This window comes from Candidatus Purcelliella pentastirinorum (assembly GCF_003391335.1).
GTDB lineage: Bacteria > Pseudomonadota > Gammaproteobacteria > Enterobacterales > Enterobacteriaceae > Purcelliella > Purcelliella pentastirinorum.
Map to the genome: position 1 here is coordinate 57,672 of NZ_CP028374.1, position 115,343 is coordinate 173,014.

Here is a 115,343-nt window from a genome sequence, read left to right on the forward strand (position 1 = left end):
TATAATATTAAATATGTTTCTAACATGAATAAAATCTCTAGGAATAGCTGTTTTTAAAAAAATTCTAGCTAAAATTCTTTCAAAATCACCAACTTGAGATAATATTGGTTGTAATTTTTGATATACATCCATTAATGATAATATACTTTTTTGCCTATTTTTAATCAAATTAATATCTTTAATAGGAGAATGTAACCATCTTTTTATCATTCTACTTCCCATAGGAGTTACAGTTTTATCTAATATATAAGATAATGTATTGGTTTTTATATTAGATAAACTTTTAGTGATTTCTAAAGATTTACGTGTTGAAGCATCTATCATAATATTTTCATTTTCATATTTAATTTTAATATTTTTAATATGACGTAAAATAGTACATTGAGTATTTTTGATATATTGTAATAAACAACCAGCGGATCTTAAAGAAAAATTTGTAATATTCAAACCAAAACCTGACAAATCATTTGTAGAAAATTGTAAATTTAGTTGTTTTATTGCCGTATCCAAATCAAATTCCCAATAACGTACACATTTTGTACAATTTATTTTTTTAATTAAATCCATTGATTTAAAATTATCTGGATAAATTAATTCTACAGGATTTGTTTTTTCTATTATATCAGCCATAGATTTAAAATTAAATAATTCATAAACAAAAAAATCTCCGGAACCAATATCTATAGTTGAATAACCAAAATAAAAATCTTCATTTTGCCATATAGCTGCTAAAATATTATTTTCTTTATCTTCTACAAGACCTTCCTCAATAATAGTACCTGGAGTATAAACTTTGATAACTTTTCTTTCTATTAAGCCATTATGTTTACAAATATTATCTGTTTGATTACATAATGCTATTGATTCTCCTAAAGAAATTAATTTATGTAAATAATTATTTACTGTTCTACATGGTATTCCAGCCATGGGAACTATTTTACCACATGATACACCCTTATTTGTCAATGTAATACCTAATAGACCAGAGATTTTTTTAGCATCATCATAAAATAATTCATAAAAATCACCCATTTGATAAAATAATAAAATATCAAAATACTTTTCTTTAATAGATAAATATTGTTGTATAATAGGGATGTGTATATTTAATTTTTTATTCATTAATAAAGAAACTCAAATTATTATTTTGATTAAAAATATATTTTTATAAATAAAATTAAATTATTAATAATTGACTTTTAATATATTCTCATCCAATATGAAATATTAAAGTAAATATCTTAATTTTATAAACAGCTTTTATATTATATAATAAATCATAGTAAATAATACAAATTAAATTTATAAGGGTCAATTTATGAAATTTAATGTAAAAAATATTGATATTAAAAAAGAAAAAAATATTTATATTATAACGGGAATATTTGAAAAATATAAATTATCAAAATATACTAAAATAATTGATGCATTTACAAGAAACTATATAAGTTCTTTATTTAAAGAAAACATTTTTCAAAATTGTAAAATAGGACAATCTTTATTTTTAAATTATTTACCTAATCTTCCATTTACAAAAGTATTATTGGTGTATTGCGGTAAAGAAAAAAAATATGATGAATATACATATAAAAAAATAATAAAATCTATTATAAATACATTAAATTATGTTTCTTATAAAAAAGTATTTTTTTCTATATCTAATATAAATATTATAAATAAAGATGAATATTGGAAAATACGGTTAGGAATAGAATATTTTAGAGAATGTATGTATGAATTTAAAAAATTCAAACGTAATATAAATTCTTCATTATCTCATATATCTAAAGAAATAATATTTCCTATAAAATTAAATAAAGATAAAATAATATATGATAATGCAATAAAAGATGCATTAATCATATCAAATGCTGTTGAATATGTTAAAAACTTATCAAATATGCCTCCAAATATATGTAATTCTAATTATTTAATAAAAAAAACATATAATTTCGCAAATAAACATAAAAATAAAATTAATATAAAAATATTAAAAAAAAATGAAATAGAAAAATTAAATATGAATGCATATTTATCAGTAAGTAATGGTTCTATAAATGAACCAATGATATCAATAATTAAATACAATGGAAATAATAATTTAAAATTAAAACCAATAGTAATAATTGGAAAAGGAGTAACATTTGATTGTGGAGGTATATCAATCAAACCATCATCAAAAATGGATGAAATGAAATATGATATGTGTGGTGCTGCGTCTATATATGGAATAATGCATGTTATATCTGAACTAAATATTCCGTTAAACGTAATTGGTATATCAGTAGTATGTGAAAACATGATAAGTGAAAGATCTTATAGACCAGGGGATATAATAAAAACTATGTCTGGAAAAACAGTAGAAATATTAAACACTGATGCTGAAGGTAGATTAATTTTATGTGATATATTACACTATGTTAGAAAATTTAATCCGGAAATGATTATAGATATTGCAACTTTAACAGGTGCCTGTGTTGTTGCATTAGGACATCATATGAGTGGATTTATGTCAAATAATAAACTATTAATTAAACAAATAATTAAAGCATCAATAGAAACTGGAGATTTAGTGTGGAATTTACCTATATCTAAAATATATCATAAAAACTTACAATCCAATATTGCTGATATGACAAATACAGGTATTGGAGGAGCTGGTGCTATTACTGCTGCATGTTTTTTATCAAAATTTATAAGTAAAAAACTTTCATGGATACATTTAGATATAGCAGGTACTGCATGGCATTATAGCAAAAGAAATTATGCCACTGGACGTCCAGTTAAATTAATATCACAATTTTTAATAAATTATTCATCTTTATATAAAAGATAATAGATTTACATAAATTACTTTTGTACAAATCTTATCAATGAAATTTTATGAAAAAAAAATATGATCCTAACTATATTGAAAAAAAAATTTATAGTTTGTGGAAAAAAAATAATTATTTTAAATTTAACAAAAAAAAAACTAAAAAAAAATATTGTATAACATTACCGCCTCCTAATATAACAGGTACATTGCATATGGGGCATGCATTCCAACATACGTTAATAGATATTTTAATACGTTATAATCGTATGAAAGGTAAAAATACATTATGGCAAATTGGTACAGATCATGCTGGAATTGCAACACAAATACTCATTACAAAAAAAATTATAAAAAAAGGTCATGACATAAATAATTATGATAGAGATACTTTCATCAAAAAAATTTTAAAATGGAAAGAAAAATATGGGAAAATAATAAAAAATCAAATGAAACGTTTAGGATATTTCATAGATTGGGATAGAGAGCGTTTTACAATGGATAAAAAATTTTCATATACTGTTAAAAAAGTTTTTATTAATTTATATAAAAATAATTTGATTTATAGAACAAAAAGCATAGTTAATTGGGATACTAAACTAAATACAGTAATTTCAGATTTGGAAATAAAACATAAAAATAAAAAAGTATCTATGTGGTATATAAAATATAAATTATTGAACAACATAAAAACAAAAGATGGTAAAAAACATTTATTAATAGGAACAATACGCCCTGAAACAATTTTTGGTGATACTGCTATTATGATTAATCCTGAAGATAAACGTTATAACAATTTAATAGGATATTTTGTTAAAGTTCCTTTAATTAATCGTATTATACCTATCATTAGTGATATAAAAGCAAAAATAAAAAAAGGTAGTGGTTGTGTAAAAATAACTCCAGCTCATGATTTTAATGATTATAAAATAGCAATTAAGTATAATTTACCTATGATAAATATTTTTACATATGATGGTAAAATATTATCTAATACTAATGTTTTTGATAGTAAAGGAAATCCTTCAACATTTTATGATAATAAAATACCTAAATCATTTCATAATCTTGATCGTTATGTTGCTAGAAAAAAAATAATAAGAAAACTAAAAAAAAATAAACTACTAAAAAAAAAATATCAATATAATACTTATATACCATATAATGAACGTAATGGAGCTATTATAGAACCCATGCTAACTAATCAATGGTATATTAAAATGAATAAATTAACTAAGTTAGCAATAAATTCTGTTAAAAACGGAAACATAAATTTTATTCATAAACAATATGAAAACATTTATTTTTCATGGATGAAAAAAATAAAAGATTGGTGTATATCTCGTCAAATATGGTGGGGACACCGTATACCTGTATGGTATGATGAAAAAAATAATATTTATGTAGGACAAAACGAAAAAAAGATAAGACTAAAATATAACATACCAAACAATAAAATATTAAAACAAGATAATGATGTATTAGATACATGGTTTTCTGCAAGCATGTGGACTTTTTCTTCATTAGGATGGCCTAAATCAAAAAAAATATTTAAACAATATCATCCAACAAATGTAATTATTTCTGGATTTGATATAATATTTTTTTGGATCGCTAGAATGATAATGATAACAATGTATATTGTAAAAGATAAAAAAAATAAACCACAGATTCCTTTTAAAAATATTTATATTACTGGTTTAATTTGTGATGAAAATGGTGAAAAAATGTCAAAATCTAAAGGAAATATTGTTGATCCTATAGATATAATAAATGGAATATCATTAAATAATATTATTAAAAAACGAACAAAAAATACGATAAAAAATAAATCATTTGTAAAAATTATTAATAACACTAAAAAAAAATTTCCTTATGGAATTAAAGCAACAGGAGCAGATCCTTTAAGATTCACAATTGCTTCTTTATCATCAACTAACAGATTAATAAAATGGGATATGAATAGATTAGAAGGATATAAAAAATTTTGCAATAAATTATGGAATGCTAGTAAATTTGTTATAGATAAAAGTAAAAATGTTAAATATTTATCACATAAAAATGATATTTCAATAATAGATAAATGGATTATAAGTGAATTAAATATTATCATTAAAGAATTCGAAAAATCTATAAATAATTATAGATTTGATATTGCAGCTAATAAATTATATAGTTTTATATGGAATCAATATTGTGATTGGTACATAGAATTTATTAAACCTATAATTAATTTATTTGATGAAAATAATTCCATAGGTACTATAAATACATTATTATATGTATTAAAAATAATACTAAAATTAGCACATCCAATTATTCCATTTATTACAGAATATATATGGCAAAAATTAATTAAATATGATTTTAACAATGAATTTAATAGTATTACAATGGAAAAATTTCCAAAATACAATAATAAATTTATAAACAAAAAATTAAATATTGATGTAATATGGTTAAAAAATACTATTATACAAATTAGAAACTTTAGAGTAAAAAGAAAAATTAAATTCAACAAGAAAATAAAAATTATTTTTAAAAAAGATGATCTTATCAAAAAAAGAATTAAAAATTTAGGTTTTTTTATAAAAAAAATGGTAAATATAAAAAAAATATTGATAACAACAAAAGATATTAAATCTACATTTAATAATAACATTACAAATAATATTTTTTTATAAATAAAATTAAATAATTTTCATAGATTTTAATAATAGAATTATTTTATTTACAGATACTGATATTTTTTGTTCTCCATTTAAAATAATTTCAGGGTTGACTGGTAATTCATATACAGAATCAACACCAGTAAAATTTTTTATTTTTTTATTAGAAACTTTTTTATATAAACCTTTAGAATCTCTTTCTTTACATAAATTAAATGATGTATCAATAAATATTTCTATAAATTGATTTTTACCTAATATATATCTAATTTTTTTACGCTCAAATCTATGAGGAGATATAAAAGTAGATAAAACTATTAAACCTGCATCCACCATTAATTTTGATACTTCTCCAACTCTTCTAATATTTTCTTTACGATCCTTATCAATAAAACTTAAATCAGAACATAACCCAGATCTAATATTATCACCATCTAAAATATAAGTATGTATATTCATAAAATAAAGTTTTTTTTCTAAGGCATTAGCAATAGTAGATTTACCAGATCCTGATAACCCAGTAAACCATAATAACGCTGATTTATGATTATTTAATTTTTCACGTTTTATTTTATTTATATAAAAATATTGCCATATAACATTATTTTTATTTTTTTTATTTATATTATCTATCATAAAAAATTATATTCTTAATTTAAAAAATAACGTTTTATTAATTGATTTAATTCTTTTTTAAATAATTTATATTTATTTATTTTATTATCTTTTATCGACAATATTTTATAAATTAATCCTGCTCCAACTGTCATATTAGTTAACTTATCGATAAAAATAATACCACCCATAACCTTGTTATTTTTATAAAGATCTACCACTATAGGTTCATCAAAAACTATGGAAATTCTACCAATATTATTTATTAATATTTTATTTGTTTTTATTTTTTTTAAATCATTCATATCAAAACAATATAAAATATCTTTTATAATAATTTGAGTTTTTTTACATGCAATTTTAACATCATATTTATTACCTACTTCTAATTTTTGTTCATTCATCCATACAATATCTACTAAAGCTGACTGTGTTAATTTTAATTTAGTATTGAAATCAATTATAATATCTCCTCTACTAATATCTATTTGATCTTTTAATATCAAAGTAATAGGTTCTGAAGGATAAGCTATATTAATTTTTTTATTATAAAATATAATTTGATCAATGTAAGATACCATACCAGATGGTAATATTTTAATCTTTTGATTAATTTTTATTTTACCAGAAGATAGACTACCTGAATATCCTCTAAAATTTGAATTAGATCTATTAACATATTGAACTGGAAAATAAGAAATTTTATCATTAATATTATTTAAATTTTTCATATTTTCTAATATATAAAGCAATGTTGGACCTTTATACCACAACATTATTTTATTTGAATAAACAACGTTTTCACCATTTAATGCTGAAATAGGTAAGAAATGTAATTTAATATCTTTATTAGGTAAAAGTTTTATAATTTCTAAAATATTTTTTTTTATTTTAATAAAAATATCTTCTTTATATAAAACTAAATCCATTTTATTTATAGCAATAATAATGTTTTTAATTCCTAAAATATTAACTATAAAAATATGGCGTTTAGTTTGATTCAATACTCCTTTACAAGCATCCATTAACAATATAGCTACATCACATGTAGATGCTCCTGTAGCCATGTTACGTGTGTATTGTTCATGTCCCGGGGTATCTGCTACTATAAATTTACATTTATTTGTATAAAAATATAAATAAGCAACATCAATAGTAATACCTTGTTCTCTTTCAGCTTGAAGACCATCAACCAATAAAGATAAATCTAAATTATTACCTTGTGTTCCATGTTTTTTACTATCCTTTTTTAAGGATATAAATTGATCAGAATAAATATTATTCGTATCATAAAACAAACGTCCGATTAATGTACTTTTACCATCATCTACACTTCCACATGTAAGAAATCTTAAAGATGTTTTTTTTTTTTGCATCTTTAACCATTTAATAATATTATCTGATTTATTAATATTATTCTTAATAGTATTATTTGTCATTATTTTGTTTCCTTAAAAGTATCCTTGACGTTTTTTCATTTCCATAGAACACACTTGATCATTATCTATTATTCTTCCCTGACGTTCACTTATTTTTGAATATAACATTTCATTTATAATTTCTGGTACATTTTTAGCATTTGATTCTATAGCACCAGATAATGGCCAACAACCTAAAGTACGAAATCGTACCATAAGTTTATTTATTTCTTCGTTTTTATAATCAATTCTATTATCATTCAACATAATTAGTAAATTATTACGTTTCAAAACTGGTCTAATAGAAGAAAAATATAATGGTACTATTTCTATATTCTCAAAATAAATATATGTCCAAATATCTAATTCGGTCCAATTAGATAATGGAAATACTCTAATATTTTCCCCTTTATTTATTTGCCCATTATAATTTTGCCATAATTCAGGTCTTTGTTTTTTTGGATCCCATCTATGTAATTTATCACGAAAAGAATATATACGTTCTTTAGCACGAGATTTTTCTTCATCACGTCTAGCACCTCCAAAAGCTGCATCGAAATTGTATTTATTTAAAGCTTGTTTTAAACCTTCAGTTTTCATAATATCAGTGTATTTATTACTACCATGAACAAAAGGATCAATACCCATTTCCACACCATCTTTATTAATGTGTATTAAAAAATCAATATTCATATCTTTGACAATATTATCTCTAAATTTATACATTTCATTAAATTTCCAACCCGTATCTATATGTAATAATGGAAATGGTAATTTACTAGGATAAAATGCTTTACGAGCAAGATGCAACATAACAGAAGAATCTTTACCTATTGAATATAACATAACAGGGTTTTCAAATTCAGCTGCAACTTCACGTATAATATAAATACTTTCAGCTTCTAATTGATATAAATAAGTAAATTTATTTTCCTCCATATTTTTCCCTATAATAAATTTAAAATATAATTTTTATTATTAAAATGATTTTTAGAAATTTTAAACCAAGACAATTTTTTTCTTAATTCAACAACTTTGCCTATAATTAATATTCTAGGACTAAAAGAATCTTTAATTAAAATATTTAATTCTGATAAAATGCCAGTTTTTACATACTGTTCATCATGTGTTCCTAAACTTATAATAGCTACTTTTATATTTTTTGAACATCCATTTAATATCAATTGTTTATATATATATTTGATATTAATTGAAAACATATAAATTACTAAAGTAAAAGAAGAATAATTAAATTTTAAACTATTAATACAATTTTTATAATTATATCCATTTATAAATATTACTCCATGTGAATAATCTCTATGTGTTAATGGAATACCTGCATAAGTAGGAGCTGCAATACCTGAAGTTATACCAGGAATAACCTGAAAGGGTATTCCATATTTATATGCATATAATAATTCTTCACCACCTCTACCAAAAATAAATGGATCACCACCCTTTAATCTAATAACACATTTACCTTTTTTAGCATATAATATTAATAAATTGTTTATTTTTTTTTGAGAATAAAAATGATATCCATATCTTTTTCCTACGCATATTAATTTTGCATCCTTACGTATTAAATTTAAAACCTGTTTACTTACTAAATAATCATATAATACAATATCTGCCCTTTGTATTGCTTGTAAAGCACGAAGTGTCAATAAACCAGAATCTCCAGGCCCAGCACCAACTAATATTATCTCTCCTGATAATTTATTTTTATATTTTAAATGATTATTTAATACTTTATATGCTAGTTTAAAATTATTACAAGAAACATAACTAGAAAAAATACTATTAAAAAAATTTTCCCAAAATCGTTTTCTATCATCAGATTTAATTAAATATTTCTTAACTTTATCACGAAATTTACCAGCAATATTAACTATATTAGATAAACTTTTAGGTAATATTGTTTCTAATTTTTCCTTCAATAATCTAACTAACATAGGTGCCATACCACTAGATGATATAGATATTAATAAAGGAGATCTATTTATTATTGATGGAAAAATAAAAGAACATTTTTTTAAATTATCAACTACATTAACAAATATAAATTTATTATTAGCTTCTTTATAAATTTTTTCATTAAGATTATTATTATTAGTAGCAACTATTACTAAAAATATATTATTTAATTGATTTATATTAAATTTTTTTGATAACCACTTAATTTTATTTTCATTATATATTTTTTTTAAATCATCACATAATTTATTAGCGACAACATATACTATAGCTCCAACGGAACAAAATAATTTTATTTTTCTAACAGCTACACTACCACCTCCAATTACTAGAATTGGTTTAAGTTTTAAATCAACAAATAAAGGTAAATATTTCATTTTATAATATTTATAATAAGTATAAAATAAATTAAAAAATATCAAATTATATTTATAAATTAAATTAAAATAAATAAATTATTTTTAATAAATATAATTAATTAAATAATAAGTTTATTCATGTAATCCACATTCTCTTTTTATTCCCAAAAATCTTGTTTCTTCTTCTGAAATTTTGCTATTTATTTTAGATGTCGTATGTATATCTCCTAAAGATACATAACCATCTTTCCATAATGGATGATATTCCAAATCATATTTTTTTATATAGTAAAATATTTTTTTATCACCCCAATCTAAAATTGGTAAAAATTTAAAAATTTTACGTTGAATAGATAATATTGATAAATATTTGCGACTTTTAGATTGTGATCTTCTTAACCCGGCAAACCATGTTTTAACTAATAATTTTTTTAAAGCGAATTTCATAGGTTTAACTTTATTAATTTTATTATATAAATTTATTCCATCTATTCCTTTTTCCCATAATTTACCATAACGTGCTTCCTGCCATGCAGAGGATATAACAGCACGAAATACTTTTAAATTTAGATTCATTTTTTTAACTAATTTATCAATAAATAGATAAGTTTCTGGAAATAAATAACCTGTATCAATAAATATAATAGGAATACTAGGTATTTTAGAAGTAATCATATGTAATAAAACCATTGATTGTATGCCAAAACTAGATGATAAAATGAAATTTTTTTCAAGATTATTTAATGCCCATATTATACGATTAAATGAAGATAACTTATTTAATTTAAAATTAATTTCTTCTAAAAATTTTATTTGTTCTCCAGAAGAAAAATTATTTATTTTTTCCAAATTTAATGATTGCATATATTTTATCCTAAAATTACCAAAAATCTTTGGGAGAATTTAACACTGGTTTTATTATATTTACTCTAATCACAAAATCACCAAAATTTTCCTTATATAATCGTTCGTTAGCCCATCTATTTATTAAATCATCTATATGAAAAATTATTTGTTTTTTATAAATATTTTTTAAATATATACGAGGTATACGTGTACCTATACGATTTCCACCAATATACATATTATAATAATCAATAGATTTACCTAAAAGACCTATTTCAGCAAGTAAAGATCTAGCACAACCATTTGAACAACCAGAAATACGAAATATTATATATTCATTTTCTAATCCATATTTAGATAAAATTTTTTCTATTCTATTAATAAAATAAGATAATTCACGCTCGCCTTCAGACATAGCCAAAGGACATGTGGGATAAGAAACACATGCCATAGAATTTTTACGTTGTTTTGTTACAAAATTTAATAATCCATATTTTAAGGCTATATTTTCAATAATTAATTTGTTATTCTCTTGAACAGAAGATATAATTAAATTTTGATTTGCAGTCAATCTAAAATATCCATTATGTATTTTTGCAATTTCTGCAACACCTCTTTTTATAGGACTATTTAATTTATCAATTAATCTTCCTTGCTCAATAAATAATGTCAAATTCCATTTGTTATCTATACCCTTTAACCAACCAAAACGATCTCCTCTTTTAATAAATTTATAAGGATATATAGGATCAAATTTAATACCAGATCTATATTCAATTTCTTTTTTAAAATTATTTAAACCCACACGTTCTAATGTATACTTTGTCTTAGCATTTTGTCTATTAGTCCTATTACCCCAATCTCTTTGAATTGTAATAACAGCTTCTGCAACACGTAAAATATCATTAGTTTTTAAAAATCCAACTTCTTTAGCTATGCTAGGCCATGTAGAATAATTATCGTATACAATAGATAATCCTCCTCCAATAAGTAAATTAAAACCTATTAATCTTTCTTTATAAATAATAGCAATAAAATTCATATCATTTGCATGAATATCAACATCATTATAAGGTGGTATTACAATTGTTGTTTTAAATTTACGAGGTAAATAAGTATTTCCTAAAATTGGTTCTACTTCAGTAGTACCAATTTTTTCTTTATCTAACCAAATTTCAGAATAAGCATTTGTTTTAGGAAGTAAATGTTCAGAAATTCTTTTTGTTATTTGATAAACTTCCATATGAATATTTGACTCCATAGGATTTGAAGTGCAAAGAACATTACGATTAACATCATTAGCTGTAGCTAATGAATCCAATCCTAATTTATTTAATATTTTATGAATAGATTTTAATTTATATTTTAAAATACCATGAAATTGAAAAGTTTGGCGATTTGTCAATCGTATACTTCCATATAAAGTATTTCTATTTGCAAAATCGTCTATAGATAACCATTGTTTTGTACTAATAATTCCTCCTGGTAATCTACATCTTAACATCATAGAATATTTAGGTTCTAATTTTTGTTTCAATCGTTCTAATCTTATATCTCTATTATCTTGTTGATACATACCATGAAATCTAATTAACGAATAATTATAATTACTAAAACCTCCTGTTATTTCATTGTTTATATCTTTAGCAATGGTTCCTCTTAAAAAATTACTTTTTTTTTTAATTTTTTCTTCATTAGTTAATTTACCTTTAACAATAAATTTTTTATTTATTTTATATAACATTAGTAAACATCCTTTTGATAACGATGATTAATTTTTAGTTCATTTAAAAAAATTACAGAATCACTTTTATTCATTTTACCATTTTCTTGAATTATTTTTAAAATAGATATTTCAACTGATTTTGACATTGTAATACTTCCACAAATATAAATATATGCACCACTATTTATCCATTTCCAAAAAATATTTTTATTTTCTAAAATTTTATCTTGTATATATATTTTATATTTTTGATCACGTGACCATGCTAAATTAATATTATTTAATAAACCATTTTTAAAATAATTTACCCATTCAATTTGATATAAAAAATCTTCAGTAAATTTTTGATCTCCAAAAAACAACCAATTTTTACCTTTAGCTTTCATATTTTCTCTTTCTTGAATAAAAGAACGAAATGGAGAAATACCAGTACCCACTGCAATCATAATTATCGAAATATTAGAATCCTTGGGTAACTTAAAATTATTATTTTTCTGTAAAAAAATTTTTATTTTATCATTTTCATTAATTCTACGACCTAAATAACTTGATGCTCCACCAAAATGAACAAAATTTTTAGATCTATATTTTAAAATCTTTACTGTTATATGTATCTCATTTTTATATTCTTTTTGAGAAGAAGAAATGGAATAAAAACGAGGACTTAAAGGTCTACATAAAGATACTAATTGTTGAGCTAATAATTTACTTTTATAAATTATAAACATATCTATTAATGGTGTATTTTTAACAAAATTTTTTAATTCTAATAAATCATTATTAATAGATAAAAGATATTTATTATTTGATAAATAAGAGTATTTTTTTACAATATTTATTGTATTTACCGTGATTTCACAATATTTCAACAAAGCTTCATATAAAGATATATTCTTATTACCAATTTTAACAAAATCATTATTAGATAATTTAAAACATAAAATAAATTTTTTTATTAACGAAGGATCATTTTCATACCATATACCTAAAATATCACCGGGTTCATAAAATATATTAACATTGGGTAAATTAATTTCTATATGTCTAATATCTTTATTTGAATATCTTCCAGTAATCTTCTGATTGCATAATATATTTGTAATAAGAGGATTTTTCTTACTGTATTTTTTTTCATAATTATCTACTTTAATAGATTTATTTTTTATACTCAAATTACTTTTATTAAAAGTTACATTTTTAAAAAAATTTAATACTTCTTTAATCCAATTATTTGCTACTTTAGAATAATTTATATCAGAATCAAATCTCTTAATTAACCTTTTAGCACCTAATTCTTTCAATCTATAATCAAAATCTTTTGCTGATTTATTAAAAAATTTATAAGAACTATCACCTAAACCAAAAATAGCAAAAGACAAATTATTTAATTTCGGAACTCGTTTAGACATTAAAAAATTATAAAATACATAAGTTTCTTCTGGAGGTTCTCCTTCACCATATGTAGATGTTACAATTATTAATATTTTTTCTTTATTAATTTTTTTAAATTTGTATTCTGATGCTTTTAATAAAACAACATTAAAATTATTCAAAACCATACGATCATATAATTTTTTAGCTACTAACCGAGCATTTCCAGTTTGTGAAGAAGATAAAATTGTAATTTTGTTATCTATTAAAATTGAAGATTTTTTCAATTCATTGTTTAATTTATTATTTTCTATTATATTAAATAAATATCCTGATAACCAAATCATTTGATTATTGGATAAATTATTTATTATTTTATTTATTTTTTTAAATGTATATTCGTCAATAAGTGAATTATTAAATAAATTATTATTGTCTTTCATTCACTAATGTTCCAAATTAATTTCTTTTTTATAAAGAACAATTATACAATTCTTTATTAATAATCAAATACAGTTTTGAAATAACAAATAACAAATGATCATTAATATAAATTTAATATTAATTATCTCTAAAATAAAATAAATATTTTAAAATTAAATTTTATAATTTAATTATTTAAAAATATATATTATATCTTTTATTAAATATATCCATAACTGATAAGTTTTTTATATCTTTTTTTTAATAAAATATCTATGCGCATTAATCTTAATTCTGAAATATCTATTAATAATTGATTTTTCAATAAATCAGCCATTAATAAAACATTTCTATGAGCACCACCTAATGGTTCATTTATAATATTATCTATTAATTTTAATTTTTTTAAACGATATGCATTTATTCCCATTATTTCAGCAGCTAATGAAGCTTTATTAACATTTTTCCAAAGGATAGAAGCACATCCTTCAGGTGAAATAACAGAATAAGTGCTATATTCTAACATATTTAATTTATCACCTATTCCTATAGCTAATGCTCCCCCAGAACCTCCTTCACCAATTACATTACATATAATTGGAACTTTTAAAAAAGACATGTTAAGTAAATTATTAGCTATAGCTGCAGATTGACCCCGTTCTTCAGCTCCAACTCCTGGATAAGCACCAGGGGTGTCAATAAAAGTAATGATAGGAATATTAAATTTTTCAGCTAACTTCATTAAACGTAATGCCTTACGATATCCTTCAGGAGTAGGCATACCAAAATTACGATAAATTTTTTCTTTAGTTTCTCTACCTTTTTGATGACCAATAATCATGACAGAATAAGAATTTAATCTAGCTATTCCCGCAACAATTGCTTTATCATCTGCAAATTTTCTATCTCCTGACAACTCATCAAAATCTTCAAAAATATAATTAATATAATCTAACGTATGAGGTCTTAATGGATGTCTAGATAATTTAACTATTTGCCATGCAGATAAATTTGAAAAAATTTTTTTAATTAATTCATTTTTTTTTTTACTAAGTCCATATATTTCATTATCTAAATTAAAATTATGTCTTTTATTTTTATCATTTACTAATTTCAATGAATCTATTTTAGCTTCTAATTCTACTATTGGATATTCAAAATCTAAATAATTAAAATTCATATTCATCCTTATTTATTTGAATTTTAATTCAATATATTCTTTTCCCAATAATGATTCTACTTTGTTAATAAAATCATTACTAGGAACAATATGTTTCATTTTTCTTATTAATTTTTTTTCATTTTTATAAATATTATTTTTTAATTTATATAAATATAAAGTTAAATTACCCTGTAATAAAGTTTTTAAGTAATAACATAACAATTTTAATATACTATTTTTAATTTTTTTTTTTGGTATATAAATAATAACCTTAGATAAATATTTATTACGTGCTTCTATAATATCTATTATATTATTAGCTAAAACATTTAAATATCTACTAAAAAAATTAAATTTTACTCTTATATTTACAATTAGAATATTATTACATAATATTAAATGTTTATACTTATTAATATATTTTTCTAATAAAACAATTTCAATATTTCCAAAAGAATCATCTAATGTAAAAATTATAACTTTATTATTATATTTAGTTTTAGAAAATTTTACAGAAGTTACTAAACCAAAAACAACAAAATTATTTGTTTTATTATTTATATCTATAGATAATAGATCTTTTAATGTATTATTATTATTAGTATATTTACGAATCTCTTTAAAATATTTTGTAATAGGGTGTTTTATTAAATAAAAACCTAAAGACTCTTTTTCTTTATTTGATTCATATTCTTCTGACCAATTTAATAAATATTTTGTATTAAAAACATTAGTATATGAAAATTTTTCTTTTAAAAGATTAAACATATCAATTTGACCAACAGATTGAGAACCTAAATATTGTTCAGTTACTTTAAAAGAATTTTCTAAATTTTTTAATAAATTATATCTAGATGAATCTATTGTATCCAAAGCACCTGAAAAAATTAATTTTTTTAACATACTAATATTTAATTTTTTACTTTTTATTCGTATACAAAAATCTAATAAACTGTTATATTTACCATTTTTTATTCTATTATTTACAATTAAATATATGAGATCTTTATTTAAACCTTTAATTGCTCCTAATCCATAAACAATATTCCCGAATTTATCAATAAAAAAATTATACATACTAAGATTTATATTAGGACTACAAATATTTATTTGCAAATATTTACATTCATTAATTAAAAATGATAATTTATCAGTATTATTAATTTCAGCATTCAATACAGATACTAAAAATTCAACAGGATAATTAGCTTTAAGCCATAATGTTCTATAAGATATCAATGCATATGCAGCAGAATGTGATTTATTAAATCCATATGCAGCGAATTTTTCCATCAAATCAAATATTTTCATTGCTAAATTGATATTTATACCTTTCTTTATTGCACCCTTTTTAAACAAAATTCTTTGTTTTAACATAACACTTTTTTTTTTTTTAGTCATAGCTCTTCTTAATATATCAGCTTGACCTAAACTATAATCGGATAAAATTTGTGATATTTGCATAACTTGTTCTTGATAAAGAATAATACCATACGTAGATTCTAATATAGGTTTTAATGATTTATGTTGCCAATATTTATCAGGATATGCTATTAATTCCTTACCATGTTTTCTGTTTATAAAATTATCAACCATTCCAGATTGAAGAGGACCAGGTCTATACAATGCAATTAATGCAATCAATTCTTCAAATGTATCCGGTTGTAATCGTCTAATTAAATTCTTAATACCATAAGATTCAAGTTGGAATACAGCAGTTGTTTTAGCTGTTTTTAAAATAAGAAAACTTTTTTTATCGTTTAAAGTTATTTTATTGATATCAATTATTTTCTTTCCTAATTTTTTTCTTTTAATATTAATTATTTTTAAAGTATTATCAATAATTGTAAGTGTACGTAATCCTAAAAAATCAAATTTTATTAAACCAATACGTTCAATATCATTTTTATCAAATTGTGTCAAAGAATTTTTAGAATCTTTATCGTAATACAAGGGTAAGAAATTAGTTATTTTTTTAGGTGATATAACAACTCCACCAGCATGTTTACCTACATTACGTATAATACCTTCTAATTTAATTGAAAGATCTATTAATTCTTTGATAGAATTATCAGTTTTATAATATATTAATAACTGAGGAGACAGAAAAAGAGCATTATTTATAGTAATACCTGGATCAAATGGAATTAATTTAGAAATTTTATTTACAAATCCATATGGATAACCAAGTACACGTCCTACATCACGTATCACAACCTTAGCTGTCATTGTTCCAAAAGTAATAATTTGTGATACATTATTATAACCATATTTTTTAATAACATGTTCAATAATCAAATCTCTTTTTTCCATACAAAAATCAATATCAAAATCGGGTAAAGAAATTTTTTCACAATTCAAAAAACGTTCAAAAATCAAATTAAAATCTAACGGATCAATATCCGTAATTCCTAATGCATAAGCAACTAAAGAACCAGCACCTGAACCTCTACCAGGACCAACAGGAATAAAATTAGATTTTGCCCATTTAACAAATTCCATAACTATCAAAAAATAACCAGAAAAACCTACTTGTTTTATTATATTTAATTCATGATTTAATCTTTCATAATAATTTTCATATTTAATATTTTTTTTGTTTTTTTCAGAGTATAAAAATAATAACCGTTTCTTCATTCCTTTGTTAGCTTGTAAAAATAAATAATCTTCCTCACTAATATTTTTTAACTTAAATTTAGGTAAATGATATTTGTTCCAATCTAAAAAAACATTACACCTTTTAGATATTTCAACAGTATTTATTAATGCTTCAGGGATATCAATAAATAATTTACACATTTCTTGTTCACTACGAAGATATTGTAAATTACTATATTTAGAAGAATATTTTAAATCATTTAATTTATTTCCATTATTAATAGCCACTCTAATTTCATGTATATAAAAATCATCTTTTTTTAAAAAACGAACTTTATTAGTTGCAACTACTGGTATATTTTCTTTATATGATAAATCTATTGCTAAATTAATATAATTTTCTTCATTTATTTTCCCAATTCTTGATAATTCCAAATAATAATTATTATTAAAATATTTCTTATAAAAGTTAATATTTTTTTTAATTAACATATCATTATTATCTAATAATGATTTACCTATGTCACCATGTATCCCTCCAGACAATATGATTAATCCATCTTTATATTTAATTAATAATTCATAAGTAATTGCAGGTATTGAATTATTAATTTTATTTTTATATGCCAGGGATATTAAAAATATTAAATTTTTATAACCTATATTATTTTTTGCTAAAATAGTTAGTTTATTAATTCCATTCGTTAAAGATTTAATTATAAAATCAGCACCTATAATTGGTTTAATACCAATTTTATGAGATAAATTGTAAAATTTTACTAAACCAAAAATATTATTAAAATCAGTAACTGCAACAGCTGACATACATAAAGTAAAAATTTTATTTACAAGACTATTTATTTTTATTAATCCATCTATTATAGAATAATCAGTATGAACACTTAGATGTATAAATTTAGAATTAAACATATATTTTAATTGATAAAATAAATTATTAGTGATATTAAAAAAATTAATAATGAATAAAAACAATACAATTAATTTAGTAAATAAATTATTTACCTCGTGAACACATAATATCTGCTTCACAAACAATTTTATTTTTTACATAAGCAATACCCTTAAATTTAGTTAAACCACAACGAGTTTTATCAAAATATACTTTAATTATCAATTGATCTCCAGGTACAACAGGATATTTAAATCTAGCATTATCAACACCAGCAAAATAATATAATTCTCCAATTTTTAATTCACCTAAACTTTTAAATGCTAAAATACCTGTTGCTTGAGCCATAGCCTCTAAAATCAATACCCCAGGAAATATCTTTTTATTAGGAAAATGTCCTTGAAAAAATGGTTCATTAAAGGAAATATTTTTAATTCCTTTTAAAGATATATGGGGAATTATGTAAATAATACGATCTATTAACAAAAACGGATAACGATGAGGTAATAATTTTAAAATTTCTTCAATACTCAAATTATGAATTTTAGTACTCAAAATATTTTCCTATTATTAGAAAGTTTAATTTTAAATAATATTTTATTTTAAGATACGTATACCTCTGTATAATATAAAAACACAAATTATTACAATCTATAATAAAAAATTTTTTTAAAACAAATTTAACTAATAAAATCAAATTTACATTTGAATAACATATAATAAAAAATTAAAAAATAAATACTATTAAAATATAAATTCTAAATAATTTTAAATTAATTTATTTATTTAATAATTAATTAAACATATATTTTATATAAAAAATATAAATATTATTAAATTATTATATATTATATAAAAATATTATTGGATAAAATTAAAATTCACAACTAAAAAAAGCAATAATTCTAAAAAAACTATAAAATTATTATAACATAATTATTTTTTATATAATAATTAAATTAATATATAAAACTATTTTATTTGTTTTAAAACTTCATTAGTTATATTCTTAATTTTATTAGAATATATAACTATACTAGAATCAATTATTAAATTATAACCCTGAATAGTTGCTATTTCACTAACAATATCTTTTATTTTTATTAAAATTTTATTGCGCTCTTCTAATTGTCTATTTTTATTATCTTTTTCAAAATTCTTTGCTTTCAATAAAAAGTTATTATGCTCATCATTAATTTCTTTTTCAATCTTTTTTATCATATTAGGTCGCATTGTTAGTTTATTACGTTGAAAAGTATTAATTTTATATTGTAATTTTAATTCCTGTTCTTGCAAGCTTATAGCTCTTTGATTAAATTCTTTATTTAAAATTTTTTCTATTCCATAAAATTTTGATAAATTATTAAAAACATTATTAATATTTACTATAGCAATTTTATCAAATGAAAATACATTCTCATAAAAAAACAAAAAAAACAAGAAAAACAATACACGGATAAAATATTTCATTTATTTTCCTAAATAAAAACATTAGAATATATAATTAATCTAAATTTAATAAAATATTTTACCATATTTTCCCCATACTAAATTGAAACTTTTCTAATTTATCCATTAAACTAGTTTTAATAGGTATGGCATACGAAAATGTTAAGGGACCAATTGGTGATATCCATTTAAATGAAATACCACTAGATACTCTAATATTATACAAATTACTATAATCAGGTATACCTAGTAAATTAAAATTATTTGTATTATTCCAATTTGTATCTAATACTATTCCAGAATCTAAAAATAATGAATAACGAATATTTTTGGTATAATTATTATTAATAAAAAAATTAGGTAGAATTAATTCTGTATTTGTAATTATTATAGAATTACCTCCTATAATATCATTAGATCTACAAAAAGAATATTCATTTAAGTTATTGTTTTTTAATAATGGATTATAATAAACTGCTTTAGGACCAACATCATTAAAAACAAAACCTCTTATTGTATCAATACCTCCAGCATAAAAATTTTGATAAAACGGAATTTCTTTTTTACCTATACCATGTCCATATCCTAAAAAAATATGATTGGATAATATCCATTCAAAATATTTATCCATGGGTAAATATTTATAACTATCAAAAACTATTTGAAAATAATTATTTTTTGATCCAGGTATAGTTATTTTAGTATCTAATTTATTATAACTACCAAATACAGGATAAACTTGTTTATTTAAGCTATCAAAAATAAAATTATAATTAAAAATAAAATCATTAGATACTAAATTTTCTTTATGTAAATAATTAAATTTTTTACCCATAGATTTTAAATATCTCCATACAACAACTTGTGGTTTAATATTTAATAAATTATCATAGGTATATCCTAAACCCAATCCAAAACTATTTTGATTATTTAAATTAAAATTTAATATATTATTAAACAAATAACTTTTTTTAACATAATTTGAAAAATTTAAGTTTTCTTCTGGTATAGAGTTATTATAAATAATATTACTTGATAAATTAATTCTATCAATTATGAAATGCAAACTGGTAAATTCCAATTTACCATAATTTTGAAGATTGTTTTTAACAATACTTAAGCTTATATTATCACCAACACCTAACCAATTATTTTTATTTAATGAAAATTTAAAACTAACTCCTCCATCATGACTGTAACCTGCTCCAATATTAAACAATCCAGTATTTAATTCTTGTATTTTATATACAATATTTACTCTATTTGTTGATGAAGATAAATTTTTAATACATACATTAATATCTTTAAAATATCCAGTACGTTTTAAATTAGATATTCCAACATTAATTAAATCTATATTAAATAAGGAATTTTCCATTTGTTTTATTTCAGACCTTAACATAGAATCTCTAGAAACAAAATTACCTGAAAAAGATATTTTTTCAACATAAAAACGTTTACCATTATCTATATTAAAATATAATTTTACAGTATTATTTTTATGATTAATTTTTGTTTTTATATCTATAAAAGGATTAATATAACCAAAACGAGATAATAATTTTTTTATATTAACTATTATTGACATGATCTTAGAAAAATTATAAACCTCATTAATTTTAATTGATATTAAATTATTTAAATTATAAGGATTTTCAAAATCATTATTTATAAATATATTTGAAATTTTATATTTTTTACCTTCATGTATATTTATTGTTATGTAAATATTTTTTTTATTTCTAGATAAATTTAATTGAGTAGAATTTATTTTAAAACAAATATATCCATGATTTAAATAAAAATCATGTAATTTTTGAAGTGCAATCATAAAATTTTCTTTTCTATAATTATTTTTATAAAATAAATCAAATCCCAAAAAATATTTTTTTATTCCACATATATAAGTAAGATATTTTAATGAAAAATTATTATTTCCTAATATATTTACTCGTTTAATATTGATTAGATCAGATTCAATTATCATTAATTTTAAATCAATTTTATTATTATCCAATGGAGTAATAAAAAATTTTATTTTTGTTTTATATCTACCAATTTTATTATAAAAATCATTTAATGTTTTTTCAAAAGTTAAAAGCGAAAAACAATCTAAGGGTTTTCCTATAATTATTTTATGTAAATACATACTATCTTTTAATAATTTATAATCAATAAATTTATTACCTATAATACAAATATTTGAAATTATAGGTTTCTCTTTAACTTTTATAATTAGATCATATTTATCACGAAATATTTTTATTTCATCAAAATTACCTGTATGATATAATAATTTAATAAAATTACTGATATCTTCATTAGAAAATTTTTTTTTCTTTATAAAAAATGTTTCTGATATAATATTATGAAAAGTTAAATTTCTTAATCCATGTACATATATATTTTTTATTAAAAAAGTATTCATACTATGAACATTAAAACAAAAAAATAAAATTATTATAAATATTCTATTAACTAATATTTTCATTTAAATTTAAAAAATAAATACTAAATTAAAAAAAAAAACTAAAAATGAGATAAATCATTAAATAATGCAATAATCATTAAAATAATTAGTAAAATCGAACCTATGCGATAACTGTAAAAATGAAATTTTTCAGATAGAGGTTTTCCTTTTAATTTTTCAATTAAAAGAAATAATAAATATCCTCCATCTAATATTGGTATCGGAAATAAATTAATAACTCCTATATTAATACTAATCAAAGCAAGAAATCTCAAATAATAAATAATTCCATATCTAGCTGATACTCCAGAACTTTTGGCAATAAAAATTGGACCACTTAAGTTACTTACCTTGAATTCACCAAATATAGTTTTTAATAATAAATTGATAGTTAAACGTATAATATAAATTGTGTTTAAAATAGATTTTTTAATAGAAAAAAATATATTATATTTGTCAACTATTTTATAATCATTAGACAATACATTTTTTTCGGTATAAATACCTAAAAAATTTTTAAATTTATTATTTTTTATTAATTTAAATGGTAATCTAAATATATGTTTTATATTATTACGTATTATAACCAATTTAATTGAACTATTTTTATTACAAATTATTTGATTAATAAAATCAATTAATCCAGTAATCCTTACATTATTTACTTCATATAATATATCCCCTATTCGTAATTTAAATAATTCAGCTATAGAACCAGATTCTATATATGAAATTATATTACTAAAATTAAAATTAGGTTCAACAATACCTAAATATAAAAATGGATCATAATGATAATCAAAATTAAGTTTATTTAAACTAATATGTTTAATTATACAATTAGTATCATAAGATTTAGAAACACATAAATCTAATGATTTATTATTTATATTATGTAAAAAAATCATACGAACTGAATTCCAATCAGGTGTATTAACACCATCAACAGATTTGATAATCATACCAGGAATTATATTTAATTGGTCAGCTACAGAATTAGTTATAACGTTACTTACTATGGGACGAACATTATCTAAACCATGTACATATATTACACAATATAAAAATATTGCTAACAAAAAATTTGCAAAAGAACCAGAAAATATAATTAAACTTCTTTTGAATATACTTTGTTCACTAAAAATTTTTTTTTTTATAATTATTTTTGAACTTTTATCATCTTTTTCTAATATTTTTACATACCCACCTAAAGGAATAATACCTATAGAAAATTTGGTACCATATCTATCCTTTCTACTCCATAAAATCTTACCAAAACCAATAGAAAATTTTAATATTCCAATATTATAAAATCTTGCTACTAAAAAATGACCTAATTCATGAATGGTAACCAAAATTCCCAAGGTGATAATAAAAAAAGAAAAATTCCATATTAAATTTAACATCTATATTCCTGTAAAAATAATAAGTAATTAGAAATAAACGATAATACTATCGTTAAACTATCAATACGATCTAATATACCACCATGAGAAAAAAATAATTTACTACTATTTTTAACTTTACCTATTCTTTTAAACATACTTTCTTGCAAATCACCAAATAAAGATAAAATAGACATTAAAAAAGATATAATTATCACATTTAAATTACTAATATTTAATATTCCTACAAATTTATATATAAAAAAAATTAAAATTAAAAATAATACACCAAATAAATAACCCTCAAAAGTTTTACCAGGAGATAATTTCATAAATAATTTATTTACACCAAATAATACTCCAAAAATATAAGATGAAGAATCAAAAAACCATATTGGTATTAAAATATATAGTAATAAATAAGAACCATAATAATGATTTTTTGTGTAACACAATTGTCTAATAAAAATTATATCATAAAAAAAGGAAACTAAGATTAAAAGACCAAATAAAATTTTTAAAAAATATGAATCTTTCCAAAATAAAGATGATTTAGGATAATAAATTACTAAAAGAAATGATAATAAACACCATGTCAATGATAATAAATTTATAATTTTACTAAAAAAATTAATAAAAGCCAATGAAGATAATAGAAAAATTTTATAAAAACAAATAAAAATAATAAAACAAAAAATAAATATAAATTTATTAAATAATTCAATTTTATTAATTTTTATCCATTCAATAATTGATAAAACAAATAATAAAAAAATAAAAAATATAAATTTATATAAAGTTAAAAAAAATAAAACATAATATATTAAAGATATTAATATTAAAGTTATAATAATACGATTTAACAATATTTTTATTTCATATTTAAACATTTATAAACCACCAAAATTACGTTTTCTACAAAAATATGCATCTATTGCTATTTTAAATATTTTACTATCAAAATCAGGCCATAAAACATTAGTAAAATAAAATTCAGTATATGCAATTTGCCAAAGTAAAAAATTACTTAAACGATATTCACCACCTGTTCTAATTAATAAATCAACAGGAGGCAAATGATTTAAAGAAATTAATGTAGAAACAGTATTTTCATTTATTTTATTTAAATCAAGTAGTCCTCTTTGAATTAAACGAACAATTTTCTTAATTACTTTTACTATATCCCAACGACCGCCATAATTTATAGCAATATTCAATTGTAAACCAGTATTATATTTCGTTAAATTCTCCGAGTATAAAATAAGACTTATCAACTTTGAATCGAATTGATTTAAATTACCAATAACTTTTAAACAAATATTATTATTATGTATAAATTTAATTTTTGAACTTAATGTACATACAAATAATTTTATTAAAGCTAAAATTTCTTGTATGGGTCTACGCCAATTTTCACTACTAAAAGCATATAAAGTTAAAACATTTAATTTATTACACAAAGAAAAATCAATCGCTTTTAAAACAGCTTTAACACCCTTTTTATGCCCATATATGCGTGGTTTATTCCTTTTTTGAGCCCATCTACCATTACCATCCATAATAATAGCGATATGATTCAATGTATTTTTATTTTTTTTAATCATATATAAATTAACCAAAATTACATTATTATTTTATAATATTTCAAGTAAAAAACAGAATTAAAAAATATTTTTATTAAAATATTTATTTTTAATTTATTTTAATAATCAATATTATTAATTTATATAAATTAAAATATAAAAAAATTAAAAAATATCTATTAATATAAAATAAATATAAATTTAACTATTATTTTTATAAATTATTAAATTAAAATAAATTATTAATAAAATTAAAATAAATATATTTACATTCATATATAAATTTATTAAAAATTTTAAATTTCTCTTTTTTTTTCTATATAAATATCTTGAATTTTTTTCATATACTTATTTGTTAATTTTTGTATATCATTTTTTTTATTTCTTTCATTACTTATATTTATTTCTTTATTTTTTAATAATTTTTTTAATTTATTATTATAAATTCTTCTAATATTTCTGATAATTATTTTATTTTTTTCAGTTTCATCATGTAAAATTTTTTTTAAAAATAATTTTCTTTCTTTAGTTAGATAAGGAAATATTATTTTTATATTGTTTCCAATAACATTAGGATTTACTCCTAAATTAGACTTTAATATAGCTTTACAAATAATCGGTATAATACTAAAATCAAAAACAGATACCTTTAAAGTATTATTATTATCTACTGTAATATTAGAAATATATTTTAATAGACTAACATTACCATAATATTCTACAGATATATTTTCTAACAATGAAGTAGAAACTCTACCTGTTCTTATTTTACTAATATTAGTAATAAATTTATAAAAACATTTTTTCATATCATTATCTGTTTTATTTAAAATATCATTTAACATAAAGATAATCTCCTCAAAATATATGAAAATATATTATGATTTATTATAACTAAATTTTAATAAAAAAACTTATATTATTAAATAATAACAATTAGTTAAAATTTAAAAAAAATATAAAGAAATTAAAAATAAAAAATAATGAAAAATAGAATATAATACCTATTAATTAAATAGTTTATTATAAAATTATGTTTAAAATAATAAAATATATATTTTATAAATCTGATAAAAATAAAATTTAAAAATAAATATAAATAAATTATTAATAATAAAAATTATTTTTATAAATAAAAAAATGATATTTACATATTGTTCTAATGATATTATTTACTTAAAAAATATTATAAAAAAAATAATCATTAAAAATGAATCAAGTAATATATTTTCAAGTGAATATATTTTAATACAAAATAAATATATGGCTCAATGGCTACAAATATCTTTAACTAAAGATATTGGATTTATTTGTAATTTAAATTTTATATTTATGAATAATTTTTTAATAAAAATATTTCAATTAATATCTCATAATAAATTGACATGTCATAAATTAAATAAAAATATTTTAACTTGGACTATTATGTCAATTTTTAAAAAATATATATTTTGTAAAGAAATTAATATAATCAAAAAATACTTAAAATCAGATATTAATGATAATAAATTAATACAATTATCATATAAATTAGCTATTATTTTTGAAAAATATACAATATATAAAACAAAAATTATAGATGATTGGGAAAAAATAAATAATGTAAATGAAATTGAAGATAATAATAAATGGCAAGCATTTATATGGAAAAAAATAATAAAATACAAAAAAGAAAATTATCCGAAATTATATAATGAATATGAAATTTTTAAAAAAATAAAAAAATTTTTAAAAAATAAAAAAAACGAAAAAAAAAATAAAATAGAAAAAATTCGTTTATTTATATTCGATGTATTCACATTGTCTAAAATACATTTTAAGATAATAAAAAAATTAGGTAAGTATTTTAACATATATATATTATTTAATAACCCATTAAAATACATAAAAAAAAAATATAACAAACCTAAAAAAATAAATAACATATTATTAGAATATTGGGATCATATAAGTAAAAATTATATGTTTTATTTAAAAAAGATAAACAAAAATATAAAATATAAATTCAAAAATATTCAAGCAAATAATATGTTACAAAAAATACAAAAAAATATATCACATACAAAAAAAAACGAAAAAAAAAATAATTTTTTATTTGATAAACATGATAATTCAATTTCCATACATATTTGTAATAATAAAAAACACGAAATAGAAATACTACATAATTATCTATTAAAAACTATAAATAAAAATAAAAAAATAAAATTAAATGAAATAATAATTATAGCCAGTGATATAAATAAATATATACCATTCATTGATGGTATATTCAATAATTATTATAAAAATAGAAGACTAGAATATAACATTCTAGAAAAAAAAAATAAAAATGAAATATTAAAAATAATTATAGAAATACTTAATATTAATAATATGAATTTTGATTTAAATGAAATATTTAATTTACTAGAAAAAGATGATATTTCCGATAAATTTAATATGAATAAAAAAAAAATATTTTTTTTAAAAATATTAGCACAAAAATCTAATATACGGAATGGATTAGAAAAAATAAATAGATATTATAAAACTAAAAAATATACATGGATATTTGGATTAGAACGATTAATATTAGGAAATTTTTTAAAAGAAAAAAATGGTCCCTGGAATAAAATATTACCATATGATTATCAAATAAATATATCAAATAATGCTATAAATGATTTACAAAAATTTATAAAAACACTAATAAAATGGAAAAAAAAATTATTTTATAAACATAAAATAAAAACATGGGAAAAAATAATAAATAATTTAATAAAAGATTTTTTTAAAAGAAATAAATATAACATAAAAAAAATAATATTTATAAAAAAAATCTGGAACCAAATAATAAATGAAATTAAAATATCAAAATATACATCAACTATTCATGTAAAATCATTATTACATATACTAGAAAATAAAATAAATAAAAAAAAAATAAAATACAATTTATTAAATAATAAAATAAACTTTACCTCATTTCCATTTATACCATTAAACCCTTATAAAATAATTTGTTTAATTGGAATGAATCATAATCTATTTCCTAAAAAAGAAAAAATAATGAATTTTGATTTAACAAAATATAAAAAAAATAAATGTGACCCAGATAAAGAAAATTACGATAGATATCTATTTCTTAAATTAATTTCAAATACAAAAAAAGAACTATATATTAGCTATACAAAAGATTTTAACACTCAAAATGATAACACATTAAATCAATCAATTATTATTACCGAACTAATAGATTATATATCTAATAATTTTTGTTATAAAACAAATGAAAAAAATAATTTCATAAAAAATCAAAAATTAATTAAAAAACATCTTTATAATTTACATGATAATATCATATATAATAATTTAATTAATAATATCAAAACAAAAAAAGCAAATATACATAATATTATTTCATATAATAAAAAAAACAAAAATATAAATTTTAAAAATTTATTAAAATTTTGGAATAATCCTATAAAAGTATTTATAAATGATAATTTAAAAATGAATTTCGAAGAAATAGCTATTAATAATTTAAATAAATATGAGTCCTTTAATTTAAATTATATAGAAAAATATAAAATATCTAAAGAAATATTTAATAATTTAATTAATAAAAAAAAAATAGATGATTCATATTTAAAATATTCTCTATCAGGAAGTTTACCATATAATAATTTCGGAAAATTATATTGGGAAAATACATATATAGAAGTAAAAAATATTACTAGAAATATATTGATTTCAAAAAAAAAAATAGCAAATATTGATTTTAAAATTAAAGTAAATAAATATAATTTAAAAGGATCTTTAGATAATATTATAAACTCTGAAATAATAAAATGGACACTATCTAAACTAAATATTAATATTATAATGAATTTATGGTTAAAACATTTAGTTTATTCTACACTAGGATATCAAAATAATAGTTATATATTAACTAAAAATGATTATAAATTATATTTTCCAATATTAAATAAAAAAATAGCTAAAAAATATTTAAAAAGATATGTTTCAGGATATTTATACGGAATAAATAAACCCTTGCTTTTACCAATAAGATCTTGTTGGGCATGGATAAATACTTATTTTACAAATAAAAACAATAAAATTTTGATTAATAAAAACTTAAAAAATAAAGCTATTAAAGATTTTTATAAAGAATGGTACGGAAATGAATATTATATTGGAGAAAAAAATAATATATACATAAAAAATTTAATAAAAAATATTGATCTCTATAAAATAAAAGAAATATGTAAAAATTCTAAAAAATGGTTATTACCAATAATAAAATTTAAAAAAATTGAAAAAATTAAAAAATAAATGCACAAATTAAATATATTTAATATTCCATTAAAAGGAAAAATTTTAATAGAATCATCTGCTGGTACGGGAAAAACTTTTACAATTATTATAATATATATTAGATTAATTTTAGGAATAAATACAAAATATTTGTATAAAAAACCACTATCAGTAAAAAAAATTTTAATTTTAACTTATACAAATTATGGAAGTTTAGAGATTAAAAAAAAAATATACGAAAATATAAATATTTTATTAAGATCTTGTATTGAAAAAAAATGTTCAAATAATATATTATTAAAAATTTTTAAAAAAATAAAAGATTTTAAAACTAGTATAAAAATACTACTAAAAGCTAAAAAACAAATAAATAATGCATCAATTTTCACTATACATGTTTTTTGCAAAAAAATACTAGAAACATACGCATTAGAGTTAAATATACCCTTTAAATATAAATTATTAAAAAATAAATCTATTCTATACGAACAATCAGTAATAAATTTTTGGAGAAAATATTTTTATAAATTGGAATTTAATATAGTTAAATATATTGTATACAAAATTAAGACACCTAAGAATTTATTAAAAATAATTTCACCCTGGCTAAATGGAAAACTTCCAAATTTTGAAAATATACCAATAAAAAAAGAATCAATATTATTAAAAAAATTTAAAGAAATAATAGAAATTATTAAAAAAATAAAAAAAAAATGGAATAAAAATAAAAATAAAATAATTTCAATAATATTATCTTTAAAAGTAAATAAAAAAATATATAATAAAAAAAATCTATTAATCTGGTTTAATAAAATAACAAATTGGGTTTATGATAAAAACACTATCGAATTTATACCTAAAATATTAAAATATTTTAGGATAAGTATAATAAATAAAAATAAAAAAATAACAGATATAAAAAAATACAAAATATTTTATTTTATTGAAGAATTATTTAATAAAAAATCTTCATTATACTATCATATAATATCATTTGCAATTATAAAAACCCGCGAAATAATAAAAAAAGAAAAAGTAAATAAAAATTTAATCTCATTTGATGATCTAATAAATGTTATTAACACATCAATAAAAAATAAAAATTTTAAAAAAATATCAAAAAAAATTAATAAAAAATACCCAGTAACCATAATTGATGAATTTCAAGATACTGATTATAATCAATATAAAATATTTGATAATATATATAATAAAAAAAAAAAATTTACTTTATTATTAGTAGGTGATCCAAAACAAGCAATTTATGATTTTAGAAATGCAGATATATTTTCTTATATAAAAATAACATCTAAAATATCTAAAAAATTTAATTTAATAACAAATTGGAGATCTTCTCCAAGAATAGTTAAAAGTATTAATAAAATATTTTCAATAAAGGATAAACCTTTTGTATTAGATAAAATACCTTTTACAAAATCTAAATATAATAAAATAAATTCAAATTTGTCATTTATATTAAATAAAAAGAAACAACCAGCAATAAAAATTTGGTATATAGAAAATAATGAATTAAATTATTCTAATAACAAATTATCAATAGCACAAAAATGTGCATATGAAATATGCTCGTGGCTAAAATATAGTAAAAAAAATAAATCCTATATAGTAAATAAAATAAAAATGTCCAAACCACTATGTCCATCTGATATAACAATTTTAGTAAAAAACAATAAAGAAGCAAAAATAATATGTAAAACATTTAAAAAAAATAATTTACAAACATTTTATTTATCTAATAATAATAATATATACTCAACAAATGAAGCTAAAGAAATATTATTAATATTAAAAGCAACAATAAATCCAGAAAACATTAATATATTAAAAAACAGTCTTATAACAAACATAATAAATTTTAATATATTTGAAATAAGTAAAATAGAAAAAAATAAAAATTTATATTATACGTTTATTAAAAAATTTAAATCTTATTATCAAATTTGGAAAAAATTCGGAATAATATCATTATTTAACATAATATTGTCGGATTTTAATATAATTAAAAATTATAACATCATTGATAATAATGAACAAAAAATAATAAATATTTTACATATTGGAGAATTATTACATAAAATTTATTATGAAACTAATAATAAAAATAATATAATTAATTATCTTGAAAAAAAAATAAATAATACCGAAAAAACAAAAAAAAATGAACAGATTAGATATAATAACATACATAATAAAATCAAAGTAATGACTATTCATAAATCTAAAGGATTAGAATTTCCAATTGTATGGATTCCATTTATTACAAATTATAATAAAATTAATAGAAATATTTATCACAACAGAAATAACTTTAATAAAGTCTTAAATTTACAAAAAAATAACAAAAAATTAATTGAAGAAGAAATATTATCAGAAAATATTAGAAAATTTTATGTAGCATTAACAAGAGCTATATATAATTGTAATATAGTAGTAATATTAACAAATAAAAAAAAAGAAACAAATATTAATAATCAAAATGAATTAAACTATTTAATAAATAATAAAAATGAATTAAATTTTAAAAAATATTTAATTAATTTTCAAAAAATATTTTCAAAAAATGAAATTAATATTTCTTATTTCAAAAATAAAAAAAATATAAATTACAATGAAATAAACTTTATAAAAGAAAAAGAAAAAATATATTATTTAAAACACACATTAAAAAATAATTCACAAATAAATAGTTTTTCTAGTATAAAAAAAGAAGAATTAAAAAATAAAAAATTATACATAAAAAAAAATATTAAAAAAAATAATATTTTAACTCCCCATAATTTTCCTAGAGGTAAATATTATGGAAATTTTTTACATAAATTATTAGAAAATATAGATTTTAATAAACCATTAAATTATAATTTCATTAATAAAAAAATTAAAAACATAGAATTAAATAAAAATTGGACACCAATTATTATTGATTGGTTAAAAAATATATTAAATAAACAATTGAATAAAAAAAATATATGTCTATCAAAAATAAAAAAAAATAAATACAAAAAAGAATTAAAATTTTATATAAAAATTAAAAAAATTATTACAAAAAATATATTTAATAAAATGATGTGCTATTACGATAACATATCTCTACAATCCCCAAAATTAAAATTTAATAAATTATCAGGAATATTAACTGGTTCTATTGACATGATATTTAATTGGCAAAATAAATATTACTTGATTGATTATAAATCAAATTGGTTAGGATACAGCGATAAATCATATTCTTACATGAAATTAAAAAATACTATTATACAATATAGATATGATTTACAATACAATATATATGCATTAGCATTACATAAATATTTAAAACAAAAAATGAAAAACTATAAATTTGAAAAAAATTTTGGAGGAATATTTTATTTATTTATCAGAGGTATAAACAATAATAATAAACATGGTATATTTTTTAAAAAAATAAAATTTAATTTTGTAAATGAATTTAATAAATTTTTTAAATAAAATTTAAAATATATATGCTAAAAAATATTTCAAATATAATAAAATTATTTTTAAAAAACAAAATAATTACAGAAAATAATCTAGATTTTGCAAAAATTCTCTTAAAAAAAAAAGAAAAATTACTTATTCTTATTATTGCAACATTACATGCTGAAATGAAACAAGGTAGTTCATGTTTGCCAATAGAAAACATATTAAAAAAAATAAAAAAACAAGTACCCAAAAATAAAAAAAAAAAAATAACAAAAATAAATATCTTAAAATCATTACTAAAATTTAATATGGTAAGTATCTATAGTGAAAATAACATAACTCCAATAATTATATTTAATAATAAAATATATTTATATAAAATATGGAAAATGGAAAATAAAATAGCTAAATTTTTAAATGTAAATAAAAAAAATAATTATATAAATTACAAAAAACTAAAAATTAATATAAATAATTTATTCAATAAAATAGATAAAAATCTAAAAATAGCTGCAAAACTTGCAATAACCAAAAAAATAACTTTTATAATGGGAGGACCAGGAACAGGAAAGACAACATTAATAAAAAAAATAATAATATTATTAATATACAATGCCAAAAAAAAAATTAATATAAAATTAGCCACTCCTACTGGAAAATCAGCTGCTAAATTAACTGAAGAAATAAACAAAAAAATAATAAACAAAAAAATAACAATAAAAAATAAAAAATATATTCCAAAACAGGCATATACGATACATACATTAATAGGTTTAGATTATTATAAAAATAATATTTATTATAAAAAAGAAAATAAATTAAATATAGATGTTTTAATAATTGATGAATCATCCATGCTAGATATGCAAATCATATCAAATATAATTTCAGCAATACCAATTAATACACAAATAATTTTTATAGGAGATAAAGATCAATTAGATCCTATAGGGATAGGTAATATATTGTCAGACATATATACATTAAAAAAAAATAAACAAAATAAATCATATATTAATAATAAAAAAAATTTTAAAAAAAATTATAAATTTAATACATTATGTAATAATATACATATTTTAAAAAAAAATTATCGTTTTAAAAAAAATTCTGACATAGCAAAAATGGCTAAAGCAATAAATTCAAATAATATAATTAAAGTAAAAAATTTATTAAATTCAAACACTAAAAATATAAAATTAATAAATGTCAATAAAAAAAATAATTACTTAATTTTAATAAATAAATTTATTAAAATTTACAAAAAAATTCTAAATATGTTACAAAATAAAAAACCTGTAATTAATATAATAAACTATTTAAATAAATATCAATTACTATGCGCACTAAAAAAAGGAAATTTCGGAACAAAAAAAATAAATAATGATATTAAATCAATTTTAATAGAAAAAAAATTAATAAATTATAAAAGTAAAATGAATAAATGGTACATAGGTCAACCTATAATAATAACAAAAAACAATTATAATTTAAAAATATACAATGGAAATATAGGAATAATTTTATTAGATAAAAATAAAAAACCTAATATATTTTTAAAAAAAAAACAAAAAAATATAAAAAAAATACCCATAGAATTTATAAAACATTACAAATCAGCATGGTCTATTACAGTACATAAAGCACAGGGATCAGAATTTGAAAAAGTAAGCTTAATATTACCAAATGAACATATACCAATATTAAATAAAAAACTAATATATACAGCAATTACAAGAGCAAAAAAAAAAATAATAATATATACGAATAAAAAAACTTTATATAAATCAATAAAATATTATATAAAAAGAAATACTGGTTTAACTGAACAAATAAATCGTTCATATAAAAAAGAAAAAATTATTTTTTAGCATATATATTAAATATATGTAATCACCAATTTAGTATATAATAATAGATTAATTAAAAAACGTATTAAAGGGTTATAAAATGATATCACGTAAAGAATTAGCGAATGCCATCAGAATACTAACCATAGATGCAATCTATAATGCTCAATCAGGTCATCCAGGAGCACCTATGGGAATGGCAGATATTGCAGAAGTATTATGGAGAGATTATTTAAATCACAATCCTAACAATCCTAAATGGATAAACAGAGATAGATTCGTTTTATCTAACGGCCATGCATCAATGTTAATTTATAGTATCTTACATTTAACAGGATACAATTTATCCATAAAAGATTTAAAATTATTTAGAACTATTAATTCTAAAACTCCTGGACATCCTGAAATTGAAAAAAATATAGGTATAGAAACTACTACAGGACCATTAGGACAAGGACTAGCAAATGGTATCGGTTTTGCAATTTCTGAAAAAATATTAAGTAATAAATTTAACAAAAAAAATTTTAATATAATAGATCACTATACATATATATTTGTTGGAGATGGGTGCATGATGGAAGGAATTTCACATGAAGTATGTTCCTTAGCAGGTAAATTAAAATTAAATAAATTAATAGTTTTTTATGATGATAATGGTATATCAATTGATGGACAAACAAAAAATTATTTTATTGAAGATATAACTCAAAGATTTAAAGCATATAAATGGAATGTTATTTCTAATATAGATGGACATGATGCAAAAAAAATAAAAAAATCTATTAAAGAAGCAAAAAAAGAATCTGAAAAACCATCACTTATTATATGCAAAACAATAATAGGTTATGGTTCACCAAACAAATCCGGAACAAATAAAATACACGGCTCACCTTTAAATAAAGAAGAAATATTATTGACAAGAAAAAAACTAAAATGGAAATATGAACCATTTTTTATCCCACAAATAATATACAAATTATGGAATGCAAAAAAAGAAGGAAAAAATAAGGAAAATAAATGGAATAAAAAATTTAAATCTTATAAAAAAATATATCCAAATTTATATCAAGAATTAAAAAGAAGAATAAAAGGAAATTTACCTGTAAATTGGAAAAAAAATATGAAAAATATTTTTATTGATTTACAAAAAAATAAAAAAAATATTTCTACTAGAAAAGCATCACAAAATATAATCAAAAATATTAATAAAATATTACCTGAATATTTAGGGGGATCAGCTGACTTATCAGAAAGTAACTTGACAACAAGTTCAAATACAAAAGATATAAATACTAATAATAATGGAAATTATATTTATTATGGTGTAAGAGAGTTTGGTATGACAGCGATAGCGAATGGAATATCAATTTATGGTGGATTTATACCATCAACAGCTACTTTTTTAACATTTTTTGATTATGCAAAAAATGCTGTTAGAATGGCAGCTTTAATGAATATCAGACAAATATTAATTTATACACATGATTCTATAGGTGTTGGAGAAGATGGACCAACACATCAACCAGTAGAACAAATAGCAAATATTAGAAGTATACCCAATATAAATCTTTGGAGACCATGTGATCAAATAGAAACATTTTTTGCATGGAAATATGCAATTGAAAATAAAAATTCTCCAACAGCTTTAATTCTATCAAGACAAAATACAATATATCAAAAAAGAAATAAAAATACATTAAATAAAATAAAAAGAGGTGGATATATAATAAAAGATAATTCAACTGAAAACAAACCACAATTAATTATAATTGCAACAGGTTCAGAAGTGCAATTAGCTATAAAAGCATATGATAAATTAATATCCTATGGATATAAAATTAGAATTATATCTATGCCATCTACAAATATATTCGATAAACAAAACAAAGAATATAAAGAATCAATACTACCTTCAAAAATTAAAAAAAGAATAGCAATAGAAGCAAGTTATTCGGATTATTGGTTTAAATATATTGGACTTGATGGTATAATTATAGGAATGAAAACATTTGGTAAATCTGGGAAAAATGAAGATCTATTCAAAAATTTTGGTTTTACTATAAATAATATTATAAAAAAAGCAAAATTAATATTATAATTTAATTAAAAATAAAGAATAATATTATTTTATAAAACAATTTAAATATTATTAATATTAAAATAAAAAAATTATATAGGATTATAATGAATATTCGTATATCAATTAATGATTTTAATAAAATTAAATATAACATTATAAGATTATCATATAAAAGAAAAAATAAAAACAAAAATAAAAAAAAAAATAATGTAGTTGTTATTAATTAATAAAAAAAAATTGATATAACTCATATTTGATAAAATATGATATAAACTAAAGTAAATTACCATATAAAATAAATAAGGATAATGATATTTTAAAAATTAATAAAAATAAAATACAAATTTTAAAATATAAAAAAATTAACCAATTATCATTAAAAAAATAAAAAATAGATATAGCTCTTGATTACACATAAACTTATAAAAAAATTAAAAATATAAAAAAATATTTACTTTCAAAAATAAAAAAGTTTTATTTTTACGTCCTGAAAATAAAGATATAAATAAAAAAATAATATTTGGAATAAATTATAAAATTTAAAAAAAATAAATAATATGACATATAATATATCATATACTTACAATTATACTATTACTATTATTAAAATATTAAATAATAAATTTGGTATCAAACATGATTATATAAACATAATTTATCCATCAATGAAAGAAAAAAATATTATTAATAATTATAATAATTATATAAATCTAATTAGATTTTCTGTATATTTAATAACACAAATAAATACTAATTTTAAAAAAAAAACTGTAATAATTTTACAAAAATTTAAAAATAAATTTATAACAAATATAATTGTAATATCCATTACAAATGTGACAATATTAATTTTAAATATTTTTCTTAAAGATAAAATAAATTTTTAATTTAAAAAATGATTATAAAAGAAATAGAATAAAAATAAAAATAAAATTTAGTACAAATATTAGCCTGATATAATAAACGGAGATTTGCTAATAAAATGATTGATACTACATCAGTAATATCATAAAAATATTTATAATTAATAAAAAACATATATTTATTTAAAATGAATTTAGGAGGTTTTATTATGTCTATAATAAAAATGACCGATTTAAACCTTAAAGATAAAAAAATATTAATACGTGCCGATTTAAATATTCCAATGAAAGAAAAAAATATTATTTCAGATGAAAAAATTAAAGCATTTATCCCTACAATTAATATAGCTCTTAAAAAAGAAGCAAAAATAATAATTACATCACATTTAGGAAGACCAATAGAGGGTAAATACAATAATGAATTATCATTAAAACCAATAGTGTATTATTTACAAAAAATATTTAAAAATAAAAAAATAATTCTAATAAAGAATTATTTAGAAAAAATAAAAATAAAAATAAAAGAAAATGAATTAATAATATTAGAAAATGTAAGATTTAATATAGGTGAGAAAAAAGATGACGAAAAATTAGCAAAAAAATATGCATCATTATGTGATATATTTGTTATGGATGCATTTGCAAGCATACATCGTTGTCATGCATCCACTTATGGTATCAGTAAATTTGCTAAAATATCATGTGCAGGACCATTATTATTAAAAGAATTAAATTCTTTAAACAAAGCACTTAAAAAACCTAAAAGACCTATGATAGCTATTGTAGGAGGATCAAAAGTATCAACCAAATTTAATGTACTAAATTCACTTGCAAAAATAGCAGATAGTGTAATCGTAGGTGGAGGAATAGCTAATACCTTTATAGCAATAGATAACAAAATAGGAAAATCTTTATATGAACCTGAATTTATAGAAACAGCAAAACATTTAAAAGAAAAATATTCATTTATAATACCTACAGATTGTTATGTAGGTACTGAATTTTCAGAAACTGCAATATCAACATATAAAAAAATTAATGAAATTTTAGATGAAGAAGAAATAATGGATATAGGTGACAAAACTATAAATAAAATAAAAAGATTAATAAATAAAGCTAATACAATATTATGGAATGGTCCAGTTGGAGTCTTTGAATTTAAAAACTTCAGAAAAGGAACAAAAGAAATAGCTTATAGTATAGCAAAAAACAAAGCATTTTCTATAGCAGGAGGAGGAGATACCTTATCAGCAATAAATATATTTAATATAAAAGAAAAAATTTCTTATATCTCTACAGGAGGAGGAGCATTTTTAGAACTAATAGAAGGAAAAGAATTACCTGTAATTTCAATTTTAAAAAATAAACAAAATAATTTAAAAAAAATACTATTATAAATTAAATTTAATGTTTCATATAATTGAATCTCATAAATAAAATATCAAATATAAAATATTACTTTAAATTTATTTTTAAAGGTTTATTATGACTAAAATTTTAGATATATTAAATCCTGGTGTTTTAAATAGCCATGATATGAAAAAAATATTTAGTATAGCAAAAGAAAAAAAATTTGCTATACCAGCTATAAATTGTATAGGAATAGATTCAATAAATGCAGTACTTGAAACAGCAAATAATATTAAATCCCCTGTAATTATTCAATTATCTTATAGAGGAGCAAAATTTATTGCTGGAAATTGCAAAAAATCAAAAAAAAAACATCACTTAGCCGTTATAGGAGCAATTTCTGCAGCTAAACATGTACATTTAATGGCAAAAGAATATGGAATACCAGTTATATTACACACTGATCATTGTAACAAAGAACTTTTACCATGGATCGATAAATTATTAATAGCAGGACAAATATACTATAAAAAGAAAGGAATACCATTATTTTCTGCACATATGATTGATTTATCTAATGAAAGATTAAAAAAAAATATTAAAATTTCTAAAAAATATTTAACAATTATGAAAAAAATAGATATGATACTAGAAATAGAATTGGGATGTACAGGTGGTGAAGAAGATGGTATAGATAATAGACAAATAAAAAAAACCAATTTATATACAAAACCTGAAAATGTAAATTATGCATATAAAAATTTAATATCTATAAGTCCGAATTTTATAATTGCAGCTTCATTTGGTAATGTACATGGAGTATATAAACCAGGTAATGTAAAATTGTTACCTAAAATCTTAAAAAAATCACAAGAATATATAAGTAAAAAACATAATTTATCATATAACTATTTAGATTTTGTTTTCCATGGAGGCTCAGGATCGACTTTAGAAGAAATAAAAGAATCTATAAATTATGGAATAGTAAAAATTAACATAGATACTGATATACAATGGGCTACTTGGCTAGGTGTTTTAAAATATTATAAAAAATATAAAAAATATCTACAAACACAAATTGGTAATCCGATTGATATAAATAAACCTAATAAAATATATTATGATCCAAGATCTTGGATACGAGCATCACAACTATCTATTTTGAAAAATTTAAAAAAATTTTTCAAAAAATGTAATGCAATTAATATATTATAAAAAATATGTAAATAAAAAAATAAATCAAAAAAAATAAAGACATTTTATATTAAAATGTCTTTATTTCACTAATACCATTAAATATTGCTTTATCTCCAAGATGTTCCTCTATACGAATTAATTGATTATATTTTGCAACACGATCAGATCTAGTTATAGAACCAGTTTTTATTTGTCCTGCCGAAGTACCAACAGCCAAGTCTGAAATAAAAGCATCTTCAGTTTCTCCAGAACGATGTGAGATAATTGTGGTATAACCCTTAATTTTTGCTATTTTAATAACAGATAAAGTTTCAGTCAAAGTACCAATTTGATTCAATTTAATTAAAATTGAATTAGCGATACCCTTATTTATTCCAATTTTTAAATATTTCTTATTTGTGGCAAATAAATCATCACCAACTAATTGAACACGTCTACCTAGAATATGAGTTTGATACAAATATCCATCTAAATCTAATTCAGACTGACCATCTTCAATTGAAGATATAGAATATTCTTGTATCAATTTATCTAAATAAGATGTGAATTCCTTAGATGAAAAAATTTTATTCTCACCTTTTAATTTATAAATTTTATTTTTTTCATCATATAACTCAGAAGCCGCACAATCTAAAGCTAAAACAATATCTTTACCAAATTCATATCCAGCATTTATTATCGCTTGTTTTATTATAAATAAACATTCTTCATTAGAAGATAAATTAGGAGCATATCCTCCTTCATCACCAACATTTGTATTTATACCTCTAGATTTTAAAATATCTCCTAAAAAATAAAAAATTCTATGACAAATTTGTAAAGATTCTTTAATATTTTTAGCAAGAATAGGTTGAATCATAAATTCTTGAATATCAATATTATTATCAGAATGCATACCACCATTAATAATATTCATCATAGGTAACGGTATAGAAAACTTATTTTTTGTATCATTAATTTCAGCAATATATTCATATAATGGAATATTTTTAGATAAAGAAGCAGCCTTAGCTACAGCTAAAGATACAGATAAAATAGCATTGGCTCCTAAATTAGATTTATTTTCTGTCCCATCTAAATCAATCATTATTTTATCAATATTACCCTGATCTCTAGCATCTTCTCCAATAATTTTATTAGATATAATATTATTAACGTTATCAACCGCTTTCATAACACCTTTACCTAAAAATCTTTCATAATCAAGATCACGTAATTCTAATGCTTCTTTGATACCAGTAGAAGATCCAGAAGGTACAGATGATAATCCAACAAAACCACCTGATAAATGAACTTCTGATTCTACTGTAGGATTACCTCTTGAGTCTAATATTTCTCTACTAAAAACTTTGATAATTTTAAACATTTAATTCTCCAAAAATATTTAAAAAATTAATTATTATTTTTATGTTTATTTGCTGCATTGATAAAACCTATGAATAATGGATGAGCAAGTAATGGAGTAGAATTAAATTCTGGGTGAAATTGACAAGCCAAAAACCAAGGATGTGTTACAATTTCAACTATTTCAATTAATTTATTAGTTAAAGAAATACCAGAAATAAAAAGTTCAGTATTAATAATATCCTTTAATAAAAATTTATTTATAGCATAACGATGTCTATGTCGTTCTAAAATAATATCAGAAGAATACAAATTTCTTGCCAAACTATTACTACTTAATAAACATTTCTTATTACCTAACCTCATTGTTCCACCTAAATTACTATTATTTATAAATTCATACTTATTATTACTACACTTATTAATTAATGAAATTATTGGATATTTACACGTAGGGTTAAACTCTACTGAATCAGCTTCAGAAATACCTAATACGTTACGAACATATTCAATAAAAACAATTTGTATACCTAAACAAATACCAAAAAAAGGTATGTTATTTTCACGTGCATATTTAGTAGCAAATAACTTACCATCGATACCTTTACAACCAAAACCCCCAGGAATTAAAATACCATGTAAATTATTTAATAATGTACAATCACCATTTTCTAAATCTTTAGAATTAATCAACTTAACATCTACTAAAGTACGATTATATAAACCACTATGTTTAATAGCTTCTAAAACAGACTTATATGCATCAGGAAATTTTACATATTTACCAATCATTCCAATGGTAACATAGTAAATTGTATTTTCCTCTTTATAAACAACTTCATCCCATACAGATAAATTCGCTTTAGGTACAATCATATTCAAATGTTTACAAACATAACTATCTAATTTTTGCTTATTAAATAATTTTGGTATCTTATAAATAGAATTAAGATTTATTAGTGATATAACGGCATTGTTATTAACATTACAAAATAATACAATTTTATTTAAACTACTAGAAGAAATTAAATCATCAGATCTACAAATTAATACATCAGGTTGAATACCTGTAGATAATAATTCTTTCACAGAATGCTGAGTAGGTTTTGTTTTTATTTCTCCCGCAGTTTTAATATATGGCACAAATGTTAAATGTATATACATTGTATTTCTACGAGTAAAATCAATACCCATTTGACGAATAGCTTCTAAAAACGGTAATGATTCTATGTCTCCAACAGTACCACCAACCTCTACAATTAAAACATCATAACCATAACCACATGCAATAATTTTTTCTTTAATCATATCTGTAATATGAGGTATAACTTGAATAGTAGATCCTAAATAGTCTCCTTTTCTTTCTTTACATATAACTTCATTATAAATACGACCTGTTGTATAATTATTACGATATGTCATTTTACTTTGAATAAATCTTTCATAATGTCCTAAATCTAAATCAGTTTCAGCTCCATCTTCTGTAACAAAAACTTCTCCATGTTGAATAGGACTGATAGTTCCAGAATCAATATTTATATAAGGATCTAATTTCATAACCGTTATTTCTAATTGTCTAGATTCCAAAATGTTTGCAAGAGCAGCAGAAGCTACACCCTTACCTAAAGATGATACAACACCTCCAGTTACAAATATATATTTTGTTGACATATTAACTCACAATAATATCAATTTAAAAATAAAATAATAAAAAAAAATAACTAAAAAACATTAATAGAAATATATATTTATTAAAATAAAACAATAACTTATTTAATATAATATATTAAAAAATATTAATATATAAAAATTAATAATATTAAATATTTTAAAAAAATAAAATTTAAATAAATGTTACTATACAACTTAAAACTATATATATTAATAAAATGATAATTTTTAAAAAATCATTTATCGCATCTATTAAATTAAAAATAGGTTTAATTTACTTTAAAACATTTAAACAAATAATTGATATTAAATTAAATAAAAATATATATTAAAATTATTAAATTTATACTTATGAAATAGTAAGAATAAAAAAAAATACTTTTTGATAAAATATTATTTATCAAACTAAATACAATATAATAAAAACATAAAAATTATATGAAATAAAAAATAATATTTTCAATATCAATAAATATTTTAATATTAAATAAAAAATTAAAAAAATAATTAATTAAAAATTAAATATTAATACTTATATAAATAAATGAGCAAATAGTGAGAAAAATATTAAAAATATTATTAATAATTACAACAATATCAACTTTAGCAATAACATATGTAATAATCAATATTAATTTAATTTTAATAAATTTAAAAAATTATTCAGAAATAATATTTTATTTAATATCAAAACATAAAAATATCTCAATACATGTTGAATCAATTCAAGGAAAATTTAATTTATTCAATCCTTTAATAAAAATGAAGAAAATATTTATAATATATCCAAATAATGATAAAATACTAATAGATAAATTAAATTTTACAATAGATATAAAAAAAACAATTTGTAATTTGAATTTATATATAAACTATTTTAGAATAGAAAAATTAAATATAAATACTAATTCAATAAACTTAAAAGAAAATAAAAAATTGTTTTTACCTAATCTTAAAAATATTAAAAAAATTGTTAACAAATTTAATTATTTAAACATATCTAAAAGTAAATTAAATATCTTTGATACAATCAAAAAAGAATATAAAATAATATCTTTTAATTTAAATATTAATAATAAAAAATACTTTTTAAAAAATAAATCAATAAACAATGTATTTAATAATAAAAAAAATAAAATAAAAATAAAAATAGATTTTAAAACAAAAATAGTTAAACTTTTATTTAATATAAAAAATAAAATTTATGTTAATAAAACATATAATATTAAAAATAATGAAAAAAAAAATTATACAGAAGGTAAAATTAACCTATATATATTAAATATAATAAAAAATAAACAAAAAAAATCAAGTAATATACAAATTAAATATTTTTATTATAAAAATACTAATAAAAAAAATACATATTTTATTAATATAAAAGATTCGCAAATAAAAATAAATAAGATTAATAAAAAAATAAAATTTAATATAAAATATATAAATATAAATAAAAAAATTTGGTTAAAAAAATATTTTTATTTTAATTTTTATACACAAAAAAAAGATAAAATTAAAAATAAAAATATTTTTTTTGAATTATTTTTATATAATAAAGAATTAAAAATAAAAATTAAAAATAATAAAAATATTTATTGTAACATTCACATAAATTTTAATAAATTTAAAAAAAATATAAAAAACAAAATAGAATTATCAAAATTAACAAGTAAAATAAATATAGATTTAATAAATTATAATAATATTAATTATTTAATAAAACTTTTAATTAAAATAAAAAATAAAAAAAAATTCAATATAATTCCTTTATCAATTAATACAAAAAAAAAAATCATTCATATAAATAATATAATTAGTGGGAATATAAAAAAAATAAATATTAAAACCATAATAGAAAAAAAAAAAATATTAGATAGCACAATATTCATTAAAAATAAACTAAAAATATTTTTTTATTTACTAAATTCAAAAAATCAATACATATCAAAAAATAATATTAACAATAATAAAAAATGGATAAAAAATATAATAAACTATATTACATCAAAAAAAAATAATATAATTTCAATTGAATATATAAAAATAAATATAAAATATATAAATATAATGGGACTAATATATAAAAATGTAATTTTTACTATATACACAAATGAAAATATAATTAAACTAAAAATAATAAAAAATGAAAATATTACAGAAATAGCATTTAAAAAAAATAATTTTAGAAAAATTTATATTCATTGCATAAATAAAAAAATTAATATTGATAAAATACCAATAAAGAAAATAAATACTAATAAATGCTGGTTAAAAAATATAATCTTATACATAAAAAATATAGATTTTTCAAATAAAAAAATATCATTTGACATAAACAAAATAAATAATTCAACTTTTCAATCTAAAACACATGTAATAATAAAAAAATATAAAATAATTTTAATAGGTAATATATATGGATATAATATTCAAAATTTATTTAAATATTTAAATATAAAAGTACCAATAAATAATTCAAATTTTTTTATAAAATATTATTTAACATGGAATAAAATATCATTAAATAATATAAACAATCACTTAAATGGAATAATCAAAATTAATTTAAACGAAGGTTTAATAAAAAATATTAATGTAAAAAAAATTAAAAAAATAATAAAAAAAATAAACATTAAACTTATCTTTATAAATATAAATATCATGATAAATAATTTATTACCTAAAAAAATATTTTTTAAAAAAATATTAGGAACAAGTAAAATATCAAATGGAATAATATACTTGAATAATATTTTATTAATAACTAATAATGAAAATATAAAAATAAATGGAAAAATTGATTTAAATAATAATAAAACAAATATTAAAACGACAATAGAACCCAAAATATATAAATCTATAAAAATTACATTAAAACTATTAATAGAACAAATCTTGAAATTAAAAAATAAAATATTAAATTTTTAATAAAATACATATTTTAAATAAAAAAATACTTATGTATAATAATAAAATATTAAAAATAATATAAAATCAATAAAGAATTAAATAAAATCATGTACGAATTATCTAAAATGAATAAAAAATCAGTAATAAATGATATTTTAACAAAAAATAAAATAAATAAAGAAGATATATTTTTAATACTTGATAAATTCAAAAAAAAAAAAATAGATTATGCAGAATTTTACTTTCAAAAAAAACAAGATGAATCATTAATATTAGAAGATAAAATAATTAAAGAAAATTACTACAATATAAATCAAGGAGTTGGAATTAGAATTATTAATAATGAACAAGTTGGATTTTCTTATTCTAATGAAATAAATAAAAAAATATTAGAAAAAAGTATAAATATAATAAATAATTTTATTATTAACAAAAAAATTATTAAAAAAATAAAATATAAAAATATTCCAACATATACAAGATATAGTAATATTAATCCATTAAATCAAATAAAAAATAAACAAAAAATTGATTTATTACACAATATAAATAAATTAGCGAAATCAATTGATAAGAGAGTTAAAAAAGTAACAGTACAATTAACAGGTTCTTATGAAAAAATATTAATAGCTAATACAGATGATTATAAATTACATACAGATATAAGACCATTAATAAAATTATCCATAAATGTATTAGTAGAAGAAAATAATAAAATAGAATATGGAACAAGTGGAGGAGGAGGTAGATTAGATTATAAATATTTTATAAAAAAAAAATATAATGGTGATACATATGCGAATAATTGGACATATGAAGCAGTAAGAATTGCATTAATTAGATTACATGCAAATGAATCACCTGGTGGTAAGTTACCTGTTGTATTAGGAAACGGGTGGCCTGGAATATTATTACATGAAGCAGTCGGGCATGGGTTAGAAGCAGATTTTAATTATAAAAATACTTCAGTATTTAATAAAAAAATAGGAAATAAAATAGCATCAAAATTATGTACAGTAATAGATGATGGGACTATTCAACAAACAAGAGGATCAATAACAATTGACGATGAAGGTACTCCAGGACAAAAAAATATACTAATTAAAAATGGAATTTTACAAAAATATCTTAATGACAAATTACATGCACGTTTAACTAATACATTACCTACAGGTAATGCAAGAAGAGAATCTTATGCTCATATACCATTACCTAGAATGACAAACACATATATGTTATCTGGTAAATCTACTCCAGAAGAAATAATAAATAGTATAGATTTTGGAATATATGCTGTAAATTTTAATGGAGGACAAGTAGATATAACATCTGGACAATTTGTTTTTTCAGCTTCAGAAGCATATTTAATAAAAAAAGGAAAAATATTTAAACCTATAAAAGGAACAACTTTAATAGGTTCAGGAATGGAAGTTATGAAAGAAATCTCTATGATAGCAAATGATTTAAAATTAGATAGTGGAATAGGAACATGTTCAAAAGATGGACAAGACATCCCTGTAGGGGTAGGATTACCAACATTAAAGATAAATAAATTAACCATAGGAGGTACAAAACTTAAATAAATACATATATTTCTATCAAAAAAATACTATTTTAATAATATATTTATCTTATTCTATCATTAATTTAAGATAATTAAAAAAATATATGTTTTTTATTAATTATAAATATTAAATAAATAATAATTTATTTACAAAATAACCTATTATATAAATAAATTTATTTTTATATTAAATAAAACATAAATTAATAATAAAATATAAAAAATAATAATTTATAATTAAAATTTATCATTTAAAAATAATAAAAATACACCAAAAAAAATAAAAAAATCTGCAAAATTAAAAGTAGCAAAATGATAATTTTTAATATGTAAATCAATAAAATCAATAACATAACCATTAATAATTCTATTAACTAAATTACCAATCGCTCCACCTAAAATAAATAACATAGAAATTATTAATTTAATATCATATATATCTGAAATATATAATTTAATGAAAATAATAAATATTATTAAAACAGATAATGTAATTATTAACCAATATTCAAATATACTATTACTAGATAATAAACTAAATGCTATACCATAGTTTTTAACATACAATAAATTTAAAAAAGAAAATAATTTTTTTTTATTTAATAAAATAAAATTATCCATTACTATTTTTTTAGAATAAAAATCAATAAATGTTAAAATATTTATAATAAAAAAATATAATATTTTAAAATATACTTTATATAAAGAAACGTTTTTCACCTTCACCATATAAATTAATAATACATCGTTTACATAAATCAATATAATCTAAACTTTTACCTACACTAATATCATAATGCCAACATCTAGCACATTTATTACCATATGCTTTTCTAACAATTATTTTTAAACCATCAATAATATTACTTTTATAAGAATCTACAGGAGATAAAGAATAATCCATAATTGAAACATAAGAAACAAGAAAAAAAAACTTTAATTCCTTAATCAAATAATATAATAAATCATTAATTTTATTAGTAATATATAATATAACTAAACAATCTAAAGAATTAAATATAATTTTATTAAAACGTAATTTTTCTATTATTTTATTAATTTCATTTTTAATTACCAATAAAGTATACCAAATATTATTATCAACTATATAATTATCATCAATATTAATCCAAGTTTCAGTAAATATATATTCTGTACGTTTACCAGGTAAAAATCTCCAAATTTCATCAGCAGTAAAAGATAATATAGGAGAAATACAACGAACAAGAACCTCAAGAATATAATAAATAGTAGTCTGACAACTTAAATTAGCAATATTATTATTTTTTAATGTATATCTTCTATCTTTAATAATATCTAAATAAAATGATCCCATATCTATAGAACAAAAATGTACTAATTTTTTAACCACATCATGAAAATTATAATTATTATAAAGATCTATAATATCATTTTGTAATTTTTTAATACAATAAATCATCCATTTATCTAATAACAACATATCACATTTATCAACTATATTAATTTTAGGATCAAAATCATTTAAATTAGCTAATAAAAAACGAATGGTGTTACGTATACGTCTATAAATACTTATTGAAGTACTTAAGATATCATTAGAAATAGAAATTTCATTAAAATAATCAGAATATGCAATACATAAACGTAAAATATCAGCTCCAAATTTATTAATAATATAAGAAGGTTCTATAATATTACCTAAAGATTTAGACATTTTATGACCTAAAGAATCAACAACAAATCCATGTGTTAAAACCTGACGATAAGGAGATTTATTATTAATAATCATAGAAATAATCAAAGAGGACATAAACCATCCTCTATGTTGATCAGAACCTTCAAAATAAATATCAGCAAAAAAATTATTCAATTCTTTTCTTTTAGATAATACAGAATAAAATGTTGCTCCAGAATCAAACCATACATCTAATACATCAACAATTTTAATATATTCTTTTTCATTAATATTAAAAAATTTTACATGATCTATTTCCCACCATATATCAACACCATTTAATTCTACAAGATCAGCAACTTTTTTCATTAAATAAATAGTATTTGGATGCAAATCACCTGTATTTTTATTAATAAATAATGGGATAGGAACACCCCAATTTCTTTGTCTAGAAATACACCAATTCGGTCTTTTACTAACCATAGATAACATGTTATTTTTAGACCATGTTGGTAACCATATAACATTTTCTATTTCTTTTAATATTTTTTTACGTAAATTATTTTTCTCTAAATTAATAAACCATTGATATGTTGAAAAAAATATAACAGGATATTTATGTCTCCAACAATATGGATAACTATGTTCTATTTCTTTACTATGTAACAATATATTTTTTTTATAAAATATTTCCAAAAGATTATTATTTGCATCAAAAATATTTAATTTACTTAATAAAGAATGTACATTACATAAATAATTACCATAAGAATCAATAATATCATTTGATCTTAATTTATATCTTTTACCAACCAAATAATCATCTAAACCATGATTAGGTGCTATATGAATTATAGCATTACCTTCATATAAATTAACATGATCACTAAGAACTAAAGGTACTTTATCATCTAAAAATGGATGGAAAAAATATAAAAATTCTAATTTTTTACCTTTACAAATATTACCCACAATAGAATAATTTTTTATATTAACTCTGAAAATAAATTCTGAAAATTTATTTTCAGAAATTATATAACCATAGTTATTATGAAATAATAGAATATAACTTAAATTAGGATGAACACATAAAGCACTATTAGCAGGTACAGTCCACAAAGTGGTACTCCAAGCTACACAATATATAGATTTAAAATTTTTATTTTCACAAATACCAAATCTAGAAAGAACATCTTTAATATCAATTGATTTAAATAAAATATCCGCTGATAAAGAAGTTTTATTACAATATTCAACCTCAGCCTCTGCTAAAGAAGATTGACATTTAACACACCAGTAAACAGGAAAACATTCTCTATATAAATAACCCTTTTTTATAATTTTTATTAAAGCTCTAATAATATTAGCTTCATTTGAATAATCCATAGTTAAATAAGGATTATCCCAATCAGCAACTACACCTAATCTAATAAATTCCTCTTTTTGTTTATTAACCTGTGTATTAGCATATTGACGACATAATTTTCTGAAATCATTTAATAATAATTTTTTTTTAAATACATCAATATTTTTCTCTATAACATGTTCAATAGGCAAACCATGACAATCCCATCCAGGTATATAAGGAGCATTATAATTTCCTAAACTTTTTGATTTAATTATTATATCTTTAATAATTTTATTCATAGCATGACCAATATGAATATTACCATTAGCATAAGGAGGACCATCATGTAAAATAAATAATTTTCTGTTTTTTTTAGATGAACGAATTTTTAAATAAAGATTACCCTTATTCCAATTATTTAAAATATCTATTTCTTTTTTTACCAAATTAGCTTTCATAGAAAATTTAGTATTTGGTAAATTTAAAGTATTTTTATATTTATTCATAATATTAATTTTATAAAATATATATCATATTTTTAACTTAAAATATTTTTTAACAACCATAATATCATTACTAATTTGTTTTTTTAATTTATCTATTGAATAAAAAAATTTCTCATCTCTTATTTTACAACAAAATAATACATCAATACGATAATAATATAAATTAATAAAAATATCCAATAAGTGCACCTCCATTTTTAATTTAGTACCATAAAAGGTAGGACAAGTACCAATATTAGCAATACCATATATAGGTTCTAAAAATAATCCATAAATTTTAACAGCATAAACCCCTCTAAGAGGAAAAGTAGTATGACGAATAGATATATTTGCTGTAGGATATCCAATAACATTACATCCAATAGCATTTCCTTTTACAACACGACCAGAGATCATAAACGATCTACCCAATAATAACTTAACAAAATCAAAATTATTAACATACAAATACTTACGTATTAAAGAACTACTAATTCGTATTTTATTATATAAATAAGTATTAATATTAATAACATTAAATCCATATTTTAAACCTAATTTTTTTAAATGTTTTACATCACAATGACGTTTTACACCCAAACAAAAATCATCTCCAACAATCAATAATTTAATAGATAAATTATTGATTAAAAAATTTTTAATGAAAAACTCGCCATTCAAAGAAGCAAAATCTAATTTAAAACGAATGCATAAAACCAAATCAATACCTAATGTAGATAAATATTTAATTTTTTCACGAAAAGATGTTATACGGATAAAAGGAGTAAATGGTTTTAACACTTCCAATGGATGAGGTTCAAACAATATTACCATTGTTTTTACATTATAATTAGAACCTTCTATACATAAACGCTTTAATAACATTTGATGCCCTAAATGTACACCATCAAAATTACCAATAGTTAATACACATTTACGATATTCATTTTTTAAATTATATATACCACGTATCAAACGCATAATCTACTAAATAAAAATATTATAAAATAATCAATAAATTTAGATTATACTAATATAAAAAAATAAATATATAATTATTTCAAATTATAATGTTATCTAAAATAATTGAAACAAATATTTTTTTAAATAAAATTATTTGCTAAAAAAACTAAATAATTATATAAATATATAATTTACTATATTTTAATGGAGATAATATTATGACAAATACTCAATCAGCTAATAAAAGAATAAAAACAAATGAAAATAAAAGAAAACATAATGTTAGTAAAAAATCCATGATGAAGACATTTATTAAAAGAACACAAAAAGCAATAAATGAAAAAAATAAAGAAAAAGCTAATATTGAATTTAAACAATTACAAAAAATTTTAGATAAATTAGTTTTTAAAAAAATTATACATAAAAATAAAGCTGCTAGACATAAATCAAATTTTACTATTAAAATAAAAAAAATTTAAAAAATCAATTTTTTTTAAATTGTCTCTTTATCATTAAGTATCCTAATATACCAGATATTAAAGACGATAAAAAAACTCCTAATTTAGCTATTTCTATTAATAAAAGATCATGACTATTATTATATGATAGCAAAATAATAAAAATAGACATTGTAAAACCAATTCCAGAAATAATACCTGCAGACAAAATATTATAAATATTTAAATCAATTAATATATTTTTATTTTTAAATTTAGTAAAAATCCAACTGAAAAATGTTATACCTATAGGTTTACCTAAAAATAAACCAAAAAATATACCTAGAAATAAAAAAGAAAAAAAATCTTTAAAATGAACATGTAAAAAACAAATACCAGAATTTACAAAAATAAAAATAGGTAAAATTATTTTATCTACAAAAGTTCTCAAATTAGAATATAACATTCTATCTAAACTAACATTATCAATTATATATCTCTCAGATGAAAATAAACCCATAAATAAACCAGTCATAGTTGGATGTATACCAGATTTTAATAACATAAACCATAAAAATAAACCACAAAATAAATAAATAATAAGACTTTTATTTTTAAAAAAATACAAAAATAATAAAAACAAAATATTTAAAAAAGATAAGAATAAAAAAAATATAGAAATATTATTATTATAAAATATAGCAATAATTAAAATTGCAATTATATCATCAAAAACAGATAATATTAACAAAAAAGTCCTAAATGAAACAGGAATATAAGAATTTAATATTGATAAAATACATATAACAAAAGGTATATCAGTAACAGTTGGAATAGCCCAACCATGTCTGATAATTAAATTATTAAAATTAAATAAATAAAAAATTAATCCAGGTAATAACATTCCTCCTAAAGCAGCAAAAGCAGGTAAAAAAATAACATAATTATTAGACAAAAATCCCATAAATCTTTCATATTTTAATTCTAAAATTACTTTAAAGAAAAAAAATGTCATTAAAAAATTATTAACGAAAAAATATGTAATATAACTAAAATTAAAACCTAAAACATTAAAATTATATGGTAAATATATTAAAGAAAAATATATTTTTTTAGTATAATTATTATTAGCAACTAATAATGTAATAAAAAAAACTATTAATAAAAAATAATTATCATTTATTTTATTAAAATAAAACCTGCAACATTTTATCATGATATAAAAAAATAAAAATATAAAAAAATTTCAAAAATTTTAAATAATAAAAAATTATAATATCAGCTTGTTAAATCATCAAAAAATTTTTTAACACCATTAAAAAAATTTTTTGATTTAGGATTATTTACTTTAGAAGATGAACAATCAAGACTTTTACCTAACTTATATAACATTTTTTTTTGTTCATAATTTAAGTTAACAGGTGTTTCTACAATAACTTTGCACAATAAATCACCTAAATAATTACTTCTAATAGATCTTACTCCTTTACCCCTCATACGAAATAATTTACCTGTTTGTGTCTCAGCCGGTATTCTTAATTTTATTTTACCATTTAATGTTGGCACCTCTATTTTACCACCTAAAGCTGCCATTATAAAACTAATAGGAACTTCACAATATAAATTATTATTTTTTCTTGAAAAAATAGAATGATCTTTAACTTTTATTTCAACATATAAATCACCTGAAGATCCACCTCTTATACCATATTCTCCTTCACCTGTTAAACGAATTTTATCACCAGTATCTACTCCGGATGGTATTTTAACAGATAGTGTTTTATTACGTTCAATACGCCCATTACCATCACATAAATTACATGGATTATTTATAACTGATCCATCTCCATTACAAGCTGGACAAGTTTGTTGTACAGTAAAAAAACCTTGTCTCATTTGAACTTGACCAGCACCATTACATGTTTTACATAATTTTGACTTTGTACCTATCTTAGCACCACTACCTCTACAAACATTACATCTCTGTAATACTGATACTTGTATTTTTTTAGTAATACCAATTACTGCTTCTTCCAAAGTAAGATCTAAACTATAACATAAATCTGAACCAGAAGATTTATGTTGACGACGACTAGAACTACCAAAAATATCTCCAAAAACATCACCAAAAATATCTCCAAAATCAGCATTAGTATGATAAGAAGTATGAGAAGAACTATTATTATTAAATGCTTCATGACCATACTGATCATAAGATGAACGTTTTTGTTTATCACTTAAAATTTCATATGCTTCTTTTACTTCCTTAAATTTATCCTCCGCTGATTTATTACCCTGATTACGATCAGGATGAAACTTAATAGCTAATCGTTTATAAGCTTTTTTAATATCACGATTACTAGCAGATTTAGAAACACGTAAAACATCATAATAATCTTTTTTAATCATTGTATAATTTACTCTTAATAATTATATAACTATAAAATATAAATAATATAATTATATATACTAAAAAATATAAAACAAAATTATTTTTTGTTATCTTTAATTTCTTCAAAATCAGCATCTACAACATCTGAATTCTGTTTATTATTTTCCGTTTTAAACGATGTTGATGAAGACATTTTATCTTGATTCTTCATAGCTTCTATAAGTTTATTAGAAACTTGAATCAAAGATTGTATTTTACTTTGAATATCTTCTTTATTTTCAGATTTTAAAGATGACTCTAAATCATTTAAAGCATTTTCTATAATATTTTTATCTTCTAAAATTAATTTATCACCACTATCTTTTAATTGTTTCCTAGTACTATGCAATATCTGATCTCCTTGATTTTTTACTTGAACTAATTCTTCAAATTTACGATCTGATTCAGCATTATTTTCTGCATCACGTATCATTTTATCTATTTCACCTTCATTCAAACCAGATGATGCTTTTATAGTAATTCTTTGTTCTTTACCTGTATTATTATTTTTAGCAGATACATGTAAAATACCATCAGCATCAATATCAAAAGTAACTTCAATTTGCGGTATACCCCTAAGAGCAGGTTGTATACCATCTAAATTAAATTGGCCTAAAGATTTATTATCTAAAGCACGTTTACGCTCGCCTTGTAATACATGTATAGTAACAGCTGATTGATTATCTTCAGCTGTAGAAAATACCTGACTATGTTTAGTAGGTATTGTGGTATTTTTACTTATTAAAGAAGTCATTACTCCACCCATAGTTTCTATTCCTAATGATAAAGGAGTAACATCTAATAATAAAACATCTTTAACATCTCCAGATAAAACTCCTGCTTGTACAGCCGCTCCTACAGCTACTGCTTCATCAGGATTAACATCCTTACGAGGTTCCTTCTTAAAATATTCTGCTACTTTTGTTTGAACCATAGGCATACGAGTTTGCCCACCAACTAAAATTACATCATTTATATTTGTTATAGATAAATTTGCATCTTTTAAAGCAACTTTCATAGGTTCTATAGACTTATAAATTAAATCTTCAACTAAAGATTCTAATTTTGCACGAGTAACTTTAATATTTAAATGTTTAGGACCACTAGAATCCGCTGTTATATATGGTAAATTAACATCAGTTTGATGTGTAGAAGATAATTCAATTTTAGCTTTTTCTGAAGACTCTTTTAAACGTTGCATAGCTAATGGATCATTATGAAGATCAATACCAGTATCTTTTTTAAACTCATTTACTAAATAATTTATCAAACGACTGTCAAAATCTTCTCCTCCTAAATGAGTATCTCCATTAGTAGCTAAAACTTCAAAAGTTTTTTCACCATCAACTTCATCTATTTCTATAATGGAAATGTCAAATGTACCTCCACCTAAATCATATACAGCAATAACACGATTACCTTTACCCTTATCTAAACCATAAGCTAAAGCTGCTGCAGTAGGTTCATTAATTATACGTTTAACCTCCAAACCAGCTATACGACCAGCATCTTTAGTAGCTTGTCTTTGAGCATCATTAAAATATGCAGGTACAGTTATAACAGCTTTATTAATAATTTCTCCTAAATAATCTTCTGCTGTTTTTTTCATTTTCTTTAAAATTTCAGCTGAAATTTGAGGAGGTGCCATTCTTTTATTTTTTACATTTAACCAAGCATCACCATTTCTAGATTCAACTATTTTATAAGGCATTATTTTAATATCACGTTGTACTTCTTCATCTTTAAAACGTCTTCCTATTAAACGCTTTATTGCAAATAAAGTATTTTCTGGATTTGTCACTGCTTGACGTTTTGCAGGTTGACCAACTAATATTTCATTATCTTTAGTATATGCTATAATAGAAGGTGTGGTACGATCACCTTCAGAATTTTCTAAAACTCTAGCTTTATTACCATCCATAATAGCAACACAAGAATTAGTCGTACCTAAATCAATACCCATAATTTTACTCATATAAAAACCTCTAAAATAAATTTAATTACTATATAAAAATTTTGTAAATTTTATTCAATTATAAACTCTATATGTCAATTTAGATGGGGCCGCTTAATTAAGCATCAAGAGCAAAAACAAAAAATATTTTAAATAAATAAAAATTAATTAAACTAAAATACAATTAATTTTATTAAATAAAATATAATAAAAAAATTTTTAAAAAATAATTTACTCAATATACAAGATAAATATATTTAAACTATTTTAAAAAATATACAGTATACTAATTTAAATAATAGTATTTATTTTCCAAATTAAAAAATAAAATAAAAAAACTATTAAAAAAAAATTTATTAAATGAAATATATTTTAAAATTTTAATAAATAAAACAAAAATTTTTATATAAAACATCAACTATAATTAAATTTATACATTTTTATTCAAATAAATATATTTATATAAATATATTCAAAATTAAAAATAAAACAAAAATAAATAATTTTTAGTATACAATATATTTTTATAGAAAAGATATTTTTAATACAAAACAACAATTATAAAATTAATATTTACAAAAATATTAATTTTATTAAATTCAAAATAAAAAATATATAAAAAATGCGCCCTTAGCTCAATATGGATAGAGCAACAGCCTTCTAAGCTGTAGGTTACAGGTTCAATTCCTGTAGGGCGTAATCAATAAAATTACTAATTAATAATATATTTATAAAAAAAAAAATATACTTAAATAAAAATCAAAAAATTCTTAAAAATAATTAATAATAATAAAACCTATTTAATTATATAGATTAAATAAAATTATTTATTTTGTAAAAATGATCTTATTTTAAAAAACTTATTATCTTCCCATCTAAACATTGTTAAATACCCCCCCCAACAACACCCATAATCTAAAAAAATTATATTAGAAGGTAAACTAACATTAACTAAAGAAGACCAATGTCCAAAGATTATTTTATAATCATTTGGTATAACATTTGTTTTTAAATACCATGGTATTAAATGAGAAGGGGCATAAAACGGATTTAACTTGCACAACAACTCTAATCTACCATCTGGTAAGAAATACCTCATATTAGTAAACACATTCAATATAAAATTCATTTTTTCAAAATTTATTGATTTAAATAAAAAATCAATAATTTTACCATTAAATATATAATCTAGAAAAACATCATAAATACTACTAGATAATATTTCATTTATTGATTTAGAATAGTCAATTAAAGTATTAATATCCCATTTTGGATGAATACCAGCATGTGATAAAATTATTTTCTTATTTTTATCAATTTGAATAAATGGTTGATATCGTAACCAATTAACCAAATCAACTATATCATCAGATAAAAATATAGAAGACAAATTTTCTTTGATTTTAAATTGAATAATATTTAAATAAATTGCGATAAATAATAAATCATTATTACCTAAAACCACACGTGCTTTTTTACCTAAAGAACGAATATATCTTAAAACATCTAAAGACTTATTCCCTTTAAAAACTAAATCTCCGGCAATCCATAATATATCTTTATCGGGATTAAAAAATACTTTTTTTAGTAAAAGTTGTAATTCATCATAACAACCATGTATATCACCTACAAAATAATTACTCATAAATTAATATTCTTTAATAATAAATTATTTTACAATATATTATGTGTAATAAATTATAACAAATTTAAAAATAAAAAATATTTTATAAATTATTAGATAATTTGCAAAAATCATAAACAGAAATATTTTCAGCACGTAAATCAGGATTAATATTTAATTTTATTAAATCATTAACAGTAAAAAAATTACTTAAACTATTACGTAACATTTTTCTACGAAACATAAAAGCAGATTTGACAATTAAATTAAATAATTTAATATTATTAACTTTATATATATTTTTACTCCGAGGTATAATTTTTACAAAAGAAGAATCAATTCTAGGACTAGGAATAAAAGATTTAGAATAAACATTAAATAAAAAAAATATTTCATAATAATATTGCATAATAACAGTCAATCTACAATAATTTTTATTTCCTGGTAAAGAAATCAACTTATCTACAACTTCCTTTTGCATCATAAAATACATATCTTTTATATGATTTATATATCTAATAAAATAAATAATTAAAGAAACTGATATATTATAAGGTAAATTACCAAATATTCTAATATTTTTATTATAAATTAAAGAAAAATAACAAAAATTAAAACTCATAACATTTTGTTTAAAAATAACTACATTAGAGGAAATTAATTTATTATTACATAAATATAAAACTAAATCTTTATCTAATTCAATAACAAATAATTTTCTTACAAAATTACTTACAGGTATTGTTAAAGCCCCAAAACCTGGACCTATTTCAATTAATACATCATCATATAAAGGATTAATAATATCAATAATATTTTTTATAACTTTATTATCTATAAGAAAACATTGACCTAAATATTTTTTAACAATATGTCCTTTATATATAAAATTATTCATAAATATTTCTAATCATATATTTAATAAACAAAACTAATAAGATCAATTTTATCAATTACTAATAAATCTAAAAGAATTAAATATAAAACAAATGTACAAATAAAAAGTAAAATAAAATAAATATTTATAGTTTTATTAAAAATACAAAATTTTAATACAATAAATTTCTGACCATGATACATAATTAATATTATATTTACATAAATTATATATTTAGAAAAAGATATAATACCAAGAGATAATAAATCAATTAACTTTATTCTTTCATTAATACATAATTTATTTAAAACTAATATAATAATTTTATTTTCTTAATCACCAATAAAAATATTTATACAAACATGATAATTTAAACTAGAAATTAAAATTTTAGAATTTATTATATTAAATAAATATTTTAAATTTTTATTAATAATTCTAATAACAGTTTTCAAATTATATTTTATAATAAAAAAAAATACATTTATTATAGGTACATAATTAATAAATAAAAAAAAATAAAATATATAATTCATTAAAATTATAAAAATTTTTTTAATATTAAAATAAGAAGAAAAAAAACATTATCCTTAAAAAATTAATATTATATTTATTCATCTTAATTAAATATTTTTATATAAGAAAATTTATTTAATTTTTCTAAAAATAACTCTTTTGTTTCAAGATATTTATTTTTATACAAGTAATCATAAAATTTTATTTGTTCTAATACATGTAAACGATTAACTATACGAGTTCCTAATAATTGGATCAAATGCCAACCCATAGAAGATTTTAATGGTTTACTAATTTGCATAATATTTAAATTAGATAAAACTACTTTAAATTTATTATTTAAATGATTAGAATCAAACCATCCAAAATATCCATTTCGATCATTAAGAAACTTATTATCCATAGAAAAAATATTTACAGCATTATCAAAACTAATATTACCAGATTCAATTCTTTTTTTAATCAAAGACAGTTTTAAAGAAATATCATAATCATTTTTAATAAAAAAATTAGGTATAAATATATGACGAATACAAAACTCTTTAAATATAATTTTTTTTACCTTATTAAATAAATCTTTGATATTTACAATATAAAAACCTGCGGCAGACTTTATAGGATAAGATATATCCCCTGTTTTACCATGAATTAAAAATTTTTCAAATATAACAGGTAAACTTCCAATTGTTCGATATTCAAACAAAATAATCTTTACTAATTTTAAATGATCTACATATAATTTTTTAATATCTCTAAACTTAATTCCTTTTTTTAATTTAAAAAAAATTTTATTAGATAATGTCTGTTTTAATATAAATTCTTTACAATTATAATTTTCTGATAAGGGTATAAAAAAACACCTTAAAAAATAAACATTATTTTTTATATATCTATAAAAAATATTTTTTGTAAATAAATTCAATTCTTCATAAGTAATATAAACATTTTTACTTATTTCATAATCCAATATTTTAGAAATTAAAATTTCTCTTTTAAGATATTTAAAATAAACAGAATAATCAATACCATAATAAAAAAGATAAAATTTAAATTTTTTAAAAGTAATATTAAACTTATTAATTATATTTGATATAACACCTAAAACTTCTTCATTAGTAATATTAAATTTATATTTTTTACCCAAAGGAAATATTAATTGATTATTAATTAAATATTTTATAGATTGCTTACGCAAAACATCTCTACTTACTATCAAATTACTTAACAATTTTGTTTGCATTTTTATGATATTCATTATATTTTGAATATCACTTTCTAAAATAATTTGATTATTTACTATTAAGGATATTTTATCTATAAAACATTCAAATGAATATGAATATTCACAATTAAATATCATTATAATAATTAAAAAATAAATATTTTTTCTTAATATAGACATAAAAAATAATTTTAAAAATTTTAAAACAATGTTAATAAAAATTCTTGTAAATTAATAATAAAATTCTCAAAAATTTTAATTTATAGATCTAAATAAATAAAAATATCAAATTAATAAATTAAATAAAATAAAATTAAATTAAAAATACAAAAAATAAATATTAACAAAAATTATGTTAAATAAAATACTCAACTTAATAAAATACCATAGCGGTAAAATTATTATTAATACTGAAAATTAATTTATAAATATTTATTTAATAAATTTATCAAAAAATATAAGAAAATGATTAAAATATATAAAATAACACCAACCGAAACAAATTCCTAAAACTCCTTAAATATAAAAATTATTTAGTACTAAAATATCATTTTAAATTTATCAAAAAATATTTTTTTATTTTTTGTAAATTATAACCGCTCTCCTATTTTTTGCATAAACTAACTCAGTATTACCTTGTAATAAAGGCCTATCCTTTCCATATGAAATTACAGATATCTGTTCAACATATGCTCCTTTACTTTCTAAATATTTCTTTAAAGCATTAGCACGTTGCTTTCCTAAAATAAAATTATATTTAATTGTACCTCTATTATCTGTATGACCTTCAATAATTATTTTACAATGAGGATGACTATGCAAATAAATTGCATGCATATTTAACATACTAAAGAATTTATCATCAATATTATATTTATTCAAAGGGAACAAAACTATATTTTTATCCATTATATCTGAAAGTAAAATATTCTTTTTATTATGAATATTATTATCTACATAATTTAAAGATAATGATCCCTTATCAGATATTTTGTGATTTTTAGAAACATCACAAGAAACAATAAATATAAAACATAAAATAAATAATAAAAATTTATTTAAAAAAAACCTATACAACATTTTTCACACCTCTATATTAAAATTTTAAAATAAAAATATAATTATTAAACTAATAAATTATTTTATACTAAACAAATTAAATATTTATTATAAAACAATAATTCAATTAAATTGAAATCTTTAATTGAAAATAAATTTTATTCTATAATAATATTATGAAATAAAATAATAAAATTTTAATTAATTAAACTATAAACACCATTTATTTATAATATCATTATTAATATTTATTTAATATACTAAAGTATAAATTTTTATATAAAAACAAAAAAATATTCTATATAAGAATATACTAATTTATCTTTAAATAAATAAAAAAAAATAAATATCATCTTAAAAAAAAAATAAAATAATCAATATTAAATATATAAAATTTACTTTTTTCTAAAAATACAAACTTAATATTTAATAATTAAAGAATTTTAAAATAAATTAAATATGTAAATAAATACTCATAAAAAAATATTAATTATTAAAATACATGATAAATTTATTAAATAAATATAAACATGTTAATATAAAATAAAAAATATATTAATTAAATTTAAATAGGATTATCAACATCAAAAAAAGTAATCTTCAAATTATATTTGTCCTTAAGCCACATACCCAAAGAAATAATACCATATCTTTCAGAAACATAATGACCTATAGAAAAAAAATGGATATTATTTTCACGTATAATATGAAAAGTTTGTTCAGATATTTCACCAGTTATAAATGCATCAACACCAAAATTAATGGCATAATCAATATAATTTTGTCCTGCTCCACTACACCAAGCAATTTTTTTAATTAAATTTGATAAATTACTTTTACTAGAACAATGATATGGTTTTCTAAGAAAAATTTTATTAATATTAAAAATTAATTCATTATAAGAAATAAAATGTTTAAACTCTCCCCAAAAAACAAATGGATGTATTTTGCCACATATTTCAATAGATAACAATTTAGCTAATTGAACATTATTACCAAATTCATAATGAATATCTAAGGGTAAATGCCAACAATACAAATTAATACTATTATTTAAAATTGTTTTTATTCGATTATATTTAATCCCTTTAATAACAGGATTTTCATTCTTCCAAAATAATCCATGATGAACTATAACTGCATCTGCATTTAACATTACAGCTTTGTCTAATAATTCTTGACACAAACTAACACCAATAACAACTATCTTAATTTCTTTACATCCTTCAATTTGCAATCCATTAGGTAAATAATCATTAATTTTATTAACATTTAATTCTTTATTTATAATATTTTCTAATTTAATATTATCCATATTATTTATTAGTTCATTTTACAAAATTTATAATAAAATTACCTTAACATTATAACATAATTTTAAATATTTTTAAGAATAAAAATTTAAATATTTTTAAGAATAAAAATAATTGCGAAAAATTTTAACAATTAAATATTAAATACAAAAAATATAAATATAATTAATGTAAAATTATAAAAATAAATTTAAAAAATAAATCTATATAATAATATTAAAATTTAAAATTAAAGTATAAAAAATATTTTTAATAATTATTAAAAATATAAATATTAAAATATTAATAAAATAAAACATTTTATAATAAACAATTAAAATAAACAATATTAAAAAATTAAATTTATAATAAAAAAATGAATTATATAATAACTTTAACTGGTGGAATTGGATATAGAAAAACTACAGCTGCCAATATATTAAGAAAACTTAAAATAAACATAATAGATTCTGATAAAATTCGTAAAAAAATAACAAAATCAGGTAAACCAACTTTAAAAACTATAATAAATAAATTTGATATAAACTAGTTAACCAAAAAAGGTTTATTAAATAAAAAAAAATATTTAAAAAAACTAAAATATAGAATTCGATTAAATAATTTTTTACATCTATAATACATGAAGAAACAAAAAAACAAATATTAAAAAATAAATCTATATGATATTTGTGAATTATACCTCTCTTATTAAATACAAATATAAAAAAAATACAAATCGTATACTTGTAATAAATGTATCAAAAAACACACAAATAAAAAAAATAATGTTAAGAGATAATTATAATTATTATCAAACTAAAAACATTATATCAACACAAGATAAGAATAATAAACGTTCAAATTTAGCCGATGATATAATAAAAAACGAAAAATCAATAGAAAATTAAAAAAAAAGATAATAAAACTAAATAATTTTTATAACAAATTAGCAATAAAAAAAAATTAATATTAAATTTTATTTAATTTAAAAAAATTACTTATTAAGTATAATATAGATATTATAAAAAATAAAATATAAATCTACAATTTGTCATTTCCATTTATTTTATTAAACAACAAACTATAATTTATTGTACTAATATTATTCATATCAATAAAAAATAAACCTTTGTAAAAATTAACATATATTTTAGTTATAATACTAATTACCTCATATTTTAAAGATTCTAACATATTTATAAACATAATAAAAGATTCACGTTTATATTCTTGCTTTGGGTCCTTTTGCGCATAACCCCTCAAATGAATACCTTGACGCAAATAATCCATGGAAGCTAAATGCTCCTTCCAAAATAAATCTAAGATTTGCAACATAACATTTTTTTCTATATTTTGTAATAATAAACGATCAATCAATTTCTCTTGATTATCATGGAAATTAATTATATCTCGTAATATATATGCATATATATCAAATTCTTTATTATTTATTATATCTGTATTTAATTTATATAATGATAATTCTAAATTAAAATCCTGTTTAATAATATTTTTAAATTTAATTAAACTACAGAGCAATTCAGATAAATTTGTAGAAACATAAGTATTAATAATTTTATTAAACACATCATTACGAACAACCTTAATTGTTCCACTAATATTAATAGATTCTAAAAGAAAATTACGTTGCATATAAATTACTTTGCGTTGATCATTAGCAACATCATCATATTCTAATAACTGTTTTCTAATATCAAAATTACGATTTTCTACTTTACGTTGAGCATTGGCTATAGCCTTTGTAACCCATGGATGTTCAATAGCTTCTCCAAAATTAATACCTAATTTACGCATCATATGAATAATTTTAGAAGGAGTAAAAATACGCATCAAAGTATCATCCATAGATAAATAAAAACGAGAAGAACCAGGATCACCTTGACGACCAGACCTACCTCTTAATTGATTATCTATCCTTCTAGATTCATGACGTTCAGTACCAATAATATATAAACCACCTACGGATACAACAAAATCATGTTTTTTTTTCCAAATTAACTTATTTTTATATAGTTCATTAGAATCAATAACATTAAATAATTTATTGATATTAATTTTACTACCTCCTAAAACAATATCAGTACCTCTACCTGCCATATTAGTAGCAATTGTTACTGCACCTGGTTCACCAGCTTTTGCAATAATTTCAGCTTCCTGAACATTAAATTTAGCATTTAAAACACTATGTTTTATACCTAATTTCTTTAATTCATTAGAAATAAGTTCAGATTTTTCTATAGAAATAGTTCCAACTAAAACAGGTTGTTTTTTTTTAATACAATTAATAATATCTAAAATAATAGCATTTATCTTTTCATTTTCAGTAATATATATTAAATCAGAAAAATCTTTTCTAATCATAGGTTTATTAGTAGGAATAATTACTGTATCAAGATTATAAATAGTATTTAACTCAAAAGACTCAGTATGTGCAGTACCTGTCATACCAGATATTTTTTTATACATTCTAAAATAATTCTGAAAAGTTATAGATGCTAAAGTTTGATTCTCATTTTGAATATTAACATTTTCTTTAGCTTCTATAGCTTGATGTAAACCATCAGACCACCTTCTACCAGGCATAATTCTACCGGTATGTTCATCAACAATAATAACTTTATTATTTTTAACAATATAATCAACATTACGAATAAATAAAGTATGAGCTCGTAATGCTGCTAATATATGATGCATTAATATTATATTAGCAGAAGAATATAAAGATTCTTCACTACTCATAATACCTCTTTCAACCAATAAATTTTCTAATAAATCCATACCTCTTTCAGTTAAATAAACCTGTTTAGATTTTTCATCAATTGAAAAATGACCAAAACCATCATATACATCAGAATCTTCTTTATCTTGACATATCAAATTAGGAACGATTTTATTTATTTCAAAATATAAATTAGAATTATTTTCTGTAGGACCTGAAATAATCAACGGAGTACGTGCTTCATCAATAAGAATAGAATCAACTTCATCTACAATAGCATAATATAATTTTCGTTGTACACGATCATTCTTATTAAAAACCATATTATCTCTAAGATAATCAAATACATATTCATTATTGGTACCATAAGTTATATCAGCATTATATGCTATTCTTTTTTCTAAAGTAGAAGTGCTGGAAACATTAACACCCACAGTTAATCCAAGAAATGTAAATAATTCACGATTATTTTCTGCATCTCTTTTTGCTAAATAATCATTTACTGTAACTATATGTACACCATATCCATTTAAAGAATTCAAATAAGCTGGTAAAGTTGCAGTTAATGTTTTACCTTCCCCTGTTCTCATCTCTGCAACACAACGTTTGTTTAATACAATTCCTCCAATAAGTTGAACATCAAAATGACGCATACCAAATATTCTTTTACTAGCTTCCCTAACAACAGCAAATGCTTCAGGAAGTAATGAATTTAATGATTCACCACTTTTCAATCTATTACGAAATTCAATAGTTTTATTCTTTAACAAATCATCAGATAATTTAGAAATATCATTCTCAAAAGAATTAATTATATTAACAATCCTATACATACGTTTTAAAATACGATCATTACGACTACCAAATAATTTAGTTAAAAACTTTATAAACATAATATAATTCTCATAAATAATAAATTAAAATTAACTTTAAACATATTTAAGATCTTTAAAAACTTATAATTTTAATTAACCATTTGAAATATAAAAAAATAAGTATTTTATTAAAATTATAATCTTTAGTTTAATATTAAATAATTTAAAAATATATATCCTATTAATATCTATACCATAATAAAATAGAATATATGAACTAACTAAAAAATAAAAATATTTTCTTAAATAAACTTGCTAATAATAATTTAATTAATGAATACTATATTATTAAAATTTTTATATAATAATTTAATATTATTATATTATTTTTAATAATTTTTTAATAACATTAGTTATGTCACCAGCTCCTTGTATTATTAATACATCATTACAAGTAAGAATAACTTTCAATTTATCTATCAAAAAATCAAAATCTTTTACAAAAATAGGACTTAATTTGCCAAGTATAAAAATATCACTACATAATTTAGTACTATTTATACCAAAAATAGGTAATTCATTAGAAGAATAAATATCAGAAATAAATAAAACATCAACATTAGATAATATATTTATAAAATCATTATACAAATCACGAGTACGAGTGAAACGATTTGGTTGAAAAACCATAATTATTCTTCTATTTATCCAGCATTTTCTTGCAGTCAATATAGATATATTAATTTCAGCAGGATGATGACCATAATCATCAACAATAATAAAATTGCCAATCCTACCATTAATCATAGATAATGAAAATTTACCAATATATTCAAAACGTCTTTTTGTACCTTTATATTTTTTTAATACTTTTAAAATATGTTTATCATTAATATTATCTTCTTTAGCAATTATTAATGCTGCTGTAGCATTTAAAGCATTATGTTTACCAGGCATATTTAATAAAATTTTAATATCATATTTATTTTTATATAATAGTCTAAAAGAACTCTTTAAACCTATTTGTTTATAGTTATGTATATGTACATCAGCATCATTACTAAATCCATAAGTAATAAATTTACGACAAACATAAGGTATTAAATCACGAACAACTAAATCATCTATACATAAAATAGCTTTCCCATAAAATGGTAAATTATGTAAAAATTTAATAAAAGCATTTTGTAATTTTTTAAAACTTCCATCATAATTACTTAAATGTTCAGCTTCAATATTTGTTATAATAATTACCATAGGATGAAAAAATAAAAAAGAAGAATCACTTTCATCAGCTTCAAAAATAAAACAATTACTAGAACCTAAAAATGAATAAGAATTAATAGATTTAATATATCCACCATTAACAATAGAAGGATTTCTATTGTTATTAAAATAAATATCAAAAATCAAAGCTGAAGTTGTAGTTTTACCATGTGTACCAGCAACAGCAATACTATAACTAAAACGAATCAATTCAGATAATATTTCTGCTCTAGAAATAACTGGTATATTTGATTTAAGAGCTGATAAAACTTCTATATTATCATTTTTAATTGCACCAGAATAAATAACAACATCAACATTTTTAATATTATTAGAATCATGTTTATGATATACTGAAACTCCTAAAGACAATAAATAATTAATATTATCATTAATTTTAATATCTGAACCGCTAATAATAAAACCCATATCTAACAAAATTTTAGCTAATCCTACCATGCCAGATCCACCTATACCAATAAGATATATATTTTTAGGAAGATTAATAGAATTAAAAACAGAAAAATTATTTTTAAAATAAGTTAAAAAATTCATTACTATATATAATTAAAATATAAAATATTAATGAAAATAAACTATAAATTAATTAAATACAACTATTAATAATTTTTAATATTCGTTCTAAAGAACCTGGTAAATAAAGAGATTTAGCTTTAACAGACATCTTAAATAATATTGAACGATTTAATGAATTAAAAATAGAAATAAACATATCAACATTAAATTTTTCTTGTTTACAAATAATTCCAGCACCAACCTTCTCTAATAATAAAGCATTAAAATACTGTTGATGATCTGAATGTTCAAAGGGAACTAAAATTGAAGGTAAACCAACCGCTATCAACTCACTAACTGTAATAGCTCCAGATTGACAGACAACTAAATCTGCCCATGCATACGCTTTAGCTATATTATGAATAAAATCATTTATTCTATATTGTATAACTCCTATTTTTTTATAAATAGCATCTATTTCATTAAATGCATTATAACCAACCTGATGCCATAATAATATATTATCTTTTAATAACTTTAACACATCCGGGAAAATATCATTAAATATCTTAGCACCTTGGCTACCTCCTATAACAAGAATCCTTATTGGCCCAGAACGATTATTGAATCTTAACTCAGGGGGTAAAATAGAAATAATTTCATTTCTTATGGGATTGCCAACTACAATAGAATTTAATATAGCACCTGGAAATGCTTGAATAGATATATTAGCTATTTTAGCTAATAATTTATTAGTAATACCTGCTATTACATTTTGTTCATAAATAATTAAGGGTATTCTTAATATCCATGATATTATCCCACCAGGAGCTGAGATATAACTACCTAAACCTAAAATAACATCAGGTTTCCAAATTTTTATAATTTTTTTTAATTTATATAAACTACGAAATAAATTAAAAAAAAATAATAAATAAAATTTTAATCCTTTACCTCTCAATCCATTAATATATATAAAATCAATATTTATATTATATCTGGGTATCAAAAAAGATTCCATTCTATCCTTAGTACCTATCCAAAGTACATCCCATCCATTTTTAATGAGAGCTTTTGCTATTACAATGCCCGGAAAAATATGACCACCAGTACCTCCCCCCGTTATTATTATTTTTTTTTTTTAATCATCCAAACTCCAAAAAATATAATATGTAAAATTAAATTAAAAATTATTTTATTAATAAATAATATTATATAATTTAAAATATATTTTCAATAAAAAATATATATAAAAATAAAATTAATATTTATTTGCAATTCTTAAAAAGTACTTACCCCTCTCTTCAAAATTTTTAAATTGATCAAAACTAGAACAAGCAGGTGAAAATAAAATAACATCACCAGATCTAACAATAGGCATTATATTAATAACCAATTCTTCTATAGTATTTCTATAAACAGAAATATTAGGATATGAAGAATAAATGAACATACCATCTTTACCAAAACAACACAATTTAATTTTATCTTTATAAAGATAACCATCCAATGAAGATAAAAAAGTACTTTTTAAAATACCACCTAAAAATAACCACACAAAACCAATATTATTCTTAAAATTAATTAATGCAGCAAGAGTACTAGATAAATTTGTAGATTTAGAATCATTTATCCATTTTATATTATTTCGTTGATGTACTAACTGAAAACGATGTTTTAATCCTTTAAATAAAGAAAATATTCTCAAAATAATTTTTCTAGGAAAAAACATTATATCTGAAATAGCTAATACAGCTAAACAATTAATATAATTATAAAAACCAAATAATTTTATTTTAGATGTATTTAAAACACGTTCACCATATACGCTAAGCCATAAAGAACCACGATATTTTACCATACAATAATCACCTGTATAAGAACCAAAACTAATACATTTTCTAAAAATTTTATTAAATGGAAATGTCAATATATCATCAACATTAACAAGACATATTTTAGAATTATTATAAATTCTTAATTTAAATGATCGATATTCTATAATATCGTTAAAATAACGATCCATATGATCACAACAAACATTTAATACCGTAGAAACTTCAGATGATAAACTAAATATAGTCTCTAATTGAAAACTAGATAATTCTAAAATATACAATTGAGCATAATTTTTTAAAGTATCCAATACAGGAATACCAATATTTCCTGCCAAAATTACTTTAATACCAGAAGCATTAGCAATTCTATATAATAAACTGGAAACAGTACTCTTACCATTAGATCCGGTAATAGCAACAATAGAAATAAATTGCAATTCACGACAAAATAATTCAATATCTCCAATAATTTCTATACCTACTTTTCTAGCATACAATAATGTAGGATCATTTAAAGATAAACCAGGACTAACAATAATTAAATCAAATAAAATAATATCTTCACATCTTAATGGACCTAATTTATATTTTACAAAATTAGGTAATTTATTTAATTCGGGAGGAAATTTTCTAGTATCCAATACCATTGGTACAATATCACGTCTTAAAAAAAAATTTATACAAGATAAACCTGTTTTACCTAAACCAATAACAACTATTTTCTTATTATAATAATTGTACATATACTAATAAATTCCAAAAATAAATAATCCAAATAATAAAAAAATAAATGAAACAATCCAAAAACAAATAACTATATTAGGTTCAAACCAACCTTTAAGTTCAAAATGATGATGAATAGGTGCCATAAGAAAAATTTTTCTTCCAAAAAATTTAAACATAAATACTTGTAAAATAACAGATAAAGTTTCTAAAACAAATAAACCACCCATAATAAAAAGTAAAAACTCTTGATGTAATAAAATAGAAATAACACTCAAAGAACCGCCTAAAGCTAATGAACCTACATCACCCATAAATATCTTAGCAGGATAAAAATTAAAACATAAAAATCCTAAACAAGAACCTATAACTGATGAACAAAAAATAACCAACTCACTAGCATTACACAAATAAGTAATATTAAAATAACTTGAAATGTAAATATCACTACAAAAATAAGATATTAATAAAAAACCAAAAAAAACTAAAATAATTGGAATAATAACTAAACCATCTAATCCATCTGTCAAATTAACAGCATTACTAGTTCCAATGATAACAAAATAAAAAAATATTATATAAAAAATATCTAATCGCATATCTGAATATTTAAAATAATTAAATATAAATTTAGAAAATATTATATTTTTACAATGATAATATATCAAACAAGATAAAGTAAATGCTATTATAGATTGAAAAAAATACTTACACTTAATACTTATTCCATTAGGATTTCTATTAATTAATTTAAAACAATCATCAATTAATCCAATTAATCCATAACTAAATAATATAATAAAAATATATTTTATATAATGATTATAAGAATATGACCAAAATAAAACAGATAAAAAAATTGAAATTATAATTGCTATACCACCCATTGTAGGAGTTTTATCTTTTAAATAATGTGATTTTGGACCATTTATTCTAATAATCTGATAAATATTAAATTTATTTAATAAATTTATTAAAAAAAAAACTAAAAACAAAGAAATCAAAAATGAAGTAAAAAAACTCGCAAATATTCTAGTTTTATAAGAAAAAAAAGCAATTAAATAAAAATTAATATTATGAAATAAGTTAGATAAATAAAAAAACATATATCATCTCACCTCTTAAATATAAACATTATTTATTTCATATATAAATTACAAAATTTAAATAATAAATTTATAATAAATACATATTTAAAATAATATATTTTTATTATACAAATAATAAATATTTAAAATTAAAATAATTTATTAAACTATTGTTATTATTAATAATTAAATTATTATACAATTATCAAAATATAATTCGAACTATATTATATAAACGAAATGGAGAATTTAAAATAAAAAACAGTTATATAATAATAAAATTATATATGTAAAAACACTACAATTTAATTTTAATCTAATATATTCAATAAATAAATTAATCAAATAAAAAATAATTTATTTTATAATTATTTTGTTATTATAACTTATTAAGATAAATATTTATAAACTTTAACCATTAAAAAATAATAAGACTATATCATCCAAATAATTATTATTAAATCAAATTATTACAAATTAATAAAACTATTGAATAATAATTATGTCAATCAAAATTAATTAAAACGAATATCTTTTTTTTAATGCTTCTCCTACTACTAAATGATCAGAATAATTAACATAACGATTACCAATAATTTGATAATTTTCATGCCCTTTACCAGCTATTAAAACTAAATCTTCATTATCTACATATAATATAGTACTAAATATAGCTTTCAAACGATCTAAAAAATATTTCTTGTTATTTTTATTAGTAAAACCGGATTTAATATCATTGATTATATAAATAGGATTTTCATAACGTGAATTATCCACAGTGATAACCACATAATCAGATAATTGTTCTGCAATACTACCCATAATAGATCTCTTAGATTTATCACGATCACCTCCGCAACCAAAAATACACCATAATTTATTTTTACAATAAAATCTAGCAGATATCAAAGATTTTTTTAATGCATCAGGAGTATGAGCATAATCAATAATTACTGTAGGTTTATTAGTTGAATGGAACATTTCCATTCTACCTACAATAGGTTTTAAAAACTTAGCAGTAGAGATTAAATCAGTTAATGAATATCCCATCCATAAAAGTGTAGCTAAAGATAATAAAATATTAATAACATTAAACTTACCAATTAATTTAGTACTAAAAATTCCTTTACCCCAAAAAGAATCAAAATAAATAATAGTATTATTAAAATTATACTTTACATTATCTAATTTTAACCAATATTCATTTTTACCGAAAAATAAATTACGATTAGTAGTAACACAAACTACCCTAGAAATTTTCTTTACCCAACATTTACCAACATCATCATCTATATTAATAATACTAATATCAATATCATGTTTAGAAAACAACAACCATTTAGCTTTTATATATCTTTTCATATCCACATGATAATCAAGATGATCAATAGTAATATTACTAAATATAGCAGCAGTAAATGGTAAAGATAAGACACGGTTTTGAACAAGACCATGAGAAGATACTTCTATTGAAACAATATCAGCTTTTTGTTTAGAAAAACGATATAACATTTTACAGACTTCAACGGCAGATTCTGTAGTATTAATTGAAGGACATAAATCACCATATATACCATTACCAATAGTACCCATAACTGCACCTGTATTACCCAACAAAACAACCCATTGAGCAATCAAATGAGAAATAGTACTTTTACCATTAGTACCTGTTATTGCTATTAATCTTAACTTATTAGATATAGGATAAAATCGTTGAGAAATAAAGGATAATTTTTTAGATAAATTTAAAAAATAAATTATAGGTACATCACCAAAATATATTATATAAGTATCTAAAAACAAATTATTTATCTCAACCAATACAGCGCTTGCCCCCCTAATTAATGCATCAATAATATAATTTCTACCATCAACATTATAACCAAGTTTAGCAACAAAAAGATCCCCTCCAATAATCAATTTACTATTTAAAGATATATTAGATATTTTTATTTTAGGAACATTAAATAACCAGGGTGATAATAAATAATCTAAATATAACATAAATTAAAACTCATAAATTATAAAAAATTATACATTTCATTTGATAAATATAAAAAAATTAAATTATTTTTTCAGCCGATCTTAATATAGCACTACGAGATCTATAATTTAGTAAAATCGCACTCTCAGCTGGAAATATTTTTTTAAACACCTTTAATCTAATAGTATTGAAATCATTTATTTGAGAATCTAAAATAGGTAATTTATAAGGAAAATAAATTTTTTTACCATATTTATTCATAAAATTTTTAATTATACGATCTTCCAAAGAATGAAAACTTATAGTACAAATACGACCACCTATATTAAGAATTGATAATAAATATTTAAATATTTTAGTTATTTCATATAATTCATTATTAATATATATTCTAATAGCTTGAAAGGTACGTGTTGATGGATGTTTATGTGATTTATTAAATACTACAGAAGAAATTAATCTAGAAAGATCACTAGTTCGTTTTAAAATATTAATTTTATTATATTCAACTATTCTATTAGCTATTAATTTAGCATAACGTTCCTCACCATATTTCTTTAAAATATGTGTTATTTTAAATGAACTACTAAAAAATAAAAATTTAAATGCTGACATAGAAGAAAAATAATCCATTCTCATATCTAAAAAACCATCACGCATAAAAGAAAAACCTCTATTAGGTTCATTCAATTGTAAAGAAGACATACCTAAATCAAATAAAATACCATCTATTTTACCAAATATAGAATATTTCTTCACATAATTTATTAATTTAGAAAATCTATCATGAATTATAAATAATCTAGAATCTATAATTTTTTTTGCTAAAAATATAGAAAATGGATCACGATCTACTACATATAATTTACCAAATTTATTTAATTTAGATAATATTAAATAAGAATGACCACCACAACCAAACGTAGCATCTACATATATACCATCAGGTTTTATATTTAACATATCAACAGCTTCCTCAAGAAAAACAGTTCTATGTTTAAATTTATCTATAATTATATCTTCACTATAATTCATATTAAAAAATTATGTAACTCTATCTAAAATTTCTAAACAATAAGTAAATCTTCCATTAATATTAAATATACATGTTTTTTTATAAATAGATTTCCAATTATAAATACTATAATCAGGAAAAAATCTATCACCATAAAAATATTTATAAATATGAGTTAAATATAATCTATCTACATATTTTAATGTCTGTTTATAAATACTTTCACCTCCAATGATAACAATCTCATCGTTTTTTGGTAAATTACTAAACAAATCTTTAAATGAAGATAACCATATTACATCATTTGCATTATATAATTCAAATAAATTAAATTTATAAGAACTAGATCTACTTAGCACTATATTTGTACGTTTTATTAATAATTTACCAATAGATTCCCATGTTAATCTACCCATTAAAATAATTTTAAATAATGTATGTTTTTTAAACCATTTTAAATCTTTGGGGATATACCATGGTATTTTATTATTAATACCAATTACCCTATTAATAGAAAAAGCAGCTATCATGCTAATCATAAAATTAATTTAATTTAAATAAAATAAATATAATAAAAATTTAGTAAACAATAAAATTTTATATTTTAAAAAAACATTATAATAATATAAAATCTTAATAAAAAAATAAAAAATATTATGAAAAAAAATATTGATACATATGATAATACATTATGGAAATTAATCCAAGCTGAAAAAAAAAGACAAAACCAATATATAAATCTAATAGCATCAGAAAACTATGTAAGCAACTGTGTTATGCAAGCACAAGGATCAATTTTAACAAATAAATATGCAGAAGGATATCCCAATAAACGTTTTTACTCAGGATGTAAATATATAGATATTATAGAAACTATAGCCATCGAAAGAGCAAAAAAATTATTTAATGCTGACTATGTTAATGTACAACCACATTCAGGAACACAAGCAAATTTTGCAGCATACAATGCACTCATTAATTATGGAGATACTATACTTAGTATGAAATTGACACATGGAGGACATTTATCCCATGGAGCAAAAATAAATTCATCAGGAAAATTATATAAAGTTATTAATTATGGATTAAATAAAAAAGGTGATATAAACTACAAAGAAATACATGAATTAAGCAAAAAATATAAACCAAAATTAATAATAGCAGGATTTTCATCCTATTCAGGAATATTTAATTGGAAAAAAATAAGAAAAATTGCTGATATAAACAATTCATACCTGCTTGTTGATATGGCTCATATAGCAGGATTAGTCGCAGCTAAATTATACCCAAATCCATTACCATATGCTCATGTAGTAACAACAACTACTCACAAAACTTTATCAGGACCTAGAGGAGGGATGATATTAGCTAAAGGGGGAAACAAAATATTATATGATAAACTTGATCGTGCAATATTTCCAAGAGAACAAGGTGGACCAATGATGCATATTATAGCAGCTAAAGCTGTAGCATTTAAAGAAGCTATGGAAAAAAACTTTAAATTATATCAAAAACAAACAATACAAAATGCTATAACAATGACAAAAATATTTATTAAAAAAAAATATAAAATAGTATCTGGGTGTACAAAAAATCATATGTTTTTAATAAATCTATCTAATAAAAATATCACTGGATTAGAAGCTAGTAATATATTATATAAAGCAAATATAGTAACAAATAAAAATTTTATACCAAATGATAAAAAAAACGCAACAATAACATCTGGCATTCGTATAGGTACTCCTGCTATAACAAAAAGAGGATTTAAAAAAAAAGAAACAAAAAAAATAACATACTGGATTACTGATATCTTAAATAATATCAAAAATAAAAAAAATATAATAAAAATAAAAAAAATGGTAAAAAATCTATGTAATAAATTCCCAATATATAAATAAAAAAATTATTATTTAACCAAAATTAACAATTCTTTTAATAAACGAGGATTACCACATATAACATTATCAAATAATAAACAATCACTTCTACCAATAAAATCCGATAAAATATTACCTGATTCTATTAACAATAATTCATTAGAAATAAAATCAAAATAATTAAAACCAACTTGCAAATAACCATCAATCTTACCAGCTGCTAGATATGCCAAATCCAAAGATGGAGATCCAGTATAACGAAAATCAACATGATTATTAATTAATTTATTTAATATTTTTTTATATAAAATTATATCATTATTTAATCTTGACTTTAAGGATAAAGCTAAAACAATATTTTTCAATTTACAAATAGAATTACTTCTTATTCTAAAACCATTTAATTGAGCACCATTACCACGTACTGCGGAAAATAAATCGTTACGAATAGGATCATATATTAAAGATATTACAGATCTACCATTTATTATAGCTGATATGGAAATAGAAAAATGTGGAAATTTTCTAATAAAATTATTTATGCCATCAAGAGAATTAATAATCCATTTAATATTATTATTTTTAGTAAAATCTAATTTATACTTATTTTTTATAAATATATGATTAGGATAATATTTTTGAATAACTTGAATAATAATTAATTTTATAGACCGATTAATATTAACTATAGCTGAACTACTTTTACTTATATTGCTAATATCCAATTTTGTATAATTTGCATATTTTTGTATCAAAAAATTACCAGCAGATCTAATCGCTTTAATTGCTATATTAAGCATGGGGTTCATAAATAATAACCTTATAAAATTAATATAATAAAAAATAATAATAAATTATAAAAAACAAAAATTAATATTACTGCAATATAATATCTAATGATAAAAAATCCGACATAATAAAATTAATATCTAAAGATAAATTAAATATTTTCAAAATTAAAAAATATTTTTAAAAAAAAAATATAATGAAAATAAATTAAATTATACTTACAAATGATATTTTAAATATATACAATAATCAAACTGCATATCAAATTAATAAAATAAATTTTAAAAATATAAATATTAATCGTGTAAACTATAAAATTTATTAAAATATTAAATTTAATAAAAACAATAAATTTTAACATAAATTTAAAAAAAAAAAGTATCTTATTTATAAATAAAAATAAAATCTATAATTATAATAAAATATTTAATAATTTTTCATTTAAATTATTTATTTAATATATTTATAAAACCATCGATACTATTTTGTACTAAAATTAAATCAATAAATTTTTTTAAATTAATCAAAAATTTGATGATAAAAAACATACATAAAATAATATTTTTAATAAATAAAAAATTAAAATTTTTTATTGACATTAATCATTATTAAATATTTACTATTAAAAATTAATATTTTTAAAAATTTAAAATTTAACAAAATAAAACGAGATATTTTATGATAAAAATACGTTTAGCTCTAAATGGTGCGAAAAAAAAACCATTTTATAATATTATAGTAACTGATAAAAGAAACCCTAGAAATGGACGTTTTATAGAAAAAATAGGATTTTTAAATTCCATTACAAAAAATAAAAAAAAAAATATTAAAATAAACATGGAAAGATTAAAATATTGGAAAAAAACAGGAGCAAAATTATCAAAGAGACTAGAACATTCTATGAAAAAAATAAATAATAAATAAAACATAAATACAAATGAACAAAAAAATAAAAAAAAATGAAATAATAATAGGTAAAATAGGGAAAACATTAGGAATAAGAGGTTGGTTAAAAATAAATTCATTTTTCAAAATAAAAGAAAACATATTTGATTTCAAAATATGGAAAGTTAAAAAAAACAATTATAAATCAATAATAAATATAGAAAAATGGAAAAAACATTATAAAAAAATTATTATAAAAATAAAAAATATTAATAATATAAATGAAGCAAAAATTTTAACTAATTGTAATATATTAATACATGAAAAACAGATACTTAAAAAAAATTATTTTATAATTAATAAAATAATAAATTATAAAGTAATAAATATTAAAGAAAAATATATAGGCAAAATAATAAAACTCATAAATACAAAAAAAAACACTATATTAGTTATACAAAAATATAAAAAAACAAAAAAAAAATTAATACCATTCATAAATAATAAAATAATAAAAAAAATAAATCACAAAAAAAAACAAATTAAAGTAGATTGGGAAGATTAACAAATAAAATAAAATGCTGATAGAAATAATAAGTATACTACCAGAAATGTTTGAAACAATAAAAAATTTTAGAAATATAAAGCGTGCTACAAAAAAAAAATTATTAAAAATAAGATTTTGGAATCCCCGCAATTATACAAAAAATAAAAATAAGAAAATAGATGATTATTTGTATGGTGGAGGAGGAGGAATGCTAATGATGTATGAACCTATAATAAATACAATAAAAATTATTAAAAAAAAAACAGGTAAAAACACAAAAGTAATATATCTTTCACCTAAAGGTAAATTATTAAAACATAAAAAAATATGCAAAATAATAAAATATAAAAAAATTATAATAATTTGCGGAAGATATAAAGGTATTGATGAAAGAATAATAGAAACAGAGATAGATGAAGAAATATCGATAGGAGATTATATATTAAGTGGAGGAGAAATACCAGCAATGGTTTTAATAGATTGTATAACACGTTTAATACCAAATATAATTAAACAAAAATCATCTATCACAAATGATTCATTTTATAGAGGAATTTTAGATGCTCCTCATTATACAAGACCATCTAATTTACAAGGTAATAAAGTCCCATCAGTTTTATTAAAAGGTAATCATACTAAAATAAATAAATGGAGATTAAAACAAGCATTAGGACATACATGGATAAAAAGACCAGATTTATTAAAAAAAATAAAATTAACATTTGAACAAAAAAAATTAATTTCAGAATTTAAAAAAGAATACAACTCGAGGACAAAAAATAATGAATAAAATTATAAATAAAATAGAAAAAAAATATTTAAAAAAAAATATACCATTTTTTAAACAAGGAGATTTTATTGAAATAAAAATATTAATAAAAGAAGGAAATAAAAAAAAAACTCAAATATTTAAAGGTTTAGTAATTGCAATTAGGAATAGAGGACTTAATTCTTCATTTACTGTAAGAAAAATATCACATGGAGAAGGAATAGAAAGAGTTTTTAATAAAAATTCACCTATAATAAAAGAAATTAAATTAAATAAAAGAGGTATAGTAAAAAGAGCTAAATTATATTATTTAAGAACATTAAAAGGAAAAGCAGCTAAAATTAGAGAAAAACTTATTAAAAAATAAAAAAAAATTAAGATAAAAAATAATAATAAAAAAACTAAAACAAAATAAAATAAAATAAACCTAAAACTTTTATAATAAAAATATAAAATACACCCGAGAGGATTCGAACCTCCAACCGTTCGGTTCGTAGCCGAATGCTCTATCCAATTAAGCTACGGGTGCTAAATAATAATAAAATTATACAAAAAAACGGTGAGAGAGGGATTCGAACCCTCGATGCATTTAAAATTACATACTCCCTTAGCAGAGGAGCGCCTTAAACCCCTCGGCCATCTCACCAATAAAACTTTTATAAAAAAATAATTGAATAAAATATAATCTTACAAAGATTTTATCTTTTGAATTTTTATTTTTCGATGAACTTCTTCTCTATTAATAACAACATTTTTAGGAGCTTTAATACCAACTCTAACTTGATTACCTTTTACACCTAAAATTGTAACAAAAATATTATCATTAATAATAAGAGCTTCACCTACACGCCTAGTTAAAATAAGCATTTTTTATCCCTAAATAAACTACTAAATCAAATTCTAAACTGTAAAATAGAAAATCTAATTTTACAATAAAATATTAAAAAAATAAATTAAATATAAAAATTAATTATAGTTTATCAAAAATCCAATGTTTTATTTCATTTACAAATTCATCAGTAAAATAATTATTTTTAATACGAAAATTTCCAATATTAGAATTAAAATATATTTTACAATTAACCTTATCAGATAAAAAATTAATTAAATCTTTTTTATCAAATAAATAATCTAAATTTTCGCTAATATAAAAAATAAAAAAGTAATCATCTTTTATATTAGTAAATAAAAAAATTATTATTTTATTTAAAGTTTTTATCAAAACACACATAATTTTATATAAATTATTAATATCTAAATTTAATAAATAATTAAATAAAAAATTAACACCTTTAAAAACTTCTATATTTTTCTTAAGAAAAATAACATTTTTATCTAAATCATCTTTTTTACTTTTTTCTGAAAATTTTTTTAATAAATTTAAATTTTTTATTGTAGATATCAAATTATTTTCTAGGTTATCAAAACTACTATTTAATAATTTACTAAATAAATTAATTTTAGAATGTAAGGATTGAATATAAGAAATAGCATATCTACCAGTAATAGATTCTATACGACGAACACCTAAAGATACTCCTTTATCTGAAATAAGCTTTAACAATCCAATATCACCAGTACGTTTTACATGTGTACCCAAACACACTTCAGAAGAAATATCACCTATTTTAACAACACGCATAAATTCTTGTTGATATTTTTCATTAAATAAAAAGATAATATTGTTCAATTTAATATCATTTAAATTCATATAAGTTGTTGAGATACTAACATTATCACGAATATAATTATTAACAATATTTTCAACCAAAGATAATTCATCAGTAGTCAATGATTTTTTGTGAAAAAAATCAAATCTAAAATATTTATGATTTATAAACGAACCTTTTTGAACAACATGTTCACCTAAAACAGTACGTAATGCAGAATGTAACAAATGTGTAGAAGAATGATTTATTTCAATACATTTTCTATGAATTCTATCAATAGAAGAACATACAACATCAAATAAAGATAAATGACCTGAGATTAAAACACCAATATGAAATATAATATTTCCATACTTCTTTACTTTATCCACTCTAAATATACCATTATCATTTTTTAAAATACCTATATCTGATATTTGCCCAGAAGATTCAAAAAAGAACGATGTTTCATCTAAAACAATAACACTCATTTGGCCAATAAATATATCTTTAACCATTTTATTAGATTTTAATATCAATAATATTTTACTAGTAATTTCAAAATTAACATATCCATTAAAAACTGATGAATAATTACTTAAAATTAAATCACTAAATTTTAGTTTTACAGTATCATCATTATGCATACGTGACCTTTTACGCTGCTTAGACATACAATCTTCATATTCAACAAAATTAATTAAAATATTATTTTTAAGACAAATTTCTTTAGTTAAATAAATAGGAAATCCATAAGTATCATATAATTCAAATAATGTTTTACCATCTAATACATTAGTTTTTAAATTAATTAATTTTTTATTTAATAATAAAAAACCTTTTTGTAAAGTTCTTGAAAAATGATCTTCTTCAGATTTTATAATAGATGAAATACTATTAACATCTAATTTTATTAAATAATTATTTAATTTTAAACAATGAACAAAATAATTAACTAATTTATAAAGAAAACTATGTCTTACACCTAACATATAACCGTGAATAATAGACCGTCTAATTAATTTACGTAATATATAACCATGCTTTTCATTTGATGGTAAAATACCATCCTGAATTATAAAAATACAAGAACGAATATGATCAGATATAACACGAAAAGAAGTATTAATTAAATCATTACATTTAATTAAATCTGCTATAAAAACAATCATATTATTAAATAAATCAATTTCATAAACAGAATAAACATTTTGCAAAACAGAAACAATACGTTCCAAACCCATACCAGTATCAACTAAAGGAATCTTTAACGGTATTAAAGATCCATTAATATCACGATTGAATTGAATAAATACAATATTCCAAATTTCAATAAATCTTTCTGAATAAATAATGTTTGAATCTGTAATTTTATCAGAAGGGTTTGTAGAATTATCATAAAAAATTTCAGTACATGGCCCACAAGGACCTATATTATCCATTTGCCAAAAATTATCAGAAAAACAACCATTATTTTCATTATTTCCAATAACAATAATACGATCTGATTTAATACAAATATCTTCAGACCATATTTTATAAGATTCATAATCTTGATAATGTACGGTAACTAATAATCTATCTTTAGGTAAATTAAAATTATTTGTACCAGTTAATAACTCCCAAGCATAAAAAATAGCTTCTTTTTTAAAATAATCATCAAAACTAAAATTACCTAACATTTCAAAAAAAGTATTATGAAAATTAGTATAACCAATCTTTTCAAAATCATTATGCTTGCCACCAACACGTAAACAATGTTGAGAAGTAACAATTCTAGAAAAATTAGATTTTTTATATCCTAAATAATAATCTTTAAATTGATTCATGCCCGCATTAGTAAATAATAAAGATGTATTTTCAGAAGAAATTAATGATCCACAAGAAAAAATCTTATGACCATTATTTTTAAAAAAATCTAAAAATATACGACGTACATTTGTAATATTAAATTCCATAATTATCACTATTAATATAAATAATAAAAAACTTAAAATAATTTATAAAATAATAAATTAAATATTTAAAAATATACTACATAATTATTTAAAAAATCTATATATAAAAATTAATTAAATATGATCTATAATTTATTAAAATATTAAAAATTAAAAAAAAAAAAAAAAAAAAAAATAATATATTTGAATAAATAATATAAACTTATAAAAAAAAAAAAAAAAATACTCTTGAAAGATTTGAATAATGTCCATATTACAAGTTTAGGAATGATTACAGAAAATAAAATTTATTTAAGAAATAAATAAATAAATTGTTTGCTTATAAAATATTTATAAGGATAAATAATAAAATGAAAAACATAAAAATTCGTCCTTTACATGATCGTGTCATTGTTAAAAGACAAAAAGCAGAATCTAAATCTCCAGGAGGAATTGTATTAACCGGCTCTGCTACAGGAAAATCTACAAGAGGAACTGTAATAGCAGTTGGTACAGGACGTGTTCTTGAAAATGGGAAAATAAAACCATTAGATGTAAAAATAGGAGATGTAATTATATTTAACGAGGGTTATGGAATAAAAACTGAAAAAATAGAAGAACAAGAAGTATTGATTATACCGGAAAGTGATATTATAGCAATAGTAGAATAAATTTTATTTTTTACATTTAAGCTATGAACTATATAAAAATTTAAGGGAAATTAAAATGACATCTAAAGACGTAAAATTCGGTAATAACGCCAGAAGTAAAATGTTAAAAGGCGTGAACGTACTAGCAGATGCAGTCAAAGTAACCTTAGGGCCTAAAGGCCGTAATGTAGTCTTAGATAAATCCTTTGGTGCTCCTGCAATAACTAAAGATGGAGTAACAGTTGCTAGAGAAATTGAGTTAGAAGATAAATTTGAAAACATGGGTGCACAAATGGTTAAAGAAGTAGCATCTAAAGCAAATGATGCTGCTGGAGATGGAACAACTACAGCTACAGTACTAGCACAAGCAATCGTAAGTGAAGGATTAAAAGCGGTAGCAGCTGGTATGAATCCTATGGATTTAAAAAGAGGTATAGATAAAGCTGTATCAACAGCTGTAAAAAAATTGGAACATTTATCAATACCATGCTCCGATTCTAATTCTGTGATACAAGTAGGAACAATATCAGCAAATTCAGATGAAAGTGTAGGTATATTAATTGCGAAAGCAATGGAAAAAGTAGGAAATGAAGGGGTTATAACAGTAGAAGAAGGAAATGGTTTAGAAGATGAGATGGAAGTAGTAGAAGGTATGCAATTTGATAGAGGATATTTATCTCCTTATTTCATAAATAAGTCTGAATCTGGCTCTGTCGAATTAGAAAATCCATATATACTGTTAGTAGATAAAAAAATTTCTAATATTCGTGAACTTTTACCATTACTTGAAGCAGTGGCTAAAGCAGGAAAACCATTATTGATAGTTGCAGAAGATGTAGAAGGTGAAGCGCTAGCTACTTTAGTCGTAAATACGATGAGAGGAATAGTAAAAGCAACAGCAGTAAAAGCTCCTGGTTTCGGTGATAGAAGAAAAGCTATGTTACAAGATATTGCCGTATTAACAGCTGGTACAGTTGTATCTGAAGAATTATTAATGGAATTAGAAAAAACAACAATAGAAGACTTAGGACAAGCTAAAAGAGTAGTTATAAATAAAGATACTACAACAATAATAGGTGGTAAAGGTGATAAAATTTCTATAAACGGAAGAGTAAACCAAATACGCCAAGAAATAAAAAAAGCTACTTCTGACTATGATAAAGAAAAATTACAAGAAAGAGTGGCAAAATTAGCTGGAGGAGTAGCAGTATTAAAAGTAGGAGCAGCAACAGAAGTAGAAATGAAAGAAAAAAAAGCTAGATTTGAAGATGCATTACATGCTACAAGAGCTGCTGTAGAAGAAGGAGTTGTTGCAGGAGGAGGAGTAGCTTTAGTTAGAGTAGCAGCACAACTCTCAGATTTACAAGGACAAAATGAGGATCAAAATGTAGGAATAAAAGTTGCATTAAAAGCAATGGAAGCACCATTACGTCAAATAGTATCCAACGCAGGTGAAGAACCATCAGTAATTGCAAGAAATATAAAAGATGGTAAAAAAGATTATGGATATAATGCAGCTACTGATAAATATGGTAATATGTTTGATTTTGGTATACTAGATCCAACTAAAGTAACAAGATCAGCTTTACAATATGCAGCTTCAGTTGCAGGATTAATGATAACAACAGAATGCATGATTACCGATTTACCAAAAGAAGATAAACAAGATATGAGCGGAAGTAACCCAACAGGAGGAATGGGTGGAATGGGTGGAATGATGTAAATATAATCGAAAAGCACCCAGTTTTAAAAGGGTGCTTTTGGTTTTTTAAAAATAAAAAAAAATAAATCAATAAATAAGTGTACCAACATTTTCACCCATTATAATACGTTTTATAACACCCTTGCTATTAATATTAAATATACGAATAGGTAATTTATGTTCCTTGGCCATAATAAGTGCAGTAGAATCCATAATTTTTAAATTTAAATTAAGTATTTCACTATAAGATAATTTATCATATAAAATTGCATTAGGAGAAATAAAAGGATCGGCTGAAAAAACACCATCCACTTTTGTACCTTTTAAAATAATATCGGCATTCAATTCAATACCACGCAAACATGCAGCTGAATCTGTAGTAAAAAATGGATTACCAATACCACCTACAAAAATAACAATAAAATTTTTTATTAATAAATCAATTGCCTTAAAATAATCATAAGTGTGACAAATACCATCTATAGGAATAGATGACATCAAATAAGAATTAACTGAACTATTATTTAATATATTAGATAATGCTAAGCCATTTATGATAGTAGATAACATTCCCATATAATCACAAACAACACGATCTATTCCAAAATTAGAAATATCAGAACCTCTTACTATATTACCTCCTCCGATAACTAAACCTATTTGTATTCCTAATCGTGAAATACTTTTTATTTCTTTTAAAAAATTATTTATAATATTTATATTTATATTAGAACTATCATTTTTACCAAATATTTCACCACTAACTTTTAATAAAATACGACGATATTTAAATTTATCTGTATTAATCAACATAATAAATTCCGTTGTAAAAATTTATAAAAAAAACTTTATTCACCAACTCTAAAACAAACAAAATCAATAATTTTAATTCCTTTTTCTAATAATACATTTTTTACCTTTTTTTTTGGAGATAAAAGGAAATTTTGTTCAGTTAATACTATATTTTTAATAAACTTCTTTATTTTACCATTAACATATTTTTTTAATATTTTATTAGATTTACATAATTTTCCTGCAAGAGCTAAATAAACTGATCTCTCACGATCAAGTAATTTAATAGGCACATCTTTTATATAAATATATTCAGGTCTATATGAAACTATATGCATAGCTATATGTTTAGAAAATTCTTTATCTACTTTATCTAAAGAAACTAATGCACCTAAATACATATTATGAACGTAACTACCTAAAGTAATATTAGTACCTCCATTTAATGTACTTAACTTTCTTATATTAATATTTTCACCAAATTTAGATATTAAGGTATAACGTTCATCATCAAATAAATCTATTAGCTTGCAAAGTTCAGTAATTTTTTCTTTTAATGTAAAAGAAATAATTTTCTTTGCAAAATCTAAAAAAAAAATATTACGAGAAACAAAATCCGTCTCACTATTTATTTCAACTATTGCAGCAAAATTATCACTAATACCAGTAAAAATAACACCATTCTTAGTAATATTATTACTTCTATTATACGCATAATATTGATCATTTTTTCTTAAATAATCGATAGATTCTTCTATATTATTATTAGTTGCAAACAATGCTTTTTTACAATTTAAAAAACCAGCACCAGTCAATGAACGAAGTTTTTTAATTAAATTAGAATCAATTTTAATCATCTTATATATCCCATAATTATTAATAAATCAAAAAAAAAAAAATAAAAAATAAAAAATAAAATTAATTCAATTTATTATTATTATTGATAATAAAATTTTTATTAATAACACTACTTATTATTTTAAAATATAATTTTATTGATCTTATTGCATCATCATTACCAGGAATAATGAAATTAATACCTGAAGGGTCAGAATTAGTATCAACTATAGCAAAAACAGTAATACCTAATTTATTTGCTTCATTTACTGCAATACGCTCGTAATTAGCATCAATAACAAATAAAGCATCGGGTAAACCACCCATATTTTTAATGCCACCTAAACTATTTTCTAATTTATTTAATTTATGATATCTTATTGATGACTCCTTTTTTGTTAATTTTTTAAAAGTACCATCATTAGATTGAATTTTTAATTCTTTAAGATATTTAATGGATTGACGTACAGTTTTCCAATTAGTCAACATTCCACCCAACCATCTATAATTTACAAAAAATTGTTTATAAAAAATTGCTTCTTTTTTTACTATTTTAGAAGCTGATCTTTTAGTACCAACAAATAATATTTTACCTTTATTTTTAATAATTGTGTTTAATTCAATCATAGCATTATTGAACATATAAATTGTTTTTTCAAGATCAATTATATGTATATTATTACGTATACCAAATATAAATGGTTTCATTTTTGGATGCCAATAACGAGTTTGGTGACCAAAATGAATACCAGCTTTAATCATATCTTTAATAGAAAATTCAATCATATCACACTCCACAAATAACAAAAAATAAATAAAAATTATTTTAAATATATATAAATAGATTACTAAAACGATAATAACATACCAAATATAACAAAGAAATCAAAAAAAAAATTTAAACATTGTTGAAATTTATTCAATTTAAATTAAAATAATATTTATTAATAATTATGGAAAAAATAAATGAAAATAAATATCAAAAATAAAAAAGAAATAAAAAAGATGCGTAAGGTTGGCAAACTTGCAGCGGAAATATTAGATATGATAGAAAAATATGTTAAACCTGGTATAACAACAGAAGAATTAGATAATATATGTAAAAACTATATAAAATATACACAAAAAGCAAAATCTGCATGTCTGGGATATCATGGATTTCCAAAATCTATATGTACATCAATAAATGACACAGTATGTCATGGTATTCCTAATAAAACTACCTTGAAAAGTGGAGATATAATAAATATAGATGTTTCAATTATAAAAAATGAATACCATAGTGATACTTCTAAAATGTTTTTTGTAGGTAAAATAAAAAAAAAAAATGAATATTTATGTAAAATAGCAAAAAAGAGCTTATACAATGCGTTAAAAATAATTAAACCAAATATTTATATAGAAGATATAGGTTACAACATACAAAAATATGTAGAATCAAAAAAATTTACAATAGTACGAGAATATTGTGGACATGGAATAGGAAGAAAATTTCATGAACAACCTCAAGTATTACACTATAAAACAACAAATAATCAAATTAAATTAAAACCAGGTATGATATTTACTATAGAGCCAATGATAAATATGGGTACAGAAAAAACTAAAATTATGCAAGATGGTTGGACGGTAAAAACAAAAGATTCCAATCTATCAGCACAATATGAACATACAATACTAGTAACTAATTTTGGATGCGAAATATTAACATTAAATAAAAGTGATAATATCAAATCAAAATTAATAAATATTTAAAATAATATAATTTTCTAATATATTAATAAATATAAAATATTTAAAATATAAAAAAAATTTATTGTATTAATAAATAAATATTATTTTTGTCACGTTTTATATTAAATACTAATAAAGTTAATTTAGTATTAAGTATTTCACGCAATTCATTTAAATTACAAACTCTTTGTTTATTAATGCCTAAAATAATATCATTCTTCCTTAACCCTATTCGATAAGCTGAACTATCAGGTTTAATTTTATCCACCCTAACACCCTTTTCACCATTATTATTATAGTTACTTAAATTAGCACCATCAATTCCAACATACAAAGTTGAAGAATCAATAATATCCTTTTTACTTTGCTGTAAAACAACTGTAACATAAAATAATTTACTATTACGTATTAAACCTAATCTAATTTTAGTACAAACTGGTAAAGAACCTATTTCAGCACGTAATGTAGCAAAACTTGGAATATATCTATTATTTATAGAAACAATAACATCACCAGCTCTAATACCACTTTTATAAGCAGAAGAATGTAATAAAACTTGACTAACAAAAGCACCTTTTTGAACATTAATATTCAATATTTTAGCTAATTCCGCATTTAATTCAGTACCCATAATACCTAATTCACCACGTTTTACATGACCATATATAACCATTTGAGTAGTCAAATTTTTTACCATATTACTAGGTATAGCAAACCCAATTCCAATATTACCACCATCTGGAGCAAATATAGCAGTGTTGATACCAATCAATTCTCCATTTAAATTAACCAGAGCCCCTCCAGAATTACCTCTATTAATAGCAGCATCAGTTTGAATAAAATTTTCATAATTATCTATATTCAAACCGCTACGACCTAAAGCAGATACAATACCTGTAGTAACAGTATCACCAAAACCAAAAGGATTACCAATAGCAACAGCATAATCACCGACTTTTAATAAATCCGAATTAGCTATTTTAATAGAAATCAAATGATCAGCTTTAATTAATTGAATTAAAGCAATATCAGATCGAGGATCTCTACCAATAATTTTAGCATCAAAGAGACGACCATCACTTAACTGAACTTGTATACTAGTAGCATGATCAATAACATGATTATTAGTAACAACATATCCATTAATACTATTTATTATAACACCAGAACCCAATGCTTTAAATCGTTTATGTTTAGATTCATCATTAAAAAATTCTTTACATAAAGGAGAATTATAAAGAGGAGAACCCTTTTGACAAAATGGAAAATTATCGCCAAAAAATTGCTGAGGAAATTTATAAGTATGTACAATTGTACTACCTTCAATATTTATACTAACAACAGACGGCATTACTTTTTCTAACATAGGAGCTAAACTTGGAACATTATTATTAAAATAAGATAAAGTTTCCGCTGTAATACTTTTTTGAACAAAGACAAAAAACATACTAAAAATTAAAAAATATTTAAAAAAAAACCTAATATTTACCATTTTTCATTTCTCTTTTATATAAAAACAACATCAAAAAAAATAACAAAAATTAAAAATAAAAATATTACAGAAAAAAATAAATATTAAAAAATAAAAAACAAAAAAATTATTTAATAAATAATAATATAATTTCATATATTAAAAGAAAACCCACAACCACAAGTTACTTTTGCATTAGGATTTAATACGGAAAACTTAGATTCAATAATATTTTCAATGTAATCTATTGAACTACCAATTATATACTGAAAAGTAAATTCATCAACAACTAAAAAAACACCAAATTTATCAAAAACAAAATCATTATCATTTACTTTATCATCCAAAATAAACTTATATTTTAATCCATTACAACCACCACCAATTATATAAATTCGTAATTTCATATTTACATTATTTTCATTATTAATTATTTTTTTTAATTTTTTAGCAGCAGCTTTAGTAAAAGTTAAATTAAAAGATTTCATATAATATTCCAATTATTATATCTAACAAACATAAATTTATATAAAAAAATAAAATTAATTATACACTAAATACCAAATTTAAAAAATATTAAAAATATAAACTAAAAAACCTTTTTATCCAATAAATTATTGACTTATTTTTATTTTTATCAAAAACCAATGAATTACTAATACATTCTTTACCATGATCTTTGCAAAAATGTGAAAAGGAATGATTAAAATCCCAAATTGGTATTTTTCTCCAAATATTATTTTCACAAACTATTTTATTATTATGATCAATATTTACTCTAAAAATATCAGATAATGGAAATAAAACTAATGGTATAGGTGGTAAATAAGTTAAATAACATTTATACATTTGCATTGCATTAAAATGACTTAAAAATAAAGATTTTTTATTATCTATTCCTATCCAAGAAACTATAACATCCTTATAATCTATACCAACAAACCAACTTGACCCAGTACTAAAACTATTTTTACCGGCTATATTAGCATGAGGATATAATATATTCAAAGAATTAACAGTTCCTTTAAAAATTTTCTGCATACCATATAAAGTTAACCATGCCGCTTGAGATCTAACTACATGATTAAATGAATAATGATTATGATAAATAATTTTACCATTTTCTAAAATAATAGATTTAATAATAAATAAACATGATTTATTTCCCTCATTTGAAATCAACTGAAATATTTGAGCAACTTGAACTGGAGTCATATTAATTAAATTTGAAAAAATAGAATATTTAGATTTATATTTGTACAAACCTAATCTAAACCATGTATTTAAAATATTTTTTAAATCCAAATTAATTTTGGAATTTATTAAAGGTACATTCATTAAATTAACTATATCATCAAGTAATATTATTCTATCAATAAATTTATTATTATAATTTTTAAATTTAAAATTATTAAAATTAGATAAACCAATTGTCATTGGTTTATTTTCAATCCAAGTATTAAAACCATAAATATTAGGATTATCAAGTAAAGATAAATATATAATAATTTTTGCCAATGAACCAATAGATCTACGAGATTCTAATATTTTATTATAATTAATAATTTTAGTTGACGCACTACCAACAACACCATGTATTTCTCCAGTAAATCTATCTACAATTATCATAAAAGCTTTTAAATTATTCATTTTTAATTTATCACGTGAAAATAAAATATTTAATTTTACAGATTTTTCAGCAAAATATTGTGATCTTAAATTTAAAGTAGTAAAAATCTTACTACCGGGTATATCATTAATTTTTTTACCTAATTTAATTTTTAATTCATGACATAACATTCTCATAAATACAGGTTTTTTAGTTATAGATTTACTCTTAGATAACACACCTAATGGACGATTAATAAAAAAACAATAATCTTTATAACAAATAATATTTGTATTAAAAATTAATCTTAAAATTAAATTACGACGTCTTAAAACTAATTTAGGATTATTCCATGGATTATATATTGAAGCACCTTTAACCATAGATATTAACAATACTTGTTGATCTAACGATAATTCATTAATCGGTCTGCCAAAATAATATATACTTGCAAGAGGAAAACCTCTAATTTCATAAATTCCAGACTGACCGAAATAAACTTCATTAAAATATAATTCTAAAATACGATTTTTACTATATAAAGCGTCAATAATAATTGCAATATAAATTTCATTAAATTTACGTAAAAAAGAACGTTTATTACTTAAAAATAAATTCCTCGCTAATTGTTGTGTTAATGTACTAGCACCCTGAACAATTTTACCAGCATGAATATTTGCAATAAAAGCTCTACACATTGAAAAAGGATTAATACCACTATGATAAAAAAAATTTTTATCTTCAATAGAAAGCAAAATATTTATCATTTTATTAGAAAAATTAGACAACGGTAGGAATAAACGCTCCTCTTTATTTGAAGTATGTATCATATTTACTAAAATAGGATCCAATCTAAAAAAAAAAATACTTTTATTATTTTTAATATTTATAATATTACTAATTTTATTTTTATTAAAATAAAGACAGACATGAAGTATCCCTTCATTACAATCAGGAAAATTAAAAGATCTTCTTATTAATTCAATATTATCTTCTTTAACAATATATTCACCAGAATTATTCAAAACATCAACTTTTAAATAATGATGAAAATTTAAAATAGAAATTAAATCACATTTTGTATAAAACATACCAGGTTTAAATTTTAAGATACTTCCATATACAAAAGCTGGTAATTCCCAAACTTTACCATTGATACGATTAATAATCTTGTTATTTAAATATAACCCATATACAATAATAACAATTATAGTAATAAAAAATATTTTAGAAAAAAAATTTATTTTATTTATTATTTTATAAAAAAAAGATTTAATACTAAAAAATATTTTATTATTAATTTTTTTTTTTTGGAAAACTATTTTTTTATTATCTATAAACATTAATATGCACCAAATCTAAAGTATAATTAATAAAAAATAAATATATAAACTATACTCTAATAATAAAAAAATAATAACTTAAAAATAAATTATTATTAAAAAAATAATAAAAAAATAAAACATAAAAAATGAGAATTAATATGCAAAAAAAAAAAATAATAAAAAAATATCGTTACTAAATATTTTAGGAATAACAGATATTAACACTTATAATACCAAAATAGGTAAAAATATATGAATTTATCACAAATAAAACATTTCAAAATAATTTTAAACACATGGTATAATAAATTAAAAAAAAAAATAAAAAAACAAGTATATTATATTAAAAAAGAAACAGATAATTTAGCTGATCCTATAGATAGAGCCTCAAGAGAGGAAGAATTTAAACTAGAATTATATAATAAGAAAAGAGAAAGAGAATTAATTAAAAAAATAGAAATAACAATAAACAAAATTAAAAACAATAGTTTTGGATACTGTGAATTATGTAAAATAGAAATTGGAATAAAAAGATTAGAAGCTAATCCAATTGCTAATTTATGCATAGATTGTAAAATCTTATCAGAAATCAAAGAAAAACAAATTAGACAAAACTGATAAAAAAATGAAAAATATTTAATATTAATAATTAAAAATACTTAAATGATTTTTAATAATATGATTATATCAACAAAATATTAGCATTTTTTAAAATATGAATAAAGGTATATTATTTATAATATCAGCACCTAGTGGTACTGGAAAATCTACACTTATTAAATCTTTAATTAAAAAAATATCAAAGTATAAAACTAAAATTTCAATTTCATATACAACTAGAAATAAACGTATGGGAGAATTAAATGGTAAACATTATTATTTCATTTCAAGAAATAAATTTAAAAAAATGATTAAAAATAAAGAGTTTTTAGAATATGCAATAATATTTGAAAATTATTACGGAACACCAAAAAAAATAATTAAAAATCTTTTATTAAAAGGTATCAACATATTTTTAAATATAAATTGGCAAGGAGCAAAACAAGTTAAAAAAAAAATAAAGAATAATATAAGTATATATATAATACCTCCATCAATAAAAGAATTAATAAAAAGATTAAAAAAAAGAGGTTCAGAAAATCAAATAGATATAAAAAAAAGAATAAAACAATCAATGAAAGAAATAAAACATTATATAAAATATGATTATTTGATAATTAATGATAAATTTAATGTAGCATTATCTGATCTAAGGAATATTTTTATATCAGAATATAAAAAAATAAAAAATAAGGAAAATATTATACAAACTTAATAAATCTATTGTTAAAAAAATAAAACTATTTTAATATATAAATAAACAAGAAAAAAAAAATATAAAACATGGCACATTTAACTGTTCAAAAAGCAGTAGAAAAAATTGGTAATAGATTTGATCTAGTATTAGTAGCTGCTCGTAGAGCTAGGCAAATCCAAATAGAAGGTAAACAACCTATGGTTCCCCAAAAAAAAAATAAGGAAACAGTAATTGCATTAAGAGAAATTGAAAAAAACTTAATTAATAAAAAAATTTTAGAATGTTAAAAAAATAAAAAAATATTGTAATATGAATTTTAATTTAATAAATTATAAATTAATTAAATTTATTAAAAGTATAAATAAAATAAAAGATTTACCAAAAGATAAATGTATAGAAATCGCATTTATAGGATATTCAAATGTTGGAAAATCGAATACAATAAATGCATTAAGTGGTATAAAAAAGATAGCTTTTACAGGTAAAAAACCAGGAACAACAAAACTAATTAATTTATATCAAATAATAAAAAACTTTTATCTAATTGATTTCCCTGGATATGGATTTTCAAATATATCATTAAAAAATAAAAATAAACATACGTTTCTTCTAAATAAATATATAAAAAAAAGAAAATCATTAAAAGGAATAATAATTTTAATGGATATCAGACAAAAATTAAAAAAATTAGACATAAATATAATTAAAAAAACTATAAAAAAAAAATTAATAATAGTTTTATTAAATAAAGCTGATAAATTATCAAATAATAAAAAAACTATAAAAAAAAAATACTTTAAAAATGAAATAAAAAAATATAATAATAATATAAATATTCAAACTTTTTCATCAATAAATAATGAAGGACTTAAAATCTTAAAAAAAAAAATAAATATATGGTTAGCATTAAATATACATTTATTAAAATAACAAATTCTTTAGAAATATTATATCATATATCTAATAAAAGATATAAATTTAATCGAAAAATAAAACATAATCAATGCAAAAAAAAAATCTTTTTCTAATAGATGGAACTTATTATTTATATAATTCATATTACATATTCCCATTACTTAAAAACAATACTGGAGAGCCAACAGGTGCTATATTTGGTATAATAAACATGATATATAATTTAATAAATACGTTTAATCCTAAACATCTAGCTGTAATATTTGATCATAAAAATAAAAGTTTCAGAAATAAATTATTTAAAAAATACAAATCTAATCGTTTGCCAATGCCTAAAAATCTAATAAAACAAATAAAACCTGTAAAAAAAATAATAAAATATATGGGAATAAAAAGTATATGTATTTCAGGAGTAGAAGCAGATGATGTAATTGGAACAATTGCAAAAAACTACACCAAAAAAAAAAATAATAAAGTTTTTATTAAAACAAATGATCAAGATATGATTCAATTAATAACAAAAAATATAAAAATATTAACTAAAAAAAATGAAATTTTAGATAAAAATATAATATTAAAAAAATATGGAATATCACCTAAATTTAAAAATGATCATATAGCCTTATCAGGAGATAAAACAGACAACATACCAGGCATTTCAGGTATAGGAAAAATAACAGCAAATAAATTAATTCAAATATTTGGAAATATAGAAAATATTTATCAAAACATAAATAAAATAAATATTATATCCATAAGAAAAAAAAAAGAAATTATTGATAAATTAAAAAAAAATAAAAAAAAAATACTTTTTTATAAATCACTAGCAACAATAAGAACCAATATTAAATTAAATATTAATGATAATGACTTATGCATTAAAAACAAAAAAATAAACAAGTTAAGAAAAATATTTAAATATTATCAATTAAATAAATTTTTACCTTATTTAAAAAAATATTGAGCGGGAAACGAGATTCGAACTCGCGACCCCAATCTTGGCAAGATTGTACTCTACCTACTGAGCTATTCCCGCTAAAAGTATAATAATAATATTAATTATAACATAATTATATAATCTAAAAATAATTTTTTACTAAATAAAAATATTTAATCATAGACCATAAAGTCAATATCATGGATAAATACAATAAAATTGTACCAAAAAAAACAAAAAACTGATTAAAATGCCATAGTAATATTGATATTGTCAACATTTGAAAAATTGTTTTAATCTTCGCAAGTTTAGAAACTGATAAAATATCTTTTTTACCTGTTATAGACATCCATTCACGTAAAGCTGAAATAATAACTTCTCTTATAATAATTATAGATATAGGTAAAGTAATAAAAATAACATGAAAACATTCTACTATTAACAACATGGCAAAAATAGTTAAAAACTTATCAGCTACAGGGTCAAAAAATTCACCAAAACGAGTAATTTTATTTAGTTGACGAGCCCAAAATCCATCTAATAAATCCGTAAAAGATGCTATTAAAAAAATTAAACTACTGAATAAAGATGAATATTTAAAAGGCAAATAAAAAATTATAATAAAAAAAGGAATCAAAATTAATCTTAATAGAGTAAAATACATAGGAATATTAAAAAACATAAATAAAAAAAACCAAATAATAAAATAAAATATTAAAATAAACACAATTTAAATAAAAATAAAAATAATATAATTATAAATTTTATATAATAAAAAAATAACTAAAAAAATAAAAATAAATTATAAATATATCATAAATAAAAAATTTTTATTTCTAATATAAAAATTAAAATATTATTTTAAATAATTAATTTAAAAATATTATTATTCCATCTATAAATAATAAATTAAATATAATAATACTTATTTATTTGTCAATAAATAGATTAGAATAAATAAAAAAACATTAAAAACGATTTTTATTTTTTTTATATAAATACTATTATAAATTAAAATATATTGATAAAATAAATTATTACAAAATTATTTTAAATTAACCAAATATTATAATAAAATTAAAAATATAAAAAAAAAATAATTAATTTTTTAAAATTAAATAATTAAAAAAATAATAAATTATATAAAAATATCATATAAATAATAAAATATTTTATATTAAAAAATCTTTAATTGAATTTAAGAATTTAATAGGATAAATAATAAATGGATATTAAAAAAATAAATAGATTAATTAAATTAGTAAAAAAATCAAAAATTACAGAATTAGAAATTTCAAATAAAGATGAATCCATTCGTATTAATTATTTAAATAATAAATATCTAATAAATAATTCAGATTACAACCTATACAATAAAAAAAATACAGAATATAAAAAAGAAAAAAAAAAAAAAGAATTAACTGGATATAAAATACGTTCCCCCATGGTTGGAACTTTTTATATAACTCCTAATCCAACATCTAAACCATTTATAACAATAGGACAAAAAATTAATATAGGCGATACACTTTGTATAATAGAAGCAATGAAAATAATGAATCATATTGAATCAGATAAATCAGGAATAATAAAATCAATATTAATAAAAAATGGTCAACCAGTTGAATTTAATGAACCACTAATAATTATAGAATTATTGGATAAAATAATATGCTAAATAAAATTATAATAGCTAACAGAGGAGAAATTGCATTAAGAATTTTAAGAACATGTAAAGAATTAGGAATCAAAACAGTAGCTGTATACTCAACTGTAGATAGATATCAAAAACATGTACTTTTAGCAGATGAATCAATTTGTATAGGATTACCTCAACCAAAAAATAGTTATTTAAATATACCAGCAATTATATCAGCTGCTGAAATTACAGGATCAGATGCTATTCATCCTGGATATGGATTTTTATCAGAAAATGCTAATTTTGCAGAACAAGTTGAAAATTCCGGGTTTGTCTTTATAGGACCTAAACCAGAAACAATCCACCTTATGGGTAATAAAATTTCAGCAATCAATACAATGAAAAAAATAGGTATGCCATGTGTACCTGGGCCAAAAGAACCAATAAAAAATACTATTAAAAAAAATATTAAGATCGCAGAATCAATAGGATATCCAATAATAATAAAATCAGCAAATGGAGGAGGAGGTATTGGTATTAAAATAGCTTATAATAACAAACATCTTGAACAATATATAAACATCATACAAAATCAATTTCAAATATCATGTAAAAATAATGAAATATACATAGAAAAATATATAGATAAGCCAAGACATATTGAAATACAGATTATCTCAGATGGGAAAGGAAATGTAATTTATTTAGCTGAAAGAGATTGTTCAATACAATATAAACATAAAAAATTAATAGAAGAAGCTCCTATATTAAACATAAATAAAAATATCAAAAAAAAAATAATAAAATATTGTATTAAAGCCTGTATAAAAATTAAATACAGAGGAGTAGGAACCTTTGAATTTTTATATAAAAATGATAAATTCTATTTTATAGAAATGAATACCAGAATACAGGTTGAACATACAATTACCGAAATGATAACAAATATAGATATAGTAAAAGAACAAATAAAAATATCATCAGGATACCCATTGTTAATAAAACAAGAAAATTTAAAAATAAATGGATATGCTATAGAATGTCGTATCAATGCTGAAGATCCAAATAAATTTATACCTAATTCAGGTAAAATAACACACTTTCATGCTCCTGGAGGATTAGGAGTAAGATGGGAATCACATATATATACAGGATACACAATAACTAATTATTATGATTCTATGATAGGAAAATTAATTACATATGGTAAAAATAGAGAAACAGCAATAGCAAAAATGAAAAATGCATTAGAAGAATTAATAATAGAAGGTATAAAAAACAATATAGAATTACATAAAAAAATAATAAAAAATAAAAAATTTAAAAAAGGAAAAATAAATATAAATTTTTTAAAAAAAATAATAAAAAATAAAAAATAAAAAAATAAAATAATATTAAATTAAAATAAAAAACAACCTAATATAAAATATTTTATATAAATAAACCAAACTTTTTAATCCTAACAATAATTAAATTAAAACATAAAAAAACAAAAAAATATTTAAATGTTAATATCTAAATTAAATAATCTTTTCTATCAATAAATAAATAAAATATAAAAATATTTTAATAAATACAATTAATTAAAATACATAAATATACTGTAAATATAAAAAATACTGCATACAAATATAAAAATTAATTAAAATTTAAATACTAATATTTTAATATTTAATATAAAATATAAAACATTTAAAAAAAAAATTATAAAATATAATATTAATTTTAAATAAAATAAATATTCTAAAATAAATATATATGGTACGTTGACAGAGTGGTTATGTAACGGACTGCAAATCCGTATACCTCGGTTCAATTCCGGGACGTACCTTTTATATACCGCCCAGATGGTGAAATCGGTAAACACAAGGGACTTAAAATCCCTCGATCATTTACGATCATGCGGGTTCAAGTCCCGCTCTGGGTAATTAAAAAAACTAATATTACTAAAAAAAATTTCAAAAAATATTATAATTAAAAATAAAAAAGGAAAAAAATGGCCGTACAAAAAAGAAAATCAACGAGATCTAGAAGAGGAATGAGAAGATCCCATGACTCACTAAATGAACCTAATATATCAATAGATAAAATATCAAAAGAAAAACATCTTAGATATAATCTAACATATAAAGGATATTACAAAGGAATAAGAATACTTAAAAAAACAAAATATCGAAAAAAATAAAAAAAAAAAATAAAAAAACTAAAATATTAAAATAATATAAAATATTCATTTAAAAAAAATAAAAATTTAATAAAAAATAATAAATATATAAAAAATAATATTATAGTTAAAACAAAATTAAATAAAACATATAGGAAATTTAAAATCAATATGTATACAAAAATTATTAGTACAGGTAAATATTTACCTGATAAAATTAGAAATAATAATAATCTAAAAAATATAATAAATAAATCTAATGAATGGATAATAAATAGAACAGGAATATACGAAAGAAGAATTGCAAGAACGAATGAAACAGTTTCAACCATGGGAAGTATAGCAGCAAAAAATGCTATAAAATCAGCAGGTTTAAAAAATAATGATATTCAACTTATAATAGTAGCAACAATTTCTTCTAGCCATGCTTTTCCAAGTTCAGCATGTATAATCCAAAACGAATTAAATATAAAAGATTGTATTTCTTTTGATATAGCAGCCGCATGTACAGGATTTATATATGCATTGAGCATAGCTGATCAATATATAAAAAATAAATTTATAAAATTTGCATTAATAATTGGATCCGATATTCTTACAAGAACATTAAAACCAAAAGATAAAAGGACATTAATTTTATTTGGAGATGGAGCAGGTGCAGTTATATTAAGTAGTAGTAAAAAACCAGGAATAATATCAACACATTTACATGCATCAGGTAAAGATAGTAAGTTATTAACATTACCTTATCAGAAAAGGAACAAAAGAAAAAAAATATCATGGTTAAAAATGTCAGGTAATGAAATTTTCAAAATAGCAATAAATAAATCAATAAAAATAATTAATGAAACATTAAATAAAAATAATATTAAACATGAAAATATTGATTGGTTAATACCACATCAATCTAATCTAAGAATAATAAATGCAATTATAAAAAAAATAGGAATAGATATAAATAAAGTAATAATCACATTAGACAAACATGGTAACACATCATCTGCATCAATACCATTAGCATTAAATCAGGCTATAAATAATGGTAAAATAAAACCAAACAACCTAGTTATATTTGAAGCATTTGGTGCAGGTATAACGTGGGGTTCAGCTTTAATACGACTTTAATTTCAAAAAATAATATGAAAAAATATGGTATGATTTTCCCCGGACAAGGTGGACAACACATTGGTATGTTATATGAATTAAGTAAAAAATATTCTATTGTAAAAAAAACATTCAATATAGCATCTGAAATACTAAATTATGACTTATGGAAATTAGCACAAAATGGCCCAAAAAAAGATATGGATAAAACATATAAAACACAACCACTGATATTAACATCATCAATATCAATTTGTAAAATATGGAAAAATAAAAATGGGATAAAACCAAATATAATTGTTGGGCATAGCTTAGGAGAATATTCATGTTTAGTATATGCAAAAGTAATAAAATTTGAATGTGCAATAAAATTAGTTGAACAAAGAGGAAAATTTATGCAACAAGTATTACAAAAAAATAATGGACTAATGAAAGTAATATTAGGTCTAAATATAAAAACTATTAAAAAAATTTGCAAAAGAAATAAAAAATATGGATTCGTAACAACTACAAATTATAATACACCATATCAAACAGTAATAGCAGGAAATAAAAATTCAGTAGAGAAAACAGCTGAAGAATGTAAAATAGCAGGAGCTAAAATAATATCATTATCTATAAGTGTACCAGCGCATTGTATTTTAATGAAACCTGCTGCAAATAAACTAGCTAAAAAAATAAATAAAATAAAATTTAAAAAACCAATATATCCAATAATAAGTAACTCAACAATATTATGTGAAACTAATCCTAATATTATTAAAAAAAAATTAATAAAACAATTATACAAATCAGTAAATTGGATAAAAATAATAAAATATATAGAATCAAAAAAAATTACAAATTTAATTGAAATGGGTCCGGGAAATATTTTAAGCAACTTAACTCAAGCAATTACTAAAAACATAAAAATAACACAAACAAATAATCCTAAAAATATATCTAAATCACTAAAAATAAATAAGGAAAATAAATGAACTTAAAAAACAAAATAGCACTTATTACAGGAGCAACAAACGGCATAGGTCATGCAATAGCTTATGTATTAAAAAAATATGGAGCATTTATAATTGGGACTGCAACTAACAATAAAAATGTAAATAAAATAGAAGATTTTTTAAAAAATAAAGGAAAAGGATATTTATTAGATGTAAATGATAAAAAATCAATAATAAATCTATTAAATGATATAAAAAAAAACTTTGGTAAAATAGATATTTTAATAAATAATGCTGCTATAACTATAGATAAACTATTTATAAAAATGAACGAACAAGATTGGCAAAATGTTATAAACACTAACTTAAATTCAATATTTTACATATCTAAAGCAGTCATATTTTCTATGTTAAAAAAAAAACAAGGAAGAATAATATCAATAGGTTCAATGATTGCCAATACTGGTAATATAGGACAAGCAAATTATTCTGCATCAAAAGCTGGTTTAATAGCAATGAGTAAATCTATAGCTAAAGAAGTTGCTTCAAGAGGAATAACAGTGAATGTAGTATCTCCCGGGTTCATAAAAACTAATATGACAAAAAAAATAAAAGAAAAAATATCAAATGAAATTTTAAAAAATATCCCAATGAAACGTTTTGGTTCAGCAAAAGATGTTGCTTACGCAGTAGCATTTTTAGCATCCGATAAAGCATCATATATAACCGGAGAGACAATACATATAAATGGAGGCCTATACATGTCTTAATATATAAGAAATATTATCTTTAAAAATATCTATCAATCAAAATTGAATTGTAATTTTTAAGATATCTTATAAACTAAAAAAAAATAATATTAAAACCAATTCTGATAGGAAATTTAACAATATGGATGATATTAAAGAACGTGTTAAAAAAATTATTAGTGAACAATTAGGTGTAAAAAAAGAAGAAGTAATCAATACCGCATCTTTTGTAGAAGATTTAGGTGCTGACTCACTCGATACAGTTGAACTAGTAATGGCATTAGAAGAAGAATTTGATACAGAAATTCCAGATAAAGAAGCTGAAAAAATTACAACAGTACAAGCAGCTATAAATTATATTAGTAACAATAAAAATTTAAAAAAATAATATAATGAATAATTTATTTAAATAATTAAATATCACATAAATTATTAAAAATATTATATAAATTCCTTTTTAAAAAAAAAAAATTAAAGAGGGTAAATATGTCAAAACGTAGAGTAGTAATTACAGGAATGGGGATATTAACACCTGTCGGTAACAATGTTAAAACAAATTGGAAATCTATAATATCAGGTAAAAGTGGAATAGATTATATAAATCATTTTAACATAACCAAACATAAAACACATTTTGCAGGTTTAATAAAAAATTTTATTTTTGACAAAACCATAAATATAAAAAACATCAAAAAAATAGATAAATTTATACAATATGGAATAATGGCAGGCCATCAAGCAATAAAAGATTCTGGAATACAAATTAACAATCATAATGTTAACCGTATAGGAGTAGCTGTTGGTTCTGGAATAGGTGGTTTAGGATCAATTGAATATAATCATAAAATATTAATAGAAAAAGGTCCAAAAAAAATAAGTCCATTTTTTGTACCATCTACTATAGTAAATATGATATCAGGATATTTAACAATTATATATGGAATTAAAGGCCCAACAATTGCTATTACAACAGCATGTACATCTGGAATACACAATATTGGTCAATCCTTTAGAATAATAACTCACAATGATGCTGATATAATGTTAGCAGGAGCTTCTGAAAAAGCAAGTACTCCATTAGGAATTGGAGGCTTCAATGCAGCTAGAGCATTATCAACAAGAAATCATGATCCAAAAGGTGCTAGCAGGCCATGGGATGAAGAAAGAGATGGTTTCGTATTAGGTGATGGTGCTGGTATTCTAATGCTAGAAGAATTACAACATGCAAAAAAAAGAAATGCCAAAATATATGCAGAAATAGTTGGATTTGGTATGAGTAGTGATGCATATCATATTACATCTCCTCCAAAATATGGAGATGGTGCAGCACAATCTATGATAAATGCTCTTAAAGATGCTAAAATAAATACTGATAAAATAGGATATATAAATGCACATGCAACATCAACAATAAATGGAGATAGAGCGGAAGCTATAGCAATAAAAAATATTTTTAAAAAAAATAAAATATATATAAGCTCCACTAAATCAATGACTGGGCACCTATTAGGAGCATCAGGTGCAATAGAATCAATATATTCAATATTAGCATTAAAAAAACAAATAATACCACCAACAATAAATCTAAACAAAACTGATGAAAATTATGGATTAGATTTTGTACCAAATTATGCTCGTCAAATAAAAAATTTAAAATATAGTTTATGTAATTCATTCGGCTTCGGAGGAACAAATGCATCTATTATATTTAAAAAATATGATTAAACCTAAAAATAAATTTATAAACTTTATAATTAATAACAAATAATTTAAAAAAATAAATGAAAGGAAAATTTATAGTTATTGAAGGATTAGAAGGCTCAGGTAAAACAACTGCAATTAAATATATAATAAACATATTAAAAAAAAATGGAATTTTAAAATTAAAAAAAACAAGAGAACCTGGTAGTACATTACTAAATGAAAATTTGAGAAAATTAATTAAACACAGTATAAAAAATGAAATAATTAATAAAAACACTGAATTGTTAATATTATATGCTGCTAGAATACAATTAGTAGAAACAATAATAAAACCAAATTTAAATAAGGGTACATGGATTATAGGTGATAGACATAATATGTCATCAATTGCATATCAAACAGGTGGAAGAAAAATTGATAAAAAAATAACAAAAACATTAACAAACCTATTCTTAAAAGATTTTAAACCAGATTTAACAATTTACTTAGATGTTATACCAGAAATCGGATTAAATAGAATTAAAAATAGAAAAAAAAAAGATAGAATAGAAAAAGAATCCTTAAATTTTTTTTATAGAACTAGAAAATGTTATTTAAAAATAATAAAAAAACAGAAAAACTTAATATTTATAAATGCAAACAATAAAATAAAACATGTACAAAAAAAAATAAAATTAATTATAAAAAATTGGATTAAAAAAAATAATTCATGAAAAATTATCCATGGCTGAAAAATACATACAGTAATATTATAAATTATTATAAATCAAAATATAAAAAAAACACTATTCTTATTTCATCAACAATAGATTTAGGAATAAACATATTATCCTATAATATAGGTAAATGGATTCTGTGTTCAAACAAAAAAAAAATAAATTATTGTAATCAATGTATTAATTGTATATTAATGCAACAAAAAAATAATCCAAATTACTATAAAATAACAACAAATAACAAAAATAAAAAAATTAACAAAAAAGAAATAAATACTATATTTAATAATATATATAATTTAATTGAAAATAATTATAAAAAAATTGTATTCATAGAAGAAATAGAATATTTTAAAAAATATATAAATAATACCTTCATTGACAATTTAATAAAACCTCAAAAAAATACTTATTTTATACTAAACACAAATAATTTAATAAATATAAAAAAACAAATAAATAATAAAATTACAATATGGAAAATAATAAATCCAAATAAAAAAATATGTATAGATTGGATACAAAAAAAAACAAAAATAAAAAAAAAAAAATGTTCAATAGCATTAAAATTATCTGAAAAATCACCATTAAAAGCATTAAATATATTAAATAAAAAATATTGGAAAAACAGAAAAAAATTAGAAATAAAATTAATAGAAATATTAAATAAGGAAAATAAATTAGACTTACTAACTAATTTAAATAATTTAGAAAATATTGAAATCATAAAATGGATATGTGCTATACTTATGGATGCAATAAAATGGAAATACAAAGCATATGATATAATAATTAATAATGATCAATATACATTAATAAAAACTTTATCTAAAAATCTATCGATTTTTTCAATATATAAAAGTATAAAAATTTGGATAAAATATATAAATTTATTTGAAATAAATACTGTAAATAAAAAATCAACATTAATAACATCCATACTAAATTGGGAAAATTTTTTATTAAAAAATAAAAAAATTAATAAATGTATAAATAATTAAATCAAAATTTAAGAAAATTAATCTATAAAGATTATAGCTTTAAGGAAAATTGATATATGTATAAAAATATATTTATCAACTTGCAAAAAATAGGTAAATCACTAATGTTACCAGTATCAGTATTACCATTAGCTGGTATATTATTAGGGATAGGATCTTCTAACTTAAGCTTTTTACCATACATAATTTCTAAAATTATGGCGGAAACAGGAGGTTCAATTTTTATAAACATGCCATTAATATTCTCTATAGGAGTTGCATTAGGGTTTACTAAAAATAATGGAGTTTCTGCATTGGCAGCAGTAATATCATATATAATTATAAATAAAACATTATCAATAATTTCAAATGATTTACATATAACAAAACAAATTTATGATACAGGAGTAATAGGAGGTATTATAGCTGGATCATTATCAGCAATTATATTCAATAAATTTCATATGATAAAATTACCGGAATATATAGGTTTTTTTAGTGGAAATCGTTTTGTACCAATCATGTCCGGTGTGTCATCCATTTTAATTGGAATAATATTATCATTTATATGGGCACCAATAGGTAAAACAATAGAAAACTTTTCACATTGGGCAGCATATCAAAATCCAATAATAGCTTTTAGTATTTATGGTGTAGTAGAGAGAGCACTAATACCTTTTGGATTACATCATATCTGGAATGTTCCATTTCAAATGCAAGTAGGTAATTTCATAAATCATCTAGGACAAACCTTTCACGGAGATATACCCAGATATATGGCTGGAGACATAACAGCAGGAAAATTATCAGGAGGTTATTTATTTAAAATGTATGGATTACCTGCAGCAGCTATAGCAATATGGAAATCAGCAAAAAAAGAAAACCAAAAAAAAATAGCAGGTATAATGTTATCTGGCGCACTAACAGCATTTTTAACAGGTATTACAGAACCAATAGAATTTACATTTTTATTTGTAGCTCCCATATTATATATAATTCATTCAATTTTATCTGGATTAGCTTTCGCTATATGTATAATATTAAATATGCGTAACGGAATAAGTTTTTCTCATGGTTTAATAGATTTTATTTTATTAAGTAATAATGGAAATAAATTATGGCTATTTCCTATAATAGGAAGTTTTTACTCAATACTATATTATAGTATCTTTAAAATAATAATAATTAAATTTGATTTAAAAACACCAGGAAGAGAGATATCAAATATCAAGATTAAATACAACACACAAAAAGATATAAATTTTATAATAAAATTAATTAATTCGCTAGGTGGTAAAGAAAATATCATTAATATAGATGCATGTATTACAAGATTAAGAATAGATTTAAAAAAAATAACAAAAATAAATGAAAATAAATTAAAAGAATTAGGAGCTGCTGGTATAATAAAAATAGGAAATGGATTACAATTAATTTTTGGTACAAAATCAGATAATATAAAAACAGCAATAGAAAAATATATAAAAAAAAATTAAAAATATAAATTTAATTATATAAAATAATAAAATATTTTAAAAATTAAAAATAGGAATTATATGAATAATATTTTTAATAAAATAATTAATCATAAAATTAAATCTAATATTTTATATCAAGATAATATAGTAACGGCATTTAAAGATATAAATCCTAAAGCACCAATACATATATTAATTGTATCAAATAAATTAATACCAACAATAAACGAATTAAAAAATGAAAAAGATAAAATGATAATAGGACATATGATAATTATAGCTGTAAAATTAGCAAAAAAACAAAAAATAGAAAAAAGCGGATATAGATTAATAATAAATTGTAATAAAAATGCAGGACAAGAAATATACCATTTACATATACATCTACTTGGAGGAAAAAAATTAGGAAAAATTATAAATTAATAATTTAATTTAAATAAAAAAATATAAATAAACATATATTTTATAAAAAATACCTAAATTAATAAAATATCAATATGCAAATATTGATACTAAATATCTAAATAAAAAGATAATATTTATATATTATTAAATCAATCACCATAAATAAATAAATTTATTGAACGATATAAAATATCTAAAATTACTGGACCAATAAAAACACCAATAATACCAAAAGATAAAAAACCACCAAATATTCCAAAAATAATTAATAAAAATGGTATATCATAACTAATTCTAATCAAAATAAATCTAAGTATTCCATCTAAAATAGCTACTAAAATACTCCAAATAAAAAGAATACTACCATGAAAAACATCACCCTCTAAATATAAGAATATAATAGATATAATTAATATAGGTAATGATCCTATTTGCAATAAAGAAAATAAAATAGCTAATAAAGTCAAAAAACCAGTATATGGCATGTTAGAAAAAAGCAATCCAATACCAGATAATATGCCTTGAATCAAAGCTGTTAATAAAACACCTAAAACAATGAATCTTACTGATTTTCCTATAAAATCAAAAATAACCAATCCTTGATCTAAAAAAAAATCACAAATAAACTTTCTTATACTTTTAGATAACTTATCTCCTTTGAAATATAAAAAAATAACAAATATTAAAGTTGAAATTATATTTAATAATAAAGTAGTAAATTGTTTAGCTTGAAATACAAGAAATTCTACTAATTTACCCAAGTAAGGATGTAATTTATTAAAGATTAATATATTATCACTGGAAATAAATTTATCGTAATTGATAAATAATTTTTCTCCAATTGAAGGTATCCTAATAAACCAAAATAATTTAGGTAAATTTATATGATTATGTTTAAATTTATTAATTAATGGATATATATTATCTATTAAACTACTTAATAAAATAACTATAGGAATAACTAATGACAATAATAAAAAAAACAACATAATAAAAACAGCTAAAAAACGTTTATTCCATAGTAAACGTTCAATAAATAATAATATAGGCCAAGTAGAAATAACAATAACACTAGCCCAAGTAAAAGATAGTATAAACGGATTAATAATTAAAAAAAATAAAATAAATAAAATAACAATAAAAATAAAAGAAAAAAACATTTTTTTAAAATAAACAATATCCTTCATTATATCCATAAGCAGTAATTAAACCTAATAAAAGTAAAATAAAAACTTTAAATAATTATTTTTAAATATCTAAAAACAATAAAATGTAATTTAAAATCTAATAATAAATTAATAAATTAACTAAAATAAAAAATAAAATTTAATAATCTATATTTTGTAATTATATAATTAATTTGATATTATAAAATTATATTTAAATAATATATATATATATTAAACAAAAAATTAATTATTATGAAAAAAACTAAAATAGTTTGTACTATAGGCCCTAAAACAGAATCAACAAAAATGTTAACAGCTTTATTAAAAGCTGGTATGAATGTAATGAGATTAAATTTTTCACATGGCAGTTACGAAGAACATGAAAACCGTATAAATAACTTAAGAAAGATAACAAAAGAAACTGGAATAAAAGCAGCTATTTTATTAGACACACAAGGTCCAGAAATAAGAACTATGAAGTTAAAAAATAATAAAGAAATTAAATTATACAATAATCAAATATTTACTATAACCACAGATCAAAATATAAAAGGAGATGAAAAATGTATAGCTATTAATTATGAAAAAATTATACATGATTTAAAAATAGGTAATATTATCCTTATAGATGATGGATTAATAGGTATGAAAATAATCGATTTAAATAAAGATAAAATAATATGTAAAGTATTAAATAATGGTATACTAGGCGAAAATAAAAGTATTAATTTACCTGGAATATATACTAATTTACCAAGTTTATCTAAAAAAGATAAATCAGATTTAATATTTGGTTGTAAACACAATGTAGATTTCATAGCAGCATCATTTGTAAGAAAACTTAATGATGTAATCAATATAAGAAAATATATAAATAAATATAATGGGCAAAAAATACAAATAATATCAAAAATTGAAAATCAAGAAGGATTAAATAACTTTAAAGAAATTTTAAAAGTATCAGATGGTATTATGGTAGCAAGAGGTGATCTTGGAGTAGAAATACCTGTAGAAGATGTAATTTTTGCACAAAAGAAAATTATAGAACAATGTAATAATCATGGTAAAGTAGTAATTACCGCAACACAAATGTTAGATTCAATGATATATAATCCTAGACCTACAAGAGCTGAAGCTGGAGATGTAGCAAATGCAATTTTAGATGGTACCGATGCTGTAATGTTATCAGGAGAAAGTGCCAAAGGCAAATATCCAATAGAAGCAGTATCAATCATGAAAAATATATGTAATAGAACAGATAAAATAATAAAACCTAAAATTAACATAAAAAATAATAATGAAATATTTAGAATAACTGAAGCAGTATGTAAAAGTGCAGTAGAAACAGCAGAAAAATTAAAATCTCCATTAATAATTGTAACTACTGAAAGTGGTAAATCTGCTAAATCATTACGTAAATATTTTCCTAGTTCAACTATATTAGCATTAACAACAGACAAAAAAACAGCTAATCATTTAATATTAAGCAAAGGTATAGAACCATTTATCATAAAAAAAATAAAATCATCTGATGATTTTTATTATATTGGAAAAAAAATAGCATTAAAAAAACATTATGCAAAAAAAAGAGATATTGTTATAATGGTATCAGGTGCTCTTGTACCTAAAGGAACAACTAATACTATATCAGTACATACATTATAATTTAACAATAAAATTTATCATTAAAAAAATATATAAATTTAAAAAAAAAGATATTTTAAATAAACATTAAAATCAAAAAAATATTAAAACTAAATAAATAATTTTAATTTATTAAAAATATGATTAATAATAGAATTTATACCTTCAACACGAGAATATGTTAAATTATTCATTAGAGATATTTTTTTTAAATAAAAATAAATATCAAAAGTAATAAATTCATTAACTGTTAACCCATTATAAAACATCAATATAATAGCTATAAATCCTTTAGTAATTAAAGTATCACTATCTCCATATAATTTAATAATATTTTTAACATCTTTCTTTAAATAAATCCAAACATTACTCTGACAACCAATAATTAAATTTTTAATAGAATATAAACATGAAGGCATCTTAGGTAAAGACTCACCTAATTCAATTATATATAAATATTTTTCTTCCCAAGATGAAAAATATTTAAAATTAGATAATATTTCATCTCTAGTAAACAAAAATTTCATACAAATATAAACTCTATTTTATTAATAATTAATATTTATTTAATAAATGATTAATATGAGATAAATAAAATATTAATTTATCTATTTCCTCTTGAACATTATAAAGTGCAAAAGAAATTCTACACATAGAAGAAACTCCATAATATTCCATTAAGGGCATGGCACAATGATGCCCAGTACGTATAGCAATACCATAATTATTCAAAAGAATACCAATATCATAAGCATGTTTTTTTATAAAATTAAAAGATATTATACCTATTGAACGTTTAGATATACTATATATCTTAAGAAAAGATAATTCACTTAATTTATTTATTGCATAATTATATATTTGCCTTTCATATTTATTAATTAGATTAATATCCATAGATTGAAACCATTTTAATGCAGCTCCTAAACCAATAATACCAGATATATTAAGAGTGCCAGCCTCAAAGCGATGAGGAGGGGACAACCAAGTTGTTTTTTTAGTATTTGATAAATAAACAGTTTTAATCATACCACCACCAACTTGCCAAGGAGGCATATTAATTAATAATTCATACTTACCATATAAAACACCTACTCCTGATGGACCATAAATTTTATGAGCTGAAAAAACATAAAAATCACAATTTAAATCCTGAACATCTACTTTTTTATGTAATATAGCTTGAGAACCATCTACTAATATAGTAATATTATATTTTTTTGCTATAAAAATTATTTCTTTTAATGGATTAATAACTCCTAAAACATTAGAAATCTCAGTAATTGCTAACAATTTAGTATTTTTATCTATTAAATAATAAATTTGATCAATATTAAATTCTCCTGAAGGTTCAATATTTAAAACTCTAATTTCAAAACCAATCTTTAAAGATAATAATTGCCAAGGAACTATATTTGAATGATGTTCCATAATTGTAATAATTATATTATCAGTACTTCTTAATTTATCACATCCCCAACTATTAGAAACTAAATTTATACCTTCAGTAGCATTTTTTAAAAAAACAATCTCTTTTTCAGATGAAGCATTAATAAATTTACCTATTTGAATGCGAACATTTTCTAAACGATTAGTCGCGCTTGTACTCAAAGAATACACACCTCTATGAACAGAAGAATATTCATATTTATAAAAATCCATTTCTGTATTAATTACACTTAGTGGTTTTTGTGTAGAAGCTGCATTATCAAAATAAATTAATCTTTTACCATGTACTTTATTTTCTAAAATAGGAAATTGTTTTCTAATAATCAATGGATTCATAAAAATCACCGAATAGACGCTTATTAATAAGTTTTAAAATTATATCTCTCAATAAATTATTTTTTACTAAATTAATAATATCATAACTAAATGATGATATAATCATATTTTTAGCTATTCCACTATCTATACCTCTAGAACATAAATAAAATATTTGATTTTCATCTATCTTTCCTAAAGTAGCAGCATGTGTACATTTTACATCATTATTATAAATTTCTAATTTAGGTTCTGTTTCAATATAAGAAAGATTATTTAATAATAGATTTCTACTTATCATTGTAGCATTAACTTTTGATGAATTTTGTAATATCTTTACAAGACCTCTAAATTTACCATAAGCAGAAGAAATTATTTTATGTAACTGATAACTTTTAGAATTACGAAAATTATGTTCAACATAAGTATAATTATTAAAAAAATTATTCTTAATAGGAACTGATAAACTATTCAATAAAATATTCCCATTTTCACCATTAAATTTAACATTAGTATTATTTCTAATAATACCAGATCCTAAAAGAAAAACAGTACTATTAACGAAAGAACCACTATCGATATATATATCATTACAGGAAAAATGATAACTAGAAGAATTTTCTGATAAAATTTTTGTATGCTCTAGATATGAATTATTTAAAACCTCTATGACAAATCTAGCACAAGTCAAATGAGAATAATTATTTAAACTAACATAATGTTCAATAATATTAATATAAGATGAAGACTCTATAATAATATGATATCTATAATTCAAAACATTAATATCAGATTTTAATCCTGTACTAATATTTAATATATATATAGGTTTATCATTTAAATTATTAGAATATATATTTAAAATAAAAATTTTATTTAAAATACTTTCTATTAAATGTAAAAAAATATCAAAAGATATAGCAGTAAAATAATTATAATAATTTA

90 protein-coding genes, 6 tRNA genes and 3 pseudogenes (2 of these 99 cut by a window edge) are annotated in these 115,343 nt (G+C 20.3%); 44 read left to right on the top strand and 55 right to left on the bottom strand.

The features are described from left to right. Positions 1-1,122: the 5' portion of a DNA mismatch repair protein MutS gene (gene mutS, locus C9I82_RS00280; protein WP_115955872.1), read on the bottom strand. The gene continues 1,269 nt to the left of window position 1, outside the view; 1,122 of the gene's 2,391 nt are visible here — the first part of the coding sequence; the start codon lies at positions 1,120-1,122; the stop codon falls past the left edge of the window. Positions 1,123-1,318: 196 nt separating this feature from the next. On the opposite strand from mutS, the gene C9I82_RS00285 reads away from it, so the two are divergent. Next, complete coding sequence (locus tag C9I82_RS00285; RefSeq protein ID WP_115955873.1) at positions 1,319-2,836, top strand: leucyl aminopeptidase; 1,518 nt, start codon at positions 1,319-1,321, stop codon at positions 2,834-2,836. A gap of 47 nt (positions 2,837-2,883) precedes the next feature. After that, on the top strand, positions 2,884-5,499 hold the full coding sequence (locus tag C9I82_RS00290; protein ID WP_115955874.1) for a valine--tRNA ligase: 2,616 nt from the start codon (positions 2,884-2,886) through the stop codon (positions 5,497-5,499). 6 nt (positions 5,500-5,505) lie between these two features. Here C9I82_RS00290 and cysC read toward each other — a convergent pair whose 3' ends face one another. From cysC to frr, 16 genes are all read right to left on the bottom strand, one after another. Next, positions 5,506-6,120: an adenylyl-sulfate kinase gene (cysC, locus tag C9I82_RS00295; RefSeq protein ID WP_115955875.1), complete on the bottom strand. Its 615-nt coding sequence runs from the start codon at positions 6,118-6,120 to the stop codon at positions 5,506-5,508. A 14-nt stretch (positions 6,121-6,134) separates the two neighbouring features. Continuing rightward, complete coding sequence (gene cysN / locus C9I82_RS00300) at positions 6,135-7,538, bottom strand: sulfate adenylyltransferase subunit CysN (RefSeq protein ID WP_115955876.1); 1,404 nt, start codon at positions 7,536-7,538, stop codon at positions 6,135-6,137. Between the two features lie 12 nt (positions 7,539-7,550). Further along, a complete protein-coding gene (gene cysD, locus C9I82_RS00305; RefSeq protein WP_115955877.1) occupies positions 7,551-8,456 on the bottom strand; it encodes a sulfate adenylyltransferase subunit CysD in 906 nt (301 codons plus the stop codon). An 8-nt stretch (positions 8,457-8,464) separates the two neighbouring features. Further along, positions 8,465-9,874: a siroheme synthase CysG gene (gene cysG, locus C9I82_RS00310; RefSeq protein WP_115955878.1), complete on the bottom strand. Its 1,410-nt coding sequence runs from the start codon at positions 9,872-9,874 to the stop codon at positions 8,465-8,467. A 114-nt stretch (positions 9,875-9,988) separates the two neighbouring features. Beyond that, positions 9,989-10,720 carry a phosphoadenylyl-sulfate reductase gene (locus tag C9I82_RS00315; RefSeq protein ID WP_115955879.1) on the bottom strand — a complete coding sequence of 244 codons (732 nt, stop codon included), beginning with the start codon at positions 10,718-10,720 and terminating at the stop codon, positions 9,989-9,991. A 16-nt stretch (positions 10,721-10,736) separates the two neighbouring features. Continuing rightward, entirely contained in the window at positions 10,737-12,446 is a 1,710-nt protein-coding gene (gene cysI / locus C9I82_RS00320) for an assimilatory sulfite reductase (NADPH) hemoprotein subunit (RefSeq protein WP_115955880.1), read from the bottom strand. Further along, complete coding sequence (locus C9I82_RS00325; protein ID WP_115955881.1) at positions 12,446-14,242, bottom strand: assimilatory sulfite reductase (NADPH) flavoprotein subunit; 1,797 nt, start codon at positions 14,240-14,242, stop codon at positions 12,446-12,448. The genes cysI and C9I82_RS00325 overlap by 1 nt, the downstream gene beginning before the upstream one ends. Positions 14,243-14,442: 200 nt before the next feature. Further along, the gene (gene accA, locus C9I82_RS00330; protein WP_115955882.1) at positions 14,443-15,402 is read right to left on the bottom strand and encodes an acetyl-CoA carboxylase carboxyl transferase subunit alpha; all 960 of its coding nucleotides are present in this window, start codon (positions 15,400-15,402) and stop codon (positions 14,443-14,445) included. Between the two features lie 12 nt (positions 15,403-15,414). Continuing rightward, positions 15,415-18,912 (bottom strand): DNA polymerase III subunit alpha, encoded by a 3,498-nt coding sequence (dnaE, locus tag C9I82_RS00335; protein WP_115956239.1) that lies wholly within the window; start codon positions 18,910-18,912, stop codon positions 15,415-15,417. 85 nt (positions 18,913-18,997) lie between these two features. Further along, positions 18,998-19,447 carry a 3-hydroxyacyl-ACP dehydratase FabZ gene (fabZ, locus tag C9I82_RS00340; RefSeq protein ID WP_115955883.1) on the bottom strand — a complete coding sequence of 150 codons (450 nt, stop codon included), beginning with the start codon at positions 19,445-19,447 and terminating at the stop codon, positions 18,998-19,000. 417 nt (positions 19,448-19,864) lie between these two features. Continuing rightward, positions 19,865-20,362: an OmpH family outer membrane protein gene (locus C9I82_RS00345; protein WP_115955884.1), complete on the bottom strand. Its 498-nt coding sequence runs from the start codon at positions 20,360-20,362 to the stop codon at positions 19,865-19,867. A 58-nt stretch (positions 20,363-20,420) separates the two neighbouring features. Continuing rightward, on the bottom strand, positions 20,421-22,769 hold the full coding sequence (gene bamA / locus C9I82_RS00350; RefSeq protein ID WP_162859721.1) for an outer membrane protein assembly factor BamA: 2,349 nt from the start codon (positions 22,767-22,769) through the stop codon (positions 20,421-20,423). Positions 22,770-22,870: 101 nt separating this feature from the next. After that, complete coding sequence (gene rseP / locus C9I82_RS00355; RefSeq protein WP_115955886.1) at positions 22,871-24,217, bottom strand: RIP metalloprotease RseP; 1,347 nt, start codon at positions 24,215-24,217, stop codon at positions 22,871-22,873. After that, the gene (locus C9I82_RS00360) at positions 24,211-25,086 is read right to left on the bottom strand and encodes a phosphatidate cytidylyltransferase (RefSeq protein WP_115955887.1); all 876 of its coding nucleotides are present in this window, start codon (positions 25,084-25,086) and stop codon (positions 24,211-24,213) included. Before C9I82_RS00360 ends, rseP begins: the two co-directional genes overlap by 7 nt. Then, positions 25,087-25,800, bottom strand: a complete 714-nt coding sequence (gene uppS, locus C9I82_RS00365) for a polyprenyl diphosphate synthase (RefSeq protein WP_115955888.1) — start codon at positions 25,798-25,800, stop codon at positions 25,087-25,089. A gap of 275 nt (positions 25,801-26,075) precedes the next feature. Then, the gene (gene frr, locus C9I82_RS00370) at positions 26,076-26,624 is read right to left on the bottom strand and encodes a ribosome recycling factor (RefSeq protein ID WP_115955889.1); all 549 of its coding nucleotides are present in this window, start codon (positions 26,622-26,624) and stop codon (positions 26,076-26,078) included. 295 nt (positions 26,625-26,919) lie between these two features. Between frr and C9I82_RS00375 the strand changes: the two genes are divergently transcribed. The 8 genes from C9I82_RS00375 (at position 26,920) to fbaA (ending at position 40,898) form a co-directional block, all read left to right on the top strand. Further along, entirely contained in the window at positions 26,920-30,099 is a 3,180-nt protein-coding gene (locus tag C9I82_RS00375) for an exodeoxyribonuclease V subunit gamma (RefSeq protein ID WP_115955890.1), read from the top strand. Next, positions 30,100-33,567 (top strand): exodeoxyribonuclease V subunit beta, encoded by a 3,468-nt coding sequence (recB, locus tag C9I82_RS00380; protein ID WP_115955891.1) that lies wholly within the window; start codon positions 30,100-30,102, stop codon positions 33,565-33,567. It begins immediately after the preceding gene. Between the two features lie 14 nt (positions 33,568-33,581). After that, positions 33,582-35,411, top strand: a complete 1,830-nt coding sequence (recD, locus tag C9I82_RS00385; RefSeq protein ID WP_115955892.1) for an exodeoxyribonuclease V subunit alpha — start codon at positions 33,582-33,584, stop codon at positions 35,409-35,411. Between the two features lie 79 nt (positions 35,412-35,490). After that, positions 35,491-37,488, top strand: coding sequence for a transketolase (tkt, locus tag C9I82_RS00390; protein ID WP_115955893.1), 1,998 nt, complete (start codon positions 35,491-35,493; stop codon positions 37,486-37,488). 86 nt (positions 37,489-37,574) lie between these two features. Continuing rightward, positions 37,575-37,697, top strand: a complete 123-nt coding sequence (locus tag C9I82_RS02370) for a hypothetical protein (protein WP_275895747.1) — start codon at positions 37,575-37,577, stop codon at positions 37,695-37,697. A gap of 330 nt (positions 37,698-38,027) precedes the next feature. Beyond that, complete coding sequence (locus C9I82_RS00395; protein ID WP_115955894.1) at positions 38,028-38,357, top strand: hypothetical protein; 330 nt, start codon at positions 38,028-38,030, stop codon at positions 38,355-38,357. 185 nt (positions 38,358-38,542) lie between these two features. After that, positions 38,543-39,730, top strand: a complete 1,188-nt coding sequence (locus C9I82_RS00400) for a phosphoglycerate kinase (protein ID WP_115955895.1) — start codon at positions 38,543-38,545, stop codon at positions 39,728-39,730. Between the two features lie 88 nt (positions 39,731-39,818). Continuing rightward, positions 39,819-40,898, top strand: coding sequence for a class II fructose-bisphosphate aldolase (gene fbaA, locus C9I82_RS00405; RefSeq protein WP_115955896.1), 1,080 nt, complete (start codon positions 39,819-39,821; stop codon positions 40,896-40,898). Positions 40,899-40,947: 49 nt separating this feature from the next. Here the strand turns inward: fbaA and eno are convergent, their stop codons facing one another. Continuing rightward, positions 40,948-42,246: a phosphopyruvate hydratase gene (eno, locus tag C9I82_RS00410; protein WP_115955897.1), complete on the bottom strand. Its 1,299-nt coding sequence runs from the start codon at positions 42,244-42,246 to the stop codon at positions 40,948-40,950. A gap of 26 nt (positions 42,247-42,272) precedes the next feature. Beyond that, positions 42,273-43,895, bottom strand: a complete 1,623-nt coding sequence (locus C9I82_RS00415) for a CTP synthase (protein WP_115955898.1) — start codon at positions 43,893-43,895, stop codon at positions 42,273-42,275. A 555-nt stretch (positions 43,896-44,450) separates the two neighbouring features. On the opposite strand from C9I82_RS00415, the gene C9I82_RS00420 reads away from it, so the two are divergent. Further along, positions 44,451-46,823: an AsmA-like C-terminal region-containing protein gene (locus tag C9I82_RS00420; RefSeq protein WP_115955899.1), complete on the top strand. Its 2,373-nt coding sequence runs from the start codon at positions 44,451-44,453 to the stop codon at positions 46,821-46,823. 107 nt (positions 46,824-46,930) lie between these two features. Continuing rightward, positions 46,931-48,388, top strand: coding sequence for a metalloprotease TldD (gene tldD, locus C9I82_RS00425; RefSeq protein WP_115956240.1), 1,458 nt, complete (start codon positions 46,931-46,933; stop codon positions 48,386-48,388). Positions 48,389-48,606: 218 nt separating this feature from the next. On the opposite strand, the gene lspA is transcribed toward tldD, so the two are convergent. Genes lspA through ribF form a run of 3 tightly spaced genes read right to left on the bottom strand, consistent with a single transcriptional unit; the run spans position 48,607 to position 52,840 of the window. Then, complete coding sequence (gene lspA, locus C9I82_RS00430) at positions 48,607-49,098, bottom strand: signal peptidase II (RefSeq protein ID WP_162859722.1); 492 nt, start codon at positions 49,096-49,098, stop codon at positions 48,607-48,609. After that, positions 49,067-51,880, bottom strand: coding sequence for an isoleucine--tRNA ligase (ileS, locus tag C9I82_RS00435; protein WP_115955901.1), 2,814 nt, complete (start codon positions 51,878-51,880; stop codon positions 49,067-49,069). Before ileS ends, lspA begins: the two co-directional genes overlap by 32 nt. A 24-nt stretch (positions 51,881-51,904) precedes the next feature. Beyond that, a complete protein-coding gene (gene ribF / locus C9I82_RS00440; protein ID WP_115955902.1) occupies positions 51,905-52,840 on the bottom strand; it encodes a bifunctional riboflavin kinase/FAD synthetase in 936 nt (311 codons plus the stop codon). A 200-nt stretch (positions 52,841-53,040) separates the two neighbouring features. Here ribF and rpsT point away from each other — a divergent pair, with 200 nt between their 5' ends. After that, a complete protein-coding gene (gene rpsT, locus C9I82_RS00445) occupies positions 53,041-53,301 on the top strand; it encodes a 30S ribosomal protein S20 (RefSeq protein ID WP_115955903.1) in 261 nt (86 codons plus the stop codon). Positions 53,302-53,305: 4 nt separating this feature from the next. On the opposite strand, the gene nhaA is transcribed toward rpsT, so the two are convergent. The 3 genes from nhaA to dnaK all read right to left on the bottom strand — a co-directional run bounded on the left by nhaA (position 53,306) and on the right by dnaK (position 57,665). Beyond that, on the bottom strand, positions 53,306-54,475 hold the full coding sequence (gene nhaA / locus C9I82_RS00450; protein ID WP_115955904.1) for a Na+/H+ antiporter NhaA: 1,170 nt from the start codon (positions 54,473-54,475) through the stop codon (positions 53,306-53,308). Positions 54,476-54,537: 62 nt separating this feature from the next. After that, positions 54,538-55,668, bottom strand: a complete 1,131-nt coding sequence (dnaJ, locus tag C9I82_RS00455; RefSeq protein ID WP_115955905.1) for a molecular chaperone DnaJ — start codon at positions 55,666-55,668, stop codon at positions 54,538-54,540. Between the two features lie 80 nt (positions 55,669-55,748). Continuing rightward, on the bottom strand, positions 55,749-57,665 hold the full coding sequence (dnaK, locus tag C9I82_RS00460; RefSeq protein ID WP_115955906.1) for a molecular chaperone DnaK: 1,917 nt from the start codon (positions 57,663-57,665) through the stop codon (positions 55,749-55,751). A gap of 603 nt (positions 57,666-58,268) precedes the next feature. On the opposite strand from dnaK, the gene C9I82_RS00465 reads away from it, so the two are divergent. After that, positions 58,269-58,343: transfer RNA gene (locus C9I82_RS00465), tRNA-Arg, on the top strand. 124 nt (positions 58,344-58,467) lie between these two features. Here C9I82_RS00465 and apaH read toward each other — a convergent pair. The 5 genes from apaH to C9I82_RS00495 all read right to left on the bottom strand — a co-directional run bounded on the left by apaH (position 58,468) and on the right by C9I82_RS00495 (position 64,257). Next, complete coding sequence (gene apaH / locus C9I82_RS00470) at positions 58,468-59,289, bottom strand: bis(5'-nucleosyl)-tetraphosphatase (symmetrical) ApaH (RefSeq protein ID WP_115955907.1); 822 nt, start codon at positions 59,287-59,289, stop codon at positions 58,468-58,470. 82 nt (positions 59,290-59,371) lie between these two features. Further along, positions 59,372-60,166 (bottom strand): 16S rRNA (adenine(1518)-N(6)/adenine(1519)-N(6))-dimethyltransferase RsmA, encoded by a 795-nt coding sequence (gene rsmA / locus C9I82_RS00475; protein WP_115955908.1) that lies wholly within the window; start codon positions 60,164-60,166, stop codon positions 59,372-59,374. Positions 60,167-60,764: 598 nt separating this feature from the next. Continuing rightward, positions 60,765-62,063 (bottom strand): peptidylprolyl isomerase, encoded by a 1,299-nt coding sequence (locus tag C9I82_RS00485; protein WP_115955910.1) that lies wholly within the window; start codon positions 62,061-62,063, stop codon positions 60,765-60,767. A gap of 396 nt (positions 62,064-62,459) precedes the next feature. Next, the gene (locus C9I82_RS00490; RefSeq protein ID WP_115955911.1) at positions 62,460-62,963 is read right to left on the bottom strand and encodes an OmpA family protein; all 504 of its coding nucleotides are present in this window, start codon (positions 62,961-62,963) and stop codon (positions 62,460-62,462) included. A gap of 544 nt (positions 62,964-63,507) precedes the next feature. Further along, on the bottom strand, positions 63,508-64,257 hold the full coding sequence (locus C9I82_RS00495) for a Nif3-like dinuclear metal center hexameric protein (RefSeq protein WP_115955912.1): 750 nt from the start codon (positions 64,255-64,257) through the stop codon (positions 63,508-63,510). Between the two features lie 353 nt (positions 64,258-64,610). On the opposite strand from C9I82_RS00495, the gene C9I82_RS00500 reads away from it, so the two are divergent. Both C9I82_RS00500 and C9I82_RS00505 read left to right on the top strand, forming a co-directional pair. Next, complete coding sequence (locus C9I82_RS00500) at positions 64,611-64,784, top strand: dephospho-CoA kinase (RefSeq protein ID WP_115955913.1); 174 nt, start codon at positions 64,611-64,613, stop codon at positions 64,782-64,784. Positions 64,785-64,923: 139 nt separating this feature from the next. After that, positions 64,924-65,142, top strand: coding sequence for a dephospho-CoA kinase (locus C9I82_RS00505; RefSeq protein WP_162859723.1), 219 nt, complete (start codon positions 64,924-64,926; stop codon positions 65,140-65,142). A gap of 232 nt (positions 65,143-65,374) precedes the next feature. Here the strand turns inward: C9I82_RS00505 and secA are convergent. The 8 genes and pseudogenes from secA to C9I82_RS00545 all read right to left on the bottom strand — a co-directional run. Next, positions 65,375-67,867, bottom strand: a pseudogene (secA, locus tag C9I82_RS00510) (preprotein translocase subunit SecA); the annotation flags it as partial. 300 nt (positions 67,868-68,167) lie between these two features. Next, positions 68,168-69,610 carry a UDP-N-acetylmuramate--L-alanine ligase gene (murC, locus tag C9I82_RS00515; RefSeq protein WP_115955916.1) on the bottom strand — a complete coding sequence of 481 codons (1,443 nt, stop codon included), beginning with the start codon at positions 69,608-69,610 and terminating at the stop codon, positions 68,168-68,170. A gap of 52 nt (positions 69,611-69,662) precedes the next feature. Further along, positions 69,663-70,703, bottom strand: a complete 1,041-nt coding sequence (gene murG / locus C9I82_RS00520; protein ID WP_115955917.1) for an undecaprenyldiphospho-muramoylpentapeptide beta-N-acetylglucosaminyltransferase — start codon at positions 70,701-70,703, stop codon at positions 69,663-69,665. 129 nt (positions 70,704-70,832) lie between these two features. Then, positions 70,833-72,152: a UDP-N-acetylmuramoyl-L-alanine--D-glutamate ligase gene (gene murD, locus C9I82_RS00525; RefSeq protein ID WP_115955918.1), complete on the bottom strand. Its 1,320-nt coding sequence runs from the start codon at positions 72,150-72,152 to the stop codon at positions 70,833-70,835. Positions 72,153-72,155: 3 nt separating this feature from the next. After that, positions 72,156-73,238 (bottom strand): phospho-N-acetylmuramoyl-pentapeptide-transferase, encoded by a 1,083-nt coding sequence (gene mraY / locus C9I82_RS00530; RefSeq protein WP_115955919.1) that lies wholly within the window; start codon positions 73,236-73,238, stop codon positions 72,156-72,158. Positions 73,239-73,739: 501 nt separating this feature from the next. Beyond that, positions 73,740-75,224 carry a UDP-N-acetylmuramoyl-L-alanyl-D-glutamate--2,6-diaminopimelate ligase gene (murE, locus tag C9I82_RS00535; RefSeq protein ID WP_115955920.1) on the bottom strand — a complete coding sequence of 495 codons (1,485 nt, stop codon included), beginning with the start codon at positions 75,222-75,224 and terminating at the stop codon, positions 73,740-73,742. A gap of 58 nt (positions 75,225-75,282) precedes the next feature. Continuing rightward, the gene (rsmH, locus tag C9I82_RS00540) at positions 75,283-76,218 is read right to left on the bottom strand and encodes a 16S rRNA (cytosine(1402)-N(4))-methyltransferase RsmH (protein ID WP_115956241.1); all 936 of its coding nucleotides are present in this window, start codon (positions 76,216-76,218) and stop codon (positions 75,283-75,285) included. Positions 76,219-76,248: 30 nt separating this feature from the next. Next, positions 76,249-76,758 carry a dihydrofolate reductase gene (locus tag C9I82_RS00545; RefSeq protein ID WP_115955921.1) on the bottom strand — a complete coding sequence of 170 codons (510 nt, stop codon included), beginning with the start codon at positions 76,756-76,758 and terminating at the stop codon, positions 76,249-76,251. A 117-nt stretch (positions 76,759-76,875) separates the two neighbouring features. Between C9I82_RS00545 and C9I82_RS00550 the strand changes: the two genes are divergently transcribed. After that, positions 76,876-78,120 (top strand): serine hydroxymethyltransferase, encoded by a 1,245-nt coding sequence (locus C9I82_RS00550; RefSeq protein ID WP_115955922.1) that lies wholly within the window; start codon positions 76,876-76,878, stop codon positions 78,118-78,120. 8 nt (positions 78,121-78,128) lie between these two features. Here C9I82_RS00550 and C9I82_RS00555 read toward each other — a convergent pair whose 3' ends face one another. Further along, complete coding sequence (locus tag C9I82_RS00555) at positions 78,129-78,908, bottom strand: inositol monophosphatase family protein (RefSeq protein WP_115955923.1); 780 nt, start codon at positions 78,906-78,908, stop codon at positions 78,129-78,131. Positions 78,909-79,566: 658 nt separating this feature from the next. Here C9I82_RS00555 and rpsP point away from each other — a divergent pair. From rpsP to rplS, 4 genes are read left to right on the top strand one after another with little or no spacing between them, the layout of a single operon-like run. Further along, positions 79,567-79,812, top strand: a complete 246-nt coding sequence (gene rpsP, locus C9I82_RS00560) for a 30S ribosomal protein S16 (protein WP_115955924.1) — start codon at positions 79,567-79,569, stop codon at positions 79,810-79,812. A gap of 13 nt (positions 79,813-79,825) precedes the next feature. Next, complete coding sequence (gene rimM, locus C9I82_RS00565) at positions 79,826-80,338, top strand: ribosome maturation factor RimM (protein ID WP_115955925.1); 513 nt, start codon at positions 79,826-79,828, stop codon at positions 80,336-80,338. A gap of 13 nt (positions 80,339-80,351) precedes the next feature. Next, on the top strand, positions 80,352-81,110 hold the full coding sequence (gene trmD / locus C9I82_RS00570; RefSeq protein ID WP_115955926.1) for a tRNA (guanosine(37)-N1)-methyltransferase TrmD: 759 nt from the start codon (positions 80,352-80,354) through the stop codon (positions 81,108-81,110). Continuing rightward, positions 81,103-81,456 carry a 50S ribosomal protein L19 gene (gene rplS, locus C9I82_RS00575; protein WP_115955927.1) on the top strand — a complete coding sequence of 118 codons (354 nt, stop codon included), beginning with the start codon at positions 81,103-81,105 and terminating at the stop codon, positions 81,454-81,456. The genes trmD and rplS overlap by 8 nt, the downstream gene beginning before the upstream one ends. 88 nt (positions 81,457-81,544) lie before the next feature. On the opposite strand, the gene C9I82_RS00580 is transcribed toward rplS, so the two are convergent. The 4 genes from C9I82_RS00580 to alaS form a co-directional block, all read right to left on the bottom strand. Further along, positions 81,545-81,618 (bottom strand) — tRNA-Arg (locus C9I82_RS00580). A gap of 28 nt (positions 81,619-81,646) precedes the next feature. Continuing rightward, positions 81,647-81,735 (bottom strand) — tRNA-Ser (locus C9I82_RS00585). Between the two features lie 41 nt (positions 81,736-81,776). Continuing rightward, positions 81,777-81,956 (bottom strand): carbon storage regulator CsrA, encoded by a 180-nt coding sequence (gene csrA, locus C9I82_RS00590; RefSeq protein WP_115955928.1) that lies wholly within the window; start codon positions 81,954-81,956, stop codon positions 81,777-81,779. Between the two features lie 103 nt (positions 81,957-82,059). Next, positions 82,060-84,696, bottom strand: a complete 2,637-nt coding sequence (gene alaS, locus C9I82_RS00595) for an alanine--tRNA ligase (protein ID WP_115955929.1) — start codon at positions 84,694-84,696, stop codon at positions 82,060-82,062. Between the two features lie 359 nt (positions 84,697-85,055). Here alaS and C9I82_RS00600 point away from each other — a divergent pair, with 359 nt between their 5' ends. Both C9I82_RS00600 and groL read left to right on the top strand, forming a co-directional pair. Then, positions 85,056-85,346, top strand: a complete 291-nt coding sequence (locus C9I82_RS00600; protein ID WP_115956242.1) for a co-chaperone GroES — start codon at positions 85,056-85,058, stop codon at positions 85,344-85,346. A 55-nt stretch (positions 85,347-85,401) separates the two neighbouring features. Further along, on the top strand, positions 85,402-87,048 hold the full coding sequence (gene groL / locus C9I82_RS00605; RefSeq protein ID WP_115955930.1) for a chaperonin GroEL: 1,647 nt from the start codon (positions 85,402-85,404) through the stop codon (positions 87,046-87,048). 66 nt (positions 87,049-87,114) lie between these two features. Here the strand turns inward: groL and pyrH are convergent, their stop codons facing one another. The 3 genes from pyrH to rpsB form a co-directional block, all read right to left on the bottom strand. Beyond that, on the bottom strand, positions 87,115-87,837 hold the full coding sequence (gene pyrH / locus C9I82_RS00610; RefSeq protein ID WP_408607972.1) for a UMP kinase: 723 nt from the start codon (positions 87,835-87,837) through the stop codon (positions 87,115-87,117). A 38-nt stretch (positions 87,838-87,875) separates the two neighbouring features. Next, entirely contained in the window at positions 87,876-88,676 is an 801-nt protein-coding gene (gene tsf / locus C9I82_RS00615; RefSeq protein ID WP_115955932.1) for a translation elongation factor Ts, read from the bottom strand. 61 nt (positions 88,677-88,737) lie between these two features. Next, positions 88,738-89,442, bottom strand: coding sequence for a 30S ribosomal protein S2 (rpsB, locus tag C9I82_RS00620; RefSeq protein WP_115955933.1), 705 nt, complete (start codon positions 89,440-89,442; stop codon positions 88,738-88,740). A gap of 180 nt (positions 89,443-89,622) precedes the next feature. On the opposite strand from rpsB, the gene map reads away from it, so the two are divergent. After that, positions 89,623-90,411, top strand: a complete 789-nt coding sequence (map, locus tag C9I82_RS00625; RefSeq protein WP_115955934.1) for a type I methionyl aminopeptidase — start codon at positions 89,623-89,625, stop codon at positions 90,409-90,411. 58 nt (positions 90,412-90,469) lie between these two features. On the opposite strand, the gene degP is transcribed toward map, so the two are convergent. The 3 genes from degP to mrcB all read right to left on the bottom strand — a co-directional run bounded on the left by degP (position 90,470) and on the right by mrcB (position 94,813). Continuing rightward, positions 90,470-91,837, bottom strand: a complete 1,368-nt coding sequence (gene degP, locus C9I82_RS00630; RefSeq protein ID WP_240318421.1) for a serine endoprotease DegP — start codon at positions 91,835-91,837, stop codon at positions 90,470-90,472. 176 nt (positions 91,838-92,013) lie between these two features. Next, positions 92,014-92,349, bottom strand: a complete 336-nt coding sequence (erpA, locus tag C9I82_RS00635; protein ID WP_115955936.1) for an iron-sulfur cluster insertion protein ErpA — start codon at positions 92,347-92,349, stop codon at positions 92,014-92,016. A gap of 88 nt (positions 92,350-92,437) precedes the next feature. Next, positions 92,438-94,813 (bottom strand): penicillin-binding protein 1B, encoded by a 2,376-nt coding sequence (mrcB, locus tag C9I82_RS00640; protein WP_115955937.1) that lies wholly within the window; start codon positions 94,811-94,813, stop codon positions 92,438-92,440. Between the two features lie 166 nt (positions 94,814-94,979). Here mrcB and dksA point away from each other — a divergent pair. The 5 genes and pseudogenes from dksA (at position 94,980) to C9I82_RS00665 (ending at position 97,971) form a co-directional block, all read left to right on the top strand. Next, a pseudogene (dksA, locus tag C9I82_RS00645) lies at positions 94,980-95,413 on the top strand (RNA polymerase-binding protein DksA). Between the two features lie 97 nt (positions 95,414-95,510). Beyond that, positions 95,511-96,110, top strand: coding sequence for a guanylate kinase (gene gmk, locus C9I82_RS00650; RefSeq protein WP_115955939.1), 600 nt, complete (start codon positions 95,511-95,513; stop codon positions 96,108-96,110). Between the two features lie 68 nt (positions 96,111-96,178). After that, positions 96,179-96,373: pseudogene (gene rpoZ, locus C9I82_RS00655) on the top strand (DNA-directed RNA polymerase subunit omega); the annotation flags it as partial. A 28-nt stretch (positions 96,374-96,401) separates the two neighbouring features. Further along, a complete protein-coding gene (gene yihA, locus C9I82_RS00660; RefSeq protein ID WP_115955941.1) occupies positions 96,402-97,022 on the top strand; it encodes a ribosome biogenesis GTP-binding protein YihA/YsxC in 621 nt (206 codons plus the stop codon). A 73-nt stretch (positions 97,023-97,095) separates the two neighbouring features. Continuing rightward, on the top strand, positions 97,096-97,971 hold the full coding sequence (locus C9I82_RS00665) for a 5'-3' exonuclease (RefSeq protein ID WP_115955942.1): 876 nt from the start codon (positions 97,096-97,098) through the stop codon (positions 97,969-97,971). Here C9I82_RS00665 and C9I82_RS00670 read toward each other — a convergent pair. Together C9I82_RS00670 and pgsA are read right to left on the bottom strand one after the other, a co-directional pair. Then, positions 97,971-98,043, bottom strand: a tRNA-Gly gene (locus tag C9I82_RS00670). The genes C9I82_RS00665 and C9I82_RS00670 overlap by 1 nt on opposite strands. Before the next feature lie 43 nt (positions 98,044-98,086). Beyond that, positions 98,087-98,626 (bottom strand): CDP-diacylglycerol--glycerol-3-phosphate 3-phosphatidyltransferase, encoded by a 540-nt coding sequence (gene pgsA / locus C9I82_RS00675; RefSeq protein WP_115955943.1) that lies wholly within the window; start codon positions 98,624-98,626, stop codon positions 98,087-98,089. Between the two features lie 543 nt (positions 98,627-99,169). Here pgsA and accB point away from each other — a divergent pair. The 14 genes from accB (at position 99,170) to C9I82_RS00745 (ending at position 109,839) form a co-directional block, all read left to right on the top strand. Beyond that, on the top strand, positions 99,170-99,622 hold the full coding sequence (gene accB, locus C9I82_RS00680; protein ID WP_115955944.1) for an acetyl-CoA carboxylase biotin carboxyl carrier protein: 453 nt from the start codon (positions 99,170-99,172) through the stop codon (positions 99,620-99,622). Further along, entirely contained in the window at positions 99,616-100,962 is a 1,347-nt protein-coding gene (accC, locus tag C9I82_RS00685) for an acetyl-CoA carboxylase biotin carboxylase subunit (RefSeq protein WP_115955945.1), read from the top strand. Before accB ends, accC begins: the two co-directional genes overlap by 7 nt. A 381-nt stretch (positions 100,963-101,343) precedes the next feature. Further along, positions 101,344-101,414, top strand: a tRNA-Cys gene (locus tag C9I82_RS00690). A 10-nt stretch (positions 101,415-101,424) separates the two neighbouring features. Beyond that, a tRNA-Leu gene (locus C9I82_RS00695) sits at positions 101,425-101,510 on the top strand. Positions 101,511-101,579: 69 nt separating this feature from the next. Continuing rightward, positions 101,580-101,768: a 50S ribosomal protein L32 gene (gene rpmF, locus C9I82_RS00700; protein ID WP_115955946.1), complete on the top strand. Its 189-nt coding sequence runs from the start codon at positions 101,580-101,582 to the stop codon at positions 101,766-101,768. 150 nt (positions 101,769-101,918) lie between these two features. Beyond that, positions 101,919-102,872 carry a beta-ketoacyl-ACP synthase III gene (locus C9I82_RS00705; RefSeq protein WP_115955947.1) on the top strand — a complete coding sequence of 318 codons (954 nt, stop codon included), beginning with the start codon at positions 101,919-101,921 and terminating at the stop codon, positions 102,870-102,872. Next, complete coding sequence (fabD, locus tag C9I82_RS00710; RefSeq protein WP_162859724.1) at positions 102,845-103,828, top strand: ACP S-malonyltransferase; 984 nt, start codon at positions 102,845-102,847, stop codon at positions 103,826-103,828. The genes C9I82_RS00705 and fabD overlap by 28 nt, the downstream gene beginning before the upstream one ends. After that, positions 103,825-104,559: a 3-oxoacyl-[acyl-carrier-protein] reductase gene (fabG, locus tag C9I82_RS00715; protein WP_115955949.1), complete on the top strand. Its 735-nt coding sequence runs from the start codon at positions 103,825-103,827 to the stop codon at positions 104,557-104,559. The genes fabD and fabG overlap by 4 nt, the downstream gene beginning before the upstream one ends. Before the next feature lie 121 nt (positions 104,560-104,680). Continuing rightward, a complete protein-coding gene (acpP, locus tag C9I82_RS00720; RefSeq protein ID WP_115955950.1) occupies positions 104,681-104,926 on the top strand; it encodes an acyl carrier protein in 246 nt (81 codons plus the stop codon). A 98-nt stretch (positions 104,927-105,024) separates the two neighbouring features. Further along, positions 105,025-106,263 carry a beta-ketoacyl-ACP synthase II gene (gene fabF, locus C9I82_RS00725; RefSeq protein WP_115955951.1) on the top strand — a complete coding sequence of 413 codons (1,239 nt, stop codon included), beginning with the start codon at positions 105,025-105,027 and terminating at the stop codon, positions 106,261-106,263. Positions 106,264-106,319: 56 nt separating this feature from the next. Continuing rightward, on the top strand, positions 106,320-106,955 hold the full coding sequence (gene tmk / locus C9I82_RS00730; protein ID WP_115955952.1) for a dTMP kinase: 636 nt from the start codon (positions 106,320-106,322) through the stop codon (positions 106,953-106,955). Further along, positions 106,952-107,959 (top strand): DNA polymerase III subunit delta' C-terminal domain-containing protein, encoded by a 1,008-nt coding sequence (locus C9I82_RS00735; RefSeq protein WP_115955953.1) that lies wholly within the window; start codon positions 106,952-106,954, stop codon positions 107,957-107,959. The genes tmk and C9I82_RS00735 overlap by 4 nt, the downstream gene beginning before the upstream one ends. 56 nt (positions 107,960-108,015) lie before the next feature. Continuing rightward, the gene (ptsG, locus tag C9I82_RS00740; protein WP_115955954.1) at positions 108,016-109,434 is read left to right on the top strand and encodes a PTS glucose transporter subunit IIBC; all 1,419 of its coding nucleotides are present in this window, start codon (positions 108,016-108,018) and stop codon (positions 109,432-109,434) included. 60 nt (positions 109,435-109,494) lie between these two features. Continuing rightward, complete coding sequence (locus C9I82_RS00745; protein WP_115955955.1) at positions 109,495-109,839, top strand: HIT domain-containing protein; 345 nt, start codon at positions 109,495-109,497, stop codon at positions 109,837-109,839. A 131-nt stretch (positions 109,840-109,970) separates the two neighbouring features. Here the strand turns inward: C9I82_RS00745 and ydiK are convergent, their stop codons facing one another. Next, positions 109,971-111,017, bottom strand: coding sequence for an AI-2E family transporter YdiK (gene ydiK, locus C9I82_RS00750; protein WP_115955956.1), 1,047 nt, complete (start codon positions 111,015-111,017; stop codon positions 109,971-109,973). A gap of 225 nt (positions 111,018-111,242) precedes the next feature. Here ydiK and pykF point away from each other — a divergent pair, with 225 nt between their 5' ends. Next, positions 111,243-112,655 (top strand): pyruvate kinase PykF, encoded by a 1,413-nt coding sequence (gene pykF, locus C9I82_RS00755; RefSeq protein ID WP_115955957.1) that lies wholly within the window; start codon positions 111,243-111,245, stop codon positions 112,653-112,655. A gap of 89 nt (positions 112,656-112,744) precedes the next feature. On the opposite strand, the gene C9I82_RS00760 is transcribed toward pykF, so the two are convergent. The 3 genes in view from C9I82_RS00760 to C9I82_RS00770 are tightly spaced (at most 28 nt apart) and all read right to left on the bottom strand, a layout consistent with a single transcriptional unit that may run on beyond the window. Beyond that, positions 112,745-113,161, bottom strand: a complete 417-nt coding sequence (locus C9I82_RS00760; protein WP_115955958.1) for a SufE family protein — start codon at positions 113,159-113,161, stop codon at positions 112,745-112,747. A gap of 28 nt (positions 113,162-113,189) precedes the next feature. Beyond that, a complete protein-coding gene (locus tag C9I82_RS00765) occupies positions 113,190-114,419 on the bottom strand; it encodes a SufS family cysteine desulfurase (RefSeq protein ID WP_115956243.1) in 1,230 nt (409 codons plus the stop codon). After that, on the bottom strand, positions 114,400-115,343 hold the 3' portion of the coding sequence (locus C9I82_RS00770; protein WP_115955959.1) for a SufD family Fe-S cluster assembly protein. The gene runs 313 nt beyond the window's last position; only the last 944 of its 1,257 coding nucleotides appear in the window; the start codon falls outside the window, past its right edge; it ends in the stop codon at positions 114,400-114,402. The genes C9I82_RS00765 and C9I82_RS00770 overlap by 20 nt, the downstream gene beginning before the upstream one ends.

Bases quoted from the DNA above. Each gene is read 5' to 3' on its own strand.
- C9I82_RS00285 (WP_115955873.1), top strand. From the start codon at position 1,319: ATGAAATTTAATGTAAAAAATATTGATATTAAAAAAGAAAAAAATATT.
- C9I82_RS00290 (WP_115955874.1), top strand. From the start codon at position 2,884: ATGAAAAAAAAATATGATCCTAACTATATTGAAAAAAAAATTTATAGT.
- cysC (WP_115955875.1), bottom strand. From the start codon at position 6,120: ATGATAGATAATATAAATAAAAAAAATAAAAATAATGTTATATGGCAA.
- cysN (WP_115955876.1), bottom strand. From the start codon at position 7,538: ATGACAAATAATACTATTAAGAATAATATTAATAAATCAGATAATATT.
- cysD (WP_115955877.1), bottom strand. From the start codon at position 8,456: ATGGAGGAAAATAAATTTACTTATTTATATCAATTAGAAGCTGAAAGT.
- cysG (WP_115955878.1), bottom strand. From the start codon at position 9,874: ATGAAATATTTACCTTTATTTGTTGATTTAAAACTTAAACCAATTCTA.
- C9I82_RS00315 (WP_115955879.1), bottom strand. From the start codon at position 10,720: ATGCAATCATTAAATTTGGAAAAAATAAATAATTTTTCTTCTGGAGAA.
- cysI (WP_115955880.1), bottom strand. From the start codon at position 12,446: ATGTTATATAAAATAAATAAAAAATTTATTGTTAAAGGTAAATTAACT.
- C9I82_RS00325 (WP_115955881.1), bottom strand. From the start codon at position 14,242: ATGAAAGACAATAATAATTTATTTAATAATTCACTTATTGACGAATAT.
- accA (WP_115955882.1), bottom strand. From the start codon at position 15,402: ATGAATTTTAATTATTTAGATTTTGAATATCCAATAGTAGAATTAGAA.
- dnaE (WP_115956239.1), bottom strand. From the start codon at position 18,912: ATGTTTAATTCTAAATTTATACATCTAAGTGTTCATACTGATTATTCT.
- C9I82_RS00345 (WP_115955884.1), bottom strand. From the start codon at position 20,362: ATGAAATATTTTATCCGTGTATTGTTTTTCTTGTTTTTTTTGTTTTTT.
- bamA (WP_162859721.1), bottom strand. From the start codon at position 22,769: ATGAATACTTTTTTAATAAAAAATATATATGTACATGGATTAAGAAAT.
- rseP (WP_115955886.1), bottom strand. From the start codon at position 24,217: ATGTTAAATTTAATATGGAATTTTTCTTTTTTTATTATCACCTTGGGA.
- C9I82_RS00360 (WP_115955887.1), bottom strand. From the start codon at position 25,086: ATGTTTAAATATGAAATAAAAATATTGTTAAATCGTATTATTATAACT.
- uppS (WP_115955888.1), bottom strand. From the start codon at position 25,800: ATGATTAAAAAAAATAAAAATACATTGAATCATATCGCTATTATTATG.
- frr (WP_115955889.1), bottom strand. From the start codon at position 26,624: ATGTTAAATGATATTTTAAATAAAACAGATAATGATATGAAAAAATGT.
- C9I82_RS00375 (WP_115955890.1), top strand. From the start codon at position 26,920: ATGATATTTACATATTGTTCTAATGATATTATTTACTTAAAAAATATT.
- recB (WP_115955891.1), top strand. From the start codon at position 30,100: ATGCACAAATTAAATATATTTAATATTCCATTAAAAGGAAAAATTTTA.
- recD (WP_115955892.1), top strand. From the start codon at position 33,582: ATGCTAAAAAATATTTCAAATATAATAAAATTATTTTTAAAAAACAAA.
- tkt (WP_115955893.1), top strand. From the start codon at position 35,491: ATGATATCACGTAAAGAATTAGCGAATGCCATCAGAATACTAACCATA.
- C9I82_RS02370 (WP_275895747.1), top strand. From the start codon at position 37,575: ATGAATATTCGTATATCAATTAATGATTTTAATAAAATTAAATATAAC.
- C9I82_RS00395 (WP_115955894.1), top strand. From the start codon at position 38,028: ATGACATATAATATATCATATACTTACAATTATACTATTACTATTATT.
- C9I82_RS00400 (WP_115955895.1), top strand. From the start codon at position 38,543: ATGTCTATAATAAAAATGACCGATTTAAACCTTAAAGATAAAAAAATA.
- fbaA (WP_115955896.1), top strand. From the start codon at position 39,819: ATGACTAAAATTTTAGATATATTAAATCCTGGTGTTTTAAATAGCCAT.
- eno (WP_115955897.1), bottom strand. From the start codon at position 42,246: ATGTTTAAAATTATCAAAGTTTTTAGTAGAGAAATATTAGACTCAAGA.
- C9I82_RS00415 (WP_115955898.1), bottom strand. From the start codon at position 43,895: ATGTCAACAAAATATATATTTGTAACTGGAGGTGTTGTATCATCTTTA.
- tldD (WP_115956240.1), top strand. From the start codon at position 46,931: ATGAATAAAAAATCAGTAATAAATGATATTTTAACAAAAAATAAAATA.
- lspA (WP_162859722.1), bottom strand. From the start codon at position 49,098: ATGGTGAAGGTGAAAAACGTTTCTTTATATAAAGTATATTTTAAAATA.
- ileS (WP_115955901.1), bottom strand. From the start codon at position 51,880: ATGAATAAATATAAAAATACTTTAAATTTACCAAATACTAAATTTTCT.
- ribF (WP_115955902.1), bottom strand. From the start codon at position 52,840: ATGCGTTTGATACGTGGTATATATAATTTAAAAAATGAATATCGTAAA.
- rpsT (WP_115955903.1), top strand. From the start codon at position 53,041: ATGACAAATACTCAATCAGCTAATAAAAGAATAAAAACAAATGAAAAT.
- nhaA (WP_115955904.1), bottom strand. From the start codon at position 54,475: ATGATAAAATGTTGCAGGTTTTATTTTAATAAAATAAATGATAATTAT.
- dnaJ (WP_115955905.1), bottom strand. From the start codon at position 55,668: ATGATTAAAAAAGATTATTATGATGTTTTACGTGTTTCTAAATCTGCT.
- dnaK (WP_115955906.1), bottom strand. From the start codon at position 57,665: ATGAGTAAAATTATGGGTATTGATTTAGGTACGACTAATTCTTGTGTT.
- apaH (WP_115955907.1), bottom strand. From the start codon at position 59,289: ATGAGTAATTATTTTGTAGGTGATATACATGGTTGTTATGATGAATTA.
- rsmA (WP_115955908.1), bottom strand. From the start codon at position 60,166: ATGAATAATTTTATATATAAAGGACATATTGTTAAAAAATATTTAGGT.
- C9I82_RS00485 (WP_115955910.1), bottom strand. From the start codon at position 62,063: ATGTCTATATTAAGAAAAAATATTTATTTTTTAATTATTATAATGATA.
- C9I82_RS00490 (WP_115955911.1), bottom strand. From the start codon at position 62,963: ATGTTGTATAGGTTTTTTTTAAATAAATTTTTATTATTTATTTTATGT.
- C9I82_RS00495 (WP_115955912.1), bottom strand. From the start codon at position 64,257: ATGGATAATATTAAATTAGAAAATATTATAAATAAAGAATTAAATGTT.
- C9I82_RS00500 (WP_115955913.1), top strand. From the start codon at position 64,611: ATGAATTATATAATAACTTTAACTGGTGGAATTGGATATAGAAAAACT.
- murC (WP_115955916.1), bottom strand. From the start codon at position 69,610: ATGAATTTTTTAACTTATTTTAAAAATAATTTTTCTGTTTTTAATTCT.
- murD (WP_115955918.1), bottom strand. From the start codon at position 72,152: ATGTACAATTATTATAATAAGAAAATAGTTGTTATTGGTTTAGGTAAA.
- mraY (WP_115955919.1), bottom strand. From the start codon at position 73,238: ATGTTTTTTTATTTATCTAACTTATTTCATAATATTAATTTTTATTTA.
- murE (WP_115955920.1), bottom strand. From the start codon at position 75,224: ATGTTATATTTAGATTATTTATTATCACCCTGGTTATTTAATGTTCCT.
- C9I82_RS00545 (WP_115955921.1), bottom strand. From the start codon at position 76,758: ATGATTAGCATGATAGCTGCTTTTTCTATTAATAGGGTAATTGGTATT.
- C9I82_RS00550 (WP_115955922.1), top strand. From the start codon at position 76,876: ATGAAAAAAAATATTGATACATATGATAATACATTATGGAAATTAATC.
- C9I82_RS00555 (WP_115955923.1), bottom strand. From the start codon at position 78,908: ATGAACCCCATGCTTAATATAGCAATTAAAGCGATTAGATCTGCTGGT.
- rpsP (WP_115955924.1), top strand. From the start codon at position 79,567: ATGATAAAAATACGTTTAGCTCTAAATGGTGCGAAAAAAAAACCATTT.
- rimM (WP_115955925.1), top strand. From the start codon at position 79,826: ATGAACAAAAAAATAAAAAAAAATGAAATAATAATAGGTAAAATAGGG.
- trmD (WP_115955926.1), top strand. From the start codon at position 80,352: ATGCTGATAGAAATAATAAGTATACTACCAGAAATGTTTGAAACAATA.
- rplS (WP_115955927.1), top strand. From the start codon at position 81,103: ATGAATAAAATTATAAATAAAATAGAAAAAAAATATTTAAAAAAAAAT.
- csrA (WP_115955928.1), bottom strand. From the start codon at position 81,956: ATGCTTATTTTAACTAGGCGTGTAGGTGAAGCTCTTATTATTAATGAT.
- alaS (WP_115955929.1), bottom strand. From the start codon at position 84,696: ATGGAATTTAATATTACAAATGTACGTCGTATATTTTTAGATTTTTTT.
- groL (WP_115955930.1), top strand. From the start codon at position 85,402: ATGACATCTAAAGACGTAAAATTCGGTAATAACGCCAGAAGTAAAATG.
- tsf (WP_115955932.1), bottom strand. From the start codon at position 88,676: ATGATTAAAATTGATTCTAATTTAATTAAAAAACTTCGTTCATTGACT.
- rpsB (WP_115955933.1), bottom strand. From the start codon at position 89,442: ATGATTGAATTTTCTATTAAAGATATGATTAAAGCTGGTATTCATTTT.
- map (WP_115955934.1), top strand. From the start codon at position 89,623: ATGAAAATAAATATCAAAAATAAAAAAGAAATAAAAAAGATGCGTAAG.
- degP (WP_240318421.1), bottom strand. From the start codon at position 91,837: ATGTTTTTTGTCTTTGTTCAAAAAAGTATTACAGCGGAAACTTTATCT.
- erpA (WP_115955936.1), bottom strand. From the start codon at position 92,349: ATGAAATCTTTTAATTTAACTTTTACTAAAGCTGCTGCTAAAAAATTA.
- mrcB (WP_115955937.1), bottom strand. From the start codon at position 94,813: ATGTTTATAGATAATAAAAAAATAGTTTTCCAAAAAAAAAAAATTAAT.
- gmk (WP_115955939.1), top strand. From the start codon at position 95,511: ATGAATAAAGGTATATTATTTATAATATCAGCACCTAGTGGTACTGGA.
- yihA (WP_115955941.1), top strand. From the start codon at position 96,402: ATGAATTTTAATTTAATAAATTATAAATTAATTAAATTTATTAAAAGT.
- C9I82_RS00665 (WP_115955942.1), top strand. From the start codon at position 97,096: ATGCAAAAAAAAAATCTTTTTCTAATAGATGGAACTTATTATTTATAT.
- pgsA (WP_115955943.1), bottom strand. From the start codon at position 98,626: ATGTTTTTTAATATTCCTATGTATTTTACTCTATTAAGATTAATTTTG.
- accB (WP_115955944.1), top strand. From the start codon at position 99,170: ATGGATATTAAAAAAATAAATAGATTAATTAAATTAGTAAAAAAATCA.
- accC (WP_115955945.1), top strand. From the start codon at position 99,616: ATGCTAAATAAAATTATAATAGCTAACAGAGGAGAAATTGCATTAAGA.
- rpmF (WP_115955946.1), top strand. From the start codon at position 101,580: ATGGCCGTACAAAAAAGAAAATCAACGAGATCTAGAAGAGGAATGAGA.
- C9I82_RS00705 (WP_115955947.1), top strand. From the start codon at position 101,919: ATGTATACAAAAATTATTAGTACAGGTAAATATTTACCTGATAAAATT.
- fabG (WP_115955949.1), top strand. From the start codon at position 103,825: ATGAACTTAAAAAACAAAATAGCACTTATTACAGGAGCAACAAACGGC.
- acpP (WP_115955950.1), top strand. From the start codon at position 104,681: ATGGATGATATTAAAGAACGTGTTAAAAAAATTATTAGTGAACAATTA.
- fabF (WP_115955951.1), top strand. From the start codon at position 105,025: ATGTCAAAACGTAGAGTAGTAATTACAGGAATGGGGATATTAACACCT.
- tmk (WP_115955952.1), top strand. From the start codon at position 106,320: ATGAAAGGAAAATTTATAGTTATTGAAGGATTAGAAGGCTCAGGTAAA.
- C9I82_RS00735 (WP_115955953.1), top strand. From the start codon at position 106,952: ATGAAAAATTATCCATGGCTGAAAAATACATACAGTAATATTATAAAT.
- ptsG (WP_115955954.1), top strand. From the start codon at position 108,016: ATGTATAAAAATATATTTATCAACTTGCAAAAAATAGGTAAATCACTA.
- C9I82_RS00745 (WP_115955955.1), top strand. From the start codon at position 109,495: ATGAATAATATTTTTAATAAAATAATTAATCATAAAATTAAATCTAAT.
- ydiK (WP_115955956.1), bottom strand. From the start codon at position 111,017: ATGGATATAATGAAGGATATTGTTTATTTTAAAAAAATGTTTTTTTCT.
- pykF (WP_115955957.1), top strand. From the start codon at position 111,243: ATGAAAAAAACTAAAATAGTTTGTACTATAGGCCCTAAAACAGAATCA.
- C9I82_RS00760 (WP_115955958.1), bottom strand. From the start codon at position 113,161: ATGAAATTTTTGTTTACTAGAGATGAAATATTATCTAATTTTAAATAT.
- C9I82_RS00765 (WP_115956243.1), bottom strand. From the start codon at position 114,419: ATGAATCCATTGATTATTAGAAAACAATTTCCTATTTTAGAAAATAAA.